The organism is Nonomuraea sp. B19D2, assembly GCF_040137845.1.
Taxonomy (GTDB): domain Bacteria; phylum Actinomycetota; class Actinomycetes; order Streptosporangiales; family Streptosporangiaceae; genus Nonomuraea.
Genome location: NZ_JBEFAK010000018.1, coordinates 57,443 through 170,640 on the forward strand (window position 1 = coordinate 57,443; position 113,198 = coordinate 170,640).

At 69.9% G+C, this 113,198-nt stretch carries 107 protein-coding genes and 5 pseudogenes (1 of these 112 cut by a window edge); 60 read left to right on the top strand and 52 right to left on the bottom strand.

Going from position 1 to position 113,198, the window contains the following annotated elements:
- Both ABN273_RS30060 and ABN273_RS30065 read right to left on the bottom strand, forming a co-directional pair.
- Nucleotides 1-1,629, bottom strand: partial view of a neuraminidase-like domain-containing protein gene (locus ABN273_RS30060; RefSeq protein WP_349452417.1) — the 5' end (the start) only. Its footprint begins 5,055 nt before the window's first position; only the first 1,629 of its 6,684 coding nucleotides appear in the window; it begins with the start codon at nt 1,627-1,629; the stop codon falls past the left edge of the window.
- Nucleotides 1,630-1,651: 22 nt separating this feature from the next.
- Nucleotides 1,652-9,337 carry a SpvB/TcaC N-terminal domain-containing protein gene (locus tag ABN273_RS30065; protein ID WP_349452418.1) on the bottom strand — a complete coding sequence of 2,562 codons (7,686 nt, stop codon included), beginning with the start codon at nt 9,335-9,337 and terminating at the stop codon, nt 1,652-1,654.
- Nucleotides 9,338-9,661: 324 nt separating this feature from the next.
- On the opposite strand from ABN273_RS30065, the gene ABN273_RS30070 reads away from it, so the two are divergent.
- Nucleotides 9,662-11,176: a helicase HerA-like domain-containing protein gene (locus ABN273_RS30070; RefSeq protein ID WP_349452419.1), complete on the top strand. Its 1,515-nt coding sequence runs from the start codon at nt 9,662-9,664 to the stop codon at nt 11,174-11,176.
- Nucleotides 11,177-11,208: 32 nt separating this feature from the next.
- Here ABN273_RS30070 and ABN273_RS30075 read toward each other — a convergent pair whose 3' ends face one another.
- Nucleotides 11,209-12,495, bottom strand: coding sequence for a pentapeptide repeat-containing protein (locus ABN273_RS30075; protein WP_349452420.1), 1,287 nt, complete (start codon nt 12,493-12,495; stop codon nt 11,209-11,211).
- A 242-nt stretch (nt 12,496-12,737) separates the two neighbouring features.
- Between ABN273_RS30075 and ABN273_RS30080 the strand changes: the two genes are divergently transcribed.
- Nucleotides 12,738-14,639, top strand: coding sequence for a heparinase II/III domain-containing protein (locus ABN273_RS30080; RefSeq protein ID WP_349452421.1), 1,902 nt, complete (start codon nt 12,738-12,740; stop codon nt 14,637-14,639).
- Entirely contained in the window at nt 14,636-15,781 is a 1,146-nt protein-coding gene (locus ABN273_RS30085) for a substrate-binding domain-containing protein (RefSeq protein WP_349452422.1), read from the top strand. The genes ABN273_RS30080 and ABN273_RS30085 overlap by 4 nt, the downstream gene beginning before the upstream one ends.
- A gap of 17 nt (nt 15,782-15,798) precedes the next feature.
- Here ABN273_RS30085 and ABN273_RS30090 read toward each other — a convergent pair whose 3' ends face one another.
- Nucleotides 15,799-17,784 carry a DUF2264 domain-containing protein gene (locus ABN273_RS30090; protein ID WP_349452423.1) on the bottom strand — a complete coding sequence of 662 codons (1,986 nt, stop codon included), beginning with the start codon at nt 17,782-17,784 and terminating at the stop codon, nt 15,799-15,801.
- Nucleotides 17,785-17,988: 204 nt separating this feature from the next.
- Between ABN273_RS30090 and ABN273_RS30095 the strand changes: the two genes are divergently transcribed.
- The 7 genes from ABN273_RS30095 to ABN273_RS30125 all read left to right on the top strand — a co-directional run bounded on the left by ABN273_RS30095 (nt 17,989) and on the right by ABN273_RS30125 (nt 26,014).
- Nucleotides 17,989-19,002 carry a hydroxyacid dehydrogenase gene (locus ABN273_RS30095; RefSeq protein ID WP_349452424.1) on the top strand — a complete coding sequence of 338 codons (1,014 nt, stop codon included), beginning with the start codon at nt 17,989-17,991 and terminating at the stop codon, nt 19,000-19,002.
- 37 nt (nt 19,003-19,039) lie between these two features.
- A complete protein-coding gene (locus ABN273_RS30100; RefSeq protein WP_349452425.1) occupies nt 19,040-20,344 on the top strand; it encodes an ABC transporter substrate-binding protein in 1,305 nt (434 codons plus the stop codon).
- Between the two features lie 58 nt (nt 20,345-20,402).
- Nucleotides 20,403-21,323 carry a carbohydrate ABC transporter permease gene (locus ABN273_RS30105; protein WP_349452426.1) on the top strand — a complete coding sequence of 307 codons (921 nt, stop codon included), beginning with the start codon at nt 20,403-20,405 and terminating at the stop codon, nt 21,321-21,323.
- On the top strand, nt 21,323-22,219 hold the full coding sequence (locus ABN273_RS30110) for a carbohydrate ABC transporter permease (RefSeq protein WP_349452427.1): 897 nt from the start codon (nt 21,323-21,325) through the stop codon (nt 22,217-22,219). Before ABN273_RS30105 ends, ABN273_RS30110 begins: the two co-directional genes overlap by 1 nt.
- Nucleotides 22,216-22,923, top strand: coding sequence for a hypothetical protein (locus tag ABN273_RS30115; protein ID WP_349452428.1), 708 nt, complete (start codon nt 22,216-22,218; stop codon nt 22,921-22,923). Before ABN273_RS30110 ends, ABN273_RS30115 begins: the two co-directional genes overlap by 4 nt.
- A gap of 246 nt (nt 22,924-23,169) precedes the next feature.
- A complete protein-coding gene (locus ABN273_RS30120) occupies nt 23,170-25,176 on the top strand; it encodes a hypothetical protein (protein ID WP_349452429.1) in 2,007 nt (668 codons plus the stop codon).
- A gap of 634 nt (nt 25,177-25,810) precedes the next feature.
- Nucleotides 25,811-26,014, top strand: coding sequence for a hypothetical protein (locus tag ABN273_RS30125; RefSeq protein WP_349452430.1), 204 nt, complete (start codon nt 25,811-25,813; stop codon nt 26,012-26,014).
- Nucleotides 26,015-26,138: 124 nt separating this feature from the next.
- On the opposite strand, the gene ABN273_RS30130 is transcribed toward ABN273_RS30125, so the two are convergent.
- Together ABN273_RS30130 and ABN273_RS30135 are read right to left on the bottom strand one after the other, a co-directional pair.
- The gene (locus tag ABN273_RS30130) at nt 26,139-26,798 is read right to left on the bottom strand and encodes a GOLPH3/VPS74 family protein (protein WP_349452431.1); all 660 of its coding nucleotides are present in this window, start codon (nt 26,796-26,798) and stop codon (nt 26,139-26,141) included.
- A gap of 143 nt (nt 26,799-26,941) precedes the next feature.
- Nucleotides 26,942-27,664 (bottom strand): CTP synthase C-terminal region-related (seleno)protein, encoded by a 723-nt coding sequence (locus tag ABN273_RS30135; protein ID WP_349452432.1) that lies wholly within the window; start codon nt 27,662-27,664, stop codon nt 26,942-26,944.
- Nucleotides 27,665-27,739: 75 nt separating this feature from the next.
- On the opposite strand from ABN273_RS30135, the gene ABN273_RS30140 reads away from it, so the two are divergent.
- The 5 genes from ABN273_RS30140 to ABN273_RS30160 all read left to right on the top strand — a co-directional run bounded on the left by ABN273_RS30140 (nt 27,740) and on the right by ABN273_RS30160 (nt 30,172).
- Nucleotides 27,740-28,627 carry a LysR family transcriptional regulator gene (locus ABN273_RS30140; RefSeq protein WP_349452433.1) on the top strand — a complete coding sequence of 296 codons (888 nt, stop codon included), beginning with the start codon at nt 27,740-27,742 and terminating at the stop codon, nt 28,625-28,627.
- A 103-nt stretch (nt 28,628-28,730) separates the two neighbouring features.
- A complete protein-coding gene (locus tag ABN273_RS30145; RefSeq protein ID WP_349452434.1) occupies nt 28,731-28,970 on the top strand; it encodes a hypothetical protein in 240 nt (79 codons plus the stop codon).
- A 46-nt stretch (nt 28,971-29,016) separates the two neighbouring features.
- Nucleotides 29,017-29,403, top strand: coding sequence for a sigma factor (locus ABN273_RS30150; RefSeq protein ID WP_349452435.1), 387 nt, complete (start codon nt 29,017-29,019; stop codon nt 29,401-29,403).
- Nucleotides 29,404-29,408: 5 nt separating this feature from the next.
- The gene (locus ABN273_RS30155) at nt 29,409-29,735 is read left to right on the top strand and encodes a hypothetical protein (protein WP_349452436.1); all 327 of its coding nucleotides are present in this window, start codon (nt 29,409-29,411) and stop codon (nt 29,733-29,735) included.
- Nucleotides 29,732-30,172, top strand: coding sequence for a hypothetical protein (locus ABN273_RS30160; protein ID WP_349452437.1), 441 nt, complete (start codon nt 29,732-29,734; stop codon nt 30,170-30,172). The genes ABN273_RS30155 and ABN273_RS30160 overlap by 4 nt, the downstream gene beginning before the upstream one ends.
- A gap of 32 nt (nt 30,173-30,204) precedes the next feature.
- Here the strand turns inward: ABN273_RS30160 and ABN273_RS30165 are convergent, their stop codons facing one another.
- Together ABN273_RS30165 and ABN273_RS30170 are read right to left on the bottom strand one after the other, a co-directional pair.
- Nucleotides 30,205-31,107: a TIGR03619 family F420-dependent LLM class oxidoreductase gene (locus ABN273_RS30165; RefSeq protein ID WP_349452438.1), complete on the bottom strand. Its 903-nt coding sequence runs from the start codon at nt 31,105-31,107 to the stop codon at nt 30,205-30,207.
- A gap of 85 nt (nt 31,108-31,192) precedes the next feature.
- Nucleotides 31,193-31,771, bottom strand: coding sequence for a TetR/AcrR family transcriptional regulator (locus ABN273_RS30170; RefSeq protein WP_349452439.1), 579 nt, complete (start codon nt 31,769-31,771; stop codon nt 31,193-31,195).
- A gap of 90 nt (nt 31,772-31,861) precedes the next feature.
- Between ABN273_RS30170 and ABN273_RS30175 the strand changes: the two genes are divergently transcribed.
- From ABN273_RS30175 to ABN273_RS30195, 5 genes are read left to right on the top strand one after another with little or no spacing between them, the layout of a single operon-like run.
- Nucleotides 31,862-32,194 carry a hypothetical protein gene (locus tag ABN273_RS30175; RefSeq protein WP_349452440.1) on the top strand — a complete coding sequence of 111 codons (333 nt, stop codon included), beginning with the start codon at nt 31,862-31,864 and terminating at the stop codon, nt 32,192-32,194.
- A complete protein-coding gene (locus ABN273_RS30180; protein WP_349452441.1) occupies nt 32,191-32,799 on the top strand; it encodes a DUF2867 domain-containing protein in 609 nt (202 codons plus the stop codon). Before ABN273_RS30175 ends, ABN273_RS30180 begins: the two co-directional genes overlap by 4 nt.
- Nucleotides 32,796-33,212, top strand: a complete 417-nt coding sequence (locus ABN273_RS30185; RefSeq protein WP_349452442.1) for a DUF6463 family protein — start codon at nt 32,796-32,798, stop codon at nt 33,210-33,212. Before ABN273_RS30180 ends, ABN273_RS30185 begins: the two co-directional genes overlap by 4 nt.
- 25 nt (nt 33,213-33,237) lie before the next feature.
- Entirely contained in the window at nt 33,238-33,486 is a 249-nt protein-coding gene (locus ABN273_RS30190) for a hypothetical protein (protein ID WP_349452443.1), read from the top strand.
- 33 nt (nt 33,487-33,519) lie between these two features.
- Complete coding sequence (locus ABN273_RS30195) at nt 33,520-34,095, top strand: dihydrofolate reductase family protein (protein WP_349452444.1); 576 nt, start codon at nt 33,520-33,522, stop codon at nt 34,093-34,095.
- 25 nt (nt 34,096-34,120) lie between these two features.
- Here the strand turns inward: ABN273_RS30195 and ABN273_RS30200 are convergent, their stop codons facing one another.
- The gene (locus tag ABN273_RS30200) at nt 34,121-34,951 is read right to left on the bottom strand and encodes a helix-turn-helix domain-containing protein (protein WP_349452445.1); all 831 of its coding nucleotides are present in this window, start codon (nt 34,949-34,951) and stop codon (nt 34,121-34,123) included.
- Between the two features lie 41 nt (nt 34,952-34,992).
- Here ABN273_RS30200 and ABN273_RS30205 point away from each other — a divergent pair, with 41 nt between their 5' ends.
- Together ABN273_RS30205 and ABN273_RS30210 are read left to right on the top strand one after the other, a co-directional pair.
- The gene (locus ABN273_RS30205; protein ID WP_349452550.1) at nt 34,993-35,868 is read left to right on the top strand and encodes an NADPH-dependent F420 reductase; all 876 of its coding nucleotides are present in this window, start codon (nt 34,993-34,995) and stop codon (nt 35,866-35,868) included.
- 401 nt (nt 35,869-36,269) lie between these two features.
- A complete protein-coding gene (locus ABN273_RS30210) occupies nt 36,270-36,692 on the top strand; it encodes a roadblock/LC7 domain-containing protein (protein ID WP_349452551.1) in 423 nt (140 codons plus the stop codon).
- Here the strand turns inward: ABN273_RS30210 and ABN273_RS30215 are convergent, their stop codons facing one another.
- The 5 genes and pseudogenes from ABN273_RS30215 to ABN273_RS30230 form a co-directional block, all read right to left on the bottom strand.
- A complete protein-coding gene (locus ABN273_RS30215) occupies nt 36,693-37,430 on the bottom strand; it encodes an RNA-guided endonuclease InsQ/TnpB family protein (protein WP_349452446.1) in 738 nt (245 codons plus the stop codon).
- A gap of 105 nt (nt 37,431-37,535) precedes the next feature.
- Nucleotides 37,536-37,922 (bottom strand): hypothetical protein, encoded by a 387-nt coding sequence (locus ABN273_RS30220; protein ID WP_349452447.1) that lies wholly within the window; start codon nt 37,920-37,922, stop codon nt 37,536-37,538.
- Between the two features lie 281 nt (nt 37,923-38,203).
- Nucleotides 38,204-38,362: pseudogene (locus tag ABN273_RS59660) on the bottom strand (E3 binding domain-containing protein); the annotation flags it as partial.
- Between the two features lie 97 nt (nt 38,363-38,459).
- Nucleotides 38,460-38,690 (bottom strand): annotated as a pseudogene (locus ABN273_RS59665) (biotin/lipoyl-containing protein); the annotation flags it as partial.
- Nucleotides 38,675-38,968 (bottom strand): annotated as a pseudogene (locus ABN273_RS30230) (transketolase C-terminal domain-containing protein); the annotation flags it as partial. The pseudogenes ABN273_RS59665 and ABN273_RS30230, both read right to left, overlap by 16 nt.
- Nucleotides 38,969-39,085: 117 nt before the next feature.
- Here ABN273_RS30230 and ABN273_RS30235 point away from each other — a divergent pair.
- Nucleotides 39,086-40,486 carry an IS4 family transposase gene (locus ABN273_RS30235; protein WP_349452449.1) on the top strand — a complete coding sequence of 467 codons (1,401 nt, stop codon included), beginning with the start codon at nt 39,086-39,088 and terminating at the stop codon, nt 40,484-40,486.
- Between the two features lie 33 nt (nt 40,487-40,519).
- Here ABN273_RS30235 and ABN273_RS30240 read toward each other — a convergent pair whose 3' ends face one another.
- The gene (locus ABN273_RS30240) at nt 40,520-41,746 is read right to left on the bottom strand and encodes an IS701 family transposase (protein WP_349452552.1); all 1,227 of its coding nucleotides are present in this window, start codon (nt 41,744-41,746) and stop codon (nt 40,520-40,522) included.
- 145 nt (nt 41,747-41,891) lie between these two features.
- Nucleotides 41,892-42,047, bottom strand: coding sequence for a transketolase C-terminal domain-containing protein (locus ABN273_RS30245; protein ID WP_502911151.1), 156 nt, complete (start codon nt 42,045-42,047; stop codon nt 41,892-41,894).
- 87 nt (nt 42,048-42,134) lie between these two features.
- Between ABN273_RS30245 and ABN273_RS30250 the strand changes: the two genes are divergently transcribed.
- Nucleotides 42,135-42,929 (top strand): 3,4-dihydroxy-2-butanone-4-phosphate synthase, encoded by a 795-nt coding sequence (locus tag ABN273_RS30250; protein ID WP_349452450.1) that lies wholly within the window; start codon nt 42,135-42,137, stop codon nt 42,927-42,929.
- Between the two features lie 46 nt (nt 42,930-42,975).
- On the opposite strand, the gene ABN273_RS30255 is transcribed toward ABN273_RS30250, so the two are convergent.
- From ABN273_RS30255 to ABN273_RS30290, 8 genes are all read right to left on the bottom strand, one after another.
- Nucleotides 42,976-43,509, bottom strand: coding sequence for an alpha/beta hydrolase (locus ABN273_RS30255; RefSeq protein WP_349452451.1), 534 nt, complete (start codon nt 43,507-43,509; stop codon nt 42,976-42,978).
- Entirely contained in the window at nt 43,488-43,964 is a 477-nt protein-coding gene (locus tag ABN273_RS30260; RefSeq protein WP_349452452.1) for an alpha/beta fold hydrolase, read from the bottom strand. The genes ABN273_RS30255 and ABN273_RS30260 overlap by 22 nt, the downstream gene beginning before the upstream one ends.
- A gap of 171 nt (nt 43,965-44,135) precedes the next feature.
- Nucleotides 44,136-44,384, bottom strand: coding sequence for an ATP-binding protein (locus tag ABN273_RS30265; RefSeq protein ID WP_349452553.1), 249 nt, complete (start codon nt 44,382-44,384; stop codon nt 44,136-44,138).
- Entirely contained in the window at nt 44,341-45,285 is a 945-nt protein-coding gene (locus ABN273_RS30270) for a hypothetical protein (RefSeq protein WP_349452453.1), read from the bottom strand. Before ABN273_RS30270 ends, ABN273_RS30265 begins: the two co-directional genes overlap by 44 nt.
- Nucleotides 45,282-47,708, bottom strand: coding sequence for an AAA family ATPase (locus ABN273_RS30275; protein WP_349452454.1), 2,427 nt, complete (start codon nt 47,706-47,708; stop codon nt 45,282-45,284). The genes ABN273_RS30270 and ABN273_RS30275 overlap by 4 nt, the downstream gene beginning before the upstream one ends.
- Complete coding sequence (locus ABN273_RS30280) at nt 47,708-48,847, bottom strand: exonuclease SbcCD subunit D (protein WP_349452455.1); 1,140 nt, start codon at nt 48,845-48,847, stop codon at nt 47,708-47,710. The genes ABN273_RS30275 and ABN273_RS30280 overlap by 1 nt, the downstream gene beginning before the upstream one ends.
- A 14-nt stretch (nt 48,848-48,861) precedes the next feature.
- Complete coding sequence (locus tag ABN273_RS30285; protein WP_349452456.1) at nt 48,862-50,619, bottom strand: ATP-binding protein; 1,758 nt, start codon at nt 50,617-50,619, stop codon at nt 48,862-48,864.
- Nucleotides 50,620-50,648: 29 nt separating this feature from the next.
- Nucleotides 50,649-51,734: a LacI family DNA-binding transcriptional regulator gene (locus ABN273_RS30290; RefSeq protein ID WP_349452457.1), complete on the bottom strand. Its 1,086-nt coding sequence runs from the start codon at nt 51,732-51,734 to the stop codon at nt 50,649-50,651.
- Between the two features lie 31 nt (nt 51,735-51,765).
- On the opposite strand from ABN273_RS30290, the gene ABN273_RS30295 reads away from it, so the two are divergent.
- Complete coding sequence (locus ABN273_RS30295; RefSeq protein ID WP_349452458.1) at nt 51,766-53,037, top strand: MFS transporter; 1,272 nt, start codon at nt 51,766-51,768, stop codon at nt 53,035-53,037.
- 78 nt (nt 53,038-53,115) lie between these two features.
- Here ABN273_RS30295 and ABN273_RS30300 read toward each other — a convergent pair whose 3' ends face one another.
- Genes ABN273_RS30300 through ABN273_RS30315 form a run of 4 tightly spaced genes read right to left on the bottom strand, consistent with a single transcriptional unit; the run spans nt 53,116 to nt 56,239 of the window.
- Nucleotides 53,116-54,147, bottom strand: a complete 1,032-nt coding sequence (locus ABN273_RS30300) for an ABC transporter ATP-binding protein (protein ID WP_349452459.1) — start codon at nt 54,145-54,147, stop codon at nt 53,116-53,118.
- A complete protein-coding gene (locus tag ABN273_RS30305) occupies nt 54,144-55,007 on the bottom strand; it encodes an ABC transporter permease (protein WP_502911152.1) in 864 nt (287 codons plus the stop codon). The genes ABN273_RS30300 and ABN273_RS30305 overlap by 4 nt, the downstream gene beginning before the upstream one ends.
- A gap of 6 nt (nt 55,008-55,013) precedes the next feature.
- A complete protein-coding gene (gene modA, locus ABN273_RS30310) occupies nt 55,014-55,817 on the bottom strand; it encodes a molybdate ABC transporter substrate-binding protein (RefSeq protein ID WP_349452460.1) in 804 nt (267 codons plus the stop codon).
- Between the two features lie 8 nt (nt 55,818-55,825).
- The gene (locus ABN273_RS30315; protein ID WP_349452461.1) at nt 55,826-56,239 is read right to left on the bottom strand and encodes a TOBE domain-containing protein; all 414 of its coding nucleotides are present in this window, start codon (nt 56,237-56,239) and stop codon (nt 55,826-55,828) included.
- Between the two features lie 217 nt (nt 56,240-56,456).
- Here ABN273_RS30315 and ABN273_RS30320 point away from each other — a divergent pair, with 217 nt between their 5' ends.
- Complete coding sequence (locus ABN273_RS30320; RefSeq protein WP_349452462.1) at nt 56,457-57,113, top strand: maleylpyruvate isomerase N-terminal domain-containing protein; 657 nt, start codon at nt 56,457-56,459, stop codon at nt 57,111-57,113.
- 45 nt (nt 57,114-57,158) lie between these two features.
- Here ABN273_RS30320 and ABN273_RS30325 read toward each other — a convergent pair whose 3' ends face one another.
- Nucleotides 57,159-57,599 (bottom strand): MarR family winged helix-turn-helix transcriptional regulator, encoded by a 441-nt coding sequence (locus ABN273_RS30325; protein WP_349452463.1) that lies wholly within the window; start codon nt 57,597-57,599, stop codon nt 57,159-57,161.
- Nucleotides 57,600-57,688: 89 nt separating this feature from the next.
- Here ABN273_RS30325 and ABN273_RS30330 point away from each other — a divergent pair, with 89 nt between their 5' ends.
- Entirely contained in the window at nt 57,689-58,231 is a 543-nt protein-coding gene (locus tag ABN273_RS30330) for a GNAT family N-acetyltransferase (protein ID WP_349452464.1), read from the top strand.
- 44 nt (nt 58,232-58,275) lie between these two features.
- Here ABN273_RS30330 and ABN273_RS30335 read toward each other — a convergent pair whose 3' ends face one another.
- Nucleotides 58,276-59,295 (bottom strand): hypothetical protein, encoded by a 1,020-nt coding sequence (locus ABN273_RS30335; RefSeq protein ID WP_349452465.1) that lies wholly within the window; start codon nt 59,293-59,295, stop codon nt 58,276-58,278.
- Between the two features lie 102 nt (nt 59,296-59,397).
- Nucleotides 59,398-59,697, bottom strand: coding sequence for a hypothetical protein (locus tag ABN273_RS30340; RefSeq protein ID WP_349452466.1), 300 nt, complete (start codon nt 59,695-59,697; stop codon nt 59,398-59,400).
- A 157-nt stretch (nt 59,698-59,854) separates the two neighbouring features.
- Between ABN273_RS30340 and ABN273_RS30345 the strand changes: the two genes are divergently transcribed.
- The 6 genes from ABN273_RS30345 to ABN273_RS30370 all read left to right on the top strand — a co-directional run bounded on the left by ABN273_RS30345 (nt 59,855) and on the right by ABN273_RS30370 (nt 66,348).
- A complete protein-coding gene (locus ABN273_RS30345) occupies nt 59,855-61,051 on the top strand; it encodes an FAD-dependent monooxygenase (RefSeq protein ID WP_349452467.1) in 1,197 nt (398 codons plus the stop codon).
- Nucleotides 61,052-61,109: 58 nt separating this feature from the next.
- The gene (locus ABN273_RS30350) at nt 61,110-62,354 is read left to right on the top strand and encodes a PucR family transcriptional regulator (protein WP_349452555.1); all 1,245 of its coding nucleotides are present in this window, start codon (nt 61,110-61,112) and stop codon (nt 62,352-62,354) included.
- 145 nt (nt 62,355-62,499) lie between these two features.
- Nucleotides 62,500-63,336, top strand: a complete 837-nt coding sequence (locus tag ABN273_RS30355; protein WP_349452468.1) for a fumarylacetoacetate hydrolase family protein — start codon at nt 62,500-62,502, stop codon at nt 63,334-63,336.
- A gap of 2 nt (nt 63,337-63,338) precedes the next feature.
- The gene (locus tag ABN273_RS30360) at nt 63,339-64,247 is read left to right on the top strand and encodes a VOC family protein (RefSeq protein ID WP_349452469.1); all 909 of its coding nucleotides are present in this window, start codon (nt 63,339-63,341) and stop codon (nt 64,245-64,247) included.
- On the top strand, nt 64,244-66,013 hold the full coding sequence (locus ABN273_RS30365; RefSeq protein ID WP_349452470.1) for an AMP-binding protein: 1,770 nt from the start codon (nt 64,244-64,246) through the stop codon (nt 66,011-66,013). Before ABN273_RS30360 ends, ABN273_RS30365 begins: the two co-directional genes overlap by 4 nt.
- A complete protein-coding gene (locus ABN273_RS30370) occupies nt 66,010-66,348 on the top strand; it encodes a pyridoxamine 5'-phosphate oxidase family protein (RefSeq protein WP_349452471.1) in 339 nt (112 codons plus the stop codon). The genes ABN273_RS30365 and ABN273_RS30370 overlap by 4 nt, the downstream gene beginning before the upstream one ends.
- On the opposite strand, the gene ABN273_RS30375 is transcribed toward ABN273_RS30370, so the two are convergent.
- Nucleotides 66,341-67,408 (bottom strand): alkene reductase, encoded by a 1,068-nt coding sequence (locus ABN273_RS30375; protein WP_349452472.1) that lies wholly within the window; start codon nt 67,406-67,408, stop codon nt 66,341-66,343. The genes ABN273_RS30370 and ABN273_RS30375 overlap by 8 nt on opposite strands.
- 252 nt (nt 67,409-67,660) lie before the next feature.
- Between ABN273_RS30375 and ABN273_RS30380 the strand changes: the two genes are divergently transcribed.
- From ABN273_RS30380 to ABN273_RS30405, 6 genes are all read left to right on the top strand, one after another.
- Nucleotides 67,661-68,173: a MarR family winged helix-turn-helix transcriptional regulator gene (locus ABN273_RS30380; protein WP_349452473.1), complete on the top strand. Its 513-nt coding sequence runs from the start codon at nt 67,661-67,663 to the stop codon at nt 68,171-68,173.
- Between the two features lie 274 nt (nt 68,174-68,447).
- Nucleotides 68,448-68,828 carry a hypothetical protein gene (locus ABN273_RS30385; protein WP_349452474.1) on the top strand — a complete coding sequence of 127 codons (381 nt, stop codon included), beginning with the start codon at nt 68,448-68,450 and terminating at the stop codon, nt 68,826-68,828.
- Nucleotides 68,829-68,851: 23 nt separating this feature from the next.
- Nucleotides 68,852-69,265, top strand: a complete 414-nt coding sequence (locus tag ABN273_RS30390; RefSeq protein WP_349452475.1) for a MarR family winged helix-turn-helix transcriptional regulator — start codon at nt 68,852-68,854, stop codon at nt 69,263-69,265.
- A 1,198-nt stretch (nt 69,266-70,463) separates the two neighbouring features.
- Nucleotides 70,464-70,853 carry a cupin gene (locus tag ABN273_RS30395; RefSeq protein ID WP_349452476.1) on the top strand — a complete coding sequence of 130 codons (390 nt, stop codon included), beginning with the start codon at nt 70,464-70,466 and terminating at the stop codon, nt 70,851-70,853.
- Between the two features lie 85 nt (nt 70,854-70,938).
- Complete coding sequence (locus ABN273_RS30400; RefSeq protein ID WP_349452477.1) at nt 70,939-72,765, top strand: ABC transporter ATP-binding protein; 1,827 nt, start codon at nt 70,939-70,941, stop codon at nt 72,763-72,765.
- Nucleotides 72,766-72,770: 5 nt separating this feature from the next.
- Entirely contained in the window at nt 72,771-74,477 is a 1,707-nt protein-coding gene (locus tag ABN273_RS30405; protein WP_349452478.1) for an ABC transporter ATP-binding protein, read from the top strand.
- Nucleotides 74,478-74,515: 38 nt separating this feature from the next.
- On the opposite strand, the gene helR is transcribed toward ABN273_RS30405, so the two are convergent.
- From helR to ABN273_RS30420, 3 genes are all read right to left on the bottom strand, one after another.
- Entirely contained in the window at nt 74,516-76,666 is a 2,151-nt protein-coding gene (helR, locus tag ABN273_RS30410; RefSeq protein ID WP_349452479.1) for an RNA polymerase recycling motor ATPase HelR, read from the bottom strand.
- A 78-nt stretch (nt 76,667-76,744) separates the two neighbouring features.
- A complete protein-coding gene (locus ABN273_RS30415) occupies nt 76,745-76,933 on the bottom strand; it encodes a hypothetical protein (protein ID WP_349452480.1) in 189 nt (62 codons plus the stop codon).
- A gap of 326 nt (nt 76,934-77,259) precedes the next feature.
- Nucleotides 77,260-78,537 (bottom strand): hypothetical protein, encoded by a 1,278-nt coding sequence (locus ABN273_RS30420; protein ID WP_349452481.1) that lies wholly within the window; start codon nt 78,535-78,537, stop codon nt 77,260-77,262.
- 117 nt (nt 78,538-78,654) lie between these two features.
- Between ABN273_RS30420 and ABN273_RS30425 the strand changes: the two genes are divergently transcribed.
- The 4 genes from ABN273_RS30425 (at nt 78,655) to ABN273_RS30440 (ending at nt 81,040) form a co-directional block, all read left to right on the top strand.
- Nucleotides 78,655-79,377: a TetR/AcrR family transcriptional regulator gene (locus ABN273_RS30425; protein ID WP_349452482.1), complete on the top strand. Its 723-nt coding sequence runs from the start codon at nt 78,655-78,657 to the stop codon at nt 79,375-79,377.
- Between the two features lie 81 nt (nt 79,378-79,458).
- The gene (locus ABN273_RS30430) at nt 79,459-79,584 is read left to right on the top strand and encodes a hypothetical protein (RefSeq protein WP_349452483.1); all 126 of its coding nucleotides are present in this window, start codon (nt 79,459-79,461) and stop codon (nt 79,582-79,584) included.
- Nucleotides 79,585-79,682: 98 nt separating this feature from the next.
- Nucleotides 79,683-80,420: a hypothetical protein gene (locus tag ABN273_RS30435; protein ID WP_349452484.1), complete on the top strand. Its 738-nt coding sequence runs from the start codon at nt 79,683-79,685 to the stop codon at nt 80,418-80,420.
- A complete protein-coding gene (locus tag ABN273_RS30440) occupies nt 80,396-81,040 on the top strand; it encodes a hypothetical protein (protein ID WP_349452485.1) in 645 nt (214 codons plus the stop codon). The genes ABN273_RS30435 and ABN273_RS30440 overlap by 25 nt, the downstream gene beginning before the upstream one ends.
- A 347-nt stretch (nt 81,041-81,387) precedes the next feature.
- Here the strand turns inward: ABN273_RS30440 and ABN273_RS30445 are convergent, their stop codons facing one another.
- The 3 genes from ABN273_RS30445 to ABN273_RS30455 form a co-directional block, all read right to left on the bottom strand.
- Nucleotides 81,388-82,089, bottom strand: coding sequence for a 2-phosphosulfolactate phosphatase (locus ABN273_RS30445; protein WP_349452486.1), 702 nt, complete (start codon nt 82,087-82,089; stop codon nt 81,388-81,390).
- A 460-nt stretch (nt 82,090-82,549) separates the two neighbouring features.
- On the bottom strand, nt 82,550-83,533 hold the full coding sequence (locus tag ABN273_RS30450) for an esterase/lipase family protein (RefSeq protein ID WP_349452487.1): 984 nt from the start codon (nt 83,531-83,533) through the stop codon (nt 82,550-82,552).
- Nucleotides 83,534-83,931: 398 nt separating this feature from the next.
- Nucleotides 83,932-84,144: a hypothetical protein gene (locus ABN273_RS30455; protein WP_349452488.1), complete on the bottom strand. Its 213-nt coding sequence runs from the start codon at nt 84,142-84,144 to the stop codon at nt 83,932-83,934.
- A 103-nt stretch (nt 84,145-84,247) separates the two neighbouring features.
- Between ABN273_RS30455 and ABN273_RS30460 the strand changes: the two genes are divergently transcribed.
- The 6 genes from ABN273_RS30460 (at nt 84,248) to ABN273_RS30485 (ending at nt 91,688) form a co-directional block, all read left to right on the top strand.
- The gene (locus tag ABN273_RS30460; RefSeq protein WP_349452489.1) at nt 84,248-84,904 is read left to right on the top strand and encodes a helix-turn-helix transcriptional regulator; all 657 of its coding nucleotides are present in this window, start codon (nt 84,248-84,250) and stop codon (nt 84,902-84,904) included.
- Nucleotides 84,901-85,620 (top strand): aminotransferase class I/II-fold pyridoxal phosphate-dependent enzyme, encoded by a 720-nt coding sequence (locus ABN273_RS30465; RefSeq protein WP_349452490.1) that lies wholly within the window; start codon nt 84,901-84,903, stop codon nt 85,618-85,620. The genes ABN273_RS30460 and ABN273_RS30465 overlap by 4 nt, the downstream gene beginning before the upstream one ends.
- Nucleotides 85,621-85,834: 214 nt before the next feature.
- Complete coding sequence (locus ABN273_RS30470; RefSeq protein WP_349452491.1) at nt 85,835-87,052, top strand: hypothetical protein; 1,218 nt, start codon at nt 85,835-85,837, stop codon at nt 87,050-87,052.
- Nucleotides 87,053-87,398: 346 nt separating this feature from the next.
- Complete coding sequence (locus ABN273_RS30475; protein WP_349452492.1) at nt 87,399-87,839, top strand: DUF3885 domain-containing protein; 441 nt, start codon at nt 87,399-87,401, stop codon at nt 87,837-87,839.
- A 374-nt stretch (nt 87,840-88,213) separates the two neighbouring features.
- A complete protein-coding gene (locus tag ABN273_RS30480; protein WP_349452493.1) occupies nt 88,214-90,508 on the top strand; it encodes a hypothetical protein in 2,295 nt (764 codons plus the stop codon).
- 577 nt (nt 90,509-91,085) lie between these two features.
- Entirely contained in the window at nt 91,086-91,688 is a 603-nt protein-coding gene (locus ABN273_RS30485; RefSeq protein WP_349452494.1) for a recombinase family protein, read from the top strand.
- 262 nt (nt 91,689-91,950) lie between these two features.
- On the opposite strand, the gene ABN273_RS30490 is transcribed toward ABN273_RS30485, so the two are convergent.
- The 4 genes and pseudogenes from ABN273_RS30490 to ABN273_RS30505 all read right to left on the bottom strand — a co-directional run bounded on the left by ABN273_RS30490 (nt 91,951) and on the right by ABN273_RS30505 (nt 95,022).
- Complete coding sequence (locus tag ABN273_RS30490; RefSeq protein ID WP_349452495.1) at nt 91,951-92,430, bottom strand: tetratricopeptide repeat protein; 480 nt, start codon at nt 92,428-92,430, stop codon at nt 91,951-91,953.
- A 186-nt stretch (nt 92,431-92,616) separates the two neighbouring features.
- A pseudogene (locus tag ABN273_RS30495) lies at nt 92,617-93,261 on the bottom strand (response regulator); the annotation flags it as partial.
- A complete protein-coding gene (locus ABN273_RS30500) occupies nt 93,258-94,421 on the bottom strand; it encodes a sensor histidine kinase (RefSeq protein WP_349452497.1) in 1,164 nt (387 codons plus the stop codon). The pseudogene ABN273_RS30495 and the gene ABN273_RS30500, both read right to left, overlap by 4 nt.
- A complete protein-coding gene (locus tag ABN273_RS30505; RefSeq protein ID WP_349452498.1) occupies nt 94,414-95,022 on the bottom strand; it encodes a hypothetical protein in 609 nt (202 codons plus the stop codon). The genes ABN273_RS30500 and ABN273_RS30505 overlap by 8 nt, the downstream gene beginning before the upstream one ends.
- Before the next feature lie 169 nt (nt 95,023-95,191).
- Between ABN273_RS30505 and ABN273_RS30510 the strand changes: the two genes are divergently transcribed.
- Together ABN273_RS30510 and ABN273_RS30515 are read left to right on the top strand one after the other, a co-directional pair.
- Complete coding sequence (locus ABN273_RS30510) at nt 95,192-96,406, top strand: serine hydrolase domain-containing protein (RefSeq protein WP_349452499.1); 1,215 nt, start codon at nt 95,192-95,194, stop codon at nt 96,404-96,406.
- 226 nt (nt 96,407-96,632) lie between these two features.
- The gene (locus ABN273_RS30515; RefSeq protein WP_349452500.1) at nt 96,633-97,580 is read left to right on the top strand and encodes a LysR family transcriptional regulator; all 948 of its coding nucleotides are present in this window, start codon (nt 96,633-96,635) and stop codon (nt 97,578-97,580) included.
- Nucleotides 97,581-97,671: 91 nt separating this feature from the next.
- On the opposite strand, the gene ABN273_RS30520 is transcribed toward ABN273_RS30515, so the two are convergent.
- Nucleotides 97,672-98,532, bottom strand: a complete 861-nt coding sequence (locus ABN273_RS30520) for an alpha/beta fold hydrolase (RefSeq protein WP_349452501.1) — start codon at nt 98,530-98,532, stop codon at nt 97,672-97,674.
- Between the two features lie 152 nt (nt 98,533-98,684).
- A complete protein-coding gene (locus ABN273_RS30525) occupies nt 98,685-99,293 on the bottom strand; it encodes a TetR/AcrR family transcriptional regulator (protein ID WP_349452502.1) in 609 nt (202 codons plus the stop codon).
- Between the two features lie 68 nt (nt 99,294-99,361).
- Here ABN273_RS30525 and ABN273_RS30530 point away from each other — a divergent pair, with 68 nt between their 5' ends.
- Nucleotides 99,362-100,696, top strand: a complete 1,335-nt coding sequence (locus ABN273_RS30530) for an alpha/beta fold hydrolase (protein ID WP_349452503.1) — start codon at nt 99,362-99,364, stop codon at nt 100,694-100,696.
- Between the two features lie 88 nt (nt 100,697-100,784).
- Nucleotides 100,785-101,315, top strand: coding sequence for a YbjN domain-containing protein (locus ABN273_RS30535; protein ID WP_349452504.1), 531 nt, complete (start codon nt 100,785-100,787; stop codon nt 101,313-101,315).
- Nucleotides 101,316-101,503: 188 nt separating this feature from the next.
- Here the strand turns inward: ABN273_RS30535 and ABN273_RS30540 are convergent, their stop codons facing one another.
- The gene (locus ABN273_RS30540; protein ID WP_349452505.1) at nt 101,504-101,785 is read right to left on the bottom strand and encodes a hypothetical protein; all 282 of its coding nucleotides are present in this window, start codon (nt 101,783-101,785) and stop codon (nt 101,504-101,506) included.
- A gap of 116 nt (nt 101,786-101,901) precedes the next feature.
- On the opposite strand from ABN273_RS30540, the gene ABN273_RS30545 reads away from it, so the two are divergent.
- Nucleotides 101,902-102,132: a helix-turn-helix domain-containing protein gene (locus tag ABN273_RS30545; protein ID WP_349452506.1), complete on the top strand. Its 231-nt coding sequence runs from the start codon at nt 101,902-101,904 to the stop codon at nt 102,130-102,132.
- Nucleotides 102,133-102,345: 213 nt separating this feature from the next.
- A complete protein-coding gene (locus tag ABN273_RS30550) occupies nt 102,346-102,966 on the top strand; it encodes an L-threonylcarbamoyladenylate synthase (RefSeq protein WP_502911153.1) in 621 nt (206 codons plus the stop codon).
- Between the two features lie 103 nt (nt 102,967-103,069).
- On the opposite strand, the gene ABN273_RS30555 is transcribed toward ABN273_RS30550, so the two are convergent.
- Nucleotides 103,070-103,207 carry a hypothetical protein gene (locus tag ABN273_RS30555; protein ID WP_349452508.1) on the bottom strand — a complete coding sequence of 46 codons (138 nt, stop codon included), beginning with the start codon at nt 103,205-103,207 and terminating at the stop codon, nt 103,070-103,072.
- A gap of 408 nt (nt 103,208-103,615) precedes the next feature.
- Nucleotides 103,616-103,829 (bottom strand): annotated as a pseudogene (locus ABN273_RS59670) (IS982 family transposase); the annotation flags it as partial.
- Nucleotides 103,830-104,054: 225 nt separating this feature from the next.
- Here ABN273_RS59670 and ABN273_RS30565 point away from each other — a divergent pair.
- Entirely contained in the window at nt 104,055-105,197 is a 1,143-nt protein-coding gene (locus ABN273_RS30565; RefSeq protein ID WP_349452509.1) for an MFS transporter, read from the top strand.
- Nucleotides 105,198-105,700: 503 nt separating this feature from the next.
- Nucleotides 105,701-106,951: an MFS transporter gene (locus ABN273_RS30570; protein WP_349452510.1), complete on the top strand. Its 1,251-nt coding sequence runs from the start codon at nt 105,701-105,703 to the stop codon at nt 106,949-106,951.
- A gap of 26 nt (nt 106,952-106,977) precedes the next feature.
- Here the strand turns inward: ABN273_RS30570 and ABN273_RS30575 are convergent, their stop codons facing one another.
- Complete coding sequence (locus tag ABN273_RS30575; protein WP_349452511.1) at nt 106,978-107,226, bottom strand: hypothetical protein; 249 nt, start codon at nt 107,224-107,226, stop codon at nt 106,978-106,980.
- A gap of 90 nt (nt 107,227-107,316) precedes the next feature.
- On the opposite strand from ABN273_RS30575, the gene ABN273_RS30580 reads away from it, so the two are divergent.
- Nucleotides 107,317-107,511 carry a hypothetical protein gene (locus ABN273_RS30580; RefSeq protein ID WP_349452512.1) on the top strand — a complete coding sequence of 65 codons (195 nt, stop codon included), beginning with the start codon at nt 107,317-107,319 and terminating at the stop codon, nt 107,509-107,511.
- A gap of 21 nt (nt 107,512-107,532) precedes the next feature.
- On the opposite strand, the gene ABN273_RS30585 is transcribed toward ABN273_RS30580, so the two are convergent.
- The 4 genes from ABN273_RS30585 to ABN273_RS30600 all read right to left on the bottom strand — a co-directional run bounded on the left by ABN273_RS30585 (nt 107,533) and on the right by ABN273_RS30600 (nt 109,762).
- Nucleotides 107,533-107,739, bottom strand: coding sequence for a hypothetical protein (locus tag ABN273_RS30585; protein WP_349452513.1), 207 nt, complete (start codon nt 107,737-107,739; stop codon nt 107,533-107,535).
- 133 nt (nt 107,740-107,872) lie between these two features.
- Complete coding sequence (locus tag ABN273_RS30590) at nt 107,873-108,265, bottom strand: hypothetical protein (RefSeq protein WP_349452514.1); 393 nt, start codon at nt 108,263-108,265, stop codon at nt 107,873-107,875.
- Between the two features lie 9 nt (nt 108,266-108,274).
- Nucleotides 108,275-108,742, bottom strand: coding sequence for a hypothetical protein (locus tag ABN273_RS30595; protein ID WP_349452515.1), 468 nt, complete (start codon nt 108,740-108,742; stop codon nt 108,275-108,277).
- 531 nt (nt 108,743-109,273) lie between these two features.
- The gene (locus ABN273_RS30600; RefSeq protein WP_349452516.1) at nt 109,274-109,762 is read right to left on the bottom strand and encodes a hypothetical protein; all 489 of its coding nucleotides are present in this window, start codon (nt 109,760-109,762) and stop codon (nt 109,274-109,276) included.
- A 798-nt stretch (nt 109,763-110,560) separates the two neighbouring features.
- On the opposite strand from ABN273_RS30600, the gene ABN273_RS30605 reads away from it, so the two are divergent.
- Both ABN273_RS30605 and ABN273_RS30610 read left to right on the top strand, forming a co-directional pair.
- Entirely contained in the window at nt 110,561-111,766 is a 1,206-nt protein-coding gene (locus ABN273_RS30605) for an NAD(P)/FAD-dependent oxidoreductase (RefSeq protein ID WP_349452517.1), read from the top strand.
- A 225-nt stretch (nt 111,767-111,991) separates the two neighbouring features.
- Nucleotides 111,992-112,888 (top strand): RNA polymerase sigma-70 factor, encoded by an 897-nt coding sequence (locus tag ABN273_RS30610; RefSeq protein ID WP_349452518.1) that lies wholly within the window; start codon nt 111,992-111,994, stop codon nt 112,886-112,888.
- Nucleotides 112,889-113,198 lie beyond the last annotated feature (310 nt).

Here is a 113,198-nt window from a genome sequence, read left to right on the forward strand (position 1 = left end):
CGTGTACGCGGAGTCGATGCCGTGTCGCAGCAGCGCGGCCATCGCGGTGTCGGACGGCGTGATCTGGTAGACCCGCTGCATCTTGCGCAGCTCGCGGCGGGTGGCCGCGTCGATCGCGACTCCATGCTGTTCGGCGAACGCGTCCACCGGATGGACGCCGAGCTCGAAACGGCCCTGCTGCTCGGTCAGGAATCGCCGCAGAGGCTCCTTGACCTCTGCGGGCACCGGCATCTCACCACGGTCGACCATCGCCGCCACCACCGCGGTCGGGTGGCTCACCCTCAGCTGGGCGGCCAGGAGCGCGGCGTACTCAGCACGGCGCTGCTCCGCGTCCGCGCCCGGGATGTCGTCCGGCACCGGCATGCCGTCGAGCAGGTCGTCCCATGCGGCGGGCTCGTAGAGTCGCGCACGGGCCAGGTCGGCGGTTGCGACGGGGGCCAGGCGGCGGCGCAGCCGGGCCACCAGCTCACCGTTGTTGAGGGTGAGCTGGGCCAGCTGCCCGTCGAGCCGCAGCCGCTCGGCCGTCTCCTGGCCGAACTCGTCCGTCACGCGTTCCCAGAACCGGCCGAGGTCGGCCTGGTTCTCGGCGTGCAGCAGGGCGAACCGCTGCCGTTCCGCCTCGTCGAGCCCGGCGAGCACCAGCAGTGCGTTCATCGACGACGGCCCCACCACGGGAGACCGCTCGAGCAGCCGGCGCGCCGCCGCCTCCCGGAAGCCGCGCACCGCCGACGGGATGAGGTCGGCGAACTCGGCCGCGATCACCTTCTCCTCAACCGCTCTCTCCCACGCCGTGCGCAGCACACTAGGCTCGATCACCGCCAGCACGTCGGGATCGGCGGGCACGCCGGCGCGGAACAACGCGTAGTAGAGCTCCGGCGCGATCGGCCCGTCCGCGCCGAACCGGTCGGCGAGCACCGCCATCGCGACGACGCGGGCGTCCCATCCGGTCTTGTTGGCCAGGTACGTCACATCGCGCCGGCCGTCGCGCTCGCCGAGCGTGCCCAGGCGTGCCCGGCCGCTCGCGTTCAGGTGTGCGGCGAGTTCGGTGGTGACGCGGCGGTACTCGTCGGGCCGCTGCAGGAGGTCGGCGCGAACGACGACGTCGATCGTCTCGTCGGGACCGGCGTTGTAGCGCACCTCCGATACGCCCAGCTCTCCCGTCCCCGCCGACGCCCGTACCAGCAGGTCCGGATCACCGGGCCGGGGGAGGACCGCGGGATCGAAGGCGACCTCGTAGGCACCGTCGTCGCCGGTGCCGCCCTCGGCGAGAAGCAGCTCTCCGGCCAGTGACACATGGACCACGGCGACCCGGCTGCCGGGCACGGTTTCCTGCTCATCGGTGAGCACCCGGCCCTTCACCCGGTATCGCGAGTCTCTGGTTCCAGGTGGTGTGCCGTCGCCGGCCGCCCGGGTGAGCAGCCTCGCCGTCTCCTCGTCCACCACCCCCGTCGGCTCCAGGCCGGCTTCATGCTGGAACTCCCGGACCGCCCGGAGCGTCGACTCCCCGAAGAACGCCGGGCGGCGCTCGGACGCGTCGATGGCGAACCCGAGCCGGGCCAGCTCGAACTGAAGGGCGGCGACGTCGTCGCCGTAGGTGTCGAGGTGGAGCTCGCGACCCCGCAGTCTCATGGTGATCCCTGGCCTTCCCGGTCTATCTGCCCAACCACTTCAAGAGAGGGCGTGACACCTTCGCGATCTGGTCCATCGCCGCCAGCTGGAAGGCCGCGGGCGTGGACAGTGCGGTGACGGCTCCCCCGGCCACGAAGGCGACGTTGTCGTTGACGCCCGCCCGTTTCAGGCCCTCATACGCCTTCGTGCCGAAGCCGGCGGAGTAGGTGCTGACGTCAAGGGTCTTCTCGATGCCCTGCCCCACGGCGATGCCGGCGGAGGCCGCGCGGGCGTAAGGGCTGGGAATCATCCCCACCGCGGCGCCGACCATCCCAATCCCCGCCTCGACCTTCTCCCCCGTGTTGCGCGCTCCCGCCAGCTGGAGCCCCACCATCCCGAGTTCGGCCGGGCCGGCCACCTTACTTGCCGTTCCCAGCACCGGGCCGAGCGGGCGCACGGCCTTGGCCACTGTGGCGAACCGGCCGGTGGCCTCCGCGGCCTTCGTCAGCGTGGCGGCCTTGGAGACCGCGGCCGCCTCGCTCACCGTCTCCGCGACCACTGGGGAGACGGCCGACTTCGTGATCCCCTGGGAGGCGGCGGTGAACCCGCGCTGCCCCTTGAACTTCTCGAACGCCTCGCTCAGCCGCCAGGGGGCCGGCGGTGGCTGCTGGACCACAAGCCCTTTGGGGGCCGTCGGATCGACGCCCTTCGCCGTCCGGACGAAAGAACCTGAGAGGATGCGTTCGAAGAGCGCTTTGCGCACGGCTTGAGCCATGCGCTTGATGACCGACGCACCTTCTTTGACGTTCTGCAGCGCGGGTTCGGCTCGCACGGTCACGCTCTCCCCGGCTTTGAGGAACGCCTGGGGCTTGTCGGGCGGATGGCCGACATGGGCTTTACCTGAACCTCCCCACCAGTCCCACATGGCCTGGATGTCCTTGCGAAGTTCCTCCCCGAACCCGCGTCCGGTGCGCGTCGCTCTCACCTCTTGAGTGAACTGCCGGGCCAAGTTGAGTTGCTCCCATTCCTCGCCGGTGTGCCCGCCGGGGTCGACGATTCGCACCGGGTTGTCATGGGCGTATACGTACAGGTTGGGGCCGTCGGCGAGGCCCGAGGGGTCCGTGCTGATCCACCGGCCCAGCCAGGGCGCGTAATAGCGGGCGCCGTGGTAGGCGAGTCCGGTCTCTTCGTCCCGTTCTCGACCGGTGTAGCGGTAGCGCTTGGGCGTCTCGTGCTGGGCACGCACTGTCTGGAAGGCGGTGGAGCCGTACGGGTGGTATTCCTCATATGAGATCACCTGACCTGCTTCGTCCAGCTCCAGGCAGGCGCTGCCGAGGTGGTTGTCGTGCTGGAAGCGGATCAGCTGTGCCGGCGCCGGGTCGCTGCCGGCGACGCGGGTCTCGACCAGGGCGACGCGCCGCTGGTCGTCCATGAGGTGCAGCGTCTCGCGCTCGAGGGTGACCGCACGGCCGCGCGCGTCGTACTCGTGGTAGATCTCCACAAGATCGGTGTAGACCCGTTCACGCTGGACGGTGCCGTCAGGCGCCTCGACGACCTTGCGCACCCGCTGGCCGTCGCCGTCGTAGCTGAAGTAGACGCGCGATCCGCCCTCCCTGGTGGCGGCGACCAGGCGGTCGCGATGGTCCCACACCAGCTCGGTGAGGCCGGGCACCGTACGGAGGTTGCCGTTCTCGTCGTAGGCGCAGGACTCGGCCGGGCCGGTGCCGACCACGGTGCTGCTGAGCCGGTTGCCGCCGCGCGCCGGTTCCAACGCGCTGGCCTCGGCGTAGGCGTAGCGGCGGGTCCAGCCGCCACCGGTGGCGAGGTGGACCATCTCCTCCAGGTTGCCTGCGGCGTCGTAGGCGTACACCTGGGTGTAGGGCCGTATGGCGTTGCCGTCGTTGGGGTGCGGCAGGCGCAGGCGGTGCTCGTCGGTACGGGTCGGGGGACCGCCCGGTGGCCCGCCCTGCCCGGCGTGTTCCCGGGCCGAGGCCTTCACCAGCTGATAGCGCGCGTCGTAGGTGTACTCGGCGTGCGGCTCGGCGCGCTGGTTGGCGAAGAACACCGTCTGCTGGGCGTCGTCCCGGACATGGGTGATGTTGCCGGCAGGGTCGTAGGTGTAGGCGAGCCGCTGCACGTCGCCGGGGATCGCCGCGCGGGTGGTGCGCCGCTGGGTCAGGCGTGCGGTCTCGGGGTCGTAGACGTGGGTGGTGGTGGCGTTGCCGGAGGTGACACGGGTCCGGCGACCTTTGGCGTCGTAGTCGGCGCCCGTGATGACCGGTGTCCACACCGGCCGGCCCTGCTCGATCGCGCCGCGGATGTTGACCTCGAGACTGTCGACGAGCCCCGCTTGGTTGTACGCGGGCCGGATCACGCTGCCGTCAGGCTGGATGACGATGACCGGGCGGTCCAGAGCGTCGTAGTTGGTCCGGGTGACGAGCTCCTCGTCGGACAGCGGCAGGCCGGACGTTGCCGTCGCCAGTTCGGAGTCGCTCAGCCGGTCCAGATCCGTCCAGTCGGGCGGCTGGCGGTGGGCCGTCGCGAGCCGCCGCCCGCTGCGCGCCAGGTTGCCCTTGAAGTCGTGTTCGGCCACGGTGACCAGGCCGGCGCCGTCGAAGTGACGGCAGACCCGGGTGCGGAGGTTGCCGGCCGCCGCGGCCGGGTGCGCCTCGCCGTACACCGTCCGCTCCACCAGCTTGAACGGTCCGCCGCGGGTGCTCACGTACACCCGGAGCGGGCGGCGGAGACGGTCGTAGGTGTGGCGGGTGGCGTGGCCGCGGGCGTCCCACGTGCGGACCGGGTTGCCTGCCACGTCCAGCAGCGTCGTCACATCGCCGCCGTCCATAGCGGCGACCCTGACCGCGTTGGACAGCAGATCGAACTCCCGTACCTCGACGAGGCGGCCGAGCGCGTCGACGGTGGCGCGCCGGTTGCCTTCGATGTCGAGACGCTCCAGGATCGGCTCCGCCCGGTCCACGACCGTACCCGCCCGCTCGTACCGGTTGTGATGCACGACGAGCACGCTGCGCCCCAGCGCGTCCGCATAGCCGCGGACGGGCGTCGCGGCGTGCACCGCGGTCTTGGCCGCGGCCGCCAGGGCGTGCGGGCCGAGCGCGCCGCCGGCACGCCTGTCGTGCCAGGTGTCCCAGTGCGGGAACGTTTCGAGGTAGGCGGCGGTGTGGGCGGCCGCGTGCGGGTCGGTCCCCGGATGCAGGAGCACGGTGTCGTTGCCGTCCCAGCTCTCCTGGCACCAGGGGTCGAAGAGCTCCTTGCCGTAGGTGTGATCAGGGTGCAGGGTCACCACGATCCGGTCGGCCGGGTCGTAGAACAGCACGGAACTGACCCCGCTCTTGTGGGCGAACTCGAAATTGTGGGTGGCGCTGAAGAACGGCTCGTACTGCCGGACCGGCTTGCCCTTGTTGTTGAAGACCGTCCAGCCGGTGCCGGTCCAGCGCCGCTCGGCCACGGGCCCGCCCTCGGCGAGCGGTCCGGGCTCGGCCTGCACCTTCTGCTGGATCTCCCGGCCGAACCCGTCGCTGTAGGCGAACGCCCGCTGGATCGGGGTGGCTGATCCGCCCGGCTCGGCGGCGTGGGTCACCCGGGTGAGACTGGCCGCCACCGGTGCCGCCGGGTGCCTTTCATGCCGGGTACGCCAGAACGCCGCCACATCGTAGATCAGCCGGGTCGTCGCGTTGCCGAGGAGCGTGTGCGGGTCGTGAACCGACGGATTCTCCCCGAGAGGATCGGCGAGGTAGCCGAGGATCTGCTCCTCGGCCAGGTCGGGCTCGAATCCGTCCAGGTCGTCGCCCGCGTTCTGGCCGGGTTTGCCCAGCAAGGCCGTCCCGGTCACCAGACCGAGCGCGTCGAAGACGACGGCGGACCTGTTGCCGTTGGGATCCATGACCAGCGCCGGCTGGAGCACCCGATAGTCGTTGCCGTTCCGCGTCACGGCCTCGCCGGTGGAATCCCGCAGCCCGGCCGTCGTCAGGTTGCCGAGGGCGTCGCGGGTCTGCAGCAGCAGGAGATCGTCATTGTCGTAGGCAACCGTCGTGGTGGCCGCGAACGGGTCGCGGTAACGGCAGGGGCGGAAGAAATGGGCAACCGCGTGGTCCCGCTCCTGCGCGGGCGAGTGCCCGCCGTCCGGAGAGTAGAAAACCTCGCCCGTGGGCAGCCACCATTGCCCGGCCGGGTCGGACGCCGGGAACCGGCCCGCCGCGATCATCGCGTCACCGCTGATGTAGCCGCATTCGTCCGCGAGCACGGCCGCCGGGTCCGGCAGGACGTCCGGCGGGTAGACGCGGGCGAGCAGCCCGCGCGTGAACGCCAGCTTGTAGGTGGTGAACGGCAGGCCTCGCGGCTCCATGCCGCCGACCGGCAGCGGACCTGTCAGGTCGTCGCGGCGGTAGAGAGTGCGGACGTGCTCGACCAGCCGCCGGTGCGGCCTGTCTTCGACGGCTCCGGTGCCGTGCACGTCCTCATAAGGAAGGTCGTGGGCGCCGTCCCCCGCGGCAGCGGCCGCCCGGGCCAACTCGCCGAAGGTGAACGGGCGCCCCAGACCGCCCGGCACGGTGGCCTGGTTCAGGCCGAGCAGCTCGTAGGTGCGGGCCGCGGCCGGCTGCGGCACCCGGTGGTCGAGCGGTTCCGCCACCGGATTGGTGTAGTCGCTCTCGGCGAGCAGCACGCTGGTGCGGCGCTGGAGGCCGTCGAGCTCGCCGGTGAGTTCGACCGGTAGTGGCGGACCGCTGAACGTCTGCTTGAACCGGCGGCCGTAGGCGACCGTGGCCGTGCGGACCGAATCGCCGTACCCGTTGATCGCCAACGTCACCTCGTGGCTCACCCGGGGATCGGCGCGTTCAGCGTCCCCCACCTGGTACGTCGCCCGGTCGTGGTGGAACTCGATCGTCTCCCGCGGGCGAGAGAGAAACACGGCGTCGCGCCCCCGCCTGCCCGGCTGGAGGAGGTCGATGCTGTAGGTCCGCTCCGAGACGGTGTACGGCTGTGCGGCGACCGGGCTCCCGTCGAGTCCGTAGACCTCGCGACGCAGCAAGCGGCCCTTCAGCGCACGGCACGCCTCGCGCGGCTCGTCGGCCGTCAACTGGTAGGGCCGCCGCGATCCGTCGGCGAGCAGCACGGTGTCGGGCAGCACGGTGTCGGGCAACAGGAACGCCGCCGCCTGATCGTCGCTCAGCCCGGGCTCACGGTAGTACTCCCGCTCGAAGTGCCGGGATATGCCGCGCCCGGCGAGGTAGGCGCCGGTGTGGAACCAGCTGCGCGTCAGCACCGGTGGCACGTCGGAGGTGGGTTCGAGATGCTCGGCGCCGGAAACGTCACCCTCGGCGCCGAGCACCGCGAGCTCTTCGCTGTCGAACTGCTCCACCATGCCGAATCCGCGGAACTCCCGCTCCGGCCCGTCGAAGTAGCCGTGGTGATAGGCGTAGCGGGTGACGAAACGGTTGCGGCTGATCTGGTCGTGGACCGTCACCCGCTCCACCACCTGCACGGGGAACGGCAACCGAGTGGCCCAGGGTCGGCCGGCGGCCTGGTCGTCGAGGTAGAAACGGGTGGAGGAGACGTAGTCGATGTCCGTTCTGGCACCGAGGTTGTTGCGGACCGTCGTCAGCAGGTGCGGCTTGGCTCCCCCCATCAGGTCGACGTAACGGACTGCCCGCCCGGTCGCGCGGGGGAAGGGCGATGACCAGACCAGGCAGGCAGTGCCGGTGCCGAGCAGGTCCACCGCGCTGATCTGCACCTGGTCGTCCACCCGGGGAAAACGGGTCAGGCGATGAGGCGGATGCCATGAATTGCCGGAGTCGTTCAGATGAATCGTGATCGCCGGCCCGCCGAGGTAGACGATGTCGGTGAGCCCAGAGCCGTCGACGTCCGCGAGCAGGATCAGGCGCGGGTCGAACGCCTCGGGCACGTCGAACAGTGGGGCGGCGTCCATCGTGACCTTGGCGCCGAACCGGCCGTACCCCAGGTTCGGCCAGTAGCAGATCTCCCCGTTGCGTATCCGCAGCAGATCCTTCAGCCCGTCACCTGACATGTCCGCCAGGTGGATGGACTGGGTGCGGTCGGAGAAGAGCAGGCGCGGGCCCGGCCGCTGGCATCCGGGCGTCTCGGCGTGGCGGATGTCGCCGTACCCCGTCGCGGTGTCTGTGACATGCGCCGCCGACCAGATGAAGCCGTCGCGGTCGGTGATGAGCGCGTCGCTGATGCCGTCCCCGTCGAGATCGACGAAGCGGAGGTCGGGATCGCGCCAGGGCAGCCCGGCGAGTTCGGTGAAGGTGGTGAACGGACCGTAGGCCCGCTCGTCCGTCCGGCGGAAATAGCCGGGGGCGGGGCCGGACAGATCGACCACGTCGAGTCGCCCGTCGCCGGTGAGATCGACCAGGGCGCGGCTGCCGGTCAGACCGCCGGCCGGGACGGTGGTCACCGGCAGGGCCGGGCCCAGCCGCCCGCCGCCGAGGCCGGGTTTGTAGTACCACCTGTCCGTCTGCGCGGTGAGGACGCCCGGAATGCCGTCACCGTCCAGATCGGCCCACTGGGAGCCCGCGGTCAGACCGGCAGGCAGGTCGGCCAGGCTGGCCGGGTCGAGTTCGCGCACCTCCTGGCGGATCTCCGCGGAGCTGTAGCCCAATTCCAGCGGCGGCAGCGACCGGCGGAGATAGCCTCCTGCCCTGGTGCGGCGATAGCCGCAGTGGGTCACGCTCGTCAGGAACGATCCAGCCGGCGCCCCGGTGGCGTAAGTGAGGTCCGTGGACATGACCAGGCACTTGGCGCCGACCCCCGCCGCATCGGGGAAATGGTGGAACATCAGAATCCGGCGGCACAGCCGGTAGGTACGCACCTCGAAGCCGGCACGATAGCTGGAAAAGGGGTCGTCGCGCACGGCCCAGTCGCCATCCCCGTCTGAGGTGGGCACGTCGGCGTCGTGCTCCCCGTAGTCGAAGACGATCTCGAACATCCAGTCGTTCCGGGTGAGATCCGGCCGCATCAGCCGTGACACCCTGTTCCCGTACTTGATCTTCTTCAGGTAGCGGTTGGCGGAGCAGGTCTCGGGAGTGCGATGCCGTTCGTGGGCCTGGCGTACGTCGACGCCGACGCGGTCCTCGGGCTTGTACTCGTAGACGATCGCGTTACCCAGGTCGTCGAAGCTGTGACAGATCAGCCAGCTGAACACTCTGCGTGTGTCGAGCGGATCGGCGATGCGGGAGCCGGGATCGGCCCCGTACACGGTGGTGACGTTGTCCCGGCTGATCGTGCGCCAGTGCGTCTCCCCGTCCGCGAGCCGCGTCCAGCGTTCGATGCGCGTGAACGTGTCCTCGACGCGTGGCCGATACCGGTCGATACGGTAGCCGCGAGCGTGCTCTGGTTCGACGAACGTCACCGGGGCCCAATCCCTGCCCGGGTCGAGCTCGGGGACCAGGTCTTCCGCGCCGTCCAGCAAGAACACGTCCGACTCCTGGGCGTCCCGGTAACGTGGCAGCCCCTTGTCGGTCTTGCGGGTGATCGCCGGCACCCCCAGGGACCAGCCGAACCCCAACGGCCCGTTGCCGCGCCCCGAGTCGTACGACAGGGCGAGCTGCGCGCCGAACCCGGCTCGCCCTGGACTCGTGACGACGGGGACGGTGAGCGTACCTGTGCCGGTGGCGGCGCTGACGTTGAACTTCTCGCCGATCCCGCGGATCGCTCCACCACCTTTGGGCAGCGTGACCGCGGGTGGCTCCATCGCCGGAGCGGGGCCGGTGCCCGGGGTGACCGGCCCGGATGAACGTCTCGCCGCGCGGTCCGAGGCTCCTGTATTCGGCGGCGACATTCGCTCGGCACCGCCTCTCTGCGGTCGCACTGCGTGAGAATGGATATCCGCACGGTGAAAGTCACTCAAGCGTAGAACGTCGGATGCACGTACGGATGTCATCGCGTCGGGCGTGTCAGCACTATTTGCGTAACCCCGTTGGTTGGGCCGTGCCTTATTCGATCCTCTTTGTGATGAATGCAGCACGTTGGGTAACAACATTGCCTAAGGTGAGGCAGCGGCACACGGGGAGATCCAATGAAGGGGTACGACGTCGAGGGACCGGCGCTGGAACTCGGGGCCCTGGTACGTGCGGACGGCACCGCCGACCCCGCAGAGCAGATCCGGATCGCTCTGAGCATGCTGAACCGGCACGGACTGGTGGCCGGCGCCACCGGAACGGGCAAGACCAAGACCCTGCAGCTCATGGCGGAGCAGCTGGCGACCCAGGGCGTTCCCGTCTTCCTCGCCGACATCAAGGGTGACCTGTCGGGGCTCGCCTCGCCCGGCACGGCCTCCGAGCGCGTCACCCGGCGCGCCGCCGAGGTGGGGCAGGCATGGCAGCCGGCGGCCTGTCCCGTGGAGTTCCTCTCCCTGGGCGGCTTGGGGGACGGCGTCCCGATCCGCGCCACCATGACCGCCTTCGGGCCGACCCTGCTCGCCAAGATCCTCGGGCTCAACGAGACGCAGGAGTCGTCGCTCGGCTTGATCTTCTATTTCGCCGACAAGAACGGAATGCCCCTGCTGGACCTCAAGGACCTCATCGCGGTCATCCGGTATCTGACCGCCACGCCGGAGGCGCTGAGCGGGGTCGGCGGGCTGTCGGCGGCGACGGCAGGGGTCATCCTGCGCACGTTGACCAATTTCGCGGCGCAGGGCGCGGAGGCGTTCTTCGGCGAGCCGGAGTTCGACGTGCACGACCTGCTCCGGGTGACGCCGGACGGCCAGGGGATGATCTCGGTCCTCGAACTGCCCGCCGTGCAGGACCGGCCGCAGCTGTTCTCCACCTTCCTGATGTGGCTGCTCGCCGACCTCTTCCACGTGCTGCCCGAGGTGGGCGACGTCGACAAGCCGAAGCTCGTGTTCTTCTTCGACGAGGCGCATCTGCTGTTCGACGACGCGTCCAAGGCGTTCCTGCAGTCGATCGCCCAGACCGTGCGGCTGATCCGGTCGAAGGGCGTGGGCGTGTTCTTCGTCACCCAGACGCCGAAGGACGTGCCGGCCGACGTACTGGCCCAGCTCGGCGCGCGCGTGCAGCACGCCCTGCGCGCCTTCACCCCCCAGGACGCCAAGGCGCTCAAGGCCACCGTCTCGACCTTCCCCGAGTCCTCCTACGACCTGGAGCGGCTGCTCACCGAGCTCGGCATCGGCGAGGCCGTCGTCACGGTCCTGTCGGAGACGGGCGCGCCGACCCCAGTGGCCTGGGCGCGCCTGCGGGCCCCGCAGACGCTCATGGCGCCGTCGAGCCCGGAGGTGATCCAGGGCGTCATCGCCGCCTCGCCGCTTCAGCGGAAGTACGGGACAGCGGTCGACCGCCAGTCGGCCTACGAGATCCTGTCCGCGAAGCTGGTCGAGCAGCAGCACGCGGAGGCTCCCGCGGCCCCACGCGAGCCGGAAAGGCCCAGGGAGCGGGAGGGCGAACGGAAGCAGTCCGTGCTGGAGAGCGTGCTGGAGTCGAAGGAGTTCCGCTCCATGGCGCGCTCGGCGGCGTCCGCCCTCGGCCGGGAGATCACCAGATCCATCTTCGGCACCGCCCGTCGCGGGCGACGCTGAAGGAACAGACCGCCGCCAAGGACCGGGGGCCCTCAGGTCCCAGGGGCCACTTCGGGGAGCTTGGTCTCGTCGTCGGTCTTGGCCGCGTCCAGGTTCGCCTGGGTCAGGTCCGCGCCCGTCAGGTCGGCACCCTTGAGGTCGCTCCCCTTCAGGTCCGCCCCGCGTAGGATCGCGCCGCGCAGATCCGCTTTGCGCAGGTCCGCCCCGCTCAGGCTCGCCCCGGTCAGGTTCACGCCGCGCAGGTCCGCCCCGCGCAGGTCCGCGTTGAACAGGTCCACCCCGCTCAGGTCCGCCTTCCTCAGGTCCGCCCTCCTGAGGTCCGCCTCGAACAGATCCACCCCGCGCAGGTCTGCGCCGTTCAGGTCCGACTCGCTGAGGTTCGCCATGAACAGGACCGCGTGCGCCAGGTCTGCGCCGTCCAGATACGCCCTGTGCAGGTCGGCGCCGGACAGGTCGGTTGAGGCCAGGTTGGCGCCGCTGAGGTCGGCCCCACGCAGGTCTGCCCGGGTCAGGACGGCGGTGCCGAGGTTCAGGCCGCTCAGATCCGCGCCTGGTACCCGGATGCGCGCCAGGTTGCAGCCGCAGACCCAGTCGTGCCCAAGCTCGCTGTTCAGCGCGTCGTAGAGGCTGCCGAGCACGGTCAGGGCCCGCTGCACGTCGGTGGCCGGCTGCCCGAGCAGCCGGGCCTTCGACATCGAATCGTGCTCGCGCACGTACGCGGCCATGACCTCGACGGTCGTCACGCGATCTCGTTGAGAATCCTGTGCCAGGCGTTGCAGCGTGTGGATCGCGTCGAGACGGACCTCGATCTTCTCGGAACCGAGCTGCTCCACGGCTCGGGTGTACCTGTCGATGCTCTGCGCGTCCTGCGGGGTCTCCATGGACCTGGCGTCGGTGTAGACCAGGCTGCCTGCGGCCAGCACCAACCCCAGGACGATGCCCCAGGTGCTCATCCGCTGCAGAAGCGTCCCCCGTTCGGCGGTGAGCGCGTCGAAGGATCCCTCAGGCGGGCGGGCCTCGATCTCCTCCGGCGTGAGCGGCCGCAGGCCGGCGCGGCGGCGCAGTTCGACTGCGAACCAGCAACCGGCGCCGATCAGGAGGGCGGCGGCCGCGAGGACGGTGAGCGCCACGGGAAGGAGATCCGCTGTGGAGTACGGCGGCACCAGGTAGCGGGGAAGCCGCTCCAGGACCGGCCGCCACCAGGCGGCGCCGGATGCGCCGGCGAGCAGGAGGAATGTCGCGGTAGCGATGACGGTGCTGACGACCACGCTGATCGACCAGATCAGGGCCCGCCGCAGACGCGCTCGCCGTGATGTCACAGCAACCATTCGACCTGAAGGTGGGGGCCGAATGTAAGCCTTTCGAGGGAACTGTAACTTTGGGTGACTCGTCGGACGCGGGGGGCCGGTGAACAGGCGGCCCGGGACCGGGCTCGCGGACCGCGCCCCACCGGTCAAGCATGCCCCGTTCGGCGGCGCGGAGATACTTCGATCACGAAGACTCCTCATCGACTCAACTTCGATCACTTTCGATCGGTACTATGAGTCCGGCGAGGAGGATTATGACGAACACAGCTACCGGCTCGGCGATCAAGTCGGCAGGGCCGCTGCTCACCGCCTGGGGCGCCGCGGCGTCGCAGGAAGGCCTGGCCGGCTCGTTGCTGCCGCCCGACTGGGCACTGCCCGTGCCGTCCGCCGGGGCGGACGTCTGGCGGCGCGCCGCCGATCGCCTCGCCGCCGTCCGCGAGCAGGCGGAGGCCGAGCGGGACACGCCCTGGCCGCAACCGCTGGCCTCGAGGTACACGCGGTTCTTCCGCGACGGTAACCGCACGGAGTACGAGAGCCAGGTGCGCGAGCGCCAGGCCCGGCTCACCCGGGCGGTGCTCATGGCCGCGGCGAGCGGACAGGACGCGTGGCTGGACGAGGCCGCCGACGGCATCGTCCTGCTGTGCGAGCAGAGCTCATGGTGCTGGCCCGCGCACGAGGAGACCTGCCGGCCCCGTGGGACGGTGCTGCCCGACGTGACCTCTCCCTGCCTCGACCTGGGCGCCGCCGACGTGGCCGCCCAGCTGGCCTGGGCGGATCACGTGCTGGGCGCCCGGCTGGACAAGCGCCTGCCCGGGCTGCGGGAACGGGTGCGCCACGAGGTACGCGTGCGGGTGCTCGACCCGTTCGTCCAGCGCGAGGACTGGCACTGGCTGGGCCTCGACGGCGACGTGCACAACTGGTGCCCGTGGATCTGCGGCAACGTGCTCGTCGCCGCGCTGCGCCTGACCGAGCCGGGCGACCTGCGGGCGCGCCAGGTCGCCCTGGCCGTGGCGGGCGTCGACCGCTACCTGGCGGCCCTGCCGGACGACGGTTCCGTCGATGAGGGCTACGAGTACTGGTGGAACGGGGCGTGCCGCGCGCTCGAGGCGCTCGACGTCCTGGAGCACGCCACGTCGGGGGCGCTCGACGCCGCGGTGGTCCCGGTCGTGCGCGAGACGGTCCGCTTCCCGCACCGCATGCATCTGGGCGGGCCGTGGTACCTCAACCTCGCCGACGCGCGCGCCCGCCCGCCCGGCGACCAGCCGTGGCACGTGCCGTACCGGTGGGCCGGCAGGCTCGGCGAGCACGACGCGGCACGGCATGCGGCCGCCCAGCGCCCGGCCACCGTCTCCGAAGAGCTCGGGCGGGCGCTGCGGCAGCTCACCGACGCCGGCTGGCAGGAGGCCGTGGCCGATGCGCCGCCGCTGATCGCCGGGGTCTGGCTGCCCGGGACACAGGTCGGCCTCGCCAGGACGACCGGCGGGACGGCGCACGGCCTCGCGCTCGCGGTCAAGGGCGGGCACAACGGGGAGCACCACAACCACAACGACGTCGGCTCCGTCGTCGTCGCGGTGGACGGCGTGCCCGTGCTCGCCGACCCCGGCAGGCCGACGTACACGGCGCAGACCTTCGGCCCCGACCGCTACTCGATCTGGACGATGCAGAGCGGCTGGCACAACGTTCCCGAGGTGCGCGGCACGCCGCAGGGGCAGGGCGAGCGGTACGCGGCCAGGGAGGTCGAGGTGGTGGACGGGCCGGACCGTTTCGAGGTACGGCTGGATCTGGCGGCCGCCTATCCGGTGCCCGGGCTGGAGCGGTGGTGGCGCAGGGCCGTCCTCGACCGGGGCGGGGCCCGGGTGACGATCGAGGATGCCTGGAGCTTCACCGGCGACGGCGGCGCGAGCGTCCTGCATCTCGTGCTGGCCGGGCAGGTCGGGCAACCGTCTCCTGGGCGGGTCGTGGTCCGGCCGCCGGACGGTGCACGGGCCGCGGTCGTCAGCTGGGATCCTGAGGGCGCGACAGCCGCGCTGACCGTCCGTACGCTGGAGGACCCCGTGCTCTCGCAGGTATGGGGCGAGCGCCTGACCCGGCTGGAGCTGCGGCTGCCCGGCACGGCGCGCGGGGCGTTCGAGGTCCGGGTGGAGGTGGGGGAATGACGGTGTCAGACTCGCCGGGCCAGCTGCCGGACGAGCGCCGCGCCCAGATGGTGGAGCTGCTCCGCAGCCGCGGCGTCGTCCGCGTCCACGAGCTGGCGGCCGAGCTGGACGTCTCGGCCATCACCATCCGCCGCGACATCGCGTTGCTGTCCTCGCAGGGCGTCATCCGCCGGGTCCGCGGCGGCGCCGCGCTCCACGGCCGGCCGCTCGCCGAGACGCTCGCCGCCCCGGAGACAGAGGTGAGGGAGGAGCCGCCGCCCCAGCCGGCCCCCGCGGGGCCACGGCAGGTCACGATCGGGATGGTGGTGCCGTCGCTGACCTACTACTACCCCGACGTGATCAGGGGCGTCCGCGAGGCCGCGGCGGAGTCCGGCGCGCGCATCGTGCTGCGCGGCGGCGGCTACCAGGCCGCCGACGAGCGCCGCCAGCTGTCCCGGATGCTGGAGACGGCGGGCGTGGACGGGCTGCTGGTGACGCCGACCACCACGGGCGAGGAGGGAGAGGCGCTGGTGCGCTGGCTGCAGGGCGCCGACGTGCCCGTGGTCCTCATCGAGCGGGCCGCCACCGTGGGCCCCTACCACGAGGCGATGGAGTCGGTGGTCAGCGACCACGCCTTCGGCGCGGCCATGGCCGTACGGCATCTCGCCGGGCTCGGCCACCAGCGCGTCGGGCTGATCACCACCCAGCAGAGCCCGACGGCCCCGCACGTACGGCGCGGCTGGCGGCAGGCGTGCGAGGAGCTCGCCCTCCGGCTCGACGGCACCCCGGACATGAGCACGGTCGATCAGCTGCATCCCGAATGGCCGGCGACGCTCGACCGGGTGCTCGACGAGTGCGTCGCCTCGGGGACGACGGCGCTGCTCGTCCACTCGGACCCGGAGGCGATCAGCCTGGTCGAACGCTGCCAGGAACGCGGCCTCCAGGTGCCCGGCGACCTCGCCGTGGTGGCCTACGACGACGAGGTGGCCGAGCTGTGCGACCCGCCGCTGACCGCGGTCCGCCCGCCCAAGACGGCCATCGGACAGGCGGCGTTCGCGCTGCTCGCGGCGCGCCTTGCCGACGAGGATCCGCAACGGCCCGCCCACCGCGTCGTCATCGAGCCGCGCCTGATCGTCCGGGCGTCGTCATCGCGCCGCGCCTGATCGCCGCGGCGCGGTGATCAGGCCGGGCCGAGCACCGTCCCCGCCACGGCGCCGAGGTCGTCCTGCGTCCCGTCCGGCCACGTGACGCGGGCGGCCGCCGCGCCGTGCCAGGTGAGCGCGGGCGGGCTGCCCGGCTCCTGCCCGCCGAGGTGAACCGCCACCTCGTACCACGTGTCCGGTCTGGCGGGCCCGCTGGTCGCGCACCACGGGATGAGCGTCCACGGGCCCAGCGGCGAGGAGCCCTCGGCGGAGATCACGCCGGACAGGTCCAGCCCCGCTCCGGCGACGACGCACGAGTGCGCGGCGCCGTACGAGACTTCCGCTGCGCGGGCGGCCTGCGCGGCCGGGACGGGCCAGCCACCGATGCGCAGCGCGCCTGGGACGGGACGTGAACCGGCGTCGCCGTCCGACCGAGCCGAGCCGGCGGCCTGCGGCGAGCTCGGCAGCCGCACCAGGCGCAGCTCCCAGGCCCCGCGCACGGCCGAGATCACCTCGATCCACGGTCCCAGATGCACCGCACCGGGCCGGCCGTAACCGTGGTCGTGGCCGTCCGCCTCGACGTCGACCCAGTGGGCCTGCCAGCGCGAGGCCCCCACCAGCGTCCCGGACGGCAGGCGGTCGAGCAGCACCGTCTCGAACCCCGTACGGTGGCTGGGCCGCCCGCCCTCGTCGAGGATCGTGACCGACTGGTCCAGCGGCTCGGCCGCGTGCTCCCCGGCCAGCACGGGGGAGGTCGCGGTCGAGTAGCCCAGCCGCGCGTACAGCGGCGAGTCGGTGCGGTTCGCCCCTGGACGGGAGTGGTCGGTGCCGTGGTTGACCACGCGCACGACGCCGTCGGCGCCAGTGCCGCTGACCAGCCAGCCCGGCGCGGGCACCGCGAGGTGGAAGTCGCCCGTCTCGACCGGCAGGGGCTCCTCGACGGCCGTCCACACCGGGTGGTCGGCGGGCAGGCAGAGCCCGAAGAAGCCCTTGGCCGCCCAGTACGGCGAGCCGGGCCCCGAGTACGACTGGGCGATCGGCGGCCAGGCCCCGTGCCAGCCGAGCGTCAGGACGCCGTCCTCGTCCGGCGCCCCGTGCTCGGTGAAATGGCGGACGATTCCCGAGGCGGCGCGGCGCAGGAGCCCCGGGCTCGGCGTCGCCGTGCCCGAGCGCGCGCCCACCCAGAACTGCGTGGCCGCGGCGAACCGGTAGGTGAGGCTGCGCCCCTGGATCAGGGGCGAGCCGTCGGCGCCGACGAGGTGCACCGCGTCGTCCAGGTAGCGTTCGAGCCGCTCCAGGTACACCGGCCGCCGCGAGTCCGCCGCCGGGTCGCCCGCGGCCATCTCGCTCCAGATCAGCGGGTAGAACTGCAGCGCCCATCCCGAGTAGTGGTCGTAGGAGCGCTCCGCGCCGTCGGCGTACCAGCCGTTGCGGCGGGCGAAGCCGTCCAGGACCGTGAGCCCGTCCTCGATGTCCTTGCGCTCGTAGGGGCCGCCGACCGAGGCGAGGAACTGCTCGACGACGATCTGGAACCAGATCCAGTTGATCGGCGGGTAGTGGGCGCCGACCGCGGGCGCGAGGTAGTCGACGACCTGCTCCCGCACGCGGGCGTCGAGCCGGTCCCACAGCCACGGCCTGGTCAGGTGGAGCACCAGGGCGATGGACGCGGCCTCGACCTTGGCCTGGTCGTGCTCGTCCAGCCGTACCCAGCGCTCGGGCGAGCGGGGATCGGTCCCCGACGCGAGCCCCTCGGCGTACCACTCCATGAGTCCCAGCGGATCGCGCCCGGCCTCGCCCGCCACCCGGAACCCGGCGGCCAGGAACGTGCGCGCGAAGCCCTCCAGCCCGTCGACGTCGGCCCCGTACCCGCCCGGCGGGCCGGGGAAGGAGATGCGCGCGTGCGTGTCCGAGGCGTAACGCCGCGCCGACAGCAGGAGGTGGTCGGCGAGGGCCGCCCAGTGGTTCCGCGTCCACCCCGTGTACGGTGACAGCCGCAGGTCGTCGAACTCCCTGAGCGCGCGCATGAGCCCTCCTGATCGGAACTGTGTGCCCCGGGAGTTAACGCGAATGCTTCCTCCCACGTCAAGGGCGTTGAACGCCCACCGTACATTATCGATCAATATCGATCAGATTACGTGATTGCTCTGGATTAACAGAGTATTGACGTGATTGAAATGATCAGACATGATCGGCGGCACTGGTAAGCGCTTGCCGCCGAAAGGACCCAGGTGAGAGACGTACGACCGCAGGCCCTGCTGGTCATGGACCCCGCGAAGTTCGCCGTTCAGTTCCAGGAACCGCAGCTGCGCCGGTTGCAGGACCTCGTCGAGCTCGCCGACCCGATCTCGACCGGTGACCTGGACGCGCCGCACGTGCGGCGGCGGCTGCGCGAGGTGGAGGTGCTGGTGACCTCGTGGGGCTGCCCCCCGCTGACGGCCGAGCGGCTCGCCGACGCGCCGCGGCTGCGGGCGATCTTCCACTGCGCGGGCACGGTGCGCACGTTCGTCACCGACGAGGTCTGGCGCCGCGGGATCCTCGTCACCAACGCCGCCGACGAGAACGCGATCCCGGTGGCCGAGTTCACCCTCGCGGCGATCATCTTCGCAGGCAAGAAGGCGCCGTTCCTCGCCCAGGACGCGCGCCGCCACCGCGACGACTGGTCCTACCTGGCGCGCCGCGGGGAGCTGACGAACCGCGGGCGCACGATCGGCGTCGTCGGCTTCTCCCGTACGGGGCGCCGGGTCGTCGAACGGCTGCGCGCCCTGGAGGTGGACGTCCTGGTCGCCGACCCCTACGCCGATCCGGCCCAGGTGAGCGCCGCGGGCGGCCGCCTGGTGGGACTGCACGAGCTGCTGTCACGCTGCGACGTGCTCACATTGCACGTCCCGGCGCTGCCGTCCACCCGTCACCTGATCGGGGCACGGGAGCTGGCCATGCTGCGCGACGGGGCGACCGTCATCAACACCGCACGCGGCGCCGTGCTGGACACCGCCGCCCTGGAACGCGAGTGCGGCAGCGGACGGCTCGACGCGATCCTCGACGTCACCGAGCCCGAGCCGCTGCCGGCCACCTCGCCACTGTACGACCTGCCCAATGTCATGATCACCCCCCACGTCGCCGGCTCTCTCGGATCGGAGACCCGGCGGATGAGTGAGAGCGCGCTCGACGAGCTCGAACGTTACCTGTCGGGCGAGCCGCCCCGCGCGGCCGTGACCGCCGACGACTTTTTGGTAAGCGCCTGAGCCCGGAGACCGGCTCAATGGAAAGGAGACCGGATCAATGATCCTTTCGCACGCGGCAGGAAGAGCCCGAGGGCGCCGCCATCTGATCAAGAGCATCGGCGTCGCGGCCGCGCTCACCCTCGCGGCGGCCGCCTGCGGCTCCGGCGGGCAGGCGGGCGGCAGCGGCGGCGGGAGCAACACGCTGACCGTCACGGTGTGGAACATGGCCAAGACGCCCGAGTTCAAGACGCTGTTCGACGCCTTCGAGCAGGCGAACCCGGGCATCAAGATCAAGCCGGTGGACATCCTCGCCGACGACTACGCCGAGAAGGTCACCACCATGCTCGCCGGCGGCGACACGACCGACGTGATCACGATGAAGAACGTCACGGACTACTCGCGCTACTCCAGCCGCGGCCAGCTCCTCGACCTCACCGACATGGCCAAGTCGGCCGACGCCTCGAAGCTTGCCGGACTGGACGCCTTCAACGTCAAGAACTCCTACTTCGCGCTGCCGTACCGGCAGGACTTCTGGCTCCTCTACTACAACAAGAAGTACTTCGACAAGGCGGGCGTCAAGTTCCCCGAAGGCGCCACCTGGGACCAGTACGCCAAGCTCGCCCAGCAGCTCACCAAGGAAGAGGGCGGCAAGAAGGTGTACGGCACCTACCACCACACGTGGCGCTCGGTGGTGCAGGCCATCTCCGCCGCCCAGACGGGCGGCGACCAGCTCGGCGGCGACTACAACTTCTTCACCGAACAGTACGGGACGGCGCTCGGGCTGCAGAAGGCCGGCGCCACCCTCGACTTCGGCACCGCGACCGCGCAGAAGTCGGACTACAAGACGATGTTCGAGAGCGGTTCGACGGCCATGCTGCCCATGGGCACGTGGTACATCGCCGCGCTGCTGGCGGCGAAGGAGAAGGGCGCCACCGACGTCGACTGGGCGCTCGCCCCGATGCCGCAGCGTCCCGGCGGCACGGGCGTGACGACCTTCGGCTCGCCGACCGCCTTCGCCGTCAACAAGCGCGCCACGAACTCCGACGCCGCCAAGAAGTTCGTGCAGTTCGCCGCCGGCAAGGCCGGCGCCGAGGCGATCGCCAAGATCGGCGTGGTGCCGGCGCTGCAGAGCCCGGAGATCACCAGCGCCTACTTCGCGGTCAAGGGCATGCCGACCGACGAGCTGTCGAAGAAGGCGTTCCAGCCTGACAAGGTCGTCCTGGAGATGCCGGTCAGCGAGCACACCTCCGACGTCGACACGATCCTCAGGGAGGAGCATGAGCTGATCATGGTCGGCGACAAGACGGTGGCCGACGGCATCAAGTCGATGAACGAGCGCGTCAAGAACGAAGTCCTGAACTAGGGAACGGCGGCGGGCCGCCGGGACATCCGGCGCCCGCCGCTTCCCTGGAGGAATCCCCATGACTCACGTCATCACGCAACCGGCCCCATCATCAGCAGGGCCCCGCTCCAGGCGCGCCCGGCGCAACATCCTCGTCGGGTGGAGCTTCATCCTGCCGAACTTCGTCGGTTTCGCGCTGTTCACGCTCCTGCCGATGCTCGCGGCGTTCGCGCTGGCGTTCCTGGACTGGGACTCCTACAGCACGCCCGAGTGGGTGGGGCTGAAGAACTTCCAGCGCCTGCTCGGCGACGAGAACTTCCACGTCGCGCTGCGCAACACGCTGTACTACGCCGCCGGCCACATCCCGTTGACGCTGATGGCCGCGCTCGGCCTGGCGATCGTGCTCAACAGGAAGATCCGCGGCGTGCAGTTCTTCCGCACCGCGGCGTTCTTCCCGTACATCACCTCGCTGGTCGCCGTCGCCGTCGTGTGGAACATGCTGTTCAACCCGACGGCGGGCCCCATCAACCAGGCCCTCGAAGCGATCGGCGTCGCCAGCCCGCCCCGGTGGGTGGCCAGCACCGACTGGGCGATGCCCGCGGTGATCGCCACCAGCGTGTGGCGGGACATGGGGTACTACATGGTGCTCTACCTGGCCGGCCTGCAGACCATCCCGAACGAGTACTACGAGGCCGCCCGGGTGGACGGGGCGAACGCCTGGCAGCGCTTCTGGGGCGTCACCCTGCCGTGCCTGCGGCCCACGACGTTCTTCGTCCTCGTCATGCTGACGATCCAGAGTTTCAAGGTCCTCGACCTCATCGTCGTCATGACCGACGGCGGCCCCGGGCGCAGCACGCTGGTCCTGGCCCAGCTCGTCTACCGGGAGGGCATCACCGAGGGCCACTTCGGCTACTCCTCGGCGATCGCCCTGGTGCTGTTCGTCGTCGTGCTCACCGTGACCGTCGTCCAGTTCCGCCTCAACGAACGCAGGAGCGCCTGATGGCCACACTGCATGATGCTCCACCGGCCACCGCCGGCCCGCCCCGGCAGGCGCCCGCGGGCGCGGACCGCCCGGGGCGGGGGCTCGTCCGCAAGGCGCTGGCCTACGCTCTGCTCGTCGTCGTGGCGGCGCTGGTGCTGGTGCCGTTCGCGTGGATGCTCTCGTCCTCGCTCAAGCGCGACAACGAGGTCTTCACCATCCCCATCGAGTGGATACCCCGCGAGTTCCACTGGTCGAACTTCGTGGAGATCTGGGACCGCATCCCGCTGCTGACCTATCTGGGCAACTCGGCGTTCCTGTCCGTCACCATCACGCTGCTGCAGCTGCTCACGGGGAGTTTCGCGGCCTACGGGTTCTCCAAAGTGCGCTTCCCCGGGCGCGACGCGCTGTTCCTGGCCTACATCGGCACCATCGCCGTGCCGTGGCAGGCGTACATGGTGCCGCAGTACATCATGATGCAGCGGGCGGAGCTGACGAACACCTACTGGTCGATCATCCTGCTGCAGGCGTTCGGGGCCTTCGGCGTGTTCCTCATGCGCCAGTACTACATGTCGATCCCGGACGAGCTCTGCGAGGCCGCGCGGATCGACGGGCTCAGCGAGTACGGCATCTACCGGCGGATCATGCTGCCCCTGTCCAAGCCGGCGCTCGCCAGCCTGGCCCTGCTGACCTTCGTCAACACGTGGAACGACTACATGGGGCCGTTCATCTACCTGACCAGCAACGAGCTGTGGACGGTGCAGCTCGGCCTGCGCTCGTTCATCGGGCAGTACGACGCCGAGTACGCCATGATGATGACCGGCGCGGCGCTGTCGATCCTGCCGATCCTGGTCGTCTTCCTGTTCGGGCAGCGGTACTTCATCCGCGGCATCGCGACCAGCGGGCTCAAAGGATGAGGGCGCTGCTCAGGCCCGCGAGGCAGGAGACCTACGAGAAGGTCTTCCGCGCCGTGCACACCGGGCTCGTGACGAACGTCCTGCTGGCCGTCGCGTGCGCGCCGCTCCTCGCGGCGCTCGCGATCGTCAGGGACCCGCTGGCGTCGTGGCCGTTCTTCGCCGTGTTGTCGGCTCTGTGCGCGCCCGCGCTGACTGGGGCGTTCCGGTGCTTCGCCGAGCTGGGCGAGGGCTCGGCGGCCGTGTTCCGCCCGTTCCGGGACGGCTACCGCCGGGCCGCGGGCCGGTCGCTGATCGTCTGGGCGGCCGGCGCCGCTGCCGTGAGCGTGCTGGCCGTGGACGCCGTCGCCGTCTCGCGCACCGCGTGGGGCCCCGCGCTCGCGCCGTTCTTCGCGACCGCGGCGGTGCTGGTCGTGGCGGTGGTCGTCGCCGTCCTGGCGCTGCTGGCGGAGCAGCCTTCCGTACGGCTGCGCGACCTCGTCCGGCCATGCCTCTACCTGGTGGCGCGGCGCTGGTACCTGGCCGCGGCCAACGTCGTCGTGCTGGGGCTGGCCGTGACGGTCATCCTGCTCAAACCGGTGATCGGGGTGCTCCTCCTGTGCTCGCCCCTGCTCTACCTGGTGTGGGCCACGACCCGGTTCATTCTCGCGCCGGTCCTGCCGTCCGGCCAGGCCCGCTGGGCGCGCCGCCTCGACAGCCGAACCTGACCCGTAGTAGAGATGGATCACGTCCAGGACCTGCGAAAACGCGACTTTCCGCAGGAGTAGCACGCGGCGTGCCACGCACAGAAGGACTGTGCACGCCGGATGACGGGCCGGGCGGCCAACCAACCAGACGGCCTCGACTCCTGGCACGGCGGGACCCTGCCGTAGCTCCTCTGCTACTGCAACCCGGCTCGGCTCGGCTCGCGAAGCGCGCCGGCTTTCCGGCGCAGAGCCTACGGGGGGTTATCCGTGTCTTTTTCGCAAGTCGCACGCCGCGCGGGGGCGGCAGCGGCCATGGGGGCGGCGTTCGTGCTGCTCTTTCCCGGGGTGGCGCTGGCGGCACCGGGCGACCTGGACCCGAGCTTCGGCTCCGGCGGTAAGGTGACCACCGACTTCGGCGGCGGCGATGACGTGCCCACGGGGATGGTGGTTCAGCCCGACGGCAAGATCGTCGTCGTTGGCCGGACGAACAGTCTCTTCGCGCTGGCCCGCTACAACAGCGACGGGAGCTTGGACTCCGGGTTCGGCGTCGGCGGCAAGGTGACCACCGACTTCGGCGGTGATGACGAGGCGAACGCGGTGGCGCTGCAGGCCGACGGCAAGATCGTGGTGGCAGGCGATGGCGGGCTCACCGGCGACTTCGCGCTGGCCCGCTACAACACCGACGGCACCCTGGACCCGAACTTCGGCTCCGGCGGCAAGGTGACCACAAACTTCGGCGCTAGCGGCGATTCAGCTTTGGGGGTGGCGCTGCAGGCCGACGGCAAGATCGTGGCCGCTGGCGCCAGCGGATCAGACTTCGTCTTCTCGCTGGCCCGCTACCACGCAGACGGGAGCCTGGACACCGGGTTCGGGTCCGGCGGCACGGTGACCACCGACTTGGACGGCAGCTCCGAGCATGCCCGTGAGGTGGCGGTGCAGGCCGACGGCAAGATCGTCGCCGTCGGCCGCTCGGGCGGCGTCGGCGGCTTCGCGGTGGTCCGCTACAACGCCGACGGCAGTCTGGACTCCGGCTTCGGCACCCTCGGCGTGGTGACCACCGACTTCGGCCCCTTCGAGGATTTCGCTCAGGGGATGGCGCTGCAGGCCGACGGCAAGATCGTCGCCGTCGGCTACAGCGGTGGCGACAGCGACTTCACGCTGGTCCGCTACAACAGCGATGGCAGCCTGGATTCCGGGTTCGGCGCCGACGGCAAGGTCACCACCGACTTCGGCCCTGGCGGCGAGGATGGTGCGAACGCTGCGGTACTGCAAGCTGACGGCAAGATCATCGCTGCCGGCCGCGGATTCGGCACCTTTGCGCTGGCCCGCTACAACAGCGATGGCAGTCTGGATTCCGGGTTCGGCTCCGGCGGCAAGGTCACCACCGATTTCGGCACCTCTGGGGCCGCGGGGGTGGCGCTGCAGGCCGACGGCAAGATCGTCGCCGCCGGCTTCAGTGGACTGCTGAGCCAAGACTTCGCGCTGGCCCGCTACGAGGGCGGCGGCGGAGGCGGGCCGACCGGCGTGGACCTGTCGGTCACCAAGGCCGGGCCGGAGACCGCCAGCCTGGGTGATCAGACCTCCTACGTCGTGACGGTGACCAACAACGGCACCACGGCGGCCACCGATGTCACGCTCGAGGACACCCTCACCGGACCCGGCGCACCGGTGTCAGCCGCACCCAGCCAGGGCACCTGCACCACCACAGCCACCGGCGCCGACTGCGCACTGGGCTCTCTCGCCCCCGGCGACGAGGCCACGGTGACCGTAGTCGTCGAGCCCACGGCCACCGGCACCGTCTCCGACACTGTCACGGTCAGCGCCGCGGAGCCCGATCCAGAGCCCGCCGACAACACGGCCACAGTGACCACCACCGTGGACAACGCCCATGGCTGCACGGTCATCGGCACCGTTGACGCCGACAGCCTCGGGGGCACGTCCGGCGCGGACGTGATCTGCGCCCTCGGCGGCAACGACACCATCACAGCGGGCAGCGGCGCCGACACCGTCCACGGCGGTGCCGGGGATGACATCGTCGTCGGCGGCTCGGGCACCGACACGCAGTACGGCGGCCCCGGGAATGACACGCTGAACGGCGGCAGCGGCGGCGACACCCTGAACGGTGGCACGGGGAACGACACGCTCAACGGCGCGGGCGGCGCCGACCTTCTCGACACCGTCGACGACGTTTCCGGCAACGACGCGGCCAACGGCGGCTCCGGCACCGACACCTGCACCACCGACCCGGGCGACACCCTCACCAGGTGCCCGTAGCGAGGACACGACAGCCCATCGGCTGTGCTGAGAACACCGACGCAACCGGCCTTGGGACGACCGCGTGCATGTGCTGCACGTGGGCGCTGACGTCGGTTGAGTGAAAGGCCGCCAATCGCCGGCCAGGCCAACGCGCCCTGCGGACTCCACCGAGCCCGCAGGGCGCATCACGTTGCTCGCTCACCGGCGACGGCTCGACGCAGGGTTACCGCGTGTCATGGGGCTTTCTCCGCTCGGCGATCTGGGCTTCGCCGCGGGTGGAGTCGCCTGCGCCACGGACGGCGCTGATGCCGTCGCCCCGCTGCGGCGGGGCCTTGTCGGCGCGCCGATCCCAGCGGGGTGGAAGGGCGGGGAGGTCCGGCTACCACCCCGGACCCGCCCCCACCCGGGCAAAGGGCTCCGCGAAGAGTCACTCTGCACCTCAAGGCGACAATACCCTGTGCATGCCACTGATCGCTGAGAGTAACGGAAACGTGGCGCTAGAAAGACTCTCAAGTTCGCGCCTCGCGTTGCCATGCACCTACCGGATTCACACAGTAGAGTGCCTCTTGTGCTGACCCACCGTAGTCGGACAACTACCAACCGTCGCAAATGCGGTCAAGGTCGGCACTGCTCCGCGAAGTGAATCAAGTCAGTGATTCTGGACAAGAAAGGCAAAACCCCCATGTCGCTCACGCACCTACCGATCATGCTCGTGATCATCGCGGTACTAGGACTGGCGTACTATGCCATCCGCAAGCTGTCCGACGTCGCGCCCAAGACGATCGCGGCGGTTATCGCGGCTCTGGCGACGCTCATTGGGGCCATACCCATCCTGATCGAATCGCTCAGATATTGACCTACGGGCGCAGTCGATCAGGATTTCGACACGATATGACGAAAGGGTCCCCGCCCGCCGACTCGGCGAGCGGGGATCCTCTGCGTCAATGGACGTCTGCCCGGCGAACACTCCGCATGCACCGCTATGACCCGCCCGAGGCCAGCACGATCAGGCCGGAACCGGAGTCGTCGGGCTTCGTCGTCGTTCTGTCGACATAGGCCTTGACGGCCTGCCCGGCCCAGTCGTCCCGGACGAGCTCCTCGAGCCGCTTGCCGTCGTCGATGACGAACAGCTGCTTGAGCACACCGCTGCGGTGAGCCAGGGCGAGCAGGGTGACGGTACGGGCGTCTGGCTTCTGGCCGCGTACCACTTTGCCGAGCCGCTTCCTGATCTCGCGCACCAGCGCGACATCGTCGTGCTCGTACCTTTCGACCGGGATCAATCCCAGGACGCGGGACTCGCCGGCCTTGAACGCACCTCGTTCCGAAAGCCGCTGCAGGTAATGCCGGCGCTTGCGCAGGGGATTGATCCTGATCAGCCATTGCCTGGGCGGCAGTGCCTTGCCCGCCTTGACCATCTGGGCGAGCACGGCGTCCAGCTCGGCGTCGCCGACCGGCCGCCCGTCCGCCACGGCCAGATCCGCGCCCCTCAACTCCACCCTCCCGAGCCCGGCCAGCTCGGCCAGCTCGGCGGCGGTGAGGCTGATGTTCAGCACATTGTTGGGGATCAGTTGCTTGCCGTCGTTCTCCCGGTGGGCGAGCAGGATGAGCTCTTCTGGGAACGTGAGCTGTTGAGGGGACATAGGGGGAGTGTCGCGCCGGCGCGGTGCCCCGGCGTAGACGCTGATGTCATCAGCGGAACCTGACATCTGTCATGTGGTCAGCGGGCTGCCGGCCGTGCGACCTTGGTGCGGGCTGCGGCGCGGGGGGCCTGGTTTGAACGGGACTATGCCGTCTGGACAGTGGCGGCGTTCGCGACGGCCGCCGCCGCGAACGCCCGCACGATGGGGTGGCACTGGCCGCCGTCTCCTGCCAGCTCCGGCTGGAAGAGCGTCACCAGGTAGAACGGGTGCTCCGGTAGCTCCGCGACGCGGATCTCGCCCTCGTCGTCGTAGCCGGTGAAGCGCAGTCCGTGCGCGCGCAGCGTATCGGCGTACGAGGCGTTCAGGCCGTACGCGCAGTGGTAGCGCTCGACGGAGCGCTCGGTGCCGAGGATCCGCTCCGCCATCGAGCCCGGCTCGACCAGCACCACGCTCTCGTGGCCGACCAGTGAGCAGGCCAGCGGGACGACGAGCTGCTGCTCGGCGTCCGGCGTGGTCTCCGCGTTGCTCGCTCTGGCGATGCCGCAGACGTGGCGCGCGTACTCCAGCAGGGCATGCTGGAATCCGCCGCAGGTGCCGAGCAGCGGGATACCGCGCTCGCGGGCGGTCCGGAGAGCGGAGAGCGCCCCTTCTTCGCTGCGGTACGGGGTGCCGGGCAGCACCCATACCCCGTCGAAGCCCTCGATGCGGGTGTCCGGCACGTCGTCGGTGGCCACCCAGTACGCGTCCAGCGCGAGCCCGTCGCGGGCGCGCAGCGTCTCGATCAGGCGGGGGATGCGGGTGTGCGAGCGAACGTGCGGCGAGCGGTCACCTACGAGGGCGACGCGCGCGGTGCGAGTCTCAGGCATGGCTCTCATCCTCCCGATGTGTCGCCGATAAGGCCAACGACTGTTTCTCGTGAGCCCATAAGCGATACTGATGCCGTGGATCCACACCTGCTCCGGACGTTCGTGACCGTGGCCCGCCGCGCGTCCTTCTCCACCGCCGCTCAGGAGCTGGGGTACACCCAGTCCGCGGTGTCCCAGCAGATCGCGGCGCTGGAGGCCGACCTCGGCGTGCCGCTGCTGCGGCGGCGGCCGGTGACCCCCACCGACGCCGGCCACCGGCTGCTGGAGCACGCCGCGCCGATCCTGCTGCGCCTGGACGCGGCGCGCGCCGACATCCGCCGGGTCTCCGGCGCGCCGCCCGCCCATCTGCGGGCAGGCGCGTCGCCGCTCGCGGACAGCGGCCGCCTCGCCGAGGCACTTGTGGGGGTGCGGCAATCGATGCCACGCGTGTCCGTCGTGCTGTCGGTGCTCGGGCGGGAGGAGGTCGTCACCGCCGTCGCCCGCGGCGAGCTGGACATCGGCCTGGTCGACGGCGTGACGGCCCCCAGCGACCCGCTGCGGTTGGCCGACCTCGGCGCGCTGACCACCGTCGTGGTCAGCGAGGGGCCGCTTGCGGTCGTGCTGCCGGACGGCCACCCCCTGGCCACGCGAGCCACGCTGCGTCTGGACGACCTCGCGGACGCCTGGTGGATCGACGCCCCGGACGCCGCCACCCCGCTCGCCCAACTGCGGGCGGTGGCACGCGCCGACGGCTTCCGTTCCGGCTTCGCCTACGACGGCGCGGAGCGGTCCGTGCTGCTGGCGCTGGTGGCCGCCGGCGCCGGGCTCGCGCTGCTGCCCGAGTCGGTGGCCCGCGACCGGTCTGACGTGGCCGCGGTACCCCTTGCCGCTCCCGCTCCAGTGCACCGCACCGAACTGGCGCACGGCAGCCTCACCGGTCCCGCCGCCGCCCTCGCCACGCGCCTTACCGGTCCCCTCCCGTGATCGGCCTTGAATCCGATGCGAGGAAGAGGCGTTCGACTTCGGCCGCGTGGAAGCCTACTTAAGTCGGTGGTGGGCGCCGCCGGATCAGGATCAAGGTGGGCGCATGGCCTGGCGTCCCGTTCTCGCGCTGCTGCTGATGGCGCCGTACCTGGGGGAGGTGCTGTCCACCGCGACATCCCCGCTCGAGTTGCTGGTGCCGTGGAATCTCGTCGTGCTCGACGCGCTCGTCGGACTCGGCGGCCGCTACGACCTCACCCTCGGCGCCGTGCTCACGGCGCTGGTTCTGGCCTGGCTGCACCGTCGCGTCCACGGGCGGGCGAGCGGTGCAGGACCTGGTCGGTGATTCCAGCCGCGGGTCTGGTAGTTCTGGCGGCGTGGGAGTAGAACCGGTGGACCCGGCAGCGGAGTTCGAGGAGTTCCGGCATGTCCTGTTCGCCCTGGCGTACCGGATGCTGGGGGAGGCGGGAGAGGCCGAGGACGTCGTCCAGGAGGCGTACGTGCGCTGGCAGGGGCACGCCGGCGAGGTCGTGACGCCACGGGCGTGGCTCACCAAGGTAGTGGCGAATCTGTGCCTCAACCTGATGGACTCTGCCCGCGCCCGGCGCGAGAGTTACGTGGGCCCCTGGTTGCCGGAGCCGGTGTTCACCGAAGGGGGTGTCCTCGGACCGCTGGAGGCGGCCGAACAGCGGGAGTCCGTCACGATGGGCATGCTGGTGCTGCTGGAGCGGTTGACGCCCGCCGAGCGGGCGGTGTTCGTGCTCCGCGAGGCGTTCTGACCCGGTTGCCGGTCACGCCGGTCCTCGCGGGTACCGCCTTCCAGCCGATCGACTCCGCCGAGGTGGCGGCGCGCGTGGCCGAGGCCGCCGAGGGTGCGCCCGCCGGACGGCTGCCCGACGTGGGCGGGCCGGAGATCCGCCCCTTCGCCGACCTGGCCCGCGCCTACCTGCGGGCACATGGCCGGTACCGGCCCGTCGTGCCGGTCTTCGTGCCCGGCCCCGGGGGAGCCGCCTTCCGCCGCGGAGTGCACCTGGCCCCGGAGCGGAGGGTCGGCCGGCGGACCTTCGCCGACTTCCTGGCCGCGCGGCTCGGTGAGGGTGTCCAGTCGTGAAGGGGAGGGCCTGGCTGCGGGGCGCGCTCGTTTCACTGGCCGTGCTCGAATCCATGGCGGGGGTGTGGCAGTTGTTGTGTCCCCGGTCCTTTTTCGATGACTTCCCCGCGAAGGGGAACGCCTGGGTGGCGGCGCTCCCGCCGTACAACGAGCACCTGCTACGGGACCAGGGCGGTATGCATCTGGCCATGGCGGTGATGTTCGCCGCGGCGGCGATCGCCATGGAGCGGCGGCTCGTCAACAGCGCGCTGATCGCCAATCTGGTGTTCGCGGTCCCCCACGCCGTCTTCCACGCCACCCATCTGGAGGTGTTGTCACGGTTCGACGCCATCGCGCAGACGGTCACGCTGCTGGCGGCCGTGCTGATTCCAGCGGGCTTGCTCCTTCTCTGCCGCGCGGTCCTCGAACGGCCGAAGGGCAGCTCACCGCCCGCCTAGCCAGTGAGCTGTCCCGGCAGCGTGCGTGCGGGTCAGCGGGTCAGGAGCGGGGCGATGGACTGGACGGATTCGGCCGGCGTGCCGGGCATCGCCCAGAAGACGTGGTCGACGGCCAGCTGGTCCAGCCGGTCCAGATCGCCCGCGACCTGCTCGGCGGAGCCGGTCAGCGGCGCCCGCTCGTCCAGCGGTTTCGCCGTCACCGCCCCGTTGACCTGCACCACGACGGGGCCCGCGGGATGCCCGGCGGCCCGCGCCGCCTGCCGGTACGCCTCGATCGTGCCGGTCAGGGCGTCCCAATCGAAGATCACCAGGCTCACCCCGGCGCCGAGCCGGGCCGCGCGCTCGATCGAGGCGGGTGCGAAGCCGCCGACCAGCAGGACCGGGCCGCCTTCGCGCACCGGCTTGGGGCCGATCTCGCACTCGGGGATCTGGTAGAAGCGCCCCTCGAAGCTCACCGGGTCAGGGCCCCACACGGCCTGCATCGCCCGTAGGTGCTCCTCGAAGCCGGCCCCGCGCCGCTTCATCGGCACCCCGGCGGCCTCGAACTCCTGGGACATCCAGCCCTGCCCGACGCCCGCCAGTAGCCGTCCGCCGCTCAGCCGGTCGAGGGTGGCGATCCGCCGGGCCAGTACCACCGGGTTGTGGAACAGCGCGTCCAGCACGCTGGTGCCCAGCTTGATCCGTTCGGTGCGGGCGGCGACATGCCCGAGCACCTCCAGGGGGTCGTAGACGTTGGCGAACCCCTCCGGCGGGTCCATCACCGGCCCGCCCTCGCCACCCATCGCGATCGGCACGGTCGGCCGGAGCAGCCGCTCGTACGTCCAGACCGAGCCGAGCCCGGCGCGTTCCGCCGCCTCCGCCACCTGGACGATCGCCTCCGGCGTCGCGTGCTCGCCGCCGGTGGGGAGGCCGACCCCCAACTGAACACCGCTCATTCCGCTGCCCTCCAGTCCGTGCAAGCCCATGTCGGGTCATGTCTGCACATACAGACCGGGCCGACGGCGAGAACTCATCGGTCGGTCAGTGCAGTGCCTGTCCGAGGCCTGCCGGCAGCAGGGCGCGGAGGGCGGCGTGGACGGCGTCGAGGTCCACAGCCTCGGGAGCGACCCGCCACTGGGCGTGAACGCCGATGATGGCCCCCACCACCACCACCGTGAACGCCTCCGGGGTGGCCCCCGCGGGTAGCGCCTCCATCGGGGTCCGGGCTTGCACCCCCTGCCGGAGCGCCGCGTGGAGCCGCGCGTAGTGCCCACGGATCGGCGAGCCGACCTCCACGGCCTCGGCGAGCAGGGTGATGAACAAGCGCGTGACAGGCAGCCGGATGAAGTCCATGACCTGCTCGAGCGGATCACCGGGATGCTCCCCGGCGGGCGGCGGGAAACCGGCCAGCACGGCCTGAAGCTGGTCGTCGACCACCGCTTCCAGCAGGCCCAGCTTGTTGCCGAAGTGCCAGGGGATGGAGCCGCGGCTGATGCCGGCCTTGTCGGCGATGTCGATGAAGCTCGTCTGCCGGTATCCCTTCTCGGCGAAGAGCTCGGCGGCGGCCGCCACCAGCAGCCGGCGGCTCTCCTGAGTCCTCTCGATACGTCGCGTGGCCATGCGGACAATCTAACCAGCTATGCCGAACGACAGAGCAAATGATGGCCGGTATAGCCTGTGTTAGCCAACATAGAAACCGGGGAGGTTCTCATGCGTTGGGTGACTTATGCGACGGACCGCGTCGGGGTGATCGGCGAGCACCGGATCCATCCCGTCGCGCCGGGCGTCAGCTGGGTCGAGCTCATCGGCTGGGGCGCGGAGGAACTGCGGGTGACGGGGGAGGCGGCCTTAGCGTCGGCGGCGCAGACGGTCCTACTGGCCGAGGCCAGGCTGGGCGCGCCGATTGCGTGCCCGCCCTCGGTCCGCAACTGTCTGTGCTTCCTGGACCACATGCGCAACTGCCGGGAACCCGACCCCGCCGCCGCACCCGATCTGGACCAGATGACGCTGATGGCCATGATGGCCGGAAGGGCGCTCTCGTGAGGCTGCCGAAGACCACGTACACCTCCCACCCGTGGCGCATCCATGAACTCACGAACGACTTCTCGGTCGAGGATGTGTGGTCGTTCCGCACTCCCGGAGCCGGGCCCGACGACTTCCCGGCGATGGTCGCAGCGATGCGAGCTTCCGGCGGACTCGCGAAGCAGCCCTGGCCGGTGAAGTTCTTGTTCGCCGTCCGGTGGAAGCTCGGCGCACTCCTCGGCTGGGACAAACCATCAGCGGGCGTCGGTGCGCGGGTCGCCTCGCTCCGCGACCGCCTGCCCAGCGACATCCGCGACGCTCCGCGCGGCGCGGACAACGAGAGCATGCCTCTCAAAGCGGTCTACGAGCTGGACATGGAGTCCGCTCGCGAGCTGGCGAACAAGACCGTGCACACCGTGATGCATCTCGGCTGGGTTCAAGGCGCGAACGGCGACCATGAGCTGCGGATGGCCGTCCTGGTCAAGCCCAACGGACGGTTCGGGCGGCTCTACATGGCCGCCATCGCGCCTTTCCGACACCTCATCGTCTACCCGGCCCTGACCCGGCGATGGGAACGAGCCTGGCGCGACCGCAACCATGAGCACGAAGAAGGGACGTCACGATGAACCCCGGAAAGCGGCTGCTCCGCTGGGCGAGCGGGATCATGCTCGTGCTGGGAACAGGACACCTGTCCTTGCTGGCGCTCATCGCCTGGGAGGACATCACCGGCTGGTTGGATCGGGGGATGTGGGCAGCCGTCCCGCTCGTGCTCACGGACGGGGGCGCCGTTCAGACGGTGGAGTCCCTGCAAAATGACGTCATCTTCTGGGGCGGTCCGGGAAGCTTCGCCGTACCCCTGATTCTCTTGGGTTGCCTGACATGGCACCTCGCCGGACGCGGGGTGGCTGTGCCCGCCGGACTCGGCTGGGGCCTCGCGACGTGGTGTGCGCTGGGCGGCGTCCTTCTTGTGCCGTCCCCGTTCTTCGCCGGGGTCATCCCCGGGGCACTCATCATCTTGGCGGCGCAGAGGAAAGGTTGATCGACGCGGGGCCAGGATGCGGCACGTGGCAGCCGGCGGAGACACGACCGAAGAGCTCTCCGACGAGCCGGCGCGGCGGAACCGGCTGCTGTTCCGCAATCGCGACTACACCGGCTGGTGGCTCGGTGAGACCGTTTCGAATACGGCCTCGCACGCCATCTCGACGGCTTCGCCGCCCTGGTGGCGGATCAAGCCCGAAGGCGGTCATGAGGAGCGCCGAAAAATCCCTCGGAGCCGTGTCGATTCCGGTGGCTCGCGATCGACGCGTTGGTGAAAGGACAGGAGTACGACAGAGCAAGGAGATGTGATGAGCACCGTGGTGATGCACAACGTCGTGTCGGTGGACGGCTTCATCGCCGACGCGGAGGATCAGATCGGTCCGCTGTTCGACTGGTACTTCAACGGCGACGTTCAGCTCGGCAAAGGCGGTATGAAGATCTCGCGGGCCTCGGGCGAGTACGTCAAGCCGATGTGGGCGAGCATCGGGTCGATGGTGATCGGGCGTCACCTGTTCGACATGGTGAACGGCTGGGAGGGGTCGCCGCCGGCGGGCGAGCATGTGGTCGTGGTGTCGCACCGGCCCAAGCCCGACGGCTGGCACCCCGGGGCGTCGTACCACTTCGTCGACGATGTGGCGCAGGCGATCGCGAAGGCCAAGGAGCTCGCGGGGGAGCGCACCGTCGCCGTGGCGGCGGGCGACGTCGGCGGGCAGGCGCTCGCCCTCGGCCTGGTGGACGAGGTGGCGATGGACGTCGTGCCGGTGGTCTTCGGCTCGGGCAAGCGGTACTTCGGGTCGGTCGATGCCCAGCACCTGCTCGAGGACCCGCACGTGGTGATCCAGGGCGACCGGGTGCTGCACCTGCTCTATCGAGTCCGCCGTTAGCGAGCGACGTCCCTGGCACGTCGGTCTACAGGGTCCCAAGTTTCCGCAGTGCCTGCTCGGATGCCGAGCCCGGCTCGGCGGCGAACAGGTCCAGCCCGCAGCACGACGGCTCGTCGGGCAGTGCGATGAGTTGGCCGTGCAGGGTCAGTTCGCCCACGACCGGGTGGTGCAGCACGTACGTCCGGGACCGGACCTGCGCGACCGGGTGCTCCGCCCACATCCGCGCGAAGTCCGCGCTCAGCTCCCGCATGTGGTCGATGTGCGCCGCGAGCCTGGCGTCCCCGCGATAGCGCCCGAGCAGCACGCGCAGATGCGCCACTTGCTCGCGCGCCGCCCGCTCCCAGCCGGTCCGGTGCAGCTCGCGCAGGTAGGGCTCGGCGAACAGTAGGTGCGAGAGCGTGCGGCGGTGCTCCGGCAGCGCGGGGAAGTCGCCGAACACCGCCACGGCGAGCTGGTTCCAGCCGACGATCTGGGTGTGCCGGCCGACCACCAGTGCCGGCGTCATCACGAATGACTCCAGCAGGTGGCGCAAGCCCGCAGGCACATCCGGTGAGGCCGCGGCCCCCGCACACGGTACGGGGGGCCGTGCGATCCGGTGCAGGTAGGCCAGTTCGTCGGTGTCCAGGCGCAGCGCCGCGCCGACCGCGTCCAGGATCTCGTCCGAGACGCTGTCGCCCTTGCCCTGTTCCAGACGCGTGTAGTGGGCGATGCTCACCCCCGCGAGCCGGGCCAGCTCCTCACGCCTCAGCCCCGCGACCCGGCGCACTCCGCCGTAATCGCGCAGCCCGACGTCCTCCGGGCGCAGACGGGCACGGCGTGATTTGAGGAACTCGCTCAGCTCGGTCCGGTCGTTCACGCGACAACCCTACGTCTGAGCGCGCGGTGGGTGATCACGCCGTGAGTACGCAAGGCACGGGCCTGGCCGGGCGGTCGCGGCGGTTCCAAGCTGTCAGGCGAACCACCCGGCGCGGCCTCGCCGCCGCCGGTTCTTACCGCGACATCCACATGAACGAACGGAGCGAAGCCGTGTCCCGAACACTTGGACTCATCGGCAGCGGAATGATCGGCTCTTCCCTTGCCCGACTGGCCGTCGCGGCCGGCCTTGAGGTTGTCCTCAGCAATTCGCGAGGGCCTGAGACACTCTCTGATCTTGTCGCTGAGCTGGGCGGGCGTGCCCGAGCGGCCACACCGGAACAAGCGGCACGCGCCGCAGACCTGGTGGTGGCGGCCGTCCCGCTGAAGGCATATGAACAGCTCCCCGCCGAAGCTCTGGCCGGCATGACGGTGCTGGACACGGCGAACTACTACCCCGAGCGGGACGGCCACCTGGCCGAACTGGATGCGGGCGGACTGACCTCCAGTGCCCTGATGCAGCGCCACCTCGCGGGCTCCCGTGTGGTCAAGGCATTCAACAACATCACCCCGCACCAGCTGCTCACCCTCGCCCGGCCCGCCGGCGCGCCGGACCGTAGCGCCCTGCCCATCGCCGGCGACGACGCGGAGGCCAAGACAGAGGCCGCCCGGCTGTTGGATGTCCTCGGTTATGACGCGGTGGACATCGGCACGCTTGCCGCCAGCTGGCGCAGCGAACCGAACACACCCGTCTACATCCAGCCCTATCTCGGTGAAATGCCCGCCATGAACGTTGAGGCCTTCCTCCGCTGGACTCTCCAGACTCCCGGCGTCGTCGTTCCCGCAGCGCAGGTCGGCAAGCTCGTCGAGACCGCGGTCCGCCAGCCGGCGGGCGAGGCCAGGCTCCCGAGCGACGCCTGACTGGTCCACGGCCGGTGTTGTTCGAGGTTGATCGTTCGCCTTCGCGGCACCGAAGCCGAACAACGTCAGTGGGCTAGACAGTCAGCGGACCGGCATCGCAATGCCGTTCTTCTCCCAACCGTCCCCCATGCCATCAGGCGAATCGAGCGGTCCGTGGCGCGCCATGGTGCACATCGAGCAGGGTCACGACCTCAATCTCGCAGAGAAAATACGCACCAGGGTGAATGATCTTCACCCGGAGGATAAAGATCATCCTCCCCGTGAGTCACGGTGCAGCTGCGGCACGTTATCGTGCGACGGGTTCGGCGACTGGCGAGTCCGGTGGTTCATTTCTCACGGATCAGCAGGGGGCAGCAAGAGTGGCAGGCGGCGTGTCGGGTGAAGGCGGCGGGCGAAGCTCCGTGGCGCAGTCGGGGTCCACGGCGGACTTGGATTGGCTGCTTGATGATTTGGTTGGGCGGGTGAAGGAGATCGAGCACGCAATCGTGCTCTCCGGTGATGGGCTGTTGGTGGCCTCGTCGAAAGACCTGGCGGGCGCCGATGCCGAGCACTTGGCGGCGGGGGCTGCGGGCTTGCAGAGCCTGGCCACTGGGATCAGTTCTCGCATTGATGGTGGGGCGGTCCGGCAGACCGTGGTGGAGTGGAAATCAGGTTTCCTGGTCACCGCCGTCGCGGGGGAGGGGGCGCGGCTCGCGGTGCTCTGCCTGCAGGACAGCGACATCGGCTTGATCGCCTACGAGTTGGAGATGCTTGTGACTCGAGTTGGTCAGTACCTCACATCCCCGGCGCGGCGCGAGACTCTTGAGGGATACGAGGCTCGTTAGTCAACTACCACCGGCTGAAGCCGGTGGTTTGCTCTCACGGTCCCGTCTGGCTGAAGGGAGGCCGGTAGCGTGTGGCTGGTTGACGACAGCCCGACCCGCGACGCCGCGTTGGGCGATGTTGCGGGCCGCGATGTGGTCGGCGTGCCCAGCGAGGCCGCACCGGGTGCAGGCGAAGTGGCCCCGTGCCGGCCGGTTCGCCCTGCTGGTCCATCCGCATTCCGGGCAGGCCTGGCTGGTGTAGGCGGGATCGACCAGGGTGAAGGCGATTCCGGCCCGGGCGGCCTTGTAGCGGGTGAACTCGATGTTCTGAGCGAAGGCCCAGGAGTGCAGGGTGCGCCGCTGGAGCCGGTGAGCCCTTGCCCGCCCGCGGATGCCTTGGAGGTCTTCCAGGGCGATGCCGCGGCCGGTGCGTTCGGCTTCGCGCACCACGTACTTGCTGATCTGGTGGTTGAGGTCGGTCATCATCCGGTGCTCGCGCCCGGACAGCCGGCGCAGCACCCGCCGCGCCGCGGGAGTGCCCTTCTTCTGCAAGCGGCGGCGTTGCCGATGGCGCCGCGCGCGCAGGGCGCGGACGTGGCCGTTACCTTGGATCGGGCCGGGCTGGGCCGGTCCGGGCAGGACCGCCCCGTCGGAGGTGACCGCCAGGTTGGCCACTCCCTGGTCCACGCCGAGGAAGCCGTTGGCAGGCTCGCGCGCCGCTGGTTTGGGCAGGGTGAGGGTGACCTGCAGCAGCCACACCCCCCGCCGATAGAGCAGGTCGGCCTCGCCGATGGGCAGGGTGTCGAGGGCTTTGAGGTCTTGCTCGCGGCCGGTGTAGGAGACGTGGACGCGGCCGGTGGGGGTTCACAGGGACACGATGCGGGCATCTCGGTTCCAGCTCATGAGGCGCGCGTTGTAGGGGATGGCGCCGTGCGGGCGGAAAATGTGGGCGCGTTTCTTGGTGGCGCGGCGGTTGGCGTAGGCGCCGGCGACCCGGGCGATGGCGCGCACGGCTGCTTGGGCGGCCAGAGCGCCGAAGTGGGCGCGCGCTTGGTGGTAGGCGAGCCGGTGCAGGTCCAGGATGGCGAAGGTGCGCTGCTGCCAGGCCAGGCGGGAGATGTAGGTGGCTGCCTGGTTGCATACCTGTACCGCGGTGGCGAGGACGTTGGCTTGGGCGGGGGTGGTGGCGAGCCGCAGTTGCACGACCGAGGGCAGGCCGTGCCGTTTGGCGGCCGAGCGGCGGATCGCCATCGCGCACCTCCTGTCACTGGAGCATCACCCACCGCAAGATTACTGGCTGTTACCGAGCTTTTCCATACTGTTTTCGAAAGGAGGGGTGGTGCTTCCTCCCGGCCCTGAAGGACCGGTTCTCCGCGCCACAATCCAGATGAAACCTCCGTAGCCCGCGCGGGAGCCTTCAGAGACCTTGGGCCAGAAGTGGGCGCCCGCTCGCCCACCACCGGAGCGGGGACGGGTATCGCCTGCTCGACGTCGGCTCGCGTGGTGAGCCCGTTCGGCCCGGTTCCACGTACGCAGGTGAGGTCGACTGCCTTTTCCTTGGCCAGTTTGCGGACCAGCGGCGAGGCGACGCGGGGCCGCTTCACGGTGTGATGGGGTCGGGTCCGGAGGAGCGGCCGGTGCGGGTGCGGCGAGCTTCCTGCCGCGGTGGCTCCTGCTGGTGGCTCCCGCACTGGTGCCGTAGCCGATCAGGACATTTCCTGAGCCCGCGCGCTCCTCTTCGACGTAGATGGTCGCAGCGGCCGGCTGCCCGGACTCGATCGTGATCAGCGGCTCGCCGATCTCGAGCGTGGTGCCTTCGGCGCCGTGCAGCTCGGCCACTACACCACCGTAGGGCGAGGGCACCTCGACCATCGGCTTGGCGGTCTCGACCTCGGCGATGGGCTCGTCGATCGCGACCTGGTCACCGGGCTTGACCAGCCAGCGGACCAGATGTGCCTCGGTGAGGCCCTCGCCGAGGTCGGGGAGGGTGAAGACGTGGTTACTCATGCTTGGTTCCATTGCAGGTCGTCGACGGCGTCGAGAATGCGATCGGGGGATGGTAGGTGATGGTGCTCGAGTTTGGGAGGCAGGTAGGGGATGTCGAACCCGGTGACCCGCCGTACTGGGGCCTCGAGGTAGTGGAAGCACTGCTCGGATACCCGGGCGGCGATCTCCGAGGCGACCGACGCAAAGCCCTGGGCCTCGGCCACCACCACCGCTCGCCCGGTGCGGCGGACCTCCGCCATGACGGTCTCGTCGTCGAACGGCACGATCGAGCGCAGGTCCACGACCCCTAGTACTCCAGTGACAACACCGTTGAGTTAGGGCTGTAGACCGACCGTCAAGGGGTTGAATGACGCAACGGAACCCCGGTAGATCAGCTTTCGACCAAGAGAGCTGATCAAGGAGTTCCGTTGCAGGAGCAGTCTGTCATCGCTCGAGAGATCACGGTAGCCGCAGGCGTATTCGCGCCAGGACATCTCGGAGAGCTCACCCAGGTAGTGGACTTTACGCTGGTCGACGCGGTGCTGGAGGAGACAGGAGCAGTCCAAAAGCGCATCCGGCTGCTGCCCTCGCGGGTGGTGGTGTACTTCGTGCTGGCTCTGGCCCTGTTCGAGCAGTGCAGCTATCGGGCGGTGTGGGGCAAGCTCGTGGCGAGCCTGGACGCCCTGTGCCCGGCATGGCCGAGCGCCTCGGCGTTGTGCCGTGCACGTCGCCGGGTGGGAAGCGCACCGTTCAAGACATTGTTCGAGACGCTGGCCGGGCCGCTCGCCTGGCCGGACACCGTCGGGGCATTCTGGCGGGGCTTGCGGACGGTAGCCATCGACGGCACCGGGATGCACTTGGCAGATAGCGACTCGATCGCCGCCCAGCACACCAAGCGAAAGCGTAAAGGCGAAGATGTGGAGTTCGGCTACCCGTTGCTGCGACTGCTGCTATTGATCGAATGCGGCACCCGAGCCGTGCTCGGGGCCGCATTCGGACCGGAGACGGTGGGAGAGACCGGATACGCCCAGCGGCTGCTGGACAGGCTCGCTTCAGGCATGCTCGTGCTGCTGGACACGGGCTTCGATGGCTGGCCCTTTCTGCTCCAACTGCGTTCCACAGGAGCGGAGTTCCTCTGCCGTTCCGGCGCTCGGCGCCACCCACTGATCATCAAGAGACTGCCCGACGGCTCCTACCTGTCGACGTTCGGCCTGGGGAAACTGCCGGTGCGGATCATCGAGGCATGGATCATGGTCACCTACGCCGACGGCACAGCGCGTCGTGAGCAGTGGCGTCTTGCCACCAGCCTGACCGACCATAACCGCTACCCCGCCCGCGAACTGGTCGCGCTCTACCACGACAGGTGGCAGGCGGAGACGGCGTACTTCTCGATCAAGGCCACCATGCTGCAAGGCCGGGTCCTGCGCTCACGCTGCCTGCAGGACATCGATCAGGAGATTTACGCGCTACTGACCGTCTACCAAGCCTTGGTTCGGATCTCCGGGGACGCCATCGCCGGCCACCCGCGGCTGGACCCGGACCGGATCAGCTTCACCGTGGCCCTGGACGCTGCACGGGACCAGGTAACCACCGCCAGTGGGATCCTGATCAGTGGCATCGCAGTGCTGACCGGCGCGATCGGCCGCGCCATTCTCGACAACCTGCACCCTGGCCGCCACCGTCAGCGCGTCAAGGCCCGAACGCGGAAGAATCCGACCAGCAAATACAGCAAGAACTCCCTCCAGCACCCCGCAACCGTCCAGCACTACACACTCGAAGCCCAGGTGATGGTGATGGAGGAGGGCTTGACGGCCAGGTCACGGCGTTAACTCAACGGTGTTGACTCCAGTGACATTTCGCGATCATGGCTCGGATCTGCGCTGGTAGTGGCAGCGTCGGGCGGTGGCTTGGTGTCGGCGGCGCCAGTCTGACCAGCGCAGGACATGGGTGATCGAGCGGTGCCAGGTCAGCACGAGTACGGCGAGCAGCCGGCGGATCTCGGGCAGTGTCAGCGGGATGCGGTCCTGGTCACTGGGTGGCTGGGCGGCGGCGACGGCCACCAGCAGGGCCAGCGCGAGCATGGCCAGGGTGATGTGCCGGTGCCAGGCCGTCCAGTCGCGTACCTGGTAGTGGTCCAGCCCGACCTGGCCCTTGGCGGCTTGGAAGGACTCCTCAACCGCCCATCGAATTCCAGCGATCTTGACCAGGGCCATCAGGGGCTGCCGGGTGGGCGCGTAGCAGCGGTAGAACGCCAGCTCGCCGGTGGTCAGGTTGCGTCGGATCAGCAGCCACCGATATCCGTGGGCCTCGCTTTCGTCGATCCGTGCCCAGGCCCAGGCGTACCAGCGGGGGCCCTTGGCACCTTGACCGGCGCGGTAGCGGTGCCAGTGCCGATCGGACACTCGCGTGGCGACCTCGGCCGCGCTCACCTGGGCGCCCTCGAGTTCGACCCGCCGGTTGCCCGCGATCGCCAGCACGTACCCCATCCGGCGCTCCTCCAAGGCGGCGCGCAGGCGCGGGTCTTGCCCGTAGACCTCATCGCCGGTCACCCAATGGGCGGGCACGCCGGCCTCGAGGGCGGCCAGCACCATGGCCGTGGCCAGGGCGGGCTTGGTGGCGAAGGCGATCTCGTCCGGGACACCTGCCGCGAGGCAGCGGCCAGGGTCGGCCAGCCAGGTGTGCTCGGGCACGTAGAGCCGCCGGTCCAGCAGCGCGCGTCCCGCCGGGGTGGCGTAGGCGAGGAACACACCGATCTGGCAGTTTTCGATCCGGCCCGCGGTGCCGCTGTATTGCCGCTGCACCCCGGCCGAACCGACGCCCTTCTTGACGAATCCGGTCTCGTCCACGATCAGCACGCCGTCGGGACCGAGCCGGTCGACGGTGAAATCGCGGACGTCATCGCGCACCGCGTCGGCGTCCCAGCGGGCGGTGCGCAGCAGCCGCTGCAGCGCCTGCGGCCCGGTCAGCCCGGCGTGTTCGGCCAGGTTCCAGCAGTTCTTGCGGTCGATGTCAGCCAGCAGCCCGCGCACATAGGCGGTTGCCGCACGCCGCGGTTCGACGCGGCCGAACCGGCCGGCGATCCGAGCCATCAGCTCGTTGAAGATGACCATCCAGCCGTCAGGGTCTACGCTGTGGCTCGCGGCCACCGCACGATCTTTGGTTGTTCTCACAAACTCCGAATGATCACGCGGTGGCCGTCGCCATGTGACCCCAAGTCCTCAAGATTGCCAAGTGTCACTGGAGTACTAGGTCGCACCCTTCGGTGGCGGCCAACTCGGCCGCTGCGAGCGCCACCGGCACGGAGGGGCCGTACGCGATGAGGGTGGCGTCGGCGCCGGGACGCCGCACGATCGCGCGTCCGATCGGCGGTACCGGGCGGCTGGTGTCCACCTCCTCGGGGAGAAGTAGTGCTTCTTCGGCTCCAGGAAGATCACCGGGTCCGGGCTGTCGATCGCGGTCGACGGTGTCAGCCTGACCGTGGCCGAAGTGTCTCGCGACCGGTTCTGCGTGGCGCTGGTTCCCGCGACGTTGCAGGCCACCACGCTCTCCGACCTGTCGGTCGGCGATCGCGTGAACCTGGAGCCCGACCTGGTCACCCGCCTGGTGCGGCGCTGGCCGTCCGGCCCGGAACGGGCGGTGACCGAGGTGGTCGCGGCGTTGCCCTGGGCTGGACGGGTTTCGGGCGGGCATGGCCTGCAGAAGGCGGTGGCCCGACTCGCGTCCGGAGGAGCCGTGATGATCTGGGATCCCGACCGGGAGGGGGAGGGCGACGTGGTGTTCGCGGGGGCGCGCCTGCGCCCGGAGGCGTTCACCTTCCTGCTCACCCAGGTCTGTGGCCATCCGGCCGTGCCGTGCGCGCCGGAGGTTCTCGACCGTCTGGAGATCGGACCCGTCCCTGGACCGGGGGATCGGCATGGCACCCGTCCCCATGTCCCGGTGGATCTGGCGACCGGGACCGGCACCGGAGTGTCGGCGGCCGAGCGTGCCGCGACCGTACGCCGCCTGGCCCACCCGGAGTCCAAGCCGACCGACTTCCTCCGGCCGGGGCATGTCTTCCCGCTGGCCGCACGCCCCGGTGGTCTCACCGAGCGCGCCGGTCACACCGAGGCCACCGTCACCATGTGCGTGGCGGCCGGGCTACCGCCGGTCGGGGTGTGCTGCGAGGTCATGAACTCCGATGGAACCATGGCGACGGCCGCGGACCTGGAGGTCGCCGCGCTGCGCTGGGGCCTCCCTCTACTCGACGTGGACGACCTCAGGAAGCACCTGTGATCACGATGTGCCGCGGGGCCGGCGTGCCCGCCCGCCGGCCGAGCACTCAGGTGCTCGCTGCGTGTCGCCGGAGGAACGCTCTAGCCACGGACTGTGCCTGGCCCGCGCCCGGGCTGAGCCAGAAGCCCAGGTGGTCGTCGTGCTCTATCCAGTGCCGTTCCGCATGGGGTATCCGCTCGGCCGCGAACTCCCCATGCTCGAAAGGCACATCGCCGTCCTGCCTGCCGTGGATCAGCAAGGTCGGAGCCGCGATCTGCTCCAGGGGCAAACCGCCACGCCGGGCTTGCGCCGCGTCGTTGTCGGTCCCTGGCCAGCGTTTCTCGTAGGGAAATGTCGTATCGAAGATCGCCTCGAAGAGCATCCGCACATGTGGCGTGTTCATGATGTACGACATGCGTTCCGCCCGCTGCCGCTCGGTGAAGGTGCTGGTCTCGTCCAGCGTCGCCGCGACGACGGTCCCGAACGAGAGCTTCGCCGTGAGCCGGGTGAGCTTCTCGCCGACGGTGTTCAGGAAGATTCTCTGCAGCGGCGAGCCCGGCTGGCTGGGCTGTGGTTTGCTCACTCCGCTGATGGAGACCAACCCCCAGATCCGGTCCGGATGGCGTGCGCGAAGGTGTAGCCCACCGGACTCCCTGCCGAGATCGCGAGGACCCCGACGCGGTCGACGCCGAGCTCATCCAGCAGCGCGGCGAGCAGGTCGGCCTGCTCTTCGTTGGTCCGGCCGCTCTCCAGCGGGGTGCCGAGGTAGCCCGGCCGAGAGGGGCTCAGGATGCGGAACCCGTCCCGCTGCAGCCAGTTGGCGAACAAGCGGCCCTGATCGGCTCCGCCGAGCCCGGGGTGAACGGACAACACCACGGGGCCTTCCGTGCCGTACAGGTCGTACTCGATCGGCCCGAGCGGTGTCTTGGCCGTCCGCAGATCGATCTGGACGCTTGGCAGGAGCCCCCGGCGCGGCGCGGTGTCGATGGCCCCGTTCCAGAGGAGAAGCCCGGCTACTCCCGCGGCCAGCACGCCGACGAGGACAACAAGGAGCAAGCGGACGATCTTCACGACTCTTCGCTTTCGCATCACAGTGGTGTCTCCCGGAAGGCGCTCATGGTTCGACATCGTCGTCCAGCCACCGGTGAGAGGCATCCCTCAGGGGGAGTCCTCTGCGGTACCCCACCCGGATCAGCGAATGACCGGCCTACAACGCCGGGAGTAGTCTCAGTCAGTTGTCAGGGGGAGGCGCAGGACGAATTTGGCGCCTTGCGGTGAGTCCTCCACGGTCAAGGTTCCCTGGTGCGCCTGGGCGATGGCCTGCGAGATGGCAAGGCCGAGACCACTGCCGTTTTCTTTGATGCTTTGGCCGGTTTCTCGGCGTTTGCTCCAAGGGCGAGTCCATAAGGACCATTCTCGCCGCCTTGAAGGTCTATCCGGCCGCCGCTGTGCGTAGCGCGCGGTAGAGCAGGCGATTGTCGCCCAGGTGGTGGCGCAGGAGTTTCTCCAGGCCGCCGATCGGGACCAGGTTCTGCGGGGCGCGCGGGTCCTTGTAGTCGACGCCGGCCAGCGGGGGCAGCGCGAGGGTGACCGCGTCGGCCAGCCGTACGACCTGGGCCGGGTCCAGGTCGGCGCTGGCCTCGCAGCGTGCCACGCCCGCCCAGGGCGCGGCCGACTGGACGGGGAGCCGCAGGTACCAGGCGTGTCGCCGCCAGCTGGTGCCCATGAGGAACACCGGGGTGCGCTGGCCGGGGGTGAGTGCGGCGACGACCGCGGACTGGGGCGGCGGCAGGTAGGCGGTGTGGTGGGTCTTGATGTAGCCGACCGTGCGCGGCAGGTGCGTACGCCCGCGCAGCGGCCCGTCGACCAGGAGCAGGTCGTCGCCGCGGTTGCGGTGCCGGACGGCCAGGTCCACCTCGAGCTGGGTGACCTGCCGTTGCAGCGCCAGGGACAGCTCCTCGAAGGAGGCGTCGGCGGCCTTGCTGGGGTGGTAGGTGGCGTGTGTGGTCTTGACCTCGGGCGCGTGCGGGGAGGCGGAGATCAGCGTCCGGTTGACCTGGATGTCGGCCAGGTCGGCGCCGTCCGGGCCGCAGCGGACGATCCCGGCCGCGTACGAGGCGGCGATGCCGGGGACGGGCATGGGCGCGTCGGGGTCGTGGACCCAGACGCGGGCGTCGATTCTGCGCACGCCGTCGGCGACGAGCAGGGTCTCGGGGGCGGAGGCGTCGGGTCCGGGTGTGACGGGCTTCCAGTCGGCGGCCGGGTGTTCGATGTCGAGGATGAGCTCGGCGGTGGTGGGGCCGAGCTCGGAGAGGTTCTCTACGGCGAGGGCGGCGGCGTAGCCCGGGTCCCACGGGTCGACGGTGAAGCTCGTCATGGGGCGATGGCCGCCTTCCGTACGTGGGAGCCCTTGGCGTCGCGGCTGACCTCGAAGCGCACCGGCACGCGGTCGGCCAGCGCGGGCACGTGGGTGACGATGCCGATCATGCGTTCCTGGCCGGCGGCGAGGCGTTCGAGGGTGGTGGCGACGGTGTCGAGCGTGGCGGGGTCGAGGGTGCCGAAGCCCTCGTCCAGGAAGATCGAGTCGAGTCTCCTGGCGACGGCGCCGGACAGGGCCAGCGCCAGGGCGAGGGCGGCCTGGAAGGTCTCGCCACCGGACAGGGTGCGGGCGCTGCGCCGCATGCCGGCCTCGCCGTAGTCGATGACCTCGATGTCGCCGGTCTTGTCGGCCAGCGCGAGCTCGTACTGGCCGTCGGACAGCTCGCGCAGCGTGTCGGAGGCGGAGGCGACGAGCACGGCGAGGGCCTCGGCGCACAGCCAGCGCTCGAACGCGTTGGCGCGCAGGCGCAGGGCGAGCTCGTGGGCGACCTTGGCCTCGTGCTCCTTCTGGGCGACCTGGTCCCCCAGGTCGGCGGCGCGCTTGCGGTCCTCCTTGAGCCGGTCGAGGGCGCTGTCGGCGCGGGCGACGGAGCCGGCGACGGCGGCGCCGAGCTGGTCGGGTGAGGCGTCGCGCGGGGTGACGACGCCGTGCTCGGCCAGGCGCTCGGCCAGCCTGCGGCGGTCGGCGGCGAGCCGGTCGCGGGCCTGGGCGAGCTGCTGGTCGCGGTCGGCGAGCGCGGCGAGTGCGGCCTGGGCGGCGCGGTCGCGCCAGGCGAGCAGCTCGGTCCAGGCCCGGTGCAGGTCCTCGCGGGGGAGGGGCGGCGGCGGGTCGTCCTGGGCGCCGGCCACCAGCAGCCGGTCGCGGGCGCTCTCCAGCGTGCGCCAGGCGGACTCGGTCTGGCGCTCGACCTGCTCGGCCGCGGCCCGCGCCCGTTCCAGCTCGCCACGTGCGGCGCGTACGGCGTTGCGGGTCTGGGTGGCGAGCTGGTCGGCCTTGGCGATGGCGGCCAGCCGCGCCTCCAGCTCGGCGCGGTCGCCGGGGGCGGGCAGCGCGGCCAGCTCGGACTCCAGCCGGGCGGCCTGCGTGGCCAGCATCGACGCGGAGGTCTCGGCCTTGGCGTGGGCGGCTGCGGCGCGCTGGGCACGTTCGCGGGCGTTCGCCAGTGTGCGGTCGGCTGTGCGCATGTCGGCGGGAGGCTCGTGATGGGGCAGTTCGGCGACCGGGTGCCGGCAGACGGGGCACGGCTCGCCGACGGCCAGCCGGTTGAGCAGGTGGGCAGCGGCGTGGGCGGCACGCAGGCGGTCCCGCTGGGCCTCGGCGGCGGCGAGCGCTTGTTCGGCGGCGGCCCGCTCGGCGGTCAGGCCCTCGAGTGACGCGGCGGCCGACGTGGCGGCCGTGCCGGCGCGCGCGGCCTCGGCCTGCAGGCGTTCGCGGGCGTCCAGCGCGGCCAAGGCCGCCCGGGGAGCGCCGCGGTCGCCGAGCGCGGTCAGCGCCTCGTACGCCTCGTGCTCGTCGGCCGCCAGCCTGGCCACGTCGGCGGCCAGCGTCTGGACCGACTCGGCGGCGGCGCGGCGGGCCGCGGCCAGATCGGGAACGGCGGCAGGCAGGCGCAGCGACGACAGGACCGACTGGCGTGCTGCCACGGCGGCCCGCTCCTGCTCGGCGCGGCGGATGTCGCCCTCGCGGGCCCGCAGCAGATCCAGGTCGGCGCCGATGGTCTCGGCCAGCCGCCGCAGCGCCGCCAGCCGCTCGCTCAGCTCCCGCTCGGCCTCCTCCGTCGCGCCGGACAGCTTGGCGAGCTGGTCGCGGGCGAAGGAGGCGGCCTGCTTGGCGGCCTCCTCCTCGCGGGCGGCGCTCTGCCTGATCCGCTCGTAGACGTCGGCGTCGAGCAGCTGCACCAGCAGGTCCTGCCGCTCGCGCGGCGCGGCGTGCAGGAACTCCGCGAAGCGGCCCTGCGGCAGCACCACGCACTGGGTGAAGAACCGGTACTCCAGCCCGGTCACCCGCTGCGCCTCCGGGGTGACGTTCTCGCCCTCGGCGATCGGCTTGAGCACCGCGTCGAACGCCTGCCCGAGCGGCGCGGCGCCGTCCAGCTCGTCGAGCCTGGCCTCCTTGGTGCGCACCGCGCCCTTGGCGTCGCGCACCATCGCGCGGACCACGCCGTAGCGCCGGCCGTCGCTGTCGAACACCATCGCCACCTTGCCGGCGGCGACGGACGGGGCCAGGGCGTGGGCGACGGCGCCCTCCCTGCCCCAGCGCGGCACGGTGCCGTACAGGGCGAAGCAGATCGCGTCGATGATCGTGCTCTTGCCCGCGCCGGTCGGGCCCACGAGCGCGAAGTACTCGGTGTCGGAGAAGTCGACGGTCACCGGCTCGCGGAAGCTGCCGAAGTGGTCAAGGTGCAGCAGCAGGGGGCGCATCAGCCGGTCACCTCGTCGTAGAGCCGGTCGAACAGGGCGGCCACCTGCTCGTCGTGGCGGCCGGTGGCGGTCAGGTAGTCGCGGAACAGCTCGCGCGGGCTGCGCTCGGCCGAGCCGGTCCTGCGGGTGGCGGGCACCGGCCTGAACCGCTCGTCCAGCATGACGTCGACGGCGCCGGACAGCAGCTCGCGCACGTCGTCGGCCAGGCCGACGCGTGGCTTCTCCTCCACGATCACCTTCAGCCAGTCGTCGCCCGGCTCGATCCCCTCCAGCTGCTCCAGTGTGCCGCGCACGGTACGCAGGCGGCGGGCCGAGCTGAACGTCAGCTCGCTCACCACGGCGGGCCGCCCCGGCGAGACCTCGACCAGCAGCGCGCCCGGGGTGTTGCCCTCCTCGCCGAAGTCCACGTTCAGGGGCGAGCCGCTGTACCAGATCGGGCACGGGCCGGGGATCTGCTGGCGGCGGTGCAGGTGGCCGAGGGCGGCGTACTGGGTGGCGGGCGGGAACGCGGTCGGCTCGAAGTAGTAGGAGAAGATGGACTGCGCCTCCCGTTCGCCGCCGCCGAAGGCGCCGCCGGGCAGCGTGCCGTGGGTGGTGACCAGGTTGACGGTGTCGGCGTGGAAGCCCGCGGTGAGCGCGCCGATCAGCTCGCCGATGCGGGACGCGTAGTCGCGGTTGTGGTCGGCGGCGGTGCCGGTGAGGACCTCGGCGGCGCGTACGACGTACCGGTGCGACAGGAACGGCAGCACGGCCAGCCGCACCGGCTCCCCGGAGCGCGCCGTGAAGGCGAGGGTGCCGCCCGCGTCCGGGCGCCGGAACGAGCCGATGACGTGCAGGCCGAGCTTGCCGAGCACCGGCCGGTAGACCTCCAGCAGCTGCGGGTTGTCGTGGTTGCCGGCCAGCACCACCACGTCGCGGCCGTCGCCGCGCAGCGCCATGAGCGCGTTGAGCACCAGCGACTGCGCCTCGGGCGTGGGCGCGGAGGTGTCGAACAGGTCGCCGGCCACGATGACGGCGTCCACGTCGTGGGTGCGGGCGGCGGCGACCAGCTCGCGGAGCACGGCCCGGTGCTCGTCGAGGCGGGGGCGGCCCTTGAGCACCTTGCCCACGTGCCAGTCCGCGGTGTGCAGGATCTTCACGAAACCACCTGTGGTCAGAAGGGCGGGATGTCGTCTTCGGCGCCGGGCAGGCCCTGGAACGGATCGGCCGAGACCTTCGCCGGCTGGGTCGCGGCCTCGGCCGGCCGGGTCGCCCAGGCCGGGAAGGGGAACGCGACGGCCAGCGGCACCGGGATCTCCGGCTGGGCGACGAACATGGTGCCCGGCTTGGCGATCGTCGCGCGTTCCCGCACGGCCGGAGGCAGCCAGCCGTACTCGGACCGGGCGGCCTCGGCCGGGTCCAGCCGGCCCGCGACGCGTACGGCGCTGTTGGAGACGATGCGCCGCTCCACCTCCGAGGCCGTCTGCTGGGCGCCGATGAGGATGACGCCGAGCGAGCGGCCCCGCTCGGCCACGTCCAGCAGGATCTCCTTGATGGGGGAGTCGCCCTCGCGCGGCGCGTACTTGTTCAGCTCGTCCAGCACCACGAACAGCAGCGGCCGGGCCGTGCCCGAGGACTCCTTGCGGTGGAACTCCCCGCGCAGCACCACGCCCACCACGAACCGCTGCGCCCGCTCCGGCAGGTTGTGCAGGTCCACGATCGACACCTGCGCATCAGAGGTGCGGACCGAGTGGTTGCGGTAGAACGGCAGGTCGCCCCGGATGATCGGGGACAGCGGGCGCACCGCGCTGCGCAGCCGGCGCAGGAAGGCGTTGACGGTGCCGAGCGGCGTCTGCGCGCCGCTCCACTCGCCGCGCGCGCTCTCGTCCTGCAACTGGTCGGACAGCATCTCCACGAGGTCGGCGAACGTACGGCAGGCGATGCCGCGCACCATGACCGCGCCGCCGTCGCCCACCGGCTCGGCCCACGCCTTCAGCCGGGCGGCCACCTGCCCCACCAGCAGCGAGTAGCCGGCCCGCTCGTCGTCGGCGTCGGCGAACACGAACCGCAGCAGCTCCTCCTCGCAGAACTCCACCAGCGTCCAGTAGAAGGAGCTCACCCCCTGCGTGCGGGCCGAGACGTGCGGCACGCCGTTGGGATCGCCGGGGCGGGGCGGCGCGAACACGTGGACGCTGCCGAACGCCCTGGCCGGCAGCCCCAGCCGCGCGTAGACGCCGGCGGCGCGCTCGTCGAGCCGGACGTTGTCGTGGTCGAGGAAGAGCAGGTCCTCGCCCTTGACGGAGAAGATCAGCGCCTTGGTGTTGGCCGCCTCGCCCTCCAGGACGCCCGAATTGAAGATCGAGTAGAGCAGGAACGTGGCGAACGAGGTCTTGGTGGCCACGCCGGACACGCCGGAGATCGACACGTGCGCGCCGCGGGTGCCGTCGAGGAAGTCGAAGTTGACGTACAGCGGCTGGCCGTCGCGGCCCATCCCCAGCGGGATCCGCCGATCCATCACGTCGAAATACAGCGCCTGATCACGGTCACCCGAACCGGCGAGGTAGACCTTGGAGCCAGGCAGCGGCGGCACGAACACCTCCGGCTCGACCCTCGTCACCCGCACCTCCGCCACCTCGACCACCGCGGCCGGCAACGCGCCGTCGGCGATCAGGAAGACGTCGGAGTCGTACGCGGCACCCTCGTGCCTGGCCTCCACCGTCGTCACCACACCCGCCACCAGCACCTGGCCGTAGCCCGGCACCTCGCGTCTGGTCACCACCACGTCGTCGAGCTGGACGACCTTGCCCGGCTCCAGGCCCACCCAGAACGACAACGGCGAGGCCGCCTGGGTGCCGAGCACCCGCCCGACCGCCTCACCGGCCGCAGGCGCCGCCGTCGTCGCCTGATGGTTAACCGCCCCGTTGACCGTCACTCACCCCTCCACCCCCACGAATGTCGCTCTTAGGGAGCGTAGTCGGGCTCAAGGGGTGCGTCCGGCTCATTCCGCAGGCGGGCACCTCGAACGGGCGCCCCGGACGTGATGGTCCACGGGATCTCTTGGTCGTACGGTCGGTCGGGGTCGAGTGCCAGCCGCGCGCAGTGACGGCCTTGGTCTCGTAGCGGGTTCGTGACGGACGTGATGCCGAGGCGCCGGGCGGCTGGTGATGCGTCCCAACCGAGGTAGGAAGCCTCCGGGTGAGTTTCGCGGAGGGCCTGGAGTGCGCCCAGCGCGAGTTCGTCGCTCATGGCGATGATGAGCGCGTCGGGGGCGAGCTGGGGCGCGAGGTCTCGCGCTGCCGCGAGGCCGTCTCGCTGGGTGTTGCGAGCCACGACAACGATCGGGGTGTTCGCCCAGCTCAGCCCGGCTTGTTCGATGGCGGCGCGATAGCCGCGCAGGCGGGCGTCGGTGACGGGGAACGGTGCGTGTGGCGGGAGGTTCGCGCCGGTCGTCAGCTTGTGCTCGCGGTCGCGATCGAGGGGGAATGAGATCACTGCGGGCGTCCGGCCTTCGCGGAGTCCGTGGGCGGCGACCGCGAGGGCGGCCCGGTAGTCGTCCTGGGTGACGCACGCGATCCCCGGGCGTTGCGGACCGCCCTGGATGACGGCGGGGCGGGGGTCGCCGGCGATCGCCGCCAGCACCGGATCGTCCTCTGCGGTGGTCCACAGCACGAAGCCGTCGACTGCCGCGGACAGCACACGATCGGCATCGGCGGCGTCGCCCCGTGTCGGGATGAAGGTGAGGCCCCGGTCTTCCTCGACGCAGACCTCTGCGACCCCGGCCAGGAACTGTGCCGCCTGGGGGTCGTCGAAGGCGTATGTCAGGTGCTCGCTGAAAACCACCCCGATCTGATGCGTACGGCCGGATTTCAGCGCGCGGCCCACGGCGTCGGGGCGATACCCCAGCTCGCCGGCCGCGCGGCGGACGCGGTCGCGGGTCGCGGGCGCGACTCGGGCAGGCCGGTTGAAGGTGTAGGAGGCGGTCATGGGTGACACCCCCGCACGAGCGGCCACATCCTTCAGCGTCACGCGTCTGCGGTCAGTTGACACAGGATCATCCTACTTGTGTAGCGTTACACATATGTCGACTTCGATCGCTGGGGTGTTCCGTGCGGCGCCGTTCCTCGGCTTCGCCGGATTCGGCGCCTTCTGGGGGGTGTGGGGTGCCACCCTTCCCCTGCTGCGAAGCCAGGCCGGTGTGAGCGATGCGGAGTTCGGCGTCGCGCTGCTCTTCGTGGGCGCCGGAGCTCTGCCCGCCATGTTGCTGACCGGGCTGCTCGTCGACGCGCTTGGGCTGCGTGTCGCCGGAGTGCTGCTCGCGCTGCTGGGTGTCATGGGCGTCGTGGTCTCCGTCGCGTCGGTCGGCTATGCCGCGCTGTGCGCCGGCATCCTCCTGGTGGGAGCGAGTTCGGGAGCGGCTGATGTGGCGCTCAACACGCTGGCGGCGACGGTCGAGAAGCGGACTGGACGCCCCGTCGTGGCCCGTTCGCACGCGGCGTTCTCCGCCACCGTCGCGGTCTCGAGCCTGGGTGCCGGCGCGCTCGCCGGAATGGCGGACAGCCTGCTGGTGAACTTCGCCGCGGGCGCCGCCGTCACCGTGGCTCTCGGGCTGGCCGTCGTCGCCGCGACGCGCTCGGCCTCCGCGCAGGACCCTGTCGCACCTCGGGGCCAGGACGCGCCGGGGCGCGTTGTCGGCCTGTCATGGTGGATCCCCCTGCTCGGAGTGGGCCTGATCGGCGCGTTGGCGTTCGCGTCGGAGAATGCCTACCAGTCCTGGGGTGCGGTCCTGCTGGCCGACGAGTTCACCGCCTCGCCGGCGCTGGCTGCCGTCGCGCCGGCGGTGTTCGCCACGACGGTCGCCGTGGCCCGTTTCGCCGCCGCCACGATCACCTTGCGCCGTCCGATCACCGCGTTGGCCGTGGGAAGCGTGATCGCCACGACCGGAGGCGTCCTGACAGCGTTCGCGCCCGTGCTGCCGCTCGCGCTGGCGGGCATCGTCGCTGCCGCCGTGGGCACTTCGGTGCTCTTTCCCACCTTGCTGTCCTACGGGCTCCGACCGGTCCCCGACGAGTCGCGGGGACGAGCCACGTCCGCCATCTCCACGGTCGCCTATCTCGGCTTCCTCGCCGGCCCGGCATACTTCGGCCTGCTCGCTGACGCCGCCGGGGTGCAGCAGACGTTCGTCGGCATCGCCGCACTGACCGCCGTGCTCCTGGCCACGATCCCGGCACTGCCGGCTCTCAAGCGAGCAGGCGCCGCCGCTTCTTCGACCGGACGCCGCGCTTGCGGAGCGCGGCACATCAGCCAGGTCACCGAGATCGGGGTGTGCGCCGACGACCGGTCAGCGGGCTAGGCCGCAGGAGCAGGCCGTGACAGGGCCCGCCGAGGCAGATGGCGTTGCAGTCGTGGTGGCCGTCCGGCGGGAGCCCGTTCATGCGGGGTAGGCGTGGGTCTCTGTGGCCTTGACCGAGGCCCAGATTTGCTGGCCGGGGGTCAGGTCGAGGTCGGCGAGGGCGGCGGGGGTGATGTCGGCGAAGGCGGTGATGGGGCCGTCGAGGTGGACGCGTACGTTGTCGCCGTGCCGTTCGATGCCCTCGATGCGGGCCTGCCAGAGATTGCGGGGGCTGCCGTCGGGGCGGGTTCGGTACAGCGCCACGGCGGCGGGCGGGAAGGCGACGAACGCGGGACCGTCGAGGTGGGCGGAGGTGTGCAGCAGCACCTCGCCGACCTTGACCTGGGTCCCGTCCGCCACGCCGCGATACAGGTTGAGCCCGACCAGGCGGGCCACGTAGTCGGTGCGCGGGTGGCGGGCGACCTCTGCCGGGGCGCCCTGCTGGACGATGGCGCCGTGCTCGATGACGATCAGCCGGTCGGCCAGCACCATGGCGTCCAGCGGGTCGTGGGTGACCAGCACGGTGGCGCCGTCGAAGTCGGACAGGTGGCGGCGCAGCTGGGAGCGGATCTCCAGCCGGGTGTGGGCGTCGAGGGCGGCCAGCGGCTCGTCCAGCAGCAGCAGCTCGGGCTGCACGGCCAGCGCGCGGGCGAGCGCGACCCGCTGGGCCTGGCCGCCGGACAACTGCCGCGGTTTGGCGGCGGCGCGGCCGGCCAGGCCGACCCGATCCAGCAGGCCGGCGGCGGTACGGCGGGCCTCGGCTTTGGGCACTCCCTGGCAGCGCGGCCCGAAGGCGACGTTGTCCAGCGCCGACAGATGCGGGAAGAGCAGGTAGTCCTGGAAGACCATGCCGATCGGGCGGCTTTCGGCGGGCAGCGTGTGCAGGGGCCTGCCGCCCAGGCTGATCTCCCCGCCGGACATGCGGGCGAGCCCGGCCAGCGCGCGCAGGGCGGTGGTCTTGCCGGCGCCGTTGGGGCCGAGCAGCGCGACCACCTCGCCGGGGGCGACCTGCAGGGCGATGTCGAGAGTGAAGGCGGTCCGGGTGACCACCAGCCGGGCGTCGAGGGTCATGGCGCGCTCACCCACCGGTCGCGCAGGCTGGCCAGAATGACCACTGAGACGGCCAGCAACACCAGACTGAGCACGATCGCCGCCTCCGGCTCGGTTTCCAGGGCCAGGTAGACCGCCAGGGGCATGGTGCGGGTGGTGCCGGGGAAGTTGCCCGCGAACGTGATCGTCGCGCCGAACTCGCCCAGCGCCCGCGCCCAGCACAACACCGCCCCGGCCACCACGCCCGGCATGACCATGGGCAGCGTCACGCGCCGGAACACCGTCCAGCGCGAGGCGCCGAGCGTGGCGGCGGCCTCCTCGAAGCGCTGGTCGGCGCCGCGCAGCGCACCCTCCACGCTGATCACCAGAAAGGGCATCGCGACGAACGCCTCGGCCAGGATCACGCCCGCCGTGGTGAACGGCAGCGTGATCCCGAAGGAGGCCTCCAGCCACTGCCCGACCAGGCCCCGCCGGCCCAGCACGAGCAGCAGCGCGACACCGCCGACCACCGGCGGCAGCACCAGCGGCACGGTGACCAGCGCCCGTACCAGGCGCTGGCCCGGGAACTCCGCCCGGGCCAGCAGCCAGGCCAGCGGCACGCCGAGCAGCAGGCACAGGGCGGTGGCGACGGTGGCGGTCACCAGCGACAGCCGCAGCGCCTCCAGCACGTGTGGCTCGGCCAGCCGTTGCGGCAGCGTGGCCCAGGGGGCCCGGATCAGCAACCCGGCCAGCGGCAACACCAGGAAAGTCAGCCCTGCCAGGGCGGGCACGACCAGCATCCACGGCGGCCGCCCGGAGACCTCGCGGCCCGCGGCCGCCCGCCCGGCGGGTCCGCCACGCGGGCCCGCTGAGCCGATCTGTTCCGACGCAGAAGAGCTCATGCGGGATCAGGGCGCCTCGAAGCCGGCCTTGGTCAGCACGTCCTTGCCCTGCTGCGACAGCACCAGGTCGACGAACTGCTGTGCCAGGTCACCGGCGGGAGCCTTGGCCACGGTGGCGATCGGGTAGTCATTGATCGCCTGATCTGCCTCGGGGAAGGCGATGCCCTGCACCTTGCCCGCCGAGGCGATCACGTCGGTCTTGTAGACCAGCGCCGCGTCCACCTCGCCCAGTTCCACCTTGGTCAGGGTGGCCTTGACGTCCTGCTCCAGCGTCACCGGCCTGACCTTCAGCCCCGCCGCGTTCAGCGCCTTGACCGCCGCCGCCCCGCACGGCACCTGCTCGGCGCAGAGCGCCACCTTCACCTTGGGATCGGCCAGGTCCTTCAGCTCGTCCACCTTGGCCGGGTTGCCGGCGGGCACGGCGATCTGCAGCTTGTTACGCGCGAACGTGGTCGGCGAACTCGCCGGCGACGCGTCGGTGACCGTCTTCATCGTGGCCGGGCTCGCCGCCGCGAACACGTCCGCCGGAGCCCCCTGGACGATCTGCTGGGCCAACGTGGCGCTGGAGCCGAAGTTGAACTTCACCGTCGTACCCGGATGCGCGGCCTCGAAGCTCTTGCCCAGCTCGGTGAAGGTCCCGGTCAGCGACGCCGCCGCGAACACCGTCACCTCCTTCGCACCCCCGCCGGCGGACCCCGAGGCGGAGGACGTGGACGCCGCCGGTTCGCCGGAGCCGCAACCGGACAGGCCCGCCAGCGCGAGCGCGACGGGCACGGCGATCGCCCATCGGGAAAGACGCCTGAACACCAAGAGGCTCCTCACGAATGACTGGCCACGCGCTCGTGACCGGGAATCTCCACGACGACGTTGGTGGACTTGATCACGGCGACCGCCACCACCCCCGCCTCCAGGCCCAGCTCGTCGGCGGCCTGGCGGCTCATCAGCGACACCACCCGGAACGGCCCCGCGGCGATCTCCACCTGCGCCATCACCGCATCGCGGATCACCTCGGTGACGATCCCGCGAAAGCGGTTACGCGCCGAGGAGCGGCCACCGTCGCCGGCGGTCTCGATCTGCGAACGGGCGAAAGCCGCGAGGTCGGCGCCATTGACCCGCCGGTGGCCCTGCTCATCGCGCTCGGCCCCCAACCGGCCGGCGTCCACCCACCGGCGGATGGTGTCGGAGCTGACTCCGAGCAGCGCCGCGGCCTCGCTGATCCGAAACGTCGTCACAAGTCCTCACCATACCTTCCGCATATTCCAGCCTGAATACCTGTCTCCCATCGCAGCAGCGGCGTGATCTACGGCTCTGCCATGGCATCTGCATCGCCCCTCTGCTGGCCGGCGTCCGCAAGCTGCGTCGTGCGCCTGCAGGGCGGCGGACACCGACGCGCTCCACCCCGTGCAAATGCGCTTGTCCGCCATTGCGGCACCGCACTACCTTGCCGATGTGGATCTCTTCTCGCGCTCTTGGACGGCGTTGCGCGCGGCGGTCGCCGAACTCCCGGACGAGGACTTCGCACAGCCGTCCGGCTGTACCGGCTGGCTCGTGCGGGACCTGGTGTGCCACCTGATCATTGACGCTCAGGACGTCCTGATCACCCTCGTGACCCCCGCAGAAGCCGAACCGACCCGCGACGCGGTGACCTACTGGGAGGTCGCAGAAACGCCGCCGACCGGCGACGACCCGCTCGACGCGCTGACCGTCCGGCTGGCCGCCGCGTACGAGGAGCCCTGGCTGCTCAAGTTCCACCTCGACGACGTCGGCTCCGCCGCCGGCCGGGCCGCCGAACTCGCCGACCCGGGCCTCCGGGTGGCCACCCGCGACGTGGTCCTCACCGCGGGCGACTACCTCTCCGCGTACGTCCTGGAGTGGACGCTGCACCACCTCGACCTGGTCGCGCACCTCCCGGACGTGGCGGAACCGCCGGCCGAGGGGCTCGCCCGGTCCCGCGAGATGCTGGAGAAGATCGCCGGGGCGGCGTTCCCTGCGTCGTTCTCCGACAAGGACGCGCTGCTGGTCGGCACGGGACGGCGTGCCGCGACCGACGCGGAGAAGGCCGCACTGGGCGAGCTGGCCGCGAAGCTCCCGCTCGTCCTCGGATGATCGTCTGACGGGACCTTCGTCGCGCGCAAGGCGACGACGGCGCAGTCAGGTTCCCAGGGTCTCGTCGCGCAAGCGATCGGCATGATGGGCCTGATTGTGCAGCGCACGGCGCAGGAAGGTCTCGATGAGTTCGAGCTCGGCGACGCTGAACTGGAGAAGCTCGGCCTGGGCGTCGGCGGCGATCGGTCCCCAAATCTCCTGAATGGCTCTTTGGCCCTGTTCGGTCAGGTGCACCAGGACACGACGCCGGTCAGCTGTGTCGCGGACCCGTCCGGCCAGGCCGGCCCGCTCCAACCGGTCGATGGCGGTGGTGGTGGCGCCTCCGGTGAGACCGGCCGCGGCCGCCAGCTCGCTCGCGGTGAGCGGGCCGCGGGCGGTCAACCTGCTCAAGCATCTCAGGTCGGTGCGGTTGATGCCGAGGCGTCGGGCCGCCAGCTCGTCGATGAGATCGGTGGCATCCTGCAGCTCCTGAACGGCCCTGCTCACGGCCTGAACCTTCAGTTGCTTTGACAATCTAATCCTTAGAAAGTTGAATCAATTAGGCAATGTGCAGCTTAGCTCTCCCGGAGGCCGCAATGCCACGTCCTTCCCTCGAACTGCGACCGGCGACAGCCGACGATGTCTCGGCCCTGCTGACCCTGATGGACTCCGTCCATGCCTGGCTCGTCGCCCGGGGCCGCCCGGAGCAGTGGGGAGCGGTGCCGTTCTCCCGCATCCCCGGCTTCCCCGACCGGATCGCCGACTGGACCCGCCAAGGCGTCATCACCCTGGCCGAACGCGACGGCCGGTGCGTCGGGATGCTGGCCGCGGCGCCCATGGTCCCACCGCGGGTCCCCGCCGGCGCGGTGCCCGAAGGATCCATGTTCATCCACACCGTGATGACCGACCGCGGCCCCGACGGCCAGGACGTCGGGGCGGCCCTGCTCGAAGAGGCCGAACGGCTCGCCCAAGCGCACGGCGCTCCCGCGCTGGCCCTGGACCACTGGGCCGACAGTCCCGAGCTGGGCCGCATCTACGACGAACACGGCTACGTCAAGATCACCGAGTACACCGACGACCAAGACGGCAAGCCCGTCCGCAACGCCGTACGCATCCGCTACCTGCCGGGCTCGTCGTGACTCTGGGGTGACGAAGCGGCTGCGAAGAACGGCGGTTCGGCCGGTCAGCGGAAGTCGGTGATGCGGAGCACCGCCATCATGTCCGTCGCCCGGGAGCCGGTCGAGAAGGAGGCTTCCGCGCCGACCCAGCCACGGAAGGCGCCCTTGTCGTCGATGATCTGCATGAGCGGTTTGACGTGGGAGTTCCCGGTGTAGCAGAACTCACCGCGCTCCATCGCCAGGCAGGTGCACCAGTGCCACAGCGTGTCGCGCCGGTCGGACTTGGAGATCGTCGTGAGGTAGTACTGGATGGAGCTGATGTTGGCGCGCGTTCCGCCGCCGTACTTGGGGCAGCCGCCCTCCTTCTGGCACGCGCTGCTCGAGGACGGCTGCAGGTAGGTCAGGCACGAGGTGGTGGCTGCGCAGGCGCGGAAGGCGGAGTGGCCGAACGGCTGGTTGCTGGAGGTGACGAGCTTGCCGCTCGCCCAGCTCGTCAGGTCCTGCCTGAGGGAGCCGGGAAACGCTTTCACCGAGCTCATTGCGCGCCGGGTGCCGAGTGCGGCGTTGCTGCCATAGCCGTACCCGTGAGTGGCCAGCGTGCTGTGCTTGAGGTCCAGGCGGGCCAGCTTCCCGTCGGAGGAGGGCCGCACAGACCACTGCTCCGTCCACGTCTGGGCGATCTTCCACCGGATGGTCAGCACGTTCCTTGACACGGTGTACGTCCCGGTGCGGCTCTCGTCGGGAGCGCCGGTGAAGCCCCCGGCGGTGAGCACCTCGCAGGTGCGGGGTCGCGATTGGGCGCCGCCGGCCTTGGTGGTGCAGCTCTGGTCGGGGACGGTGCCGGTGCGCTGTCTGGCCTTGGGGTGACGCTGCCACCACAGGTAGAGGGCGGCGGTCACCGTGCCGTTCGCAGCGAAGCGGTAGCTGCCCAAACGTACCCAGTTCTGTCTGGAGGCGGCCTTGAGGTGACCCTGCGAGACGACATAGGTGGCCTTGCCGCCTGGCAGCGGCGTAGCCGCGGCCGGTAGGGAAGGGACGACGATGATGGCGAGAACGAAGGAGAGGACTGCCGCTGCAACGCGCATAGAGGCTCCGAAACTTACGGGCTTTGCCGATGGTCCACGGGCCACGGTATTGGATCTATACCAGGCCCGTCACCGAAAGCGGCGCCTTGCGGGGGTCGATCGTCAGTCCCGCGGCGGCCACACCGTGGGGGAGGGATGCTGCCAGTGGCCCTTCTCGGCGCGATGGAGCGTGCCGACGACGATGCCGGCCAGGTCGCGCGGCAGGCCGTTGGGCATGGCGCTACGGGCCAGGCCGACGATGGCCAGGACGCCGCCGGGGCGCAGCAGGTCACGCATGCGGGCCAGCCCGGCGGCGGCTATTCGCGGGCCTGGCCGATGCTGGGCGCCACAGGGGACTGCGCCCAGGATCTGGGGGTGGTAATGGATGTTGTGGTTCCACCGCTTGCCGTCCTTCACTGTCATGTGATCATCCTGCCGCGTCAATCGAAGCCCGGCATGCGGTATCGGCGCTGCCGGAAGCGGCGATGTGAGGGTGACTTTTCTCGGCAGGTCGTGCCAAAGTGGTGCGGTCGTTTGACAATTGGGGGTCTGCCTGAGGGGGCAGGTCTGGGGGAGAGCTGTGAGCTTACGGGTGGCGATTGTCGGCGGGGGGCTCGGCGGGCTGGCGGCGGCGCTTCACTTGCGCCGGATCGGCGTGGACGCCGTCGTGTACGAGCAGGCGCCGGCGCTGCGGGAAGTCGGGGCCGGCGTGATGATCGCGCCGAACATGGTCCGGTTGATCACGCGGCTCGGCCTGGGGGACGCCCTCGCCCGGTGCGCGGTCTGGCTGGAGGAGGCGTGGGAGTACCGTCGCTGGGCGGACGGGGAGATCCTCTCCGTGCAGCCGATGGGGGAGGCCTGCGAGCGGATGTACGGCGCCAACGTGCACACCGCGCACCGTGCGGACCTGCTCGCGATGTTCCAGAGCGCGCTGCCCGCGGAGGCCGTCCACCTCGATCACCGCTTCGTGGCGCTCGAGCAGGACGACGCGGAGGTCCAGCTGACCTTCGCGCATCGGACGGGCGGCGAGACGAAGGTGCGCGCCGACGCCGTGATCGGAGCCGACGGCATCCATTCGGCCGTCAGACCGCTGATCGTGACCGAGGTGGAGCCGCACTTCTGCCGCCTGAGCGCCTTCCGCGCGCTGATCCCCGTCGAGAAGGCACCCGACTACGCACGGCGGCGGATTCAGACGATCTGGGTCGGCCCCGGGCGGCACGTCGTGCACTATCCCGTGTCGGGCGGACGGCTGGTGAACGTCGTCGCCATCGTGCCCGCCGGTGAGTGGCTTCTCGAGTCGTGGACGGCGGACGGCGATCTGTCCGAGTTCGCCGTCGAGTTCGAGACCTGGGACGAGAAAGTGCGGCAGCTGGTCGCCGCCGCTCCCAGCACAAAGCGATGGGCCCTCTACGATCGCAGCCCGCTCGAGCGCTGGACGAGCGGCCGCGTCACCCTGCTCGGCGACGCCGCGCACGCGATGCTGCCGTTCTTCGCCCAGGGGGCCGGGCAGGCGATCGAGGACGCCGCCGTCCTGGCCCGCTGCCTGCGCGAGGCCGACCGCGATTCGGTGCCGAAGGCACTGCTGTCGTACGAGGCGACCCGCCGGCCGCGTGCCAGCCGGGTGCAGCTGATGAGCCGGGGCCGGGCCGACTACAACCACCTGCCGGACGGGCCCGCGCAACGCGAGCGCGACGCCGGGCTGCGCGACGGGGACTTCCTCCGGCACAGCGCCTGGCTCTACTCCCACGACGTGGACACTGAGCCCCTGCTGCACTGAGGGCAGGTCCCCCGCCTGGTTGAGGGTCTGCCGTGCTAGGACTTGCCAGGTGAGTGACATGTCGTGCCGGTGGCTGCTGGGCCTGCGGGCGAGAGGTGCCGGGCGCCGGCCTGCGGCGTCCCCCGCCACCCTGGCCTTCGCCCGCGAGACCCTCGGGGAGGGCCCGGCGGCGTGGGCGGTGGAGACGGCTGTGTGGATGACTCAGGAGGTCATCCGGCAGGTGCCCGCCTACGGTGGTGGGCGGGCGCCGTTCGAGACGTTGCGGCGTTCGGTGGAGGCCAGCGTGCTCACCGCGCTGACCGGGCTGTTCCTGGGCGTCCGGCCGTCGCCGGAGCTGGTCCCGGTGGAGGCGGTGGAGGGCAACGCGGAGCTGGTACGCCGTGGGGTGCCGCTGGAGCTGGTGCTGCGCGGGGTGCGGATCGGGCACGCGTGCCTGCACCAGCGACTGATGGAGGCCATCGACGCCGAACCCGGACCGGTGCGGCTGGCGGAGAGCCACCGGGTCAGTGAGCTGCTGTTCTCGTACGCCGATGCGCACGCCAGCCGGATGGCCGAGGAGTACATCGCCGAGCGGGACCGTTGGCAGGCCAGCACGGAGGCGGCGCGGCGCCGGATCGTGGACGACATCCTGGCCGGGCGGCGCATCGATCGGGAGACGGCGGGCCGGACCCTGGGCTACGAGGTGGCCCGGCACCATCTCGCGTTCGTGGTCGCCGCCGACGAGCTCGACACCACGGCAGAGGTGCTGCGGCGCTTCGCCGCGGAGGTGGGCCGGGCGGTGGGCGGGCAGGGGGTGCTGACCGTGCAGGCAGGGCCGTCGGATGTGTGGGCCTGGACCGCCTGGCCGTCGCCGGCCGGGCGCGGCGCGCTGGAGATCCGGGTGCCGGAGGGGTTGCGGCTGGCGGTGGGGCCGGTCGCGTACGGAGTGGCGGGGTTCCGGCGCAGCCATCTGGGGGCGCGGGAGGCACAGGACTTCCTCGGCGAGGAGGTGCGGCTGTGCCGGTACGCCGACATCCGGGTACGGTCGCTGCTGGCCGCGGGAGGAGAGCGGGCCCGCTGGTTCGCCGAGGAGACATTGGGCGCTCTGCTGGGTGGAGACCGGCGCACGGCGGAGCTGCGCGAGACGCTGCGCGTCTATTTGGCCTCGGGGCGCAGCCCGCAGCGTGCGGCCGACCTGCTGCACGTCTCCCGCAACACCGTGTCCTACCGGATCAAGCAGGCCCAGGAGCTGCTCGGGCACGCCCTGCCGGACGACCTGCTGGAGCTGCGCCTGGCCTTGGAGATCGCCAGAGCCCTGCCTTGAGCCCAATCTTCTCCGCCCCGCGCCCAAATCGCCGCCGCGTTTTTGGGCTGCGGGCACAAGCGACCGGAGGCGGTGCCTTCGTTGAATCGGCGTGACGAGCCGATGGCCGGCCGCGAAGGGCGGCCGGCCTGACGAAGGGAAGCTCATGCGGGTTGCCAACCTCGCCGGCCGGGCGGTGCTGATCGCCGGCGGCGGCGCGATCGATATCGAGCAGGCCGGCGGCGGACGCTTTCCCGCCGATCCGCAGGCGCTGTTCGAGCGATGGGACGAGCTGCGGTCCTGGAGCACCGACGCCGAGCCCGTGTCGTTCGCGGAGGCGGAGCTGGAGGCCCCGGCGCCGGCGCCGCGTCAGGTGTTCGCGATCGGCGTGAACTACCGCGACCACGCCGAGGAGTCACAGATCGAGCCGGGGGCCAGGCCACCGGTGTTCACCAAGTTCGTCTCCTGCCTGACCGGCCAGGACGCGGTCGTCACGCTGCCGGCGGGTGGGCTGACCGACTGGGAGGTGGAACTGGTCGCGGTCATCGGCCGGCACGCCCACCGGGTGGCCGCGGCCGATGCCTGGCAGTACGTGGCCGGGCTGATGGTGGGACAGGACTTGTCGGAGCGGCTCACCCAGCTCGCGCCGCCGCAGCCGCAGCAGTTCTCCCTCGGCAAGTCCTTCCCCGGCTTCGGCCCGATGGCGCCGTGGCTGGTCACTCCGGACGAGTTCGCCGACCCCGACGATCTGGAGATCGCCTGTCACCTGGACGGCGAGCGCATGCAGCACGCGCGTACCAGCCAGATGATCTTCTCGGTGCCCGAGCTGATCGAGAACCTGTCGTCGGTGACCCCGCTGCTCCCAGGAGATGTCATCTTCACCGGCACCCCGGGCGGGATCGGCGGCACCCGTACCCCGGCCCGCTTCCTGGCCCCGGGCGAGCACCTGCACAGCACGATCGAGGGCATCGGCACGCTCCGCACCACCTTCGCAGGAGCCTGACCATGGCACTTCACCGCCTGACCCGGATCACCGTCGGCGTGCCGAACGTCGCCGAGACCGCCACCTACTACGCCGACTTCGGGCTGAGGCCGACCGGTGAGAACACCTTCGCCACGGCCGACGGCGGAGAGCAGCTCCGCCTGGTGCACGCGCCCACCCGGCGGCTGGTCGAGCTGGGCGTCGGCGTGGACGACGCCGATGACGTCGGCCGCACCGCGTCGAGCCTGGCCCGCCTGGACCTGGCGCTGGACGCCGAGGGCAGGGTGACCGACCCCGGCACGAAGGTACGCGTCCAGGTGTCGATCGCCGAGCGGATCACCCGGGCGACCGAGCCCGCCCCGGTCTACAACGGGCCGGGCCGCGCCGACCGGGTGGACGCCCGGGCCCCAGGCGTGCTGCGTGAGCAGCCGGTACGGCCGCGCAAGCTCGGCCATGTCGTGCTCGGCTCCACCGACCAGGAGTCCAGCCGGCGCTTCTTCACCGAGGGCATCGGGTTCAAGGTCAGCGACGAGGTGCCGGGCATCGCCGCGTTCCTGCGCTGTTCGACCGACCACCACAACGTGCTGGTCCAGCCCGCGCCGGTGCCGTACCTGCACCACACCTCCTGGGAGGTCGAGGACGTCGACGAGATCGGCCGCGGTGCCCACCGGATGCTGGCGGGCCACCCCGAAAGGCACGTGTGGGGCCTGGGCCGGCACCACATCGGCTCGAACTTCTTCTGGTACCTCAAGGACCCCGCGGGCAACTTCTCAGAGTACTACTCCGACCTGGACTGCGTCGTCGACGACGCGATCTGGAAGCCGGAGGTCTTCGAGGACATGCGCATCCTCTACAGCTGGGGACCGCCGGTGCCGCCGTCGTTCATCGAGCCGGATGACCTGGTCGCGCTGATGACGGGAGCGCACACATGACCCATCACACCGAGGGCGACCGCCCCCTGGTCCTGGTCCCGGAAGACCTGCCGCTGGTGGAGGCGGTGCCGCTGGCCGAGCGCGGCCTGCCCGCCTCCACCTACGAGCTGCTGCGCCGTACCGCCACCACGGCCCAGGACGCGCCCGCCCTGCACCTGCTGGGGGAGGGCGAGGCGGTCACCTGGAGCTACGCCGAGCTGCTGGCCCGCGTGCACCAGGCCGCCAACCTGTACACCAGCCTCGGCCTGCCGCCCGGCGGGACCGTGGGGCTGCTGCTGCCCAACACCGGCCACACCTACGCGGCCCTGCTCGGCGCCCAGGCCGTCGGCATCGCCAACCCGGTCAACCCGATGCTGGCCGACCAGCACATCGTCGACATCTTCACCCTCACCAAGGCCGAGATCCTGGTCGTGTCCGCTTCCGTCGGCGAGAAGGCGGTGCGTATCGCCCAGAGCCTGACGGACCTGCGCGCGCTGCTGGTCGTCGGTGGCGATTTCGAACAACTGACTGCCGAGCAGCCCGGCGACCGGCTGATCACGACGCACCGGCCCGGGCCGGAGGATCTGGCCGCCTACTTCCACACCGGCGGCACCACGGGCACCCCCAAGATCGCTCCTCATACGCATGCCATGGAGGTCTACATGGCGTGGGCGCTCGGTTGTTCGGGCGCGTATGTGGGGGGTGGGGTGGCGCTGGCCGGGTTGCCGCTGTTCCACGTCAACGCCCTGCACGTGACCGGGCTGGCGCCGTTCATGCACGGTGCGAGCGTGGTCAGTCTCGGCCCGCTCGGCTATCGCGACAAGACGCTCATGGCCGACTTCTGGCGCATCATTGCACGTTTCCGGGTCACCGCGTTCTCGGCTGTGCCGACCGTCTACGCGAACCTGCCTCCCGTGCCCGACGGCGTGGACATCTCCAGCCTGCGCGCGGGCGCGGTCGGCGCCGCACCGCTGCCCGGCCGGGTCCGCGCCGACTTCGAGCAGGCGGTCAAGGTGCCGATGCTGGAGGGGTACGGCCTGACCGAGGCCACCTGCGCCAGTGCCGCCACCCCCGCCTTCGCGCCCAGGGCCGGCTCGGTCGGGCTGCGCCTGCCGTACCAGCAGATCAAGGCCGTCACGGTGGACGCCGCCGAGCGGCCGGCCGGCGACTGCCCGCCCGGCCAGACGGGGGTGCTGGCCATCAGCGGCCCGGCCGTCTTCCCCGGCTACCTCGGCCCGGACGGCCCCGACCCGAGCGGCAAGATCTTCGACGGGTGGCTGCTGACCGGCGACCTGGGGCACGTGGACGCCGACGGCTACGTCTACCTGACCGGGCGGGCGAAGGAGCTCATCATCCGCGGGGGCCACAACATCGACCCGCGCCCTGTCGAGGAGTCGCTGCTGGCGCACCCGGACGTGAGCGGTGCGGCCGTGGTAGGCCGCCCCGATGCGCACTCCGGCGAGGTCCCCGTCGCGTACGTGACCGTCACGGCCCCGGTCAGCGAGACGGACCTGCTGGCCTGGGCCCATACCCGCGCTCCCGAACCGGCCGCCGCCCCCAAGTCCGTGCACGTCGTTCAGGCGCTGCCCACCACGGCGGTCGGCAAGCTGTTCAAGCCCGAACTGGTCGCCGACGCCGTCCGCCGCGTCATCGCCGAGCTCAGCCCCGGCAGCCCGGCCAACGTCGTGCTGGAGGACGGGCGGCCCGTCGCCCTGATCGGCCCCGACCCCGACCTGGCCGCGGCGCTCGATCGCTACCCCATCCGCTACCGCGTGGTGACCTCATGATCGACCGAATAGTCCGCGACTTCCTCGACGGGCAGACCGCCGGGGTGCTGGCCACCACCCGGCCCGACGGGACGGCGCGCCAGTCGGTGGTCTACTTCGCCCTCGACGGCGACCGCCTGCTCATCTCCACCGAACCCCGCCGGGCCAAGGCCAAGGACGTGGAACGCACCGGCCGCGCCTCGCTGTGCGTCATCGGGCCGACGGCGCCGTACCCGTCGGTCACGCTGGAGGGCGCCGCCCGCATCCGCGCCACCGGCATCGGCGCCGACACCGCGCCCGGCCGGGGTGACCGGCCGGGCGCCATGCTGATCGGGCCTGGGGCCGGGATCAGCTGAGGGCGGGATAGTCGGTGTAGCCGCGGTGGTCCCCGCCGAAGAAGGCGGCGGGGTCAGGAGCGTTGTACGGGCCGCCGGCCGCGAGGCGGGCGGGCAGGTCGGGGTTGGCCAGGAACATCGCGCCGAAGGCGATCATGTCGGCGGTGCCGTCCTCGACCAGTTCCAGTGCGTCCGGCCCGGTGGGGGCGGGGTGGGTGAACGGGTTGAGGATGAAGGCGCCGGGCCAGTCCTTGCGCAGGCGGCGGGTCAGGTCGCGGTCGGAGCCTTCCACAACGTGCAGGTAAGCCAGGCCGAGTGGGGTCAGCCGCGTCACCAGGGCGCCGTAGGTCTCTTCCAGGTCGTTCTCGGCGATGTCGTTGTACGGGTTGCCGGGAGAGATGCGCAGTCCCACCTTCTGGCCGCCGATGGCCTTGGCCACCTCGGTGGCCACCTCGACGGCGAAGCGGATCCGGCCGTCGACGGAGCCGCCCCAGGCGTCGGTGCGGCGGTTGCTGTTGGGGGCGAGGAACTGCTGGATCAGGTAGCCGTTGGCGCCGTGGAGTTCCACTCCGTCGAAGCCGGCGGCCACGGCGTTGCGCGCGGCGGTGGCGAAGTCGTCGATGGTCTGGACGATTTCTGCCTCGGTGAGCTCCCTGGGGGTGACGAAGTCCTGGGGGCCCTGGTGCGTGTAGATCTGTCCCTTGGCGGCCACGGCGGAGGGGGCGACCGGGTGCAGGCCGTCCGGCAGCAGGCTGGGGTGGCCGATCCGGCCGGTGTGCATGAGCTGGGCGAAGATCACACCGCCTTCGCGGTGTACGGCGTCGGTCACCGTCCGCCAGGCGGCGACCTGCTCGGCGGAGTGCAGTCCTGGGGTGTCGGGGTATCCCTGGCCGATCAAGGATGGCTGGGTGCCCTCGGTGACGATCAGACCGGCACCGGCCCGCTGCGCGTAGTAGGTCGCCATCAACTCGGTCGGGCTGGCACCGGGGGCGTACGCGCGGCTACGGGTCATCGGAGCCATCGCGATGCGGTTGGCCAGGCGCTTGCAGCCCAGTTCGAAAGAGTCGAATGCCGTTGGCATGATCACATTCCTTGTTCTCGGGAGAAGATCGCCGTTCCGGCGATCACAGGTCACGACGGCGCCTCAGCGGCCATCATTGCCTGTCCGAACAAGTAAATCTTGAGGCCCATTCCAGCTCCTGCGTGACATGCGCCACCATCTCCCGGATCTCCAGAAAGGTCGCGGAGTTTCGTCGCGCGCGCACGGCGCTCGAGGTGTGGCGGTAAACTTATACCTGTTCGAGCATCTATTAGACGACTGTGAGGTGACTGCGTGAGCAGGCCGAAGGACGCCGGCGAAGACACGTGCTCCGGCGATGGTGCGGACGTGGCGTGTGCGCCGCTGCCCGCCTCGGTCCAGGCAGGGCGGATGAACCACGCGATCGTCCGCGTGGCACGCCTGCACCGCATGCTCGCCGCCCAGCTCCTGCGCCGCGTCGGCCTCCACCTCGGTCAGGAACTGGTCATGATGCAGCTGTGGGACCACGGCCCCCAGCGCCAGGCCGACCTGGTGCGCATGCTCGGCTCCGACGCCGCCACCATGACCCGCACCATCCAGCGCCTCGAGCACGCCGGGTTCGTCCGCCGCAAGCCCAGCCCCACCGACAAACGCGCCACCATCATCGAACCCACCCCCGCCAGCCAGGCCGTCCGTCAGCAGATCGAAGACATCTGGGCCGAACTCGAAACCGCCGCCGCCGCCGGTCTCACCCCCGACCAGCAGGCCGAGGCCCTCAAAGTCCTCCAGCTGATCGAAGAGAGCCTCGCCCGCGCCGCCTCCTGCTGAGAACGTCAACTCCCGCGCCCGTCCGGGACGCCTGGCCCCGCAGGGGTTCACGGCCCCGTTCACGCTGCGGGACTTGACGCGGAAAACGTGACGCTCAGCCATCCAGGGCATCGCGCGCCGATACCGTTACGGCCCTCTCGAGCGGCTCTGGCGCTGGGCCTGGGCCACCTGGGCGCACCGCGCCGCTGTGCGGCGGTGCGGATGGTGCGGTGCTCGGAAGCTGTCTTTGATCCCCGGCTTCCAGATATGTATGCGTTCCGCATAGACTTCCGGTATGGAGTCGGCACTGGAAGCAGCCATCAACGAGTGGCACGCGAGCGTGAACGAGGGCGACCTGGAGCGTTCAGCAGGGGCGGTCGGCGATCCGATCGTCGTCCTGGGCCCGAAGGGCGCCGGACCGATCACGCCTGAGCAGTTCGCGGGCTGGGTGGAACGCTCTGGGATCACGTTGCACCCGCGATCGTGGCATCCGATCAGTGAGCGCCTCATGGTCGTGGAGGAGGACGCCACCTGGCCCGAGAGCAAGGCGTCAACTCGAGTGGCGACGGTGTTCCGGGTAGCCGACGGGAAAGTAACGGCTGCTCTCCGGCTACCGGATCTGAAGCAAGCGCTGGAGCTGGCCTACATCTGCCGCGAGATGGCGGCCACCGAGTGAGCACCCCGCGGCCTGGACAGGTCTTGTTCGCGTTTGTCCGGTACTGGTCACGGAGGCTACCGGCCGGCGACCACAAGCTGGCCGAACAAGGCCGGCTCGTGCTCGTCACCGAGGCCGTCCATGCGCTGACCCAACGAGGAATCGTGGCCACGGTCAATGCCGTGGCCCACGAAATCGGCATTGACCAGAGCGGTGCATCACGACTGGTCAAGAGCGCAACAGAGGCCGGATACTTGACCATGCAGGCATCGGATACGGATGGCCGTCAGCGCCACGCGACACTCACTTCATCCGGCCATACTGTGTTGGATCAAGCTCATGACTGGCAGGAGCAGGTCTTCGACCGGCTGACTGAGGGCTGGAACGAGCAACAACGCCGTAACTTCCAGCAGGCGATGACGGAGTTGATCGACCGGTCCTACGCGTTGGACGCATGACTCGGGATCTATCGCTCGGGTAACCATGCCGGGGCCAAGGTCAACTTCACTTGGCTGGTCTGGTGGGGCGGCAGCGGTTTTCGCGTCGTGAATGCGTTGATAGGTCTCCAACGTCTTCACCGGGATGGACAGGTCGTCGGCGAACAGCTGCAGCGATTCCAAGACGCCGAACAGCGCCTCGCCCTGGTTCGGGTGCGCGCCATCGTGTGGCTGCATCGACTCGATCTCCAGCGCCAGGTCCCCGAGCTCGAACTGGGAACGGGTCTGAAGCCCTCCCCTCGCACGAGACGTACGGGACAACGGCGGGCACCTTCTCAGCGGTAGAGGTCGGCGATGGCCGCCAGCACGCGTTCGCGGGCGGTGGCAGCCGGCGTGACGCCGGTGAGCACGTAGGCGGCGAGTCCTTCGGCCAGCGCCACGCGCGGCTCGGCGAGGTTGAGCTCGGCGCCGACCCGCTGCCGGACGGACGGGAGCCCGGCCGGCCTCGCCCGGTGGCGTGCCGGCGGTAGGCGAACTCGCCGCCGCCATCGGCCTCGCCCGCGAGAATGCCGCGCAGAGCGTGGCGGCCGCCGCAAGGAGCGCGGCGTTCGGGCTGATCCGGGCTCGGACCCGCCCCCCGTCACCGCACTCGACTACTCCCCACGTCGTAGTCCGGCCAGGCGTTGGTCCCGATGTGGTAGCGGCAGATGACTCCGCTTGTAGGACGCCCCTGAACAGCAGCTGGACGACGATTGCGGTCATGAGAACCGCAGAGGCCGTACAGCCACGGGGCGGCGCACCCTCGCCGCGGTGGCCGTCGTGCAGTTCATGGTGTCGCTGGGCCTGTCGGTCGTGAACGTCGGACTCCCACAGATCGCTGCCGACCTCGGCTTCAGCGCAGTGGGCCTGACCTGGGTGATCCACGCCTACGCGCGCACCTTCGGCGGGCTGCTCCTGCTGGGCGGCAAGGCCGCCGTACAGGGCATCGGGGCCGCCGCATTGGCCGCGCTGGCGCTGCGGACCGCCACACCCGAGGCCCTCACCGACGGATACGCACTCGGCCTGACCTTGGGCGCCGCCGCCCTCATCGCCCTCACCGTCCTGCGCCGGACCAGCCTGCCGGTACGGGCTGAGCAGACCGATGACCGCGATGCGCTGCTCGCCCGGAATGACCGGCAAGCCACCAGACGAAAGATCACCGTAGGAAGGATGTCCCGGCATGAGTGTCACCCCGATCGATCTCTTCGCGTCCTCATTCCAGCTTCACCAAGGCGGCAGGGTTCACGCCGAGAAGAGAGCAACGGACTGCGACCAGGACGGCTGGCAGGTGACGGCCTTCCATGCGAAGACCGACGCCGACGTCCACGGCGACCACTGGGAAGTCCACCCCGAGGCCGAGGAGGTCGTGTCCTGCCTCATCGGGAAGATCCGCCTGTACCTCCGTCCGGAGCGGCCGGGACAACAGGAGGAAGAGATCAGGCTGACGGCCGGAACCGCCGCCATCGTCCCGCGCGGGCGATGGCACCGCATCAAGCTGGACATCCCCAGCAACATCATGGCCGTCACCCTGCCCCGTGGCAGCCGGCTGGAGAAGCGGGCCGAAGCCTAGGCCGGACCCCTCGAACCCGGTACTCAACCACCATCGGCCCGGCCACGTGCCTGGTCGCAACAAGATTGACGAACTCGGGAGAGCGATGAACGCCACCGACCTCGCCAAGGCGGGGGAGCAGTCCACACCACCACCGCAGGCCGATTTCGCGGCGGGACAGAGCCTGGCGGGGCTGTTGCGCCCGTACGGATGGAGTTTCGGCGCCGTTGTCATCCTGCAGGTCATCGGCGCTGTCGCGGGTCTGGCGCCGCTGCTGGCGGTCGTCGAGCTGGGCCGTACGCTGCTGTCTCCCGGCCCGATCGAGCACGGTCATGTCTGGACCATCGTGATCGCGGGTGCGACCGGCTTGTTCGTGCGGCTGCTGTTCACTGCCGCGTCGTCCGGACTCGGGCACATTCTCGACGGCCAGGTGCAACTGTCGTTCCGCCGGCAACTGGCCGCGCGGCTGGGGCGCGTACCGATCGGGTGGTTCTCCCGGCGCCGGAGCGGCGAGCTGGCGAAGGTGGTGGGGGAGGACGTGAGCGCCGTGCACCCGTTCATCGCCCACACCCCCGGCGAGCTGGTCTCCGCATTCGTCGTGCCGCTGGTGTCGCTGATCTACTTGTTCACTGTCGACTGGCGGCTCACGCTGATCACGCTGATCCCGGTGGCGCTGGCAGTGGCGCTGGTCCCCCTGATGATGACCCCGGCCAGGCTGCGTGAGCAGGAGGACTTCGATGCGGCCATGGGACGGATCGCGAGCTCCGTCGTCGAGTTCGTGCAGGGTATCTCGGTGGTCAAGGCGTTCGGTGGATCCGAGCGCGTCCACCGTAAATTCCGCACGGCCACGGACGATTTCGTCAGCAGCTTTCTCCGGATGGTGCGCGGTCTGTCCGGGATCGCCGCGGGGATGCAGCTGGCGCTGTCGCCGCCGTTCGTGCTGCTGGTCGTGCTGATCGGCGGCGCGGCGCTGATCACGACCGGTGGCATGGCCCCGGCCGACCTGCTGCCCTTCCTGCTGCTCGGACTGGGACTGACCGCTCCGGTGGCGGCACTCGGGCACGGCTTCGACGACATGCAGGCCGCCCGGCGCGCGGTCGGCCGGATCCGGGACGTGCTCGCCGTGCAGTCGCTACCGGAGCCTGCGCATCCGGTCGCGCCACAGGGCCACCGGGTGGAACTGCGTGACGTTCGATTCGGTTATGAAGCCGATCACGAGGTGCTGCGCGGGATCGACCTGGTGCTCGAGCCGGGGACGGTCACTGCGGTCGTCGGGCCGTCGGGCAGCGGGAAGTCCACGCTGGTCCAGCTGCTGCCGCGGTTCTTCGACCCGACCCACGGTTCGGTCGCGCTCGGCGGTGTCGATCTGCGCGAGCTCGGCGGCCGGGAGCTCTACCGGCTGGTCTCCTTCGTCTTCCAGGACGTTCGCCTCCTGCGCGCGCCGGTCGCGGACAATATCGCGCTGGCGGTACCGGAGGCCGACCTCGACGACGTGATCCGCGCCGCCCGGCTGGCCAATATTCATGATCGGATTCTTGAGCTGCCGCGCGGATACGACACGGTGATCAACGAAGAGGCCGGACTGTCGGGCGGCGAGGCACAACGGATCTCGATCGCGCGCGCCCTGCTCGCCGACGCGCCCGTGCTCGTGCTCGACGAGGCGACCGCCTTCGCCGATCCCCAGACCGAACAGGCGGTGCGCCGAGCCCTGGCGACGCTGGAGGGTGATCGGACGACCCTGGTCATCGCCCACCGCCTGGAGACGATCGCCGACGCCGACACCGTCGTGATGCTGGAGAACGGGTCGATCGTCGAGCGCGGCAAGCCCGCCGAGCTGCTGGCGCAGAACGGAAAGTTCGCCGCGTTCTGGCAATCCCAACGATCGGCGATCGCCCCCCACGTTGGCGTACTGCAAGGAGACTGGCCCCGATGATTCGAATGCTGCTGCGCGTGCTGGGCAACGAGTACGCCCAGCCGGTGCGCCGCACCGTGGCCCTGATGACGACGACCGCGATAGTCGAGGGTCTGTCGTACGCACTGCTGGTTCCGGTGCTGCGGGAACTGCTCGGGAGCGCCCCCGGAGATGCGCGGCCCTGGCTGATCGCGTTCGGGGCCGCGGTCGCGGTCTACGCGGTGCTGCGCTATGTCAGCGACCTGTCCGGGTTCCGCGCCGGGACCACGCTGTTGCACGGTATGTATCGCCGTCTCGGCGATCATCTGGCCCGATTGCCGATCGGCTGGTACAGCGCGAGCCGCGTCGGGGAGGTGTCCGTCCTGGCCAGCCGCGGCGTCCTGCAGGCGATGAGCGTGATCGCGCATCTGCTGGCACCGTTCATCTCCGCCTGCGTGACTCCCCTGACGATCGTTGTCGTGATGCTTGCCTTCAACTGGCACATGGGGCTGGCCGCGTTGGTGGCCGTACCGGTCGTGGCGGCGATCCAGATCTGGGCGGGACGTTCGATGGCCGCCGCCGATGCGGAGCGCGTCGAACGCGACCATGAGGCCACCGGGCGAGTCATCGAATATCTCCAGGCCCAGCCGGTGCTGCGCGCCGGCGGCCGGACCGTCGAACGCTTCCGGTTGCTCGACGACTCGCTGCAGGAGCTCCAGCGCGCCTCCCGCCGTTTGACGCTGTCGGCGCTGCCTGGCGTAGTGGGCTTGACGCTCACGGTGCAGGCGATGTTCACCGTGCTGTTGGCCCTGGGCACCTACCTCGCGCTCGGCGGGAACGTCGGTGCGGCGGAGATTCTGACGATCCTGGTGCTGGCCGCCCGCTGCGCAGATCCGCTGCTGTCGCTGTCGGATATCGGTGGCCAGCTACGCGTCGCACGTTCCGAGCTGGCGAGACTCGACACGGTGTTGCGCACTGAGCCGCTGCCGGAACCTCGCGAACCGGTCCAGCCCGAACGCCATGACCTGGAGTTCGACTCCGTCGCCTTTCGGCATGGCGACCGTACGGTGATCGACGACGTGTCGTTGTCCGTGCCGGAGGGACAGCGGCTTGCCGTCGTCGGACCGTCGGGTGCGGGTAAGAGCACACTGCTGCAGTTGCTCGCGCGGTTCTACGACGTGGACGCGGGCGCGGTGCGCGTGGGGGGTGTGGACGTGCGCGCGATCGACACTGAAGTGCTGATGGCGCAGCTCGCCATCGTCTTCCAGGACGTCTATCTCTTCGACGGCACGATCGAGGAGAACGTGCGTCTCGGCCGTCCCGACGCCGGCGACGCCGAGGTGCGGGCGGCGGCGACGGCGGCGCGGTTGGACGAAGTGGTCGAGCGGCTGCCCGGCGGATGGGCGACGAATGTCGGCGAGGGCGGCGCACTGCTGTCGGGCGGTGAGCGCCAGCGAGTCTCGATCGCGCGAGCGCTGCTGAAGAACGCGCCCGTCGTGCTGCTGGACGAGGTGACCTCCGCACTGGACCCGGTGAACGAGGCGGCCGTCCACGAAGGCATTGAGCGCCTGATGGCGGGCCGGACGGTGGTGATGGTGGCGCACCGGCTGCGGACCGTCCAACGCGCCGACCGCATCGTCTTTCTGGACGAGGGCCGGATCGTGGAGGAGGGCAGCCACGACGAGCTGCTGCGCCGCGGCGGCCGCTACGCCGACTTCTGGAATACGTCCCTGACGCCGGCAGCGGGTGCCTGAGTCCGGGATGGGTGTTGCGCGTCCAGGCCCGGCCGGCGTCAGGAGCTCGTGAGGATGACGAGTTGCTGGGTCGCCCGGGTCATGGCGACATAGCGGTCGACCGCTCCTTCGATGCCCTTGCCGAACTCCTCCGGGTCGATGAGGACGACCAGGTCGAACTCGAGCCCCTTCGACAGCTCCGGGGTCAGCGACCGGACGCGGGACGTCTCCTGGAACGTGGGATCGCCGATGACGCAGGCGATCCCCTCGGCATGCGCGGCGAGCCAGGTGTCGAGGATCGAGCTCAGATCCGAAGCAGATCCGGGTACGACGGGGACGCCGCTGCTGCGGATGGAGCTCGGCACGTTGGCGTCCGGGAGCACGGCCCGGATGACCGGCTCGGCTTCCGCCATGACCTCTTCCGGCGTCCGGTAGTTGATGCTCAGAGAGGCCAGGTTGATCTGGTCGAGCCCGATCCGCTCGAGCCGTTCCTGCCACGACTCGGTGAACCCGTGCCTGGCCTGGGCACGGTCCCCGACGATGGTGAAGCTCCGGGACGGGCAGCGCAGCAGCAACATCTGCCATTCCGCATCGGTGAGTTCCTGAGCCTCGTCCACGACGATGTGCGCGAACGGGCCGGCGAGCCGGTCCGGGTCGGTGCCGGGTAGTGCGGTCTCGTCGATCAGGCTGTTCCGCAGGTCCTGTCCGCGCAGCATCGTCACCAGACCTTCACCGTCGTCATCGGCCTCGATCAGGTTGTCGACGACCTGCGCCATGCGCTCGCGTTGGGCGGCGACGGCGGCGTCATGCCGGCGCTTGCGTCGTGACACCTCCGGGTCGCCGAGCCGCTGCCGGGCCGCGTCCAGGAGCGGCAGGTCGGACGCCGTCCAGGCCTGGGCGTCCGCGCGCTGCAGCCGCCGGACCTCGTCGGGGCTCAGCCAGGGAGCGCACATCCGCAGGTAGGCGGGTACCGACCACAGGTCTCCGACGAGGTCGGCCGCTTCCAGCAGCGGCCACGCGCGGTTGAAGGTCGTGAGCAGCTCCCTGTTCTGCAGCAGCGACTTGCGGACCAGGTCAGCAGAGATGTCCTCGTCGTCGTGCTTGTCCACCAGGATCGTGAGCAGCTCCTCCCAGATCTGGTCGCGCGCCTCGTTGTGCGGAGTACCGGGCTCTGCTGCTTCGAACGCCTCGGCCCAATCGTCGGCGCCCAGCCAGATGTCGGACCAGTGGGTCGTGACCGTCATCCCCTTGGTGGGCGGGTTCTCGTAGAACCTGACGGCCGGCTCGATCGCCTTGACCATGTTCGCGGACGACTTCAGGCGGGCCACGTCCGGGTCGGTCTCGATCGCCGCCGCGGCTCCCTCGGCGACGAGGTCCCGCAGGGTGCAGGTCTGCACGCCCTCCTCGCCGAGGCTGGGCAGGACGTCGGCGACGTAGGCCAGGTAGGGCTGGTGCGGACCGACGAACAGCACGCCGCCCCTGCGGTGACCGAGGCGAGGGTCGGAGTAGAGGAGGTATGCGGAGCGGTGCAGGGCGACGACGGTCTTCCCCGTGCCAGGACCGCCGTCCACGACGAGAGCGCCACGCGATCCCGCGCGGATGATGGCGTCCTGGTCGGCCTGGATGGTGCCGAGCACGTCCCGCATCCGGCCCGACCGGTTGCCGCCCAGGCTGGCGATGAAGGCGGACTGGTCGTCGAGCGCGGCGTGCCCTTCGAACCCATCCGAGGTGAACACCTCGTCCCAGTAGTCGCTGATCCGGCCACGGGTCCAGCGATACCTGCGGCGGCTCGCCAGGCCCATCGGGTTGGCGTGGGTGGCTCCGAAGAACGGTTCAGCCGCGGGGGAGCGCCAGTCGAGCAGCAGCCGACGACCCGCGCTGTCCGTGAGGCCGAGTCGTCCGATGTACACGGGCTCGGGGTTGTCCGCGCTGACCATGTGTCCGAGGCACAGGTCCAGACCGAAGCGACGCAGTGCGCGCAGGCGAGCGGTCAGCCGGTGGATCTCCATGTCCCGGTCCATCGCCTGCCTGCCTTTGCCGCCGGGCGACTTGCGCTCGGCATCGAGGCGGTCGGACAGCTCGGCGATCGACTGCTCGAGACTCTCCGCGATGGCCGCGAAGTGCTGCTCATCGCCGGCGATCAGCGCCGGGTCGGCCTTGGGGGAGAGGCGGACGGGAAGGTCGAACGCACTGGTAGTCAGGGGGTTCAAGTCATTAGCTCCGATGTGAGATTGTTTGCGCCGTTGCGCGCAGCAAGGTGTCTGTACCGGCTCGACGATCCCGGGTGGTTACACGGGTGCCGTTTCCCGGCTGATCGCGTCGATCAGCAGCCTCGCGGCCACCGCCGCCCCGTCCGTGCGGATCGTGCCGGCCACGGCTGCTGCCCGTGCCCGGGTCTCGGGGGCCAGCGCCGTCCTGAGCGCGGCTGACAGGGACTCGGTGGTCGGGGCCGGGTCCGCCGCCGACGGCGGCGCCACCGCACCGCGAGTCCCGCCAACGGTTCGACGTCCCCGCGCGACCCATACGTCGACGACAACACACGCACTGCGCGTCCCCCATATCCGCAGATTCTGGCCTCGGCCGACGATTCTGCGGCACGACCCGGGTCTTGCCGCAAGCCCCCCGGTGCGCTATACGTTGAGAGTGGAAAGGAGCGGGTAATCCCCCTTTCCCGTCGTCGTCCCCCCTCTCAACGCCGCGCGTGGTGGATCGTGCGGGCCTGATGTGCCACGGGCAGGAAGACCGCGACGATCAGTACCGGCCGAGGCCCGCATATCCGGATGTCCGCCTCCTGAAGTGACGGTCAGCGCGAGGTGCCGGCGGCGCGTACGGGCTGCTGGTAGTTGCCCAGGAGGGTGAAGTGCTCCTTCGACTCCGCCGGGACCGGGCCGATCTCCACGGGGTCGGAGGGTGAGACCAGGCTGGCGCGGTAGAGCTGGTCCGTGTCGGTGTTCTCCTGATCGGCCACGATGATCAGGGAGCGGCGGTCCCGGGAGAGGGCCACCGAGCTGATCATTGTCTCGGTCACGGGGGCGATCTCGGCTTTCACCTTCACCTCGGTGGACTGCACGTACTCGATGTCGTTCCGGGCGGTCTTGGGGTCGATCTGCACGGTGTAGAAGTTGTTGCCCGCTCCCGCGCAGAGCAGGTCGGTGGCGTTGACCCAGGCGACGGGGCTGCAGTCTTGCAGGCGGCCGTGGTCGCGGACGGCGACCTTCATGCCGAACGGCAGCTGGAGCGGGGCGTTCTCGTACCGGTCGACCGTGTTCGCGAGGATGTCGAGCTCGGCACCCTGGACCAGGGTCATTCCCTTGGCCACGCCACTGGGGTCGGCCGCGAACCTCCCGGAGGGGTGCACGGTGCCCTCGCACATGACGGCGACCGACCGTACGACCTGGTAGAAGGTGTCTTCGTTCCGGTTGCTGAAACAGGCCAGGCTGAGCCGGCGCGGGGTCAGCCGGCCGTTCGGGTCCGCCGAGAAGAACTGCTGGGAGTCGCGCAGGAACCAGAACGACCCGTCGGGCGCGAATCCGGGGTACTTGTCGGAGAACGTCTCCTTGACGTACCCCTTCTTGTTTGACTTGTCGGTGAGGTCCGTGAACGTCCCTGTGCCGAGGTCCAGCCAGCCGACATGCGTCGGGTCACCGCTGGCAGGAAAGTCCACCTGGACGGCGACTCGGCGGCCGTCCGGCGAGACCGGGCTGATGCCGGGATCTCCCTTCTCGCCGCACAGGCTGCGCACGAACGCCTCCTGTCCGCCGGCTTTCGTGGCGATCTCGGTCAAGAGGGGCGCGAGCGTGGTGCTGGAGAAGGTCGCGGTACGGGTGCGGAAGGCGTCGTCGTAGGCCGTGGCCTGCCACTGCCCGTCCTGCCTCGAACAGGCGACCGGCCCCGGGGCGGAAAGTAAGGCGGGCAGGCTTTTGGCCGCCTCGGCCAGCGCCGACTTCCTGGCGTCCGCAGTGACGGTGACGCTCGGGCTCGGCTGCGACGGGGCGGCAGGGCCGGCCTGTGCCGCGCAGCCGGTGGTCGCCAGGAGGATCGCGACCGTCGTCGCCGGCCAGCCGCCTCTGCGGTTACCCATCCAAGGTCTCCTTCGCATCGCTTCAATGATGATCAATAAAAGAGTGAATACTATTAACCATGTGTCGCCCATTCACCGCAAGTGGCAGCGGCGGGCGAGACCAGACAAGATGGGCGGGTGACAGCGTTGACGCGACGGGAACGACTGCGGGCCGAGCTCGAACGCGACGCCAAGTCCGTCGCCCGGAGGATCGCCGCCGAGGAGGGCGTCGAGGGTCTCACCCTCGCAGCCGTGGCCCGCGAGGTCGGGGTGACGCCCCCGGCTCTCTACCGCTACTTCACCGGCAGGGCAGGCCTCGTCCGCGCCGTCTACGACGACGTCACCGCGGAGTTCATGGACATCGTCACCCAGGCCGTGCAGCGCCAGGACCCCGACGACATCAGCGCCCAGCTGCACGCCGCCACGCGGGCCGTGCTCGACTGGTCGCTGGCCAACAAGGTCGAGTTCGACCTGCTCATGGGAGCTGGCTTCCCCAAGGTCGCCGCGTCGGACGACGACATCCCGATGGTCATCGCGCGCGAGCTGGGCGGCCTGTTCGGGCGGCGGTTCGCGCAACTGTGGCGCGAAGGACGGCTGACCTTCCCCGCGGACGAGGACATCGACCCCGCCCTGGTGCCGCAGCTGCGTACCTACCGCGAGACCGTCGGCCTGGAGTTCCCGATCGGCGTGGTGTTCCTCATGATCATCTGCTGGCGGCAGATCTACGGGTTGCTCTGCATGGCCGTCTACGGACACCACCAATTCGCGTTCGACAACCCGCTGCCGTTGTTCGAGCACATGATGGACGACCTGCTCGGCTTCCTCGGGCTCACGCGGAGCCCCAACCTGCGCGTGCCCTGACTGACCCCCGGCGACGCGGCGGCACCGTTCCGCGGGGCAGAAGAGAGACGCCGGCCGGGCGGGCGCCGGCAGGGACAGCGCATGCACCAGGTCGACCGGCCGCTCGTCGGTGGCGACCATGTCGTCGACGAACCGGTCGACGATGTCCTGGGTCCGTGGGTGCAGCGCGGACAGCCGCTGTGGGGCGTTCGTGAGGTTCTGGGTTGACGTTGTCGGACGGTCCACGACCTGGTTCAGGGGAAGGTCAGGCAAGAGAACCCCGTCGCACGGAGAACTCGCGCGCGGAAGATCGCGTCAAAGCAGGAATGAGATCCTTGCGGGTGTTCGTGGCGGCTGCCCTCATCGTTCTGGGCGCCGGATGCGGCGGCAACGTGGCGGACCCCCAGCAGGCTCATCCTGCGCCCACTCCAGGCCAGGCCTCCGCGGCGCTGCTTCTGCCGGACCGTCCAGGAGACCTCCATCTGGAGCAGCTGGTCACATCGGAGGCCGAGCAGGATCCGGTCACGGCGTACGCGGATGGCGACACGCCCGGCGACAGGACGCTGGCCGTCCTGGTGACCGAGTCGGAGGACTGGGATCAGCCGTACGGTGGAAAGCCGGTCAAGCTGGACAAGCACGAGGCGACCATGGGCGGATCGGGACAGCACCGCTGGATCACCTGGCCGGTGAGGTCGAGCGCGGACTTCGAGTCGTTCGCGGTGCTGGGCCACGGGTTGTCGGAGGCCGAGCTGATCAGGGCGGCCAACGGAGCGGCAGAGGATCTGCGGCGGCCCCGGATCGACGCCGCGCATCTGCCGCAGGAGCTGGACCTCGTCAAGACCGGTTCGCTGCCGATCGGCGGCTGGCAGGCGGAGCTCGGCGGAACGGAGCAGGTCTGGACCAACCGGCGGGCGCGAGCCAGAATCTCCGTCAGCCAGTTGCCCGGCGATGCCGGCATGGAGAGCCTCGGGAGATCCGCGGCACCACCGGCCTGGCGGGTGGCGACCTCCTGTCCAGCGGATCGCTCAGCATGGACTGGGTGCACGAGGATCCGGCCCTCATGATGCCCAAGGTCCGGCTCTGGCGGGAGAACGGCATGATCGTCAAGGTGTCCGCGCTGGGTCTGGCCGACGAGGTGGTGGACGCGTTCGTCCGAGATCTGCGCCCAGCCGGCCCTGAAGCCGTCGAGCGGGCGCGTAGCCAGATCCTGGAGTACCCTCCCGACCTGCTGTTCCCGCCCGCCGACGAGGAGAACCGTCCGTTGCGTGTCGTCACGCACGGCAGGAACGCCGAACGAGCCTGGGCCATGAGCGCCGGACTGCAGAGGAGAACCTTCATGTACGCGCTCCGCGTGCTCTCCCGCCGAGCCAAAATCGTGGACGGTGGCGGCGGGACCTTCGAACCGTGGAAGCCGGAGTACGGCCGGGTGCCGCTGACGATCATGCATGACGTGGTGGAGCTCGGCCTGCCCAGCGACAACGTCCTCATCGGCTTCGCGGGGACCGGAGTGAGGAAGGTGCGCATCAGCTACTCGGACGGCACCTCGGCAGAGCTTCCGCTCGGTCCGGCGGGCGGTCCGGGCGGCGTCCGCTGGTTCTCCGCCGAGGTGAGATCCCGCGCGTTCAAGCTCTCCGCCACGATGGAGGACGGCAAGGTCGCCGGCTCCGTACGGCGCCTCCCCTGAGCTGACTGATCACAGGTGCAGGCCAGGGAGCGCCTCTCCAGCATTCGCGGCGGGAGACGCTCGAACACGCGGCTTCTGATCGCCGTGTGCAGTTCGACCTTGGACTCGGCTGTACCCGCGTCACCACATCCCGCGAAGCACATCGATATTCCTACCGCGCGCTCTTGTCGTGGTGGTTCGGCGGACGGTACTGCTCGCCGAGCTCAAGGAGGTCCTGGCCAGCTTCGCCGTGATCGACGTGGCCAGCAGGGAACGCGCCGTCGAAATCGGCTCGCGGATCGTCGAGGTGCTGGGCGAGCCGATCGAGATCCGTCCGAGCGTACGGCAGAGCCGGACCTCACCGGCGATCAGATCGAAGCCTCGTCGGTCAGCGAGGGTACGGCGCACGGGCGGAGGACCATGAGTGAGTCCTCCAAGGCCGCCACCATGGCAAAGGGGAACCGGTCGAGTTCAAGACAGAGTGCGACGTCATCAGGATGGGCTCCTTGGCGCACGCCCTCCGCCAACTCGGCGGCGGCGCGCGACTCGCCGGCGCGCCGGAGGAACTCAGCTGCATCCGCCCCGGCCCCGGTGGCCCTCTGGGCGATGTACTGAGCGCACGCCAGATCTTCCTCGGCGCGCCCGTCGTCGCCGGTGACCACGAACGTGACACTGCCGCACTCGCGTGTCCGCAAGAGCCGAGCCGTCGCCCCCGCCACCACGAAGCTGGCGCACAGCACCAGCGACGCCTCCTTGACAGCAAGGGCGCCGACCGTCCCTGCCGTGGTCTTCTGCACAACGGTCCGTCCGCCAAGGTCGACGAAGCGCAGCAGGCCCGGCGAGTTGACGGCGTCGAAACCGGTCGCCGGCGGACCGTCTTTGAGCGTCACCCAATCCGGGTGGCGAGCCTTCAGCGCCAGGGCTTCGTCCAGCGACTCAGCAAGAACGATCTTTTCTGCCCCTTGAGCGAAGGCCCAGGCAGCCACTGTGAAGGCACGCATGACGTCGACTACGACCGCCGCGGACGGGGCTTCGACCAGATCAGCGATACCGAGGAATCGAGCGTCCATTCCGGTCATCATCGCGCATGCCCGACCCGAAGCGCCCAGACAGTGACACGCATCACGTCGACGGTCTCGGAATGCGACATCTTCGGCTGCCTGCGTCGCGAAGGCAGTGCGCAACGACACGCCGCTACATGTCCGTTCGCCGTACCTATCCGAGAACAGGGGCCGTAGCGGAGCGACTCCAGAAGATCACCTGGGGTTCTGGCTCTTTCGCCACCGCGGACCCGAATCGAGGGATGGCAGCCGGGGATCCGCACAGTTGCCTGGTAGGTGAGTTCCCACCCAAGTTCATCGACGCCCACGGCGGTGGGCGGCTGGATCAGAGGATGCGCTGCCCGACCAGGCCAGCCGTTCGGCCCTCGTCGATGACGGTCTCCTGACCAGCCCTATTAGGCCTTGCCGGCTTACTTTGTCTGCCTCCCACTTTCGTGATCGCCGAATGTCGCAGCGTGTGCGGGCGGCATCAGTACCTGCTGTGCCGGTAAAGCGCCGCGAGCGTGTGCACCAGGGGGCTCTCGACCTTGCCCGAGTGCGGCTTGCCGTCCCGGTTCTGCCAGGTGGCGTTCCACAGCCTTATGGGTTTCGGACCGGTCGCACGCAATCCGGAGTGGGTGATCTCTTTCCCGCGGGTCTCCTCGTAACGCGCCCAATGCGGGCCCCTGTAGTCGTCGGTGGCGGAGCGCTCCGAGACCGTGTCGTCTCCGGTCGAGCCCATGAACGTGTAGTCGGTGCCCATCTGGGACTGCGGGCGGCTGCCCACCCACTTCAGGAAGCCGCTGTCCCGCCGCATGTCGCTGCACTGCTCGTGGGTGATGGCACAGAAGTCAACAAGCTCCCCAAGGGGGATGCCCCAGTGCGGCGTGCCGAGGGTGACGATGTCCTCGATGTAGAGGCGGGAGGGCCACTTGCGGCTTTGCTTGCCGTACTTGTTGGTGCCCTGGATGGCGGCCTTGGCGACCAGGCCGCCCATCGAATGCGCGACGATGTCGACGGCTGTGCCTTTGCTGGTGAAGTGCTGGTAGATGCGGCGGGCCAGGGCCGCGCCAGCGGTCTGGATGCGCGTGTCGGTGGTTCCCCTGGCGTGCATGTCGCAGTTGCGGGCGCGGCCGTAGTAGCCGAAGGTGTAGGACCTGGCCTGCCAGCGATGTTTCTTTAACACGCTCCGCGCGTTGCGCCAGGCGGCGGCGCAGTTGGTGTCGGCTTCACGGTCGAAACCGTGCACGAAGATGACCGGACGGCCCTTTCCGTCCGTCCGCCGCGGTGCCGCGGCGGAGGGCAACCGGTTCCTCCGTGTGGGGGCAGGTGAGGCTGATCGGATGCTCGCCGCACGAGCGGTGACGGTGGCGGCGCGCTCATCAGGAGCGGCGTTCGCCGAGGCGGCCGCAAGTAACGGGCTCAGGAGGGCGGCAGTCGTCAGGGCCACCGTAGCGGCTCGTACTGGTGTCATATCGACCTCCGATGACTCGGTGAGGTTCCCGGCGGGTGAACGTCGTCGGGCGTCCTTCGGTGCCGATGGCTCGCCCCGCGCCGTGACGGATCGCGATCCCTTTCGGACCTCCTCGCGACGAGGTCCTCGCCGTGGAGGGCGCCACCCCCGGCGGTGATCTCCAGATGGGTGGTCAGCTGGACGCCATCGACCCGAACCGGCACCCCTGCCCAACTGCCGGGGCCATTAACCTGCGCACCGGTGTGCACCAGCCGACGGACCGCTTCCAGCAGCACTGTGTGCGAGGCTGCCCCGCCGGTCGTGAGACCGTGCGGGGCAGGTCGGTGCGGGACTGGGTGGGTCCTCTTGCGGGGTCGGGGTGTCCGCCACGCCCGGGAGCTATCCGGCCGGGGAACGTCTCACCCATTCCACAGCACCAGGACAACGCCGACGAAGCACGCGAGATGCTCGACGCCCGCCACTACGGGCGTAAAGCTCGGCGGCTGGGTGCGAATGAGTTCGATGCCGAGCGTGGTCGCCTGGTGCGGCATAGGTTGGCCTGGCGGTTGCTGGTGATCAGCGCTGCCTGTTGCCGGGATGCGGCCCTGTGTGCCGAGGCCGCCGACGCCCACACATGCTGACCTGCACGAACCACACCCGGAGGCTGTCCCGGAAACGGTCGTTTGCGAGAGCGATTCTGGACTCTTAGTCCAGTCTGGACGTATAGTCCAGAACATGGTGGAGACTGCCGCCGAAAGCACAGATCATCGGGTCCGAATGTGGGGGCCCGTGGGCCAGGCCGTCGCGCTGCTGCTCGGCCCGTATGCCGAGGTGGTCCTGCACGACCCGGACACCGACCGGATCCTCGCGATCTGGAATCCGATGGGCTCCCGCGCTCCAGGGGATCCCTCGCTGCTGGGCGAGCTGGACGCGCTGGACCCGTCGGCGCGGGACGTGTTCGGGCCGTACGAGAACCTGCTCGCGGACGGCCGGCGGCTGTCGTCCGTCAGCGCTGTCCTGCGCGAGCCGGACGGGAAGGCCGCCGCGGTGCTGTGCGTCAACCTCGACCGCACGCCGCTGGAGCAGGCCGCAGCCGTGCTGTCCGCGTTCGGCGCCCCCACGACGCCCCGGCCGGAGCCGCTCTTCGAGCAGGACTGGAACGAGCGCGTCCAGCACATCGTCGGCGCGTACGTGCGCGAGTGCGGCCGCCCTATCGAGCGGCTGACCCGCGCCGACCGCCTGGCCGTCCTCGCCCGGCTGGACGAGGCCAAGGTCTTCGCCGTACGCCGCGCCGCCCCCGTCGTCGCCGCCGCCCTGCGGGTCTCCCGCTCCACCCTCTATGGCCTGCTGGCCGAACTTCGAGCACCCAGCACGAAGGACAACACGCTATGACCCGCCTGCCCGACTTCCGCCTGGAAACCTACTTCTCCCGGTGGGAGTTCACCGCGCGCCACCACCTGACCGCCTCCGACGTCCAGACCATGACCCTCGGCGAGCTGCTCACCCTGGCCGATGACCAGGACCACGCCGCCTTCGAGAACCTGTCTCTGGGCTACACCGAGACCTACGGCGACCCGGCCCTGCGCGAGGCGATCGCCGGAACGTACGAGCGGGCGGACGCCGCCGACGTCATCTGCTTCGCCGGCGCTGAGGAGGCCCTCTACCTGGCGATGAACGTCCTGCTGGGCGCGGGCGACCACGCGGTGGTGGTGACCCCGAACTACCAGGCGGCCGAGACCGTACCGCTCGCCCTGTGCGAGGTCACCGGCGTCGCCCTCGACCCCGATCAGGACTGGGCCCTGGACCTCGACGTGGTGAAGGCGGCGATCCGCCCGAACACCCGGGTCGTCTCGGTGAACTTCCCGAACAACCCCACCGGCAAGGTCATCAGCCTCGCCGACTTCACCGAGCTGGCGCGGGCACCGGCTCGGCTCCCTCGAACGTCACCTGCGCCAGCGTGGGGCGTGCAGCCGCGACGATGCGCCGCAGCCGAACGGCGAGCTCGTGCTCGCTGGACGTGGGAGTCCACTGGCCGCCGGTGTAGTGGCGCTCAGCCTCGCCCAGGACCTCCAGAGCCGCCTCCGCACTCCACATGCACGCCAGTCTGACCCAAAGGCAGCTCAGACCCAAACGATCACGCACACCACGGCATTACAGCCTGACGGGCCCGCTGTCCCTTCCAGGTGGAGTTGGCGGAAGGGACACTCGCCGACCTGCCGCTCGCTATGTTGATGCGGACGGTTTCGAGGGAAGTCGTTCGGGTCTTGTTGTCGGGTGAACCGGGCGGAGACCCGGGGCGCCAGTCATGCCAGAATCACCGGAATGTCCTCCTGGAAGTTCTGGCCAGCCTCGGGGATGGTGCTGGTGCTCATGATCTTCGCCGTCGTGCACGAATTCCAGGACGCCGATCCGCCGCCGGTCAGTCAGCCGCTGCCGTCCGCCACGCCGTCGGACGCGCCGTTCTCTCGGTGGTGCGAAACCCCCAGGCCCACGCTCTCACCGAGCACCACTCCGGCCGCGACCCCGAGTGGGATCGCCCGAGGCTGGCGAGTGCGCACGTTCCCATCACACGACACCCACTCCTTCCGCAACGTCGCCGCCACGCGGGACGGCTCGGTTTGGGTGGTGGGCTCCCGCCGGACTGCAGGCCCGCCGGTGGTCTGCGGGCTGAGCACACTGACGAATCACCCGGTGCTACGACGATGGGACGGGCGCGCCTGGCACGAACTGTCCGCGCCCCCGGAACTGAGCGCTCTGGAGACGGTAGCCGTCGCCGGCGAGACGGCGTGGGTGTTCGGCCAGTGCCGCGACGCCGCCGACCCCTACGCTCCGTGCTACGCCCGCTGGACCGGCGCCGGCTGGCAGGGCGGCACCTTCGAATCCGGCCGGCCCATCAGCGACGCGGTCGTCCTGGACGACGGCCAGGTGTGGGCAATCCCGCAGCCGGAGCACAACGACAAGGGCCATGTCTTCCACTGGGACGGGCGCTCCTGGCAGCAGACGGCACTGCCGTTCGAGCCACAAGCGGTGGGCGCCAGTGAGCGCGGCGGCGTCTGGGCCGTCGGCGGGGTCTGGAACGAAGACGAGCGTGCACGCCCGGCGATGGCGCGCTGGGACGGCCGCGCCTGGCACAGCCTCCCCGTGCCCTCGCGGGCGAAAGGGCTTGAGAGCCTGCTCACCCAAGTGGTGGTCGAGGAGCCGGGCCAGGTCTGGATACTGGCCGAGTCGTGGCGGATGTGCCTGAACGACGAGGGCGAGGAGGAGACATGCGACGAGAGGGCGCACGTGCTGCGCCGCAACGCGCGCGGCGGCCCCGACCGGCCGACCGGCCTGTGGCGGCAGAATGACGAGGCGCTGCTGTCGTACCGCTCGACGGGTGTCTGGGAGATGGTTGCCCGGATGGACGTGAACGCCCTCGCCGTCACGGACCGCGGGCTGTGGGCGGCGGGCCAGGTGTCCTACAACGGCCCGCAGGCTTCCTACGTCGGCTGGACGTCGAGCACGTACCTCTATGGCGCGGTGTGGCGCATCGAACGCTGACGATCGATGCGGAGCCGAAGACGAACCCGTCAACTCAACCTGGATACCGACACGAGCACTGACAAGAGCACGCGAACACCGACACCTTCACCTGCAACCGACACCCGCCGCGCCGAGCGCACCGCACTTTTCAAAACGATCAGGCAGGGTTCACACCGAGGCATATTGCCGGAATGGACCAAGATATTGCTGGGCGCACACGCGGCACCCGGCCATGATGTCAGGTCTCAGGACCCGTGCGACAGATCCGGCTCGGGAGGCGGGTGACACTCCGGCTAGATGATCTATCGTTCTTCTGCGGCTGAGAATAAGGCCAACCGCCATTGCTTTCCAGAGGGGAATGATCGTGACGGAAGAGGAGGTGGAGTCGCTCACCACTGCGTGGCGAACGCGGTGGGACAGAAGCCCGATCGCCTACCAGCTCCGCGGCTGGCATGCCGACCGCTGGGTCCGCTTCGAGGATGAGGAGGGGAGGGTCTCACCCGATCCGCGTCATCTGGGAGCCGTCCCATGGCTGACGATCGACCCTGGCGACGACTCGCCATTTGAGGACGCGCAGAGGCTCTACGTCAGCATGACCTCCTTCGACCGGCAGACTTTGGATCCGCTGTTGCGGGGTGTGGCCGACGGGGAGATCTTCGACGTGATCATCGCTCCTTTGGATCTCCGGTGGCTCTATCACCCCTACGACGGCGGAGCCGATGTCGTCGCCCCCACCGCCCACGACCGTGACGTCTTGAAGAACCGCCACGCAGACTGGCTGTCTACGCACCCAGCCGGACTGTAGAGGCAAGCCGCAGTCGCATTCACGATCCCACACGCACCTCGGCACGCCTGGTGTGATCTTCTGTCAGCGCTGGGGCTTGCGGACTTTGAACCGGGCGATGGGTTTGGTGGTGGTGCGGGCGACCTCGGCGCGAGTGGGATGAGGGCTTCAGGCTGTGCGGCGCGAAGTGCTGGAGGAGACCGGCGTGTTGGTCGAGCCCGGGCCGTTGACCGGCGTGTACAAGAGACTACCCGCTCTATGCGGACATTGCCCCGGGGTGTGCGGCCGAGGGCCTTCACCTCGACCACTGCCACCTGAGACGGAAACAGCACCGCTCGGGGCAAAGAGATGCGAGCATATTCGGCATTTGTCGCTCGTTCCTTCGAGGATGCCCCGTGCGCCGTTACCGCTTCGGCCTGATCGCCGCGTCGCTCGCGTTCGTCTACCTGGTCGTGGCCGTCGCGGCCGGCGTGCTCGCGCTGGTGAGCGGGGACCCCGCGCTGCTGCGCGAGCTGGTCGCCAGAGGCTGGGACACCATGCTGGTGCCCCATGTCGGGTGGGTGGAGCTGGTCCTGGTCGTGGGCGGCGTCGTGCAGAGCTGGGCCCTGTGGCAGGTGCTGCGCGGGCGGCGGCTCGGCGGGCCGGCCGGCAGGAGGAGGGCGATCGGGCTGCTGCGGGCGGCCCTGTACCTGAGCGTCGCCGCCGATCTGCTGTACCGGTTGCCGCTGCCGTACCAGTGGTGGTTCGGGCTGCCCGAGGAGCTGCTGCGGTTCGCCGTCGTGCTGCTGTTCTTCGTGGTCATGGCCGGGGTGCTGCCGCGATGGCTGCGGCTGGTCGGCCTCGTGGCGGGCCTGGCGGACGCCGTCATCGCGGTGCTTGGCACCGTCGCCTACCCGCTGGGCCCGGACTCCTGGCTGAGGGTCTTCTGGGCGCACCCGCTGGGGAACGTGCTCCACCTGCTGTGGTTCGTGCCGGTCCTCGCGGGACAGGCGAGGGACACCCGCTGGAGCGTGGCCACCGTACGGTTCGGGGTGGTCGCGGCGTCGCTGTCGCTGCTGTCGTCGACGTCGTTCTCGACGATCGGGAGCGGGGGCGGGCTCGACTTCGGCATGGTGCTGCGCATGCTCCTGGCCGTCACGGACGTCTTCGTGCTCGCGTGGGCGGCCCGCTCGGCCCACGAACTGGCCGAGGCCCCGCACCCGCGGCCGCGGAAGATCCCCTCGCCCGCGCCACGGCGGCCGTGGGCCCTGGCCGCCGTGGCCGTGGCGCTCCCGCTGGTCCCGGCGGCCGTCAACGTCGCGGGCGGGATGCCGGTGTGGATCGGCCCCAGGGGTGCGATCGAGGAGTTTCTCCGTGAGGTGCCCAGCTATCCGGCCGGGCTGCTCTGGCTCGCCGTGGACGTGCTGGTCGGGGTCGGGGCCCTCGCCGTCCTGGTCCTGGTCGCGGTCGTGCGCAGGACCAGGCGGCTGCTGCGCGCCACGATGCTGTCACTGACCCTCGCCGCCGCGGCAGGCGTCCTCACCGCGCTCACCGCCTGGCCCGACGAGGACTGGGACGTCTCGGTGATGGTGGAGGAGCGGCTGCGGCTCTACCCGGACGGGCTGTTCACCCTGGGCGAGAGCGGCGAGCTGCTGTTCGGCCTCTCGCCGCTGTGGTACAGCGCCGCGTTCGCCGCCTCCGCGATCATCCTGTTCTTCCTGTACGCCGCCCCGCCCGCGGCCCGCCTGCGCCACCACGTGCTGGTGACGGCCGTGGCCGCGTCCGTGGCGCTGTGTCTCCTGCCCGTCGCCGACCACGCGCGCGGCCCCGTCACCACCGCCCAGGACTGCTCGCCGAACCAGCCATGGCAGGACGCGGGGGTGGCGGAACCGCCGCCGCCCACCGGCCCGCGCGCCTTCATTTGCGCCGTGCGCGCCAACCAGGCGCTCGGCCTCGCCGACACCACGCCCGACCAGGTGCTGCTCGCCCGCGGACACCGCCTGTGCGCTGCCTACACCCGCAACGACCCGGACGAGCTGGCTCGCATGGAGGCCGCGGAGGGGCTGGACGTGCGCCAGCTGTACGGCGTGCTCGCCCCGATCTGCCCGGCCGCCGACGCCACTGTCAAGGCCGACCAGGCCGCCGATGACCGCCAGTTCGCCGAGTCCGACGCCGAGGAGCGGCGCAAGTGCGCGGCCACCCCCCACCACCGCCCCCTCATCGAGCCCGCCAAGGCGGTGCGGCTGAAGGAGCCGCAGTGGCCGCAACTGGGGGTGGAGCTGTACGACCCCGAGACGGGCGCCGGCCCCTACGACGGCGTGTTCGACCGCAGCCTGGAGAACGGACTGGTCGCCGCGGGGCCCGGCCACGTGGCGGTACACACGCACGAACACACGCACGCCGACCACCCCGTCTGCGTCACGCTGGAGACCTACGCGCGCCGCCCGCCCGTGGAGACCAAGGGCTGGGACCACGTCGCCGAGGTCGGCTACGACCACCGCGGCGGCCGGATGGTCTTCAGAGCAAGCACGGGCGGCATGGAGCTGCCCGACCTGTCGCTCGACGGCCGCAAGGGGCACTACCGCATCCGCGTCCACTTCGCCTGGTTCCCCTGGAAAGGCGAGGAACTGGGCAGTCAGCGGCTGCTGATCATGGCGTACCCGGGGCAGGGCGACAAGCTCGTCACCTACCGCAAGCCGTCCAGACGCTGACCGGGGCCTGCGGCCGGTGGCACGCCGAGGGCCAGGTCCTCCAGCAGCGAGGCCGTGGTGGGCTGACGGATGGCTGGCGCCACAGCCGTCGTAGGTTGATCACATGTCCTCCCAACATCAGTGATCTTCGGGACCGGTGTCGGCGTGTCATGGAGCTGGTCTTCTTGTCTGGCTTGGTCAGTCCCTTGCGTTTCCTCCCGCGCCTGGCGCGTGCCTGCTTTCTCGGATCGGAGGTTCGCGCTGTCGAGGGGTGGTCGCCTGCCGGTCGCCCAGACGGCCAGCGCGCAGCCCGCGAATCCGGCCCCGAGGAGACCGGAGCCCGCCCAACCGTGGGCGGTGCGCGGTGATGAGCAGGTGCTGGTTGCTCACATGCACGGCCTGGACCGCGAAGTCGAGAACCACGATTCCGACAATGAGGAGCGACCGCCGCAACTACGAGCGCCGAGCAACAGGGGGCACTCGGCGTGCCAGCCATCGAAACCGAACTCCGGCCCGCAACTGGATGAGCCACGGCAGGATCCCGCACCACAACGATGGCCCGCGCGCTGCGCGGGCCATCGTTTGCGTTCTCATGTTCATGAACGCCCTGCTGCTCCGCATGCTCGCGACGTGCAGAGCACTTCGCGCATCCGTGCAGACGACTTCGAAAACCGACACCCGTCCTGAAACATCGGGCGGAAGGATTGAGTTTCGGGACTGTTTTCGGGACCACCGGGGGATGGGCGACTCCACCACAGCCGCCGTCGCGTCGACCGGGCCCTCGCCCGCGGCGCCGGCCAACGCCATTCGCGTCGGCTACGCCCGCATCTCCACCCGGGCCCAGGACCACCTGTCGCAGATGGAGGCCCTGACCGCGGCGCGCTGCCGCGAGATCGTGGTGGAGACCGCCAGCACCCGAAAAGACCGGCCCAAGCTCCAGGCGGCCGTGGCGGCGATGAAGGCCGGCGACACCCTGGTCATCTACAAGCCGGACCGCGTCGCCCGCTCGGTCAAGGAGCTGCTGGTCTTCCTCGAAGACGAGCTCGCTCCGCGCGGCATCAACCTGATGAGGTTACGTTCGGGAGAAGCCCCCTGGGGATCGCAGGAGGCCTGTGGTCCCGTACCGGGCTTTTCGCGGCCTGACGTCAGCAGGATGCGAGCATGCTGGTCAATGAGCTCTTTTCGGCAGAGTCCACGCTGAGACCCCAGTACAGGTCCCGGTCGTAGGTCGACTGGCGGGATTCGGCGGCAAGGGTCAGTGCGGCGAGCCGGCTGGTGGCCGTGAGGGCGGAGGCGAGCCCTCTTGGCCCCTCGCCGGAGGAGTGGTTCGCAGGCCCAGGGCCAGATTCGCCACTCGCGCCGATCCGGCCGCGCGCCGCCGAGCAGAGCGGATGCCTGCCTCGCTCGTCAAGATCCTTTGCCCGGCGCGCGTTTGCTCGGGGATGCAGCCGCGGCCGGCGCAGTCAAGTGGCCTCACCCAGCTGTTCGGCCAGCCGCTCCAAGCCGCCCCTGATGAGCTGCCCATACTCGTCGTCGCCGAGCACGCCGATCTCGGCCCGCGCCTGCTGGAGGTACTCACGGGCGCGGTCGAGATCGCCCAGCTTGCGATAGCACTCACTCAAGTTCAGGTGCAACGACGGATACAAGCCGGCCACCGAAAGTGGCACTCCGGCTTGGGCCACTCGCTCATCGGTGACCCGATCGGCGGCGGCAAGCGCTCGCAGATCCCACATCAGCTCCTGGTGCACGTCGTCCTGCACGTCGGCCATCGAGTGGGCAAGGACGCAAACATGCAGCGGGTCGCCTTGCTCACCGCCGATGTCGTCCCAGATCTGCGCGAACAAGTCGCGAGCGGCCTCACGCTGACCTTGGTGGTGATGCAACTCCACCCCCTGGCCGATCCGGGTCATCGTTGGGTCGGTGGTCACGAGCAGCTCCTTCACCGTCGCGGGCGATCAAGGTCAGCCTAATTGCCGCATCACCTCCAGGTCGTCCCTGGTCGGGTCGCCCTTGCGCTCGCGCAGGACGTGCAGCACGCCCCGCCCGAGCTCGTCGATGCCCAGGCCGGGGCCGGGCGGGAAGCCGTCCTCGTCCGAGGCGCCAGGTAGCGCGTTACGCTCCCGGCACGCCAGCCCCGACTCGTACGCGGCGATGACGGCCTGCACCCGATCCCGCAGCCCCAGCTTGCTCAGCACGTTGCTGACGTGCGTCTTCACCGTGTGCTCGCTGACCACCATGCTCTGAGCGATCTCGGCGTTGGACAGGCCGCGCGCGATCAGCAGCAGCGTCTCGCGCTCGCGGGCGGTCAGCGCCTGCAGCACCTCTGGCGTCGCACCCGAGTGCCGGGCCGCCGGCCGCTTGGTGAACTCGGCGATCAGCTTCCCGGTGACGGCGGGGGCGAGCAGCGACTCGCCGGCCGCCACCACTCGGACCGCGTTCACCAGGTCGTCGCGCCGCACGTCCTTGAGCAGGAAGCCGCTCGCCCCGGCCCGCAGCGCGTCGAAGACATAGTCGTCCAGGTCGAACGTGGTCAGCATCAGCACCCGGCACGCGCTTTCCGCGCACACGATCCGGGCCGCCTCGATGCCGTCCATCCTGGGCATGCGGATGTCGAGCAGCAGCACGTCGGGGGAGTGCGCGCGGACCGCGGCGACCGCCTCGGCCCCGTCGCCCGCCTCGGCCACCACGTCGATGTCCGGCTGGGCGTCCAGGATCATCGCGAACCCGCCCCTGACCAGCTCCTGATCGTCGGCCACGACGACGCGCACGCTCATGACGCCGCCAGCGGCAGCCGTACCGACACCACGAAGCCCGGACCGTCCTGGCGCGGCCCCGCCGTGGCGGCGCCTCCGCAGGCGGCGGCGCGCTCGCGGATGCCGATCAGCCCGTTCCCGCCCGAGGGCAGCGCCCGGCCCCCGCCGGTGCCGTTGTCGCTGATGTCGATCATCAGGTTTTCGTCCTCCCAGGTGAGCCGGATGTCGGCGCGGTCGGCGCCGGCGTGCTTGACGATGTTGGTGAGCGATTCCTGCGTGATGCGATAGGCGGCCACCGCGCTGTCCGGCGCGAGCGGGCGAGGCTCGCCCGTTTCGGCGAAGGCCACGGCAAGGCCCGTGCCGTGGACCTGATCGGCAAGTGCGGGCAGGTCGCCGAGCGTGGGTTGCGGTTCGCGCGGCGCGAGCTCGTCCTCCTTCAACACGCCCAGCAGGCGACGCAACTGCACCATCGCATCGCGCCCGGTGGCGGCGATCGCGTCGAACGCGGCCTCCGCCCTGGCCGGGTTGCTCCGCACCACCACGGGCCCGGCCTCGGCTTGCACCACCATCAGGCTGACCGCGTGGGCCAGGATGTCGTGCATGTCGCGGGCGATCCTGGCCCGCTCGCGTTCGGCGGCGCGCTCGGCTTCCATCTGGCGTTCCCTTTCCAGCCTGGCCGCGCGTTCTTCCAGCGCGGCCGCATGGGCGCGGGAGGCGGCGGCCGCCCGGCCGATGGCGTACGCGGCCACGACCTGCACCGTCCCGCGGACGAAGGTGTCCCACGACCCGGCGGTCACCAGGGTCCCGACGCAGGTCAGCATGAGCACGCCGATCCGCCAAGCCCGGGAGCTGTAGGCGGCGACCGTGTAGAAACCGACGAGGAGGCCGTACCAGATGGGCTGTCGGGCGACGTTGTCGACGAGGTCGTAGAGCTCGCTCGTGCACAGGCTGACCAGCAGGACGATCACCGGCGCCCGCCGCCGCCACACCAGGGGGACCGAGGCGCCGACCGCGACCACGTACCCCCACCAGTGCCACGGCCGTCCCGTCGAGCTCGCCGAGGAGATCAGCGGCCACAACTGGATCACCGTGATCGCTCCGGCGAGCACCTCGTCCACCCACAGGTGCGGCAGCGCCTGGAGCCGCCGGCGAGCGACGTCGACCAACGTCAAATCAGACACGATGTGCCATTGTGCCGCACGCATGGACGAGCGCATGCCGGGCGGCGGGCACGTCACGCCGGGCCAGCGGCCAGAACGACACCAGCAGGAAGATCGCGCCCACCGGGATGAAGTCCTTGTCGATGAGCGGGAGCATGAGGTCGATCAGCACCAGGACCGGCGTCCAGGCCTTGACCTCCTTGCGGAGGGCGCAGTGGACGACGAGCGCGAGCTGCGCCACGTAGAACAGGTACGGGCCCGCGTCGTAGACGGCGAGCTCCACCCCGGGCACGGCCTGCACCTGGTCGAACAGCGGCCCCATCGCGTCGTGGTCGGCCGCCATGAACCCGACGACGACGTCGATCGCGAACTGCGCGAGCAACGCCACGATGCCGGCGGTCCCGGCCACCGCGCTCGCGGTGGCCAGGGCATTGCGCCCGGCCAGGTGCCGCAACCGCCAGAAGGTAGGAACGAAGAGGACAAGAGCCGCCATGAACGCGAGATGGCCGGTCGTCCAGGCGATGCCCGGACCCCTGCTGCCGTCGAGGCCGTCCAGGATGCGGATCACGCCGTAGGCGAAGACGAGCAGCGGCGCGGCGATGAAGGCGAAGCGAAGTCTCATGGGAGAATCCTCGGCTCGCCGGAGGCCCGCGGGCATCGCCGGTACCGGCGATCCTGGGACTCCCTCGCAGGAGTGAGTGCGAATCCGTCGCACCGGCGATCCGCTGCCGCGGCGTGATCGACAGGATGGACGCATCCCAACAGAACCTCTCTCACCTGGAGATATCCCGATGAAGCCGGCAGCCGCCTGCCTCGCCCTCGCCACCCTCCTCGTGGCCACGCCCGCCCAGGCCGCCACGCCGACCCAGGCACCCACGCCGAGCGCCTGCCCACCGCCGGTTGTCGTCCAGCCCGACCCGGCCGCGTCCATCCCGCCGATCAACAGCGCGGCGTTGCAGCAGTCCATCGCCGGGCTGCCCGCGGCCGACGCCACCGCCGCGATCGTCCGGGTCGGCGGCAGCAAGGGCTCGTGGAAGGGCATGACCGGTGTGGCCGACCTCACCACCCAGCGCAAGGCGTCGGCGCGCGTACGCTTCCGGGCAGGCAGCGTGACCAAGATATTCACCACCGCGGTGGTGCTGCAGCTCGTGGCCGAGGGCATGATCTCGCTCGACGACGCGGTCCAGGACCACCTGCCCGGCCTGCTGCCCGACTCCTACCCCAAGGTGCAGGTCGGCCAGCTGCTCAACCACACCAGCGGGCTACCGGCGCCCACCCTGCCCAAGACGTTCGACTGGGTCTACCAGACCCGGTTCAAGACCTGGACGCCGCAGGAGTACGTCGCCCTGGCCGTGCAGAACCCGATCGAGTTCCGGCCCGGCACCCGGCAGCACTACCTCAACATCAACACGTTCGTGGCCGGCATGCTGGTCGAGAAGGTCACGGGACGCTCGTACGAGCACGAGGTCACGACCAGGATCTTGCGCCCGGTCGGCATGCGCGACAGCTACCTGCCCGGCACCTCGCCGCGCATCCGCGGCCCGCACCACAAGGGCTACCAGGTGGTGCCCGCGGGCTTCGAGAACGCCATCGCCTACGGTGACGGCCACGTGGTCGACATGACCGCCACCAGCGTCACCTCGACCTGGGCCTCGGGCGATCTCATCGCCACGGCCGCGGACCTGGAGAAGTTCGTCAAGGCGCTGTTCTCCGGCAAGGTCGTGCCGCCCGCGCAACTGGAGCCGATGTTCACCGTGCCGGAGGTGATGATGCACGACAAGTGCGGCAACCAGCCGGCCAGCTACACCTCCGGCATGACGAGGCTCGTGCTGCCGGGCGGGATCGTCGCCTATGGCAAGACCGGCGCCCGCTACGGGTATGCCGCGGGGGTCGGCGCGACCCGCGATCTGAGCCGCACCCTGGTCTACTCGGTCAACTCGACCGACGCCAAGGCCTCAGGGCAGAACCAGCGAACCCTCCGCATCGCGCTGGCTGCCTTCTCCTAGCAGTTCCCGCTGTAGGGCGGCATGGTCGTCACGCCCGCACCCCCGGATCTGGCTCTCCGCCCGGCCAGCCGGCGGGCAACGGGCACAGGCCCGCCGCCATAGCCGTCTGACAAGGTCACTTATACTCCTTGCAGTTGTCTTGGAATCCCTTGGCGCCGCCCCAGATCGAAGGCTGTCAGGCGATGTCCAACAGCGACACGCCAACGGAAACAACCAGGAGTTGTTCATGGAGCTGGACCTCGGTGCCGTCAGGACCTTCCTCGCCGTCGTCGACGACGGGCATTTCACCGAGGCGGCCGCCCGCGTGGGCATGAGCCAGCAGGCCGTGTCCAAACGAATCGCCAGGCTCGAATCCGACCTGGGCGTCCCCCTGCTGATCCGGTCCCGCGCCGGGGTCAAGCCGACCGAGGACGGCGCGGCCTTCCTGCCGCACGCCCGGGCACTGGTCAGCCTCGCCGACCAGGCTGCCGCGATGCTCCGCGCGCGCCGCCGCCCACTGCGCATCGACGTGCTCGGCCGCGACGCGGCACCGATTGACATGGTCCGAGCCTTCTACGAGGCCAGCGACGTCGACGTCGACATCGTCGTCTCCAAGGGCGCCGTCTCGCCGGGGACGGCGCTCACCGACGGCTCGGTCGACGCGGCGTTCGGCCGCACCGTGGGGGAGCTGCCTCGAGGGATCGAGCGCGTCCCGGCCTGCCTGGAGCCGATCCCCATCCTGGTCAGCCGCCGGCACCGGCTCGCCAGGCGCAGGCGCGTGCGGATGGCGGAACTGTCGGGCCTGACGGCGTGGATGCCGGGCAACGCCCGCGACAGCGAGTGGGCGGACTACTACCGCCTCCTCAGCGCCGAATTCGGCGTCCGGATCGACAGTTCCGGCCCGTTCTTCGGCCGTGACCACATCATGGAGAGAGTCGCAGCCTCACCGGATCTCATCACGTTCGGCAACAAGAGGCAGTACCCGGTGTCTCCCGGCGTCGTCGAGATCTCGGTCACCGACCCCATGCCGGTGTACCCCTGGTCCCTCATGTGGCACGAGGCGAACCGCCACCCGTCGCTGCCGCTGCTCATCGCCCACGCGAAGGACCGCTACCGCCCCTTCACCACGCAGAGCCAGTGGCTGCCCGCCCCTGACCGCCCCCTCTTCCCGGCCGATCCCGAACCAGCACCCTAGGTTCTGTGGACGGGCCATCGCCCCTTTCCGGCTTACCCGATGCCGAGGCGCTCGCGGCCTGACCGGGCCGCTCCCGAGCATCCGCGCGTGATCATCGTCCAGTCAGGGAGCGGAGGATCGGCTCGGCATGGGTCCACAGCACCGCGCCACCGATCTCTGGCACGAGGTGCCGGGCGGCGCCCGGAATCCGGGCAGCAAGTGTCCCTCCGTTGTCCGGCGAGTGGCTGATGTCCTGCTCGCCGTACCAGACGTCGACCGGAACGGTGATCTTCGCAAGGTCGAACGGCCATCGCCCCATGGCCAGGACGGCGTCACGGGCATAGCCGGCAGGCCCCTGGGCGAACCCTTCGTTCAGGGCCCGGCGGTAGGCGGCCTCGAACGCAGGATCCAGATATACCGCCAGGTCAGACTCTGGACTCCCACCCATGACCATGTCCCACATCGCGCCCGCACTGAAAGCGGCGAAGAACTTCTCTGCCCCGGCCGGGTCGCAGGCGACCTTGTCGACGAGCTCGCGCAGCTCAGTAGGCAGGGCCCCGGCGAACTCCGGCGCGGCGACCTCGTCCGCGGCGGACACGATGGCCAACCTGGCAGCGACACCCTCCACGGCGCACGCGAGCGCGAACGGCGCGCCTTGCGAGTTGCCGATCAACGCCGGCGACCCCAACCCGCGCAGCGCGGCGAGATGGCGGATGTCGTCGACGAAGCCGGCGAACGTCCGGCCGGGCGCGGGTGTCGAGGTGCCGAGTCCCGGGCGGTCTACGGAGACAAGCCGCACTCCGAGCGCGTCGACGACATCAGCGCCGAAGCCGAGCCACCGGCTCGTGGCCGCCCCCGGGCACAGCAACACCGGAATGCCGTCCGGCGGCCCCCACTCGGCCCAGCCCAGTAGCCGTCCGTCTGGGAGCCGGCTCTCCCCGAGCCGAGCAGGATCGTCGATGCGCGCACTCATGATCCTCATCATGGCCGCGAACGAGCGACGCCCGCATCGGATTTTCGCTGCTGAACGGGGCGAACGTTGCCTGGCGCGGCACCGGCCTCCCGGCTGGGCGGGAATTCGCGGTCAGCCCAGGACCCGGTACTCGAGCAGAACGTCCTCCCGGATCACGGCGCCTGACCAGGACTCGATCCGAGGGGCAGGCTGGTCCAGCCGCGCAGCGTGGCGAGGATGGTCGATCGGAATGTGGTCTCGGCCGTGGCGGTGTCGAGCGCCCCGGCCAGTTCGAGGGTGACAAGCCCGTGCAGGGTCACCCAGAGCGAGAGGGCGATGGAAGTCGCGTCGCCGACGAGCACGGACGCCGACAAGGCGCGGTTGATCGCTTCGATCAGTGGCCGGACGGGGTCGCCGGGCCCCACCTCGCCCGACGGGTCGAAGCGCTGCACGCCACCGAACAACACCGCGTAGAGGTGGTTGTGCTCGCGTCCCCAGTGCCGGTACGCCACGGCGAGAGCGTAGAGGTCGGCGAGGGGATCGTCGGAGGCCGACACCGCCGACAGGTCCTGGGACAGCCCGGCGACCGCACGGTTGCGCACCTCGGCGATCAGCACATCCTTGCTGTCGAACAGCGTGTACACCGCCGCGGTCGAGGTTCCGGCGGCGGCGGCCAGGGCGCGGATGGTGACCGACTCCCGTGGACGGGTGGCGAACATCTCCGTTGCGGACTCCAGGAGACGGTCCTTCACGGTGTCGTCGTTCGTTCTCGGCCTACCCACGATGAGCAGTCTACTCCAAATGCTAACGTTGTTTTGAAACAATGTTTGGAAACTACGTAGGGGCCGTGATGCCCGAATTTCTTCTTCGTCTTGTCCGCTTCATCGGTCGGCTGATCCTGGCCGCGGCTGCCGTCGCCGGACTGGCCGGCCTGTTTCTCGCACTGCTCGTCCTGACGGACGGGGCACGCTCCGGGCTCGCCGCATGGCTGACCACCCTCGGAGCCGGAGTCGCCGCTGCACTGTGGCGGGGCCGCCGCCGTACCTGGCCGGGCCGGCTGGGGCCGTTTCTCCCGGTGATCGTCGCCGCGGCGCTCACGGCGTCGGTCTGCGTCCCCACCGTGCCCACGAGCCGGCGATACCCGCCGGACCTCCCGTTCGTGGCGACGCAGCATTGGAGCCTGGCCACAGGAAGCCGGGTCGCGGTCTACCACTACCCGCCCGCCCGCGACGTCACCCGGCAACCCGTGCCCTTGGTGTACCTCCACGGCGGCCCCGTCCGCGGCATCTCCGTGATCGACCACCGATTCCTGCAACTCCTGGCACGGCAGGGCCACGACGTCTATGCCTATGAGCACGCCGGCGGCGGACGAAGCGACCTGCTGCCCATGGACCAGTACACCATCGCCAGATCCGTCCGCGACCTCGCCGCCTTCATCGACCGCCTGGACAAGGGCCGGGTCGACGTGCTCGGATTCTCCGGGGGCGCGGTCGTGCTCACCCGAGCCCTGGCCGCTCCGCGTGTCGCCGCCCAGGTGCACCGAGCGATCATCGCCGAGCCCGGCCCGATGGACGGGCCCACCGCGCGGATCAGCGGGCACCGGGGACGACCCTCCGCGCGCGACCTCGCGCCGGCCGTGGCCGGACCACGGTCCACGCGTGTCCCCAGGTACGCCGTCGCACTCGGGTTCATGCAACTCGGCCTTCTCGCACCCGACACCGGCCTGATCGAGCAGGCCGAAGCGGTCAACGCCGTCAGAGCCGCAGACCTCGGCAGCGACACCGCCTCCGCCTACTGCGCGCCGGACGCGCACCGCATCCCCATCGAGGACACGACGCAGAACTTCTCCTTCAGCCCGGCCGCGAGCCTCAACATCCAGCAGACGATCAAGGATTCCCCCTCCATCGCCCCGCAGTTGAAGCGCTCCCGCACCCCCGCGATGCTGATGATCGCCGAGTGCTCATCGCAGGTCCGTCAATGGGCGACGACCATCCTGGCCGACGACCTCGCCATCCAGCGCACCCAGTACATGCCCGGCGTCGGACACCGCATATGGAACGGCCTCGACGACAACAACGAACGAGCCTCCGCCGTCATCACCGCGTTCCTGCAGGACAAGCCCGCACCCTTGCCGAACTACCCGACCCGCGCCGACATCCCCACCTTCCTTCGCGGGCGCAGGTGACGGCGACAGGCAGTTCACGCGTGCGTTCCCCCTCGCGCACCGTCCGGCATGGGGGAGGATGGCGGAAACGGATGAAAGGATCTTCACGGTGAGCATCGATCCGTCCTCGAGGCCGAATCCCGAGGGTCAGCCGGAGCCCAACCCGTCCAGCACCGCCGAGGCGGTGATCCTGCCTGACCAGGATGTGGTCAAGCAGCTGCTGGAGCAGATGGAGCTGCGGTTCGTCGTGGACGAGGAGGGTGACCTTGCGGCGCCCTGGGAGGAGTTCCGCACGTACTTCATGTTCCGCGGTGAGGGGGACCAGCAGGTCTATGCGGTCCGCACCTTTTACGACCGTCCGTACAGCATCGACGACAAGCCGCGACTGTACGCGGCGATCGACGACTGGAACAGCCGCACGCTGTGGCCCAAGGTCTACACCCACACCCACGACGACGGCTCGGTCCGCCTGATCGGCGAGGCCCAGATGCTGATCGGCGGCGGCGTCGGGCTGGAGCATTTCGTGGCCAGCACGGTGAGCTGGGTGCGTGCATCGATCGAGTTCGACAAGTGGCTCACCGAGGCGCTCGGTCTGGTGAAAGACATGGAGTCCGAGCCCGAGGAGGGCGACGACGAGTAGGGGCGGGCCGTCAAGAAAGATGCGATGAGCGATGACCTTCGGCCAGCTGGAGCCGACCCGGCCGGTGATCGGCGCCGCCCTGGACGAGTTCGAGCGGCTCGCCCGCACCGGGAACGCCGCCGTGCCGACGGTCTGGCGGCGCTCCCGGGGAACCCGCCCTGTTCGCGGGGATCCTTCGGCCGGTCGGCTCAGAGCGCGGCAGCCATCGGCCGGCGGCCCGGAGCGGCGGCCGGGTCGGGGAGGGAGGCCGTCCAGAGCCGGTGCACGAGGATCGGGACGATGATCCAGTAGCCGAGTGAGGTGACGATGCCGGGGAAGGCGAGGTCGCCCGAGACCAGGTCGTAGATCGGGTGGCCGATCGCGTTGCCCATCGCGCCCATGATCGCGAAGAACCAGGCGATGAGCAGCGGCACCCGCCAGCCGCGGTAGATGGCGAGCGCGGCCATGGCGAAGGCCGCGTAGCTGATCATGTTGATCCAGACGAACAGGGGCGCTGGACACATTCGAACGCGTCGGCGCCGGCCCGTGGGCCGCCCGCGCCCGCGCCGAACTGCGCGCCACGGGAGAGGCGGTCACCGGCGTCCGGGTGCCGGGCGCGGCCGGCCTGCTGACTCCGCAGGAGCTGCAGATCGTACGGCTGGCCGCGCGAGGCGCCACGAACCGCGACATCGGCGCTCGGCTCTTCCTGAGCCCGCGCACTGTGGGCTACCACCTGCACAAGGCGTTCCCCAAGCTCGGCGTCGCCTCAAGAACCGAACTCGCCGACCTTGACCTGGGCGACCGCGACAGAGCGGGCGGTGGTGCCGCCGGCGCGTGACCCCGCCCGGCGCGTCGCCCTTGTCGCCTCCTCCATGGCGGCGCCCCAGGCTGGCGGGTAATCGACCATGAGGGCAGCGGCAGAGAATCGGCGGCCAAGCGCTTCGGCGCACAGGACTCCAACATCGTCTGCCGCTTCAACGCCCGGACGGCGAGACCGTACCGCCCTGGGGCCGCCTGTCATGCCATGGTGCCGAACCCTAAGATCCGAGGCGTGGCCAGATACTTCGACCTTCACCCGGACAATCCCCAGCCTCGCCTGATCAGCCAGATCGCCGAGATCCTGCGGGCGGACGGGCTCATCGCCTACCCCACCGACTCGTGCTATGCCCTCGGATGCCGACCGGGCAACAAGGAGGGCCTCGACCGGATCAGGGAGATCCGCGGCCTTGGCAGCGACCACCACTTCACCCTGGTATGCCGTGACTTCGCCCAATTCGGCCAGTTCGTTCACCTGAGCAATGCGCTGTTCCGCCAGGTCAAGGCGGCGACTCCCGGCGGTTACACGTTCATTTTGCCCGCGACCAAGGAGGTGCCGCGGCGGTTGCTGCATCCCCGGAAGAAGACGGTCGGCGTCCGCATCCCTGATCACGTCGTCGCCCAGGCGCTGCTGGCCGAGCTCGGCGAACCGCTGGTGTCCAGCACCCTGCTGCTGCCCGACGAGACCGAACCTTCGACGCAGGGCTGGGAGATCAAGGAGCGGCTCGACCACGTGGTGGACGCGGTCATCGACTCCGGCGAATGCGGCGCCACTCCGACGACCGTCGTCGACTTCTCGCAGGAGGAACCCGAGATTCTCCGCCGGGGCACGGGAGACACATCCCTGTTCGAATAGGCGACCGGCAGTGGTCTCGCCGACTGCGATTCCAGACCGAATTCGACGTCTGAGGGGCCGGCCTTCGACCGCGCCGGTGCCGCTTGACCGACGTCCCGGAGCCTCAGACGAAGTCGTCGGGGTTGTCCAGCATGGCACGCAGGCCCTCTCCTGCCACCGGGGTGGGTGGCCGCAGGTCGGCGGTGAAGCGGACGACGATGTGGTTGTCGTCTTCGTCGAACTCGAGCTCATGCATGGACACCGGCAATCCCCGCAGCACGGGACACTCCGGGCCGCCTGCGGCTCATCTGCCGATACGCGATCATGAAACCTCCTTGCCGCGAGAATCGTTGCCCCTCAAACAGCAGTGGGCCGGTTCCGGTTCAGCGGCACCTGGTCGGCCGTGGCGCTGAGCAGCGTCGGCTATCTGTATGCGGACCTCGAACGGGACAGTGAGCGGGCGCTCGAAGCCTCGCAAGAGACGATACGGCTGAACCGGTCGCTGACCGAGGCATGGGATTCCGGCGCGTACGAGTTGGACCGCTGCCCAGCGCGAGGCCTACGCCAACGACCTAGACGAGCCCTGGCACCTGGTCGCCGTCACCGCCTGCTCGAACAGGCAGAAAGCCGATCAAGATCCCTCCACCTGACAGCCGCCGTACGAGCCCGCACGCTGCAGATATGCCGCCGCCACTGTGTTAGCGCTCCTACCCGCCAGCATGGACCTCCTCATGTCCAACGCCATGTCGAGTTGGCCGAGGGTGTCGTTGACGGATTCGATGAACTGTCGGATGGGCTTGAGCCCTCCTGGGCGGGGGGTGCTGTTGGTAGGACGGGCGCAGCAGCCACACACCGCGCTCGGCCCGGAAGGCGTCCAGTTCGGCCTAATAATGCGTTGCCTACCGCTGGACTCGTTTGCTGAACTGCACCGAAGTGCCCATCGATCGAGGAGGCCGCAATGAGGTGCGTCATGTCCACCCAGCAGAAACACACCGCCTACCTGGAGGACGTGACGCTTCGTGCCCGATTTGCCCCCCGAAGTACCCATAAACACTGACGGGTCCGATTTCCGTCGCCTCTCCTGGGGTGCAGCCGCGCCCTTCTTCATCATGGGCCTGCTCTTCGCCAGCTACTTCGTCCAGATCCCTTCGTTGAAGCTCAGCCTCGGCCTGTCTGATGGCAGTCTTGGCGTCTTTCTGATGCTGCCCGTCCTGTCCGGCCTGGTCGTCATGCAACTGACAGGACGACTTGTCAGCCGGTTCGGCAGCGGACCTCTCGTTCGCGTGACAGTGGTGGCCTTGCCGCTGGCCCTGCCGGGGTTCGCGCTCGTCGGCGACGAGCCGACGTTCGGCCTGGTCCTTCTGGTGTTCGGCGCGGTGGACGGCCTCCTCGACATCGCGATGAACGCGCACGCCGTAGCCGTCGAACGCCATCGCGGCAGGCCTGTCATGAACACGTGCCACGCCGCCTGGAGCATCGGGGCCGCCGTCGGTTCGCTGCTCGGCGGTGCCGCCCTCACCACTGGATTGTCTCTCGCCCAGCATTTCCTCCCCGTCGCCGCCCTCACCCTGGCCCTGACCTGCATCACCGGACGGCATCTGCTCCCCGCCCAGGCCGACCGCCATCCCGACCCGGGCCGAACCCGTGCCTGGACCTCGTGGCGGACTGGCTGGACCTCCCGCGTCCTTCTCCTCGGGGTGACAGGAGTCCTGGTCTTCGTCATCTCTGGCGTCGTCGGCGGTTGGAGCGGAGTCTTCCTCCACGAGGACCTCGGCGCCTCGCTGAGCACCGCCTCCCTGGGCTACATCTGCTACAGCGCCTGCGAAGCCGGCGCCAGGCTTGTCGGTGACCGTTTCCACGAACGCCTCGGCGCTTCGACGCTCGTCCGGATCGCCGGTCTGATCGCGGTCATCGGCCTGGCCATCGTGGTGTTCAGCCCCATCCCGGCCGCAGCCGTCGTCGGCTTCGCCGTCCTCGGTCTCGGGCTGTCGGTGCTGATCCCGGTCATCTTGAGCGCGGCGGGACGCGACGGCGCCGACTCCGGCACGTCCAATGCCGCGGCCGCGCTGTCCAAGGTGGGCACCCTCACCTACAGCGGCCAGCTCGTCGGGCCCGTGATGGTCGGATGGCTGGCCGAGGCGTTCGGCTTGGCGAAGACCTTCGCCGGTCTGACGGTCCTGTTCACCGCAGCCCTGATCCTTGCCGCTAAAACGTGCTTCCCCGCCTCTTCCCGCCGCGGTCAATCGACCTGAGCCTCGCCGCCCGGTCTGGACAGCGAAATGGACCATAGGGCCAGACCGGGAGGCATGGTTGGGGCAGGTGCGTATGTGATCGGCGATCGAACAACCTGCCGGCCGCCCCGAGCACAGGTCCAATGCGGTGGCCAAGTAGAGAAATCGGCCATCGCCGATGGGGAGGCAGGTGAGGCGAGTAGGCCGGGACGTCCGTGGAAGCTTCGGCCTGGCTCTGGGGATCCTAGTGGGACGCCGTCACAAACGGCGCCCGGGTCCCGGTGGACTGATCGGAATCCGGCAACGGTGCGCGCCAGACACCGCCGTCTGCGAGCCGATCGATCGCTTCCTGATCGAGGTGCCGGTGGACTCGCTGTCACCTTGAGTCGCACCGGGACGGTACTTACTACCGAGGTTGATCTGCCGCGCGCCGGGCTGGACAGCGCCGCAAGCAGCCAGAACGTGTGTGAATCCACCCTTGACCACTACGCGCCCGTGCGCGCATCCTCCCGGAGGCAGCCATTGTGAGCCATCACGCACACCCGGACTCCGTGCAGCCAGGTCCTCACCCGCTCGCGCGCCGCTTCCTCGGCTGGAACTTCCTGCGAGCCGTGCTGCACAACGGCTGGTGGCTGGTCACCAGTCTCTACATGGCCGTCGATGCCGGCCTGTCTCCCGCGCGGCTTCTGATCATTGCTGCCGCACAAGGCGTGGCGAGCATCATTTTCGAGGTCCCTGCTGGAGTCGTGGCCGATACCTTCGGCCGCAAGGCGGCGATCATCGTTTCACATGTCCTCATGGCCGCCGCCATGATCACAACCGGACTGTTCCCCGCCTTCGTGCCGCTGATACTGGCTCAGATGTTGTGGGGAATCTCGTGGACATTCTCCAGCGGATCGGATGTGGCGTGGGCGACCGATGAGATCGACCAACCGGACCGGATGCACCTGCTGATCGCCGCTCAAGCCAGATGGCAACTGATCGGCGCGGGAGTCGGCATCCTCACTGTCGGCGGGCTCGCGGCGATCATCGACCGCCCAACGGCGATCGTCAGCTCGGGCGTCGCCATGCTCGTACTGGGCTTGTGGTTTGCCGCGGCCATTCCTGAAAGAAACTTCGTACGTGTCCGCAAGGACCACCTCAAAGTCGCCCTTGGCATCGCGCGCCGGGGTGCACGACTCGCAGTCCGTGACCGAACCATGTTCATGCTGGTTATCGTCACGGTCCTGGTGAACGGCGCGGGAGACTCGTTCGCGCGGATCTACCCGGTCCAACTCGCCGACCTCGGACTCCCTTCCAGTACGTCCGGCACGGCATGGTTCACGGCAATCGGCCTGGTCGGCTACGCGACTGCGGCATTCGCGCTCACCACGGTGCAACGGACGCTTCATTCCGACCGCGGCGCCCGCACGTCCTTCGCGCTCACCTGCGTCACAGGATCGATCAGTCTCGTGCTCCTGGGCACGGCACCGACCCTCACACTCGCAATCACCGCTTTGATCATTGCGAATGGAGTCACGATGCCCCTGGTACGGACCGTCACCACGATCTGGGTCAACCGGCGCACGACAAGTGACATCCGAGCCACGACCCACTCCTACCTCGCACAGGCCGAGTACATCGGTGAGATCCTCTGCGCTGTCGCTCTCGCTGCGCTCGCGGGATCAGCCGGGGTGGCAAACGTCATCATCCTGGCCGCGTCACTCTTCGCAATCAGCGCAGGCGTCGTCACGCTGATGGGCCGTGATCGTAAGGGCAGGCCGGGCAGTGGGTGATCGAGCGGGCCTCCCGGTTTACCGGCTCATCGGCGGCGCGTGTCGGCCCTGGCCGAGTTCGGCTCCATGAAGGTCGACGAGCGCCCGGCGCCCACGCCCGGGGAAGGGCGGCGTCTGCAGGACGGCCTGGATCTCTGGATCGACACCTTGTCGCCGGCCGCGACGCCACCGGCGTTCATCGGGACGGTGATGTCGATGCCGAAGTCGCGCCGGTTGATCTGCACGGTCGCGGAGCAGCCGGCCCACCGCCCGTCAGCCCGCGGTACCTCACCCACAGGTCAAGGGCGGCTTGCTCGGAGGCGTTGGCGTACGTTCCGGTACGGACGCAGGCCACCCCGAACGCCTCCTGGAAGGACGTGCCTTGGGTGATTAAGGAAGAGGAGATGGGGCGCTCGTCGCGGATCGTGCTGCAGCACGACCTGGCTCGCGGCAAGGTCCAGCGGGTCAGCCTGTGGGAGTACATCACCGGCATCACCGACGCCGAACGCGAACAGATGCGCGCCGAACGGCTGTCCCGCGGCGAGCCTTTCGACTATGACCTGTGGGACGACGAAGCCTGAGCCGTGCGGCCGCCGGCGGCGTCAGCGGGGACTGAAGTCCTGCCGCTCGCCGGGCCGCGCCGCGTCCAGAGCCGCGGCGAGGTCGGCCGCGCCCTTGCCCATCATCGTCTCCTCAAGGTATGGGCCGTCCGGCCCTTCGGACGCCCGCTCGTCCATGGTCGCCGCGGCGGACTGGATCCGGCCCTCGGACTCACCGTCACCGATCACCCCGCCGTCATACGGCAGCACCGAACTCTCCCCGAGCCCACGCCACTGGCCGGGGACGGTCTCCCCGCCATCGGTGAACGCGGGCACCCAGAGGGAGGGGCCTGCGCCCTGCCGTCGTTAGCTTGGCATCCAACCGTGAAAGGTCGGTTGGCCGCTACAAGCAGCCCCACTTGATCGTCTCCATCAGTCCCCAGTTCACCACCATCTGGGTGCACCAATTGGAGCCCTCGGCCCTGAAGACGGTGTCGGTGTAGGCGACACACTTCTTCTCCTGCTTGCAGTCCTTCCTGGCGCGCGACTTGATGGTGTCGCCCTTCCGCAGATTGATGGATATCTGAGGCCGCAACGCGCTGGAGCATTTCACAACTCCGCGGCCGACGATCGTGCGCATGCCGACCTCGTGGCCCTGGATCGTCTTCACGCTCACCGAGCAGTTGGGAGGAACGTCGGCCGAACTCGCCATGGCCGACGGCCCGGCCACGAACGCGACGCTCACCGGCAGCAGCACGCTCAGCCGGGCGACAACCTTGATAACGGAACGGAACACGACTGCCCCCTATGCCCTGAACGATTCGGTGTAGGACTTCGTGACCGTGTCACGGAACCCATTGATCCACTGGGCCTTGACCTTCGCCTTCCAGGTCTGGATGCCCGCCGGGTTCTTCACCCGGAGGTTGACCTCGCAGACCATGTCGATGGGCGGCGCGCTTTCCCTCGGGCCCTCCTGGCAGATCTTCTTTTGGCCCACTTTGACGCCGTCCCTGTAGAGGGTCATCTCCAGCTTCACGCCATAGACGTAGTCGCACGTCGAGCGGGCGTGGGCGTATACCTTCTCGGGCGGCTGGCCCGGCGCCGCCGAGGGGCCGCCCGCTACGTATGTCGTGCAGGTCGACGCGGCTGCCGTCGATGCGGGGGCCAGGCCGCTACCCGCGATTTTGGCGGCGAATACCGGGTATGCCCCGGCCGCTGCCGAGGCGATGGAGCCCGCCGCGAGTACGTAGACGATCCGTTTGCTGTTGAGCATGGTGACGACTCTCCGATCGAGGGGTTACTTTCACGAACTTGGCCGTGAGCGGGTTGCCGGGTGGTTGAGACGGGGCGTCCATGGTGATCTCCTTGTCGTGTTGGCTAGACACCAACCGACGAAACTGCCCCGCAAGTTGTGACGGGCTGACGAATGCGATGTGTGTCTCCGGTCGTGCCCGTACACCTGGCACGCCCCGGGCGCTATCTAGCTGGTCATCAACACACACCTGGACAACGCTGTGGGTGTACGCCGACGCGTTCTGCGCTGAACGCTGACCGGGTGGCTGACATGCGGAACACGCCTTTGGAGGCCGAACACTGGTGGGGCTCGGTCGTGCCTACGACGATCTGGGAGATCGGGAACAGGCCAGAGAATGCGGGAGTAAATGCGTCGCCATCCTGATGAGCTCAGTCTGATCAGCCCCGACGAGATATACGCGATCGAAACCGACGAGAGACCAGATCCGCCTGAGGCCATCCGCAGGACCATGCAGGGCTCACCGGCTGGCGCGGTTCGGGACAGGGAAGGTCAGTCTGCCTTGAAACGGGCCGTTGCGTTCGACGCCGGGCCACCTGGCTTGCCGAGGGTAACGGCGATCATGTACCACTTACCCTTCTTGAGCTTCGCCCCCTTGGAGTAGCGGGCGACACTGGGTTTCTCGAATCGCCATGTCGGGCACTTGAACTTCGCATACGACACTCTGTCGAGTTGTGGATGCGTGTATACGGCGACGATAATCTCTTTGCAATTCTTCGGCTTACCGGGCGCCCACATCACGTCAGCGTACGGCCGACCCACGATGCTGTTTCCCTGCCCAGAGCAGGCATGCAGATAATACGCTCCGAACGTCTCCTGCATGGCCTTGATGCTCATCCACGAGTCGGCGCAGTCTTCGCCCACCGCCGACCGGGTCTCCGCGGCGACGGGACTGGCGAACACTGGCGTGAGAGCGACAGTGACAACTGCTGCCGATGCCGCAGCCGCGAGCGTGTGCCATCTATTTCTCTTGCGTATCATGATCGATTTCCTTATTCGCCGATCGGCGATTGCGCTGCTATATCAGGCGTAAATAGAAGGGGTGCCCGGACGCCGATGATGTGGGCCCGATCATCATGTGTTATGCCGAGCGTCGCATCTGAGCGTTGATGTCGGCGTAAACCACTCTTTCGCGCTGCTGGGATTGTGCAGAGCTGTTATCGCTTAGCCCGCTTTCGGATCGATCATGTCAGCTAAATGCGCTGTTGTCGTTAGCGGGAGCTCCACAGGATTTCGCGTTCCGTCTACTACAGATCGGAGACGACGGCAGAGCTCAGGTCCTGCGTCGGCTGCGGCTTCTCGTTCGCCCAGATGCGGTTCTGCGCTGGCGCCGCGATCTGCTGAAGCGGCGTCATGCTCATAACTGCCGGCCGAGGCGGCCTGGACGTCCGCCCGCGACAGGCGGGTCGGGACGCAGCCGCTCGCACGTCTACATCTCTGGTAGTAGCCGCAACTGTCGTCTCACCCAAGTGCCGCTGCGCGGCCTGGTCGAGATGAGGGTGAAGCGGGACCGCACGGCGGTAGCTCGGACGGCGGACGGCTGCCGGTGGACCATGACGGCCCGCGGGAACACGGCCGAGCTGAGCCCACGCGAGCAGGTCTGCCGCCTCCCCGGCCAGACCGTCATCATGGCTTTCTGGCCGCTGACACTCGGTCGCACAACTCTGTGGTTATTCCTCAGCCGACCCCACACCTGTGGAGTGACCTGCATCACACACCGTCACAACGACCGATCACGCGGTGTCTTGAGGCCAAACGCCAAGAAGTGAAGGAGACACCATGACTGGGAACACTGATGTGGTCGTGATCGGCGGCGGATACGCGGGAGTCATGGCCGCCAATCGCCTGACGCAGCGCGACGACGTGACAGTGACCCTGATCAACCCGCGCCCGGCCTTCGTAGATCGGATCCGCCTTCACCAACTGGTGGGCGGGTCCAACGACGCGGTCGTCGACTACAAAGACGTCCTGGCCGACGGCGTCAGGCTGGTGGTCGACACCGCGACCCGGATCGATGCGGCCGGACGCAGCGTGATATTGGCGACCGGCGGCACGGTCGACTACGACTACCTGATCTACGCAGTGGGCAGCGGCAGCGCCGACCCGGGCGTACCCGGAGCGGCCGAGTTCGCCTACCCGATCGCCACCCTGGAGGAGGTACAGCGGCTGCGGCCGGTCCTCGACGCCGCGCCCGCAACGGCCGCCGTGACGGTGGTCGGAGCCGGTCCGACCGGCATCGAGACCGCCGCCGAACTGGCGGAGGCCGGCCGCACCGTGACCCTGGTGTGCGGCGGGGTGCTGGGCCCGTACCTGCACCCGCGGGGACGGCGCTCGGTTGCCAAGCAACTGGCCGATCTCGGTGTGACCGTCCTCGACGGCCCCGGCGCGACGGTGACGGCCGTGACCCGCGATACCGTGCAGCTCAGCGACGGCCGCGAGCTGCCGAGCACAGTGACCATCTGGACCGCCGGCTTCGGCGTGCCGAATCTGGCCGTGCGCAGCGGGCTGAGCACCGACGCCCCGGGTCGTCTACGCACGGACGAGACGTTGACCAGCGTGGACGACATGCGCATCGTCGCGGCTGGGGACGCGGTGGCACCGTCGGACCTCCCGTTTCGGATGAGCTGCCAGGCCGCGGTTCAGCTGGGCCCGCACGCCGCCGACACGGTGCTCAGCCGGATCGCGGGCCGGCACCCTGCGCCTCTCGCCCTGGCGCTCGTCGCCGAGTGCATCAGCCTGGGGCGCCGGGCCGGCATCTTCCAGCTCGCCCACAGGAACGACGTCGCGATGAGGCTCTATATCAGCGGCCGCCCGGGCGCGAAGATCAAGGAGTTCATTTGCCAGGGCATCCTCTGGCAGCTGGCGTATCAGGCACGCAAGCCCGGTTCGCTCAACTGGCCGGCCTGGGCCAAGGATGCCAAGCGCCGGCAGCTGCTGCAGGCCAAGCGCGGCGAGGCTCTGGCCACCACTGAGCGGACAGCCTAGGCCACGTGTCGATGGCCGGTCCGGTCGACGTTCAACGGATCTGGACGGCATGTCGTGCGGCGGCACCCCCAATTGCGGTGCACCGCCGCACGCGTGCGTTCATCGACGGCCCCAGCAACGGATCGTCGGCAGTTTGGATGTCACAGCCGTGCGCATGCTGGTGCCTTGCTGTGGTTCGCACCAAACAGGGGGTCGGATTGAACGGCTACCAAGAGAGAGCGAGATATGAGCGACCACTTCACCGATCCGGTGACCGAGACTTTCCTCGCCTACCGCAACCTGCTCTTCACCGTCGCTTATGAGATGCTCGGATCTGCGGCCGATGCCGAAGACGTCCTCCAGGAAACCTGGCTGCGATGGGTCAAGGCCGACGTGGATCAGGTACGCGACCAGCGTGCCTACCTAGTCCGGATCACGACCCGGCAGACGCTCAACCGTCTGCGCAGCATGAAGCGCCGCAAGGAGGCGTACGTCGGCCCTTGGCTACCCGAGCCGCTGCTCACCGCACCGGACGTGACGGAGGACATCGAACTCGCCGAGAGCGTGTCGATGGCGCTGATGATCGTCCTCGAGACACTGTCGCCGACAGAGCGCGCCGTCTTCGTGCTGCGCGAGGTCTTCGACGTCGGCTACGACGAGATCGGGGCCGCCGTCGGGAAGAGCCCTGCGGCCGTCCGCCAGATCGCGCATCGCGCCCGCCGGCATGTCGAAGCCCGACGCCCTCGCAAGACGGCCTCCCCGCGCCAGACCCGGGCAGCTCTGGAGTCGTTCCAGCGTGCGCTCGAAGTCGGGGACCTGCAGGGCCTCTTGGACGTGCTCGCCCCTGAGGTCGTCCTGGTGAGCGACGGCGGCGGCGTCAAGCAGGCGGCGCTGCGGCCGATCATCGGCGCCGAGAAGGTGGTCCGCTCTATCGCCGGCGGCCTCGGCAAGGCCGACGTCACGCTCACTGGTGATCCCACCGTGGTCAACGGCAACCCGGCACTCGTCGTCCGCGTGGACGGCGAGATCGACGGCGTCCTGGCGATCCGCGTCGAGGACGCCCGCATCACCGGCCTCTACTACGTCCGCAACCCGCAGAAGCTGACCCGCATCGAATCCGAGGCCCCACTCACCCTGCGATGAATACCGGTGGCGCAATAGCTGTGGCTGACCAGGCGCCGTGTCTGGCTTCACTACCGAAGAGCCTCGAACAAACTCAGCCAGGTCTCCCGTGGACGCAACCCCACGACGTACGCACGCCGTCAAGCGTGGAGTGAGTGCGCGGATTCTGTGGACTCGGTGAGCTGGACCGGTCGATCGACCTTGAGCAGCCTGGGTGGCGCTCTAACGAAAACATCCCCACACGAGGAGGTTCACGGAATGTGGAATCGAGCTCGGCCAGCAACTGTCCAGAATCGAGATGCGCATCGCCCTTGCCGCCCTGCTGAGCAAC

What these genes read in the sequence shown, in the direction of transcription:
- ABN273_RS30420 (WP_349452481.1), bottom strand. Translation starts at nt 78,537, where the DNA reads ATGGGTAACCGCAGAGGCGGCTGGCCGGCGACGACGGTCGCGATCCTC.
- ABN273_RS30175 (WP_349452440.1), top strand. Translation starts at nt 31,862, where the DNA reads ATGCGTTGGGTGACTTATGCGACGGACCGCGTCGGGGTGATCGGCGAG.
- ABN273_RS30520 (WP_349452501.1), bottom strand. Translation starts at nt 98,532, where the DNA reads ATGAGTGCGCGCATCGACGATCCTGCTCGGCTCGGGGAGAGCCGGCTC.
- ABN273_RS30270 (WP_349452453.1), bottom strand. Translation starts at nt 45,285, where the DNA reads ATGACGAGCTTCACCGTCGACCCGTGGGACCCGGGCTACGCCGCCGCC.
- ABN273_RS30080 (WP_349452421.1), top strand. Translation starts at nt 12,738, where the DNA reads ATGACGAACACAGCTACCGGCTCGGCGATCAAGTCGGCAGGGCCGCTG.
- ABN273_RS30470 (WP_349452491.1), top strand. Translation starts at nt 85,835, where the DNA reads ATGTCCTCCTGGAAGTTCTGGCCAGCCTCGGGGATGGTGCTGGTGCTC.
- ABN273_RS30295 (WP_349452458.1), top strand. Translation starts at nt 51,766, where the DNA reads ATGTCGACTTCGATCGCTGGGGTGTTCCGTGCGGCGCCGTTCCTCGGC.
- ABN273_RS30540 (WP_349452505.1), bottom strand. Translation starts at nt 101,785, where the DNA reads ATGATCAGCTACGCGGCCTTCGCCATGGCCGCGCTCGCCATCTACCGC.
- ABN273_RS30300 (WP_349452459.1), bottom strand. Translation starts at nt 54,147, where the DNA reads ATGACCCTCGACGCCCGGCTGGTGGTCACCCGGACCGCCTTCACTCTC.
- ABN273_RS30195 (WP_349452444.1), top strand. Translation starts at nt 33,520, where the DNA reads ATGAGCACCGTGGTGATGCACAACGTCGTGTCGGTGGACGGCTTCATC.
- ABN273_RS30330 (WP_349452464.1), top strand. Translation starts at nt 57,689, where the DNA reads ATGCCACGTCCTTCCCTCGAACTGCGACCGGCGACAGCCGACGATGTC.
- ABN273_RS30165 (WP_349452438.1), bottom strand. Translation starts at nt 31,107, where the DNA reads ATGAGCGGTGTTCAGTTGGGGGTCGGCCTCCCCACCGGCGGCGAGCAC.
- ABN273_RS30395 (WP_349452476.1), top strand. Translation starts at nt 70,464, where the DNA reads ATGAGTGTCACCCCGATCGATCTCTTCGCGTCCTCATTCCAGCTTCAC.
- ABN273_RS30135 (WP_349452432.1), bottom strand. Translation starts at nt 27,664, where the DNA reads ATGCCTGAGACTCGCACCGCGCGCGTCGCCCTCGTAGGTGACCGCTCG.
- ABN273_RS30335 (WP_349452465.1), bottom strand. Translation starts at nt 59,295, where the DNA reads ATGCGCGTTGCAGCGGCAGTCCTCTCCTTCGTTCTCGCCATCATCGTC.
- ABN273_RS30115 (WP_349452428.1), top strand. Translation starts at nt 22,216, where the DNA reads ATGAGGGCGCTGCTCAGGCCCGCGAGGCAGGAGACCTACGAGAAGGTC.
- ABN273_RS30110 (WP_349452427.1), top strand. Translation starts at nt 21,323, where the DNA reads ATGGCCACACTGCATGATGCTCCACCGGCCACCGCCGGCCCGCCCCGG.
- ABN273_RS30365 (WP_349452470.1), top strand. Translation starts at nt 64,244, where the DNA reads ATGACCCATCACACCGAGGGCGACCGCCCCCTGGTCCTGGTCCCGGAA.
- ABN273_RS30595 (WP_349452515.1), bottom strand. Translation starts at nt 108,742, where the DNA reads ATGCTCAACAGCAAACGGATCGTCTACGTACTCGCGGCGGGCTCCATC.
- ABN273_RS30565 (WP_349452509.1), top strand. Translation starts at nt 104,055, where the DNA reads ATGGGCCTGCTCTTCGCCAGCTACTTCGTCCAGATCCCTTCGTTGAAG.
- ABN273_RS30450 (WP_349452487.1), bottom strand. Translation starts at nt 83,533, where the DNA reads ATGACACCAGTACGAGCCGCTACGGTGGCCCTGACGACTGCCGCCCTC.
- ABN273_RS30445 (WP_349452486.1), bottom strand. Translation starts at nt 82,089, where the DNA reads ATGGACGCTCGATTCCTCGGTATCGCTGATCTGGTCGAAGCCCCGTCC.
- ABN273_RS30360 (WP_349452469.1), top strand. Translation starts at nt 63,339, where the DNA reads ATGGCACTTCACCGCCTGACCCGGATCACCGTCGGCGTGCCGAACGTC.
- ABN273_RS30370 (WP_349452471.1), top strand. Translation starts at nt 66,010, where the DNA reads ATGATCGACCGAATAGTCCGCGACTTCCTCGACGGGCAGACCGCCGGG.
- ABN273_RS30375 (WP_349452472.1), bottom strand. Translation starts at nt 67,408, where the DNA reads ATGCCAACGGCATTCGACTCTTTCGAACTGGGCTGCAAGCGCCTGGCC.
- ABN273_RS30610 (WP_349452518.1), top strand. Translation starts at nt 111,992, where the DNA reads ATGAGCGACCACTTCACCGATCCGGTGACCGAGACTTTCCTCGCCTAC.
- ABN273_RS30070 (WP_349452419.1), top strand. Translation starts at nt 9,662, where the DNA reads ATGAAGGGGTACGACGTCGAGGGACCGGCGCTGGAACTCGGGGCCCTG.
- ABN273_RS30605 (WP_349452517.1), top strand. Translation starts at nt 110,561, where the DNA reads ATGACTGGGAACACTGATGTGGTCGTGATCGGCGGCGGATACGCGGGA.
- ABN273_RS30100 (WP_349452425.1), top strand. Translation starts at nt 19,040, where the DNA reads ATGATCCTTTCGCACGCGGCAGGAAGAGCCCGAGGGCGCCGCCATCTG.
- ABN273_RS30340 (WP_349452466.1), bottom strand. Translation starts at nt 59,697, where the DNA reads ATGACAGTGAAGGACGGCAAGCGGTGGAACCACAACATCCATTACCAC.
- ABN273_RS30385 (WP_349452474.1), top strand. Translation starts at nt 68,448, where the DNA reads ATGGAGTCGGCACTGGAAGCAGCCATCAACGAGTGGCACGCGAGCGTG.
- ABN273_RS30305 (WP_502911152.1), bottom strand. Translation starts at nt 55,007, where the DNA reads ATGAGCTCTTCTGCGTCGGAACAGATCGGCTCAGCGGGCCCGCGTGGC.
- ABN273_RS30240 (WP_349452552.1), bottom strand. Translation starts at nt 41,746, where the DNA reads ATGGCTCGGATCGCCGGCCGGTTCGGCCGCGTCGAACCGCGGCGTGCG.
- ABN273_RS30405 (WP_349452478.1), top strand. Translation starts at nt 72,771, where the DNA reads ATGCTGCTGCGCGTGCTGGGCAACGAGTACGCCCAGCCGGTGCGCCGC.
- ABN273_RS30485 (WP_349452494.1), top strand. Translation starts at nt 91,086, where the DNA reads ATGAACGCCCTGCTGCTCCGCATGCTCGCGACGTGCAGAGCACTTCGC.
- ABN273_RS30220 (WP_349452447.1), bottom strand. Translation starts at nt 37,922, where the DNA reads ATGGCGATCCGCCGCTCGGCCGCCAAACGGCACGGCCTGCCCTCGGTC.
- ABN273_RS30430 (WP_349452483.1), top strand. Translation starts at nt 79,459, where the DNA reads ATGCACCAGGTCGACCGGCCGCTCGTCGGTGGCGACCATGTCGTCGAC.
- ABN273_RS30400 (WP_349452477.1), top strand. Translation starts at nt 70,939, where the DNA reads ATGAACGCCACCGACCTCGCCAAGGCGGGGGAGCAGTCCACACCACCA.
- ABN273_RS30350 (WP_349452555.1), top strand. Translation starts at nt 61,110, where the DNA reads ATGTCGTGCCGGTGGCTGCTGGGCCTGCGGGCGAGAGGTGCCGGGCGC.
- ABN273_RS30355 (WP_349452468.1), top strand. Translation starts at nt 62,500, where the DNA reads ATGCGGGTTGCCAACCTCGCCGGCCGGGCGGTGCTGATCGCCGGCGGC.
- ABN273_RS30145 (WP_349452434.1), top strand. Translation starts at nt 28,731, where the DNA reads ATGGCCTGGCGTCCCGTTCTCGCGCTGCTGCTGATGGCGCCGTACCTG.
- ABN273_RS30130 (WP_349452431.1), bottom strand. Translation starts at nt 26,798, where the DNA reads ATGTCCCCTCAACAGCTCACGTTCCCAGAAGAGCTCATCCTGCTCGCC.
- ABN273_RS30600 (WP_349452516.1), bottom strand. Translation starts at nt 109,762, where the DNA reads ATGATACGCAAGAGAAATAGATGGCACACGCTCGCGGCTGCGGCATCG.
- ABN273_RS30435 (WP_349452484.1), top strand. Translation starts at nt 79,683, where the DNA reads ATGAGATCCTTGCGGGTGTTCGTGGCGGCTGCCCTCATCGTTCTGGGC.
- ABN273_RS30510 (WP_349452499.1), top strand. Translation starts at nt 95,192, where the DNA reads ATGAAGCCGGCAGCCGCCTGCCTCGCCCTCGCCACCCTCCTCGTGGCC.
- ABN273_RS30090 (WP_349452423.1), bottom strand. Translation starts at nt 17,784, where the DNA reads ATGCGCGCGCTCAGGGAGTTCGACGACCTGCGGCTGTCACCGTACACG.
- ABN273_RS30465 (WP_349452490.1), top strand. Translation starts at nt 84,901, where the DNA reads ATGACCCGCCTGCCCGACTTCCGCCTGGAAACCTACTTCTCCCGGTGG.
- ABN273_RS30460 (WP_349452489.1), top strand. Translation starts at nt 84,248, where the DNA reads ATGGTGGAGACTGCCGCCGAAAGCACAGATCATCGGGTCCGAATGTGG.
- ABN273_RS30515 (WP_349452500.1), top strand. Translation starts at nt 96,633, where the DNA reads ATGGAGCTGGACCTCGGTGCCGTCAGGACCTTCCTCGCCGTCGTCGAC.
- ABN273_RS30530 (WP_349452503.1), top strand. Translation starts at nt 99,362, where the DNA reads ATGCCCGAATTTCTTCTTCGTCTTGTCCGCTTCATCGGTCGGCTGATC.
- ABN273_RS30065 (WP_349452418.1), bottom strand. Translation starts at nt 9,337, where the DNA reads ATGGAGCCACCCGCGGTCACGCTGCCCAAAGGTGGTGGAGCGATCCGC.
- ABN273_RS30185 (WP_349452442.1), top strand. Translation starts at nt 32,796, where the DNA reads ATGAACCCCGGAAAGCGGCTGCTCCGCTGGGCGAGCGGGATCATGCTC.
- ABN273_RS30085 (WP_349452422.1), top strand. Translation starts at nt 14,636, where the DNA reads ATGACGGTGTCAGACTCGCCGGGCCAGCTGCCGGACGAGCGCCGCGCC.
- ABN273_RS30505 (WP_349452498.1), bottom strand. Translation starts at nt 95,022, where the DNA reads ATGAGACTTCGCTTCGCCTTCATCGCCGCGCCGCTGCTCGTCTTCGCC.
- ABN273_RS30105 (WP_349452426.1), top strand. Translation starts at nt 20,403, where the DNA reads ATGACTCACGTCATCACGCAACCGGCCCCATCATCAGCAGGGCCCCGC.
- ABN273_RS30275 (WP_349452454.1), bottom strand. Translation starts at nt 47,708, where the DNA reads ATGCGCCCCCTGCTGCTGCACCTTGACCACTTCGGCAGCTTCCGCGAG.
- ABN273_RS30170 (WP_349452439.1), bottom strand. Translation starts at nt 31,771, where the DNA reads ATGGCCACGCGACGTATCGAGAGGACTCAGGAGAGCCGCCGGCTGCTG.